Annotated in this window: 127 protein-coding genes, 2 other RNA genes, 3 pseudogenes and 1 riboswitch (2 of these 133 only partly in view); of the genes and pseudogenes, 37 read left to right on the forward strand and 95 right to left on the reverse strand. The window is 40.7% G+C overall.

Annotated features, from left to right (window positions below):
* The 4 genes in view from CKW02_RS09520 to CKW02_RS09535 are tightly spaced (at most 54 nt apart) and all read right to left on the reverse strand, a layout consistent with a single transcriptional unit that may run on beyond the window.
* Positions 1-531, reverse strand: the 5' portion of a protein-coding gene (locus tag CKW02_RS09520; protein WP_003216130.1) for a TetR/AcrR family transcriptional regulator. It extends 42 nt beyond the left edge of the window; 531 of the gene's 573 nt are visible here — the first part of the coding sequence; it begins with the start codon at positions 529-531; its stop codon lies off the left edge, out of view.
* Between the two features lie 3 nt (positions 532-534).
* Positions 535-1,254: an MBL fold metallo-hydrolase gene (locus CKW02_RS09525; RefSeq protein ID WP_034620476.1), complete on the reverse strand. Its 720-nt coding sequence runs from the start codon at positions 1,252-1,254 to the stop codon at positions 535-537.
* A 37-nt stretch (positions 1,255-1,291) separates the two neighbouring features.
* Entirely contained in the window at positions 1,292-1,765 is a 474-nt protein-coding gene (locus tag CKW02_RS09530) for a GyrI-like domain-containing protein (protein WP_003215889.1), read from the reverse strand.
* 54 nt (positions 1,766-1,819) lie between these two features.
* Positions 1,820-2,752 (reverse strand): helix-turn-helix transcriptional regulator, encoded by a 933-nt coding sequence (locus CKW02_RS09535; protein WP_003216089.1) that lies wholly within the window; start codon positions 2,750-2,752, stop codon positions 1,820-1,822.
* Between the two features lie 118 nt (positions 2,753-2,870).
* Here CKW02_RS09535 and CKW02_RS09540 point away from each other — a divergent pair, with 118 nt between their 5' ends.
* Positions 2,871-3,395, forward strand: a complete 525-nt coding sequence (locus CKW02_RS09540) for a CcdC protein domain-containing protein (protein WP_003215574.1) — start codon at positions 2,871-2,873, stop codon at positions 3,393-3,395.
* Positions 3,396-3,429: 34 nt separating this feature from the next.
* Here CKW02_RS09540 and czrA read toward each other — a convergent pair whose 3' ends face one another.
* On the reverse strand, positions 3,430-3,759 hold the full coding sequence (czrA, locus tag CKW02_RS09545; protein ID WP_003215575.1) for a Zn(II)-responsive metalloregulatory transcriptional repressor CzrA: 330 nt from the start codon (positions 3,757-3,759) through the stop codon (positions 3,430-3,432).
* 186 nt (positions 3,760-3,945) lie between these two features.
* Between czrA and CKW02_RS09550 the strand changes: the two genes are divergently transcribed.
* On the forward strand, positions 3,946-5,271 hold the full coding sequence (locus CKW02_RS09550) for an APC family permease (protein WP_003215735.1): 1,326 nt from the start codon (positions 3,946-3,948) through the stop codon (positions 5,269-5,271).
* A 97-nt stretch (positions 5,272-5,368) separates the two neighbouring features.
* Positions 5,369-6,031, forward strand: coding sequence for a lysozyme family protein (locus CKW02_RS09555; RefSeq protein WP_003215897.1), 663 nt, complete (start codon positions 5,369-5,371; stop codon positions 6,029-6,031).
* Between the two features lie 114 nt (positions 6,032-6,145).
* On the opposite strand, the gene CKW02_RS09560 is transcribed toward CKW02_RS09555, so the two are convergent.
* The 5 genes from CKW02_RS09560 to CKW02_RS09580 form a co-directional block, all read right to left on the reverse strand.
* Positions 6,146-7,231 (reverse strand): hypothetical protein, encoded by a 1,086-nt coding sequence (locus tag CKW02_RS09560; RefSeq protein WP_003216105.1) that lies wholly within the window; start codon positions 7,229-7,231, stop codon positions 6,146-6,148.
* 239 nt (positions 7,232-7,470) lie between these two features.
* On the reverse strand, positions 7,471-8,388 hold the full coding sequence (prpB, locus tag CKW02_RS09565; RefSeq protein ID WP_003215466.1) for a methylisocitrate lyase: 918 nt from the start codon (positions 8,386-8,388) through the stop codon (positions 7,471-7,473).
* 14 nt (positions 8,389-8,402) lie between these two features.
* Positions 8,403-9,839 carry a bifunctional 2-methylcitrate dehydratase/aconitate hydratase gene (locus CKW02_RS09570; RefSeq protein ID WP_003215638.1) on the reverse strand — a complete coding sequence of 479 codons (1,437 nt, stop codon included), beginning with the start codon at positions 9,837-9,839 and terminating at the stop codon, positions 8,403-8,405.
* Positions 9,840-9,841: 2 nt separating this feature from the next.
* Positions 9,842-10,984: a citrate synthase gene (mmgD, locus tag CKW02_RS09575; protein ID WP_034620474.1), complete on the reverse strand. Its 1,143-nt coding sequence runs from the start codon at positions 10,982-10,984 to the stop codon at positions 9,842-9,844.
* Positions 10,985-11,152: 168 nt separating this feature from the next.
* Positions 11,153-11,692 (reverse strand): DUF420 domain-containing protein, encoded by a 540-nt coding sequence (locus CKW02_RS09580; RefSeq protein WP_003215636.1) that lies wholly within the window; start codon positions 11,690-11,692, stop codon positions 11,153-11,155.
* A 198-nt stretch (positions 11,693-11,890) separates the two neighbouring features.
* Between CKW02_RS09580 and CKW02_RS09585 the strand changes: the two genes are divergently transcribed.
* Positions 11,891-12,403 carry a hypothetical protein gene (locus CKW02_RS09585; RefSeq protein WP_050782689.1) on the forward strand — a complete coding sequence of 171 codons (513 nt, stop codon included), beginning with the start codon at positions 11,891-11,893 and terminating at the stop codon, positions 12,401-12,403.
* Positions 12,404-12,555: 152 nt separating this feature from the next.
* Here the strand turns inward: CKW02_RS09585 and CKW02_RS09590 are convergent, their stop codons facing one another.
* From CKW02_RS09590 to CKW02_RS09625, 8 genes are all read right to left on the reverse strand, one after another.
* The gene (locus tag CKW02_RS09590; protein WP_003216022.1) at positions 12,556-13,347 is read right to left on the reverse strand and encodes a LysM peptidoglycan-binding and 3D domain-containing protein; all 792 of its coding nucleotides are present in this window, start codon (positions 13,345-13,347) and stop codon (positions 12,556-12,558) included.
* Positions 13,348-13,603: 256 nt separating this feature from the next.
* Positions 13,604-15,385 (reverse strand): DNA helicase RecQ, encoded by a 1,782-nt coding sequence (gene recQ, locus CKW02_RS09595; RefSeq protein ID WP_003215683.1) that lies wholly within the window; start codon positions 15,383-15,385, stop codon positions 13,604-13,606.
* Between the two features lie 133 nt (positions 15,386-15,518).
* A non-coding RNA gene (gene ssrS, locus CKW02_RS09600) (6S RNA) lies at positions 15,519-15,704 on the reverse strand.
* A 132-nt stretch (positions 15,705-15,836) separates the two neighbouring features.
* Entirely contained in the window at positions 15,837-16,337 is a 501-nt protein-coding gene (locus tag CKW02_RS09605; RefSeq protein WP_003215876.1) for a TraR/DksA family transcriptional regulator, read from the reverse strand.
* Positions 16,338-16,428: 91 nt separating this feature from the next.
* Positions 16,429-17,076, reverse strand: a complete 648-nt coding sequence (locus tag CKW02_RS09610; protein ID WP_003216148.1) for an SDR family oxidoreductase — start codon at positions 17,074-17,076, stop codon at positions 16,429-16,431.
* A gap of 178 nt (positions 17,077-17,254) precedes the next feature.
* Entirely contained in the window at positions 17,255-17,593 is a 339-nt protein-coding gene (locus CKW02_RS09615; RefSeq protein ID WP_003215537.1) for a PH domain-containing protein, read from the reverse strand.
* Between the two features lie 441 nt (positions 17,594-18,034).
* Positions 18,035-18,172, reverse strand: a complete 138-nt coding sequence (locus tag CKW02_RS09620; protein ID WP_223250615.1) for a DUF4025 domain-containing protein — start codon at positions 18,170-18,172, stop codon at positions 18,035-18,037.
* A 49-nt stretch (positions 18,173-18,221) separates the two neighbouring features.
* Positions 18,222-18,434 carry a DUF6501 family protein gene (locus tag CKW02_RS09625; protein ID WP_003215772.1) on the reverse strand — a complete coding sequence of 71 codons (213 nt, stop codon included), beginning with the start codon at positions 18,432-18,434 and terminating at the stop codon, positions 18,222-18,224.
* 213 nt (positions 18,435-18,647) lie between these two features.
* Here CKW02_RS09625 and CKW02_RS09630 point away from each other — a divergent pair, with 213 nt between their 5' ends.
* The 4 genes from CKW02_RS09630 (at position 18,648) to CKW02_RS09645 (ending at position 24,020) form a co-directional block, all read left to right on the forward strand.
* Positions 18,648-20,132 (forward strand): aldehyde dehydrogenase family protein, encoded by a 1,485-nt coding sequence (locus tag CKW02_RS09630; RefSeq protein WP_003215950.1) that lies wholly within the window; start codon positions 18,648-18,650, stop codon positions 20,130-20,132.
* 102 nt (positions 20,133-20,234) lie between these two features.
* A complete protein-coding gene (locus CKW02_RS09635) occupies positions 20,235-22,109 on the forward strand; it encodes a terpene cyclase/mutase family protein (RefSeq protein WP_095117811.1) in 1,875 nt (624 codons plus the stop codon).
* Positions 22,102-22,923 (forward strand): superoxide dismutase, encoded by an 822-nt coding sequence (locus CKW02_RS09640; RefSeq protein WP_034620470.1) that lies wholly within the window; start codon positions 22,102-22,104, stop codon positions 22,921-22,923. The genes CKW02_RS09635 and CKW02_RS09640 overlap by 8 nt, the downstream gene beginning before the upstream one ends.
* A gap of 146 nt (positions 22,924-23,069) precedes the next feature.
* Positions 23,070-24,020: a bile acid:sodium symporter family protein gene (locus CKW02_RS09645; RefSeq protein WP_003215499.1), complete on the forward strand. Its 951-nt coding sequence runs from the start codon at positions 23,070-23,072 to the stop codon at positions 24,018-24,020.
* 35 nt (positions 24,021-24,055) lie between these two features.
* Here CKW02_RS09645 and odhB read toward each other — a convergent pair whose 3' ends face one another.
* The 7 genes from odhB to cdaS all read right to left on the reverse strand — a co-directional run bounded on the left by odhB (position 24,056) and on the right by cdaS (position 34,262).
* Positions 24,056-25,312, reverse strand: coding sequence for a 2-oxoglutarate dehydrogenase complex dihydrolipoyllysine-residue succinyltransferase (odhB, locus tag CKW02_RS09650; RefSeq protein WP_003215695.1), 1,257 nt, complete (start codon positions 25,310-25,312; stop codon positions 24,056-24,058).
* 14 nt (positions 25,313-25,326) lie between these two features.
* Complete coding sequence (sucA, locus tag CKW02_RS09655; protein ID WP_003215743.1) at positions 25,327-28,161, reverse strand: 2-oxoglutarate dehydrogenase E1 component; 2,835 nt, start codon at positions 28,159-28,161, stop codon at positions 25,327-25,329.
* Positions 28,162-28,385: 224 nt separating this feature from the next.
* Positions 28,386-30,302: a vWA domain-containing protein gene (locus CKW02_RS09660; RefSeq protein ID WP_003215544.1), complete on the reverse strand. Its 1,917-nt coding sequence runs from the start codon at positions 30,300-30,302 to the stop codon at positions 28,386-28,388.
* Between the two features lie 11 nt (positions 30,303-30,313).
* Positions 30,314-31,192, reverse strand: coding sequence for an ATP-binding protein (locus CKW02_RS09665; protein WP_003215912.1), 879 nt, complete (start codon positions 31,190-31,192; stop codon positions 30,314-30,316).
* A gap of 89 nt (positions 31,193-31,281) precedes the next feature.
* Positions 31,282-31,860, reverse strand: coding sequence for a superoxide dismutase family protein (locus CKW02_RS09670; protein WP_003215748.1), 579 nt, complete (start codon positions 31,858-31,860; stop codon positions 31,282-31,284).
* Between the two features lie 75 nt (positions 31,861-31,935).
* Positions 31,936-33,252 (reverse strand): C40 family peptidase, encoded by a 1,317-nt coding sequence (locus tag CKW02_RS09675; protein ID WP_157733346.1) that lies wholly within the window; start codon positions 33,250-33,252, stop codon positions 31,936-31,938.
* Positions 33,253-33,635: 383 nt separating this feature from the next.
* Positions 33,636-34,262 (reverse strand): sporulation-specific diadenylate cyclase CdaS, encoded by a 627-nt coding sequence (cdaS, locus tag CKW02_RS09680; protein WP_034620466.1) that lies wholly within the window; start codon positions 34,260-34,262, stop codon positions 33,636-33,638.
* 78 nt (positions 34,263-34,340) lie between these two features.
* Here cdaS and CKW02_RS20595 point away from each other — a divergent pair, with 78 nt between their 5' ends.
* Together CKW02_RS20595 and CKW02_RS09685 are read left to right on the forward strand one after the other, a co-directional pair.
* Positions 34,341-34,466 (forward strand): hypothetical protein, encoded by a 126-nt coding sequence (locus tag CKW02_RS20595; RefSeq protein WP_003215647.1) that lies wholly within the window; start codon positions 34,341-34,343, stop codon positions 34,464-34,466.
* Positions 34,467-34,524: 58 nt separating this feature from the next.
* Positions 34,525-35,886 carry an MATE family efflux transporter gene (locus tag CKW02_RS09685; RefSeq protein WP_034620465.1) on the forward strand — a complete coding sequence of 454 codons (1,362 nt, stop codon included), beginning with the start codon at positions 34,525-34,527 and terminating at the stop codon, positions 35,884-35,886.
* 245 nt (positions 35,887-36,131) lie between these two features.
* Here the strand turns inward: CKW02_RS09685 and bshB2 are convergent, their stop codons facing one another.
* From bshB2 to rarD, 4 genes and pseudogenes are all read right to left on the reverse strand, one after another.
* Positions 36,132-36,797: a bacillithiol biosynthesis deacetylase BshB2 gene (gene bshB2, locus CKW02_RS09695; RefSeq protein WP_003215901.1), complete on the reverse strand. Its 666-nt coding sequence runs from the start codon at positions 36,795-36,797 to the stop codon at positions 36,132-36,134.
* 18 nt (positions 36,798-36,815) lie between these two features.
* On the reverse strand, positions 36,816-37,166 hold the full coding sequence (locus CKW02_RS09700) for a YojF family protein (protein ID WP_003215737.1): 351 nt from the start codon (positions 37,164-37,166) through the stop codon (positions 36,816-36,818).
* On the reverse strand, positions 37,163-37,444 hold the full coding sequence (locus CKW02_RS09705; protein ID WP_003215525.1) for a hypothetical protein: 282 nt from the start codon (positions 37,442-37,444) through the stop codon (positions 37,163-37,165). Before CKW02_RS09705 ends, CKW02_RS09700 begins: the two co-directional genes overlap by 4 nt.
* A gap of 78 nt (positions 37,445-37,522) precedes the next feature.
* A pseudogene (gene rarD / locus CKW02_RS09710) lies at positions 37,523-38,427 on the reverse strand (EamA family transporter RarD).
* A 95-nt stretch (positions 38,428-38,522) separates the two neighbouring features.
* On the opposite strand from rarD, the gene CKW02_RS09715 reads away from it, so the two are divergent.
* Entirely contained in the window at positions 38,523-38,996 is a 474-nt protein-coding gene (locus tag CKW02_RS09715; protein ID WP_003216069.1) for an Hsp20/alpha crystallin family protein, read from the forward strand.
* Between the two features lie 40 nt (positions 38,997-39,036).
* On the opposite strand, the gene CKW02_RS09720 is transcribed toward CKW02_RS09715, so the two are convergent.
* Together CKW02_RS09720 and CKW02_RS09725 are read right to left on the reverse strand one after the other, a co-directional pair.
* Complete coding sequence (locus CKW02_RS09720; protein WP_003215921.1) at positions 39,037-39,255, reverse strand: hypothetical protein; 219 nt, start codon at positions 39,253-39,255, stop codon at positions 39,037-39,039.
* Positions 39,256-39,330: 75 nt separating this feature from the next.
* Positions 39,331-39,663 (reverse strand): winged helix-turn-helix transcriptional regulator, encoded by a 333-nt coding sequence (locus CKW02_RS09725; RefSeq protein WP_003215692.1) that lies wholly within the window; start codon positions 39,661-39,663, stop codon positions 39,331-39,333.
* A gap of 140 nt (positions 39,664-39,803) precedes the next feature.
* Here CKW02_RS09725 and CKW02_RS09730 point away from each other — a divergent pair, with 140 nt between their 5' ends.
* The 3 genes from CKW02_RS09730 (at position 39,804) to CKW02_RS09740 (ending at position 42,354) form a co-directional block, all read left to right on the forward strand.
* On the forward strand, positions 39,804-40,421 hold the full coding sequence (locus tag CKW02_RS09730) for a nitroreductase family protein (protein ID WP_003215532.1): 618 nt from the start codon (positions 39,804-39,806) through the stop codon (positions 40,419-40,421).
* 236 nt (positions 40,422-40,657) lie between these two features.
* Entirely contained in the window at positions 40,658-40,861 is a 204-nt protein-coding gene (locus tag CKW02_RS09735) for a DUF3311 domain-containing protein (RefSeq protein ID WP_003215965.1), read from the forward strand.
* A complete protein-coding gene (locus CKW02_RS09740; protein ID WP_003215570.1) occupies positions 40,861-42,354 on the forward strand; it encodes a sodium:solute symporter family protein in 1,494 nt (497 codons plus the stop codon). The genes CKW02_RS09735 and CKW02_RS09740 overlap by 1 nt, the downstream gene beginning before the upstream one ends.
* 41 nt (positions 42,355-42,395) lie before the next feature.
* Here CKW02_RS09740 and CKW02_RS09745 read toward each other — a convergent pair whose 3' ends face one another.
* Positions 42,396-43,781 (reverse strand): S41 family peptidase, encoded by a 1,386-nt coding sequence (locus CKW02_RS09745; RefSeq protein WP_034620462.1) that lies wholly within the window; start codon positions 43,779-43,781, stop codon positions 42,396-42,398.
* 151 nt (positions 43,782-43,932) lie between these two features.
* Between CKW02_RS09745 and CKW02_RS09750 the strand changes: the two genes are divergently transcribed.
* Both CKW02_RS09750 and CKW02_RS09755 read left to right on the forward strand, forming a co-directional pair.
* A complete protein-coding gene (locus CKW02_RS09750) occupies positions 43,933-44,631 on the forward strand; it encodes a class I SAM-dependent methyltransferase (RefSeq protein ID WP_003215914.1) in 699 nt (232 codons plus the stop codon).
* A gap of 92 nt (positions 44,632-44,723) precedes the next feature.
* Positions 44,724-44,975, forward strand: a complete 252-nt coding sequence (locus tag CKW02_RS09755) for a hypothetical protein (protein WP_003216113.1) — start codon at positions 44,724-44,726, stop codon at positions 44,973-44,975.
* 50 nt (positions 44,976-45,025) lie between these two features.
* On the opposite strand, the gene CKW02_RS09760 is transcribed toward CKW02_RS09755, so the two are convergent.
* The 12 genes from CKW02_RS09760 to cgeC form a co-directional block, all read right to left on the reverse strand.
* A complete protein-coding gene (locus CKW02_RS09760; RefSeq protein ID WP_003216072.1) occupies positions 45,026-45,856 on the reverse strand; it encodes a M15 family metallopeptidase in 831 nt (276 codons plus the stop codon).
* Positions 45,857-45,924: 68 nt separating this feature from the next.
* Positions 45,925-46,620: a purine-nucleoside phosphorylase gene (gene deoD / locus CKW02_RS09765; RefSeq protein WP_003215664.1), complete on the reverse strand. Its 696-nt coding sequence runs from the start codon at positions 46,618-46,620 to the stop codon at positions 45,925-45,927.
* Positions 46,621-46,732: 112 nt separating this feature from the next.
* Positions 46,733-47,050, reverse strand: coding sequence for a YodL domain-containing protein (locus tag CKW02_RS09770; protein ID WP_003215750.1), 318 nt, complete (start codon positions 47,048-47,050; stop codon positions 46,733-46,735).
* A 54-nt stretch (positions 47,051-47,104) separates the two neighbouring features.
* Positions 47,105-47,713 carry a phosphatase PAP2 family protein gene (locus CKW02_RS09775; RefSeq protein ID WP_003216036.1) on the reverse strand — a complete coding sequence of 203 codons (609 nt, stop codon included), beginning with the start codon at positions 47,711-47,713 and terminating at the stop codon, positions 47,105-47,107.
* 48 nt (positions 47,714-47,761) lie between these two features.
* Positions 47,762-47,932 (reverse strand): YozD family protein, encoded by a 171-nt coding sequence (locus CKW02_RS09780; protein ID WP_003216084.1) that lies wholly within the window; start codon positions 47,930-47,932, stop codon positions 47,762-47,764.
* Positions 47,933-48,182: 250 nt separating this feature from the next.
* Positions 48,183-48,863, reverse strand: coding sequence for a hypothetical protein (locus CKW02_RS09785; RefSeq protein WP_012010279.1), 681 nt, complete (start codon positions 48,861-48,863; stop codon positions 48,183-48,185).
* Positions 48,864-49,007: 144 nt separating this feature from the next.
* Positions 49,008-49,232, reverse strand: coding sequence for a YozE family protein (locus tag CKW02_RS09790; protein WP_003215834.1), 225 nt, complete (start codon positions 49,230-49,232; stop codon positions 49,008-49,010).
* A gap of 79 nt (positions 49,233-49,311) precedes the next feature.
* Positions 49,312-49,593 (reverse strand): YokU family protein, encoded by a 282-nt coding sequence (locus tag CKW02_RS09795; protein ID WP_003215937.1) that lies wholly within the window; start codon positions 49,591-49,593, stop codon positions 49,312-49,314.
* A 2-nt stretch (positions 49,594-49,595) separates the two neighbouring features.
* On the reverse strand, positions 49,596-50,996 hold the full coding sequence (kamA, locus tag CKW02_RS09800; protein WP_003215473.1) for a lysine 2,3-aminomutase: 1,401 nt from the start codon (positions 50,994-50,996) through the stop codon (positions 49,596-49,598).
* Positions 50,997-51,113: 117 nt separating this feature from the next.
* A complete protein-coding gene (locus CKW02_RS09805; protein WP_003216007.1) occupies positions 51,114-52,490 on the reverse strand; it encodes a sigma-54 interaction domain-containing protein in 1,377 nt (458 codons plus the stop codon).
* 148 nt (positions 52,491-52,638) lie between these two features.
* Entirely contained in the window at positions 52,639-53,934 is a 1,296-nt protein-coding gene (locus CKW02_RS09810; RefSeq protein ID WP_034620455.1) for a glycosyltransferase family A protein, read from the reverse strand.
* Positions 53,935-53,951: 17 nt separating this feature from the next.
* The gene (gene cgeC, locus CKW02_RS09815; RefSeq protein WP_095117815.1) at positions 53,952-54,272 is read right to left on the reverse strand and encodes a spore maturation protein CgeC; all 321 of its coding nucleotides are present in this window, start codon (positions 54,270-54,272) and stop codon (positions 53,952-53,954) included.
* 206 nt (positions 54,273-54,478) lie between these two features.
* Between cgeC and CKW02_RS09820 the strand changes: the two genes are divergently transcribed.
* Entirely contained in the window at positions 54,479-54,853 is a 375-nt protein-coding gene (locus CKW02_RS09820) for a hypothetical protein (RefSeq protein ID WP_095117816.1), read from the forward strand.
* 15 nt (positions 54,854-54,868) lie between these two features.
* Positions 54,869-55,831, forward strand: a complete 963-nt coding sequence (locus tag CKW02_RS09825; protein WP_095117818.1) for a CgeB family protein — start codon at positions 54,869-54,871, stop codon at positions 55,829-55,831.
* 34 nt (positions 55,832-55,865) lie between these two features.
* On the opposite strand, the gene CKW02_RS09830 is transcribed toward CKW02_RS09825, so the two are convergent.
* On the reverse strand, positions 55,866-56,582 hold the full coding sequence (locus tag CKW02_RS09830) for an acylneuraminate cytidylyltransferase family protein (RefSeq protein ID WP_095117820.1): 717 nt from the start codon (positions 56,580-56,582) through the stop codon (positions 55,866-55,868).
* A gap of 243 nt (positions 56,583-56,825) precedes the next feature.
* Here CKW02_RS09830 and CKW02_RS09835 point away from each other — a divergent pair, with 243 nt between their 5' ends.
* Positions 56,826-57,854 carry an SDR family NAD(P)-dependent oxidoreductase gene (locus tag CKW02_RS09835; protein WP_095117821.1) on the forward strand — a complete coding sequence of 343 codons (1,029 nt, stop codon included), beginning with the start codon at positions 56,826-56,828 and terminating at the stop codon, positions 57,852-57,854.
* 51 nt (positions 57,855-57,905) lie between these two features.
* On the opposite strand, the gene msrB is transcribed toward CKW02_RS09835, so the two are convergent.
* A complete protein-coding gene (msrB, locus tag CKW02_RS09840; protein ID WP_095117823.1) occupies positions 57,906-58,337 on the reverse strand; it encodes a peptide-methionine (R)-S-oxide reductase MsrB in 432 nt (143 codons plus the stop codon).
* Entirely contained in the window at positions 58,334-58,870 is a 537-nt protein-coding gene (msrA, locus tag CKW02_RS09845) for a peptide-methionine (S)-S-oxide reductase MsrA (protein ID WP_050943900.1), read from the reverse strand. Before msrA ends, msrB begins: the two co-directional genes overlap by 4 nt.
* 155 nt (positions 58,871-59,025) lie before the next feature.
* On the opposite strand from msrA, the gene CKW02_RS09850 reads away from it, so the two are divergent.
* From CKW02_RS09850 to CKW02_RS09860, 3 genes are all read left to right on the forward strand, one after another.
* Positions 59,026-59,445, forward strand: coding sequence for a MarR family transcriptional regulator (locus CKW02_RS09850; RefSeq protein ID WP_372706111.1), 420 nt, complete (start codon positions 59,026-59,028; stop codon positions 59,443-59,445).
* 48 nt (positions 59,446-59,493) lie between these two features.
* Complete coding sequence (locus CKW02_RS09855) at positions 59,494-59,754, forward strand: DNA alkylation repair protein (RefSeq protein WP_095117826.1); 261 nt, start codon at positions 59,494-59,496, stop codon at positions 59,752-59,754.
* Between the two features lie 69 nt (positions 59,755-59,823).
* Positions 59,824-60,540 (forward strand): DUF4397 domain-containing protein, encoded by a 717-nt coding sequence (locus CKW02_RS09860; protein WP_231953198.1) that lies wholly within the window; start codon positions 59,824-59,826, stop codon positions 60,538-60,540.
* A 31-nt stretch (positions 60,541-60,571) separates the two neighbouring features.
* Here CKW02_RS09860 and ypmT read toward each other — a convergent pair whose 3' ends face one another.
* The 7 genes from ypmT to ilvA all read right to left on the reverse strand — a co-directional run bounded on the left by ypmT (position 60,572) and on the right by ilvA (position 65,400).
* Positions 60,572-60,769 carry a protein YpmT gene (gene ypmT / locus CKW02_RS09865; RefSeq protein ID WP_012010295.1) on the reverse strand — a complete coding sequence of 66 codons (198 nt, stop codon included), beginning with the start codon at positions 60,767-60,769 and terminating at the stop codon, positions 60,572-60,574.
* Between the two features lie 22 nt (positions 60,770-60,791).
* On the reverse strand, positions 60,792-61,358 hold the full coding sequence (locus CKW02_RS09870; RefSeq protein ID WP_050943897.1) for a YpmS family protein: 567 nt from the start codon (positions 61,356-61,358) through the stop codon (positions 60,792-60,794).
* 9 nt (positions 61,359-61,367) lie between these two features.
* On the reverse strand, positions 61,368-62,129 hold the full coding sequence (locus CKW02_RS09875; protein ID WP_034620452.1) for an SGNH/GDSL hydrolase family protein: 762 nt from the start codon (positions 62,127-62,129) through the stop codon (positions 61,368-61,370).
* Positions 62,130-62,198: 69 nt separating this feature from the next.
* Entirely contained in the window at positions 62,199-62,789 is a 591-nt protein-coding gene (locus CKW02_RS09880) for an SCO family protein (protein ID WP_003216134.1), read from the reverse strand.
* 24 nt (positions 62,790-62,813) lie between these two features.
* Positions 62,814-63,656, reverse strand: coding sequence for a DegV family protein (locus CKW02_RS09885; RefSeq protein WP_003215944.1), 843 nt, complete (start codon positions 63,654-63,656; stop codon positions 62,814-62,816).
* Between the two features lie 187 nt (positions 63,657-63,843).
* Positions 63,844-64,095: a YpmP family protein gene (locus CKW02_RS09890; RefSeq protein ID WP_003215729.1), complete on the reverse strand. Its 252-nt coding sequence runs from the start codon at positions 64,093-64,095 to the stop codon at positions 63,844-63,846.
* Positions 64,096-64,131: 36 nt separating this feature from the next.
* Positions 64,132-65,400, reverse strand: a complete 1,269-nt coding sequence (gene ilvA, locus CKW02_RS09895; protein WP_003215464.1) for a threonine ammonia-lyase IlvA — start codon at positions 65,398-65,400, stop codon at positions 64,132-64,134.
* 181 nt (positions 65,401-65,581) lie between these two features.
* Here ilvA and CKW02_RS09900 point away from each other — a divergent pair, with 181 nt between their 5' ends.
* Together CKW02_RS09900 and trhA are read left to right on the forward strand one after the other, a co-directional pair.
* Positions 65,582-66,550 carry a sigma 54-interacting transcriptional regulator gene (locus tag CKW02_RS09900; RefSeq protein ID WP_003215618.1) on the forward strand — a complete coding sequence of 323 codons (969 nt, stop codon included), beginning with the start codon at positions 65,582-65,584 and terminating at the stop codon, positions 66,548-66,550.
* A gap of 14 nt (positions 66,551-66,564) precedes the next feature.
* Positions 66,565-67,203: a PAQR family membrane homeostasis protein TrhA gene (gene trhA / locus CKW02_RS09905; RefSeq protein WP_003215766.1), complete on the forward strand. Its 639-nt coding sequence runs from the start codon at positions 66,565-66,567 to the stop codon at positions 67,201-67,203.
* Positions 67,204-67,238: 35 nt separating this feature from the next.
* Here the strand turns inward: trhA and CKW02_RS09910 are convergent, their stop codons facing one another.
* From CKW02_RS09910 to CKW02_RS09930, 5 genes are all read right to left on the reverse strand, one after another.
* Complete coding sequence (locus tag CKW02_RS09910; RefSeq protein WP_003216123.1) at positions 67,239-67,862, reverse strand: lysophospholipid acyltransferase family protein; 624 nt, start codon at positions 67,860-67,862, stop codon at positions 67,239-67,241.
* A gap of 19 nt (positions 67,863-67,881) precedes the next feature.
* Complete coding sequence (locus tag CKW02_RS09915) at positions 67,882-68,367, reverse strand: dihydrofolate reductase (RefSeq protein ID WP_003215564.1); 486 nt, start codon at positions 68,365-68,367, stop codon at positions 67,882-67,884.
* On the reverse strand, positions 68,364-69,158 hold the full coding sequence (locus CKW02_RS09920) for a thymidylate synthase (RefSeq protein ID WP_003216056.1): 795 nt from the start codon (positions 69,156-69,158) through the stop codon (positions 68,364-68,366). The genes CKW02_RS09915 and CKW02_RS09920 overlap by 4 nt, the downstream gene beginning before the upstream one ends.
* A gap of 107 nt (positions 69,159-69,265) precedes the next feature.
* Positions 69,266-69,793: a phosphatidylglycerophosphatase A family protein gene (locus CKW02_RS09925; protein WP_003215861.1), complete on the reverse strand. Its 528-nt coding sequence runs from the start codon at positions 69,791-69,793 to the stop codon at positions 69,266-69,268.
* A gap of 18 nt (positions 69,794-69,811) precedes the next feature.
* Positions 69,812-70,417 carry a YpjP family protein gene (locus CKW02_RS09930; protein ID WP_003215665.1) on the reverse strand — a complete coding sequence of 202 codons (606 nt, stop codon included), beginning with the start codon at positions 70,415-70,417 and terminating at the stop codon, positions 69,812-69,814.
* 547 nt (positions 70,418-70,964) lie between these two features.
* Here CKW02_RS09930 and CKW02_RS09940 point away from each other — a divergent pair.
* Positions 70,965-72,317 carry an IS1182 family transposase gene (locus CKW02_RS09940; protein WP_003215639.1) on the forward strand — a complete coding sequence of 451 codons (1,353 nt, stop codon included), beginning with the start codon at positions 70,965-70,967 and terminating at the stop codon, positions 72,315-72,317.
* A 100-nt stretch (positions 72,318-72,417) separates the two neighbouring features.
* Here CKW02_RS09940 and CKW02_RS09945 read toward each other — a convergent pair whose 3' ends face one another.
* The 7 genes from CKW02_RS09945 to CKW02_RS09975 form a co-directional block, all read right to left on the reverse strand.
* On the reverse strand, positions 72,418-73,206 hold the full coding sequence (locus tag CKW02_RS09945) for a class I SAM-dependent methyltransferase (protein WP_003215799.1): 789 nt from the start codon (positions 73,204-73,206) through the stop codon (positions 72,418-72,420).
* 66 nt (positions 73,207-73,272) lie between these two features.
* Positions 73,273-73,707: a BrxA/BrxB family bacilliredoxin gene (locus CKW02_RS09950; RefSeq protein WP_003215999.1), complete on the reverse strand. Its 435-nt coding sequence runs from the start codon at positions 73,705-73,707 to the stop codon at positions 73,273-73,275.
* Positions 73,708-73,788: 81 nt separating this feature from the next.
* The gene (gene ilvD, locus CKW02_RS09955) at positions 73,789-75,465 is read right to left on the reverse strand and encodes a dihydroxy-acid dehydratase (protein ID WP_050943890.1); all 1,677 of its coding nucleotides are present in this window, start codon (positions 75,463-75,465) and stop codon (positions 73,789-73,791) included.
* 306 nt (positions 75,466-75,771) lie between these two features.
* Complete coding sequence (locus CKW02_RS09960) at positions 75,772-76,908, reverse strand: conserved virulence factor C family protein (RefSeq protein WP_003215956.1); 1,137 nt, start codon at positions 76,906-76,908, stop codon at positions 75,772-75,774.
* A 30-nt stretch (positions 76,909-76,938) separates the two neighbouring features.
* Complete coding sequence (locus CKW02_RS09965; protein WP_003215594.1) at positions 76,939-77,550, reverse strand: HD domain-containing protein; 612 nt, start codon at positions 77,548-77,550, stop codon at positions 76,939-76,941.
* A gap of 13 nt (positions 77,551-77,563) precedes the next feature.
* Positions 77,564-78,046 (reverse strand): glutathione peroxidase, encoded by a 483-nt coding sequence (locus CKW02_RS09970; protein ID WP_003216059.1) that lies wholly within the window; start codon positions 78,044-78,046, stop codon positions 77,564-77,566.
* A gap of 74 nt (positions 78,047-78,120) precedes the next feature.
* Positions 78,121-79,803 (reverse strand): formate--tetrahydrofolate ligase, encoded by a 1,683-nt coding sequence (locus tag CKW02_RS09975; protein WP_003215909.1) that lies wholly within the window; start codon positions 79,801-79,803, stop codon positions 78,121-78,123.
* Positions 79,804-79,941: 138 nt separating this feature from the next.
* Between CKW02_RS09975 and metA the strand changes: the two genes are divergently transcribed.
* On the forward strand, positions 79,942-80,850 hold the full coding sequence (gene metA / locus CKW02_RS09980) for a homoserine O-acetyltransferase MetA (RefSeq protein WP_003215782.1): 909 nt from the start codon (positions 79,942-79,944) through the stop codon (positions 80,848-80,850).
* Between the two features lie 228 nt (positions 80,851-81,078).
* Positions 81,079-82,230, forward strand: coding sequence for a diglucosyl diacylglycerol synthase (locus CKW02_RS09985; protein WP_003215454.1), 1,152 nt, complete (start codon positions 81,079-81,081; stop codon positions 82,228-82,230).
* 33 nt (positions 82,231-82,263) lie between these two features.
* On the opposite strand, the gene CKW02_RS09990 is transcribed toward CKW02_RS09985, so the two are convergent.
* Positions 82,264-82,965, reverse strand: a complete 702-nt coding sequence (locus tag CKW02_RS09990; protein WP_003216095.1) for an AIM24 family protein — start codon at positions 82,963-82,965, stop codon at positions 82,264-82,266.
* Between the two features lie 259 nt (positions 82,966-83,224).
* Between CKW02_RS09990 and cspD the strand changes: the two genes are divergently transcribed.
* The gene (gene cspD, locus CKW02_RS09995; RefSeq protein WP_003215784.1) at positions 83,225-83,425 is read left to right on the forward strand and encodes a cold-shock protein CspD; all 201 of its coding nucleotides are present in this window, start codon (positions 83,225-83,227) and stop codon (positions 83,423-83,425) included.
* A gap of 45 nt (positions 83,426-83,470) precedes the next feature.
* Here cspD and CKW02_RS10000 read toward each other — a convergent pair whose 3' ends face one another.
* The 3 genes from CKW02_RS10000 to CKW02_RS10010 all read right to left on the reverse strand — a co-directional run bounded on the left by CKW02_RS10000 (position 83,471) and on the right by CKW02_RS10010 (position 84,678).
* Complete coding sequence (locus tag CKW02_RS10000) at positions 83,471-83,653, reverse strand: hypothetical protein (protein ID WP_003215507.1); 183 nt, start codon at positions 83,651-83,653, stop codon at positions 83,471-83,473.
* 169 nt (positions 83,654-83,822) lie between these two features.
* A complete protein-coding gene (locus CKW02_RS10005) occupies positions 83,823-84,005 on the reverse strand; it encodes a zinc-finger domain-containing protein (RefSeq protein ID WP_003215998.1) in 183 nt (60 codons plus the stop codon).
* 1 nt (position 84,006) lies between these two features.
* The gene (locus CKW02_RS10010) at positions 84,007-84,678 is read right to left on the reverse strand and encodes a ribonuclease H family protein (protein WP_003215694.1); all 672 of its coding nucleotides are present in this window, start codon (positions 84,676-84,678) and stop codon (positions 84,007-84,009) included.
* Between the two features lie 93 nt (positions 84,679-84,771).
* On the opposite strand from CKW02_RS10010, the gene CKW02_RS10015 reads away from it, so the two are divergent.
* Genes CKW02_RS10015 through CKW02_RS10025 form a run of 3 tightly spaced genes read left to right on the forward strand, consistent with a single transcriptional unit; the run spans position 84,772 to position 86,028 of the window.
* Positions 84,772-85,461, forward strand: a complete 690-nt coding sequence (locus tag CKW02_RS10015; protein WP_003215661.1) for a queuosine precursor transporter — start codon at positions 84,772-84,774, stop codon at positions 85,459-85,461.
* A gap of 1 nt (position 85,462) precedes the next feature.
* The gene (locus CKW02_RS10020) at positions 85,463-85,858 is read left to right on the forward strand and encodes a reverse transcriptase-like protein (protein WP_003215503.1); all 396 of its coding nucleotides are present in this window, start codon (positions 85,463-85,465) and stop codon (positions 85,856-85,858) included.
* 44 nt (positions 85,859-85,902) lie between these two features.
* Positions 85,903-86,028, forward strand: coding sequence for a hypothetical protein (locus tag CKW02_RS10025; protein WP_003215584.1), 126 nt, complete (start codon positions 85,903-85,905; stop codon positions 86,026-86,028).
* A 16-nt stretch (positions 86,029-86,044) separates the two neighbouring features.
* Here the strand turns inward: CKW02_RS10025 and CKW02_RS10030 are convergent, their stop codons facing one another.
* The 8 genes and pseudogenes from CKW02_RS10030 to CKW02_RS10060 form a co-directional block, all read right to left on the reverse strand.
* A complete protein-coding gene (locus CKW02_RS10030; protein WP_003216107.1) occupies positions 86,045-86,932 on the reverse strand; it encodes a 5'-3' exonuclease in 888 nt (295 codons plus the stop codon).
* Between the two features lie 274 nt (positions 86,933-87,206).
* On the reverse strand, positions 87,207-87,470 hold the full coding sequence (locus CKW02_RS10035; RefSeq protein WP_003215634.1) for a YpbS family protein: 264 nt from the start codon (positions 87,468-87,470) through the stop codon (positions 87,207-87,209).
* A 41-nt stretch (positions 87,471-87,511) separates the two neighbouring features.
* Positions 87,512-91,111, reverse strand: coding sequence for a dynamin GTPase (gene dynA / locus CKW02_RS10040; protein ID WP_003215576.1), 3,600 nt, complete (start codon positions 91,109-91,111; stop codon positions 87,512-87,514).
* 133 nt (positions 91,112-91,244) lie between these two features.
* The gene (gene fbpC / locus CKW02_RS20600) at positions 91,245-91,352 is read right to left on the reverse strand and encodes a Fur-regulated basic protein FbpC (RefSeq protein ID WP_306172627.1); all 108 of its coding nucleotides are present in this window, start codon (positions 91,350-91,352) and stop codon (positions 91,245-91,247) included.
* A gap of 64 nt (positions 91,353-91,416) precedes the next feature.
* Positions 91,417-91,926 carry an isoprenylcysteine carboxyl methyltransferase family protein gene (locus tag CKW02_RS10045; protein WP_003216065.1) on the reverse strand — a complete coding sequence of 170 codons (510 nt, stop codon included), beginning with the start codon at positions 91,924-91,926 and terminating at the stop codon, positions 91,417-91,419.
* Positions 91,923-93,023, reverse strand: a complete 1,101-nt coding sequence (locus CKW02_RS10050) for a type III polyketide synthase (protein ID WP_003216103.1) — start codon at positions 93,021-93,023, stop codon at positions 91,923-91,925. The genes CKW02_RS10045 and CKW02_RS10050 overlap by 4 nt, the downstream gene beginning before the upstream one ends.
* A 302-nt stretch (positions 93,024-93,325) precedes the next feature.
* Positions 93,326-93,832: a GrpB family protein gene (locus CKW02_RS10055; protein ID WP_003215882.1), complete on the reverse strand. Its 507-nt coding sequence runs from the start codon at positions 93,830-93,832 to the stop codon at positions 93,326-93,328.
* A 325-nt stretch (positions 93,833-94,157) separates the two neighbouring features.
* Positions 94,158-94,505, reverse strand: a pseudogene (locus tag CKW02_RS10060) (IS5/IS1182 family transposase); the annotation flags it as partial.
* Positions 94,506-94,891: 386 nt separating this feature from the next.
* Between CKW02_RS10060 and CKW02_RS10065 the strand changes: the two are divergent.
* Positions 94,892-95,746: a polysaccharide deacetylase family protein gene (locus CKW02_RS10065; RefSeq protein WP_003216144.1), complete on the forward strand. Its 855-nt coding sequence runs from the start codon at positions 94,892-94,894 to the stop codon at positions 95,744-95,746.
* 50 nt (positions 95,747-95,796) lie between these two features.
* On the opposite strand, the gene pbuX is transcribed toward CKW02_RS10065, so the two are convergent.
* From pbuX to CKW02_RS10125, 12 genes are all read right to left on the reverse strand, one after another.
* Complete coding sequence (pbuX, locus tag CKW02_RS10070; protein WP_003215893.1) at positions 95,797-97,116, reverse strand: xanthine permease PbuX; 1,320 nt, start codon at positions 97,114-97,116, stop codon at positions 95,797-95,799.
* Positions 97,113-97,697 carry a xanthine phosphoribosyltransferase gene (gene xpt / locus CKW02_RS10075; protein ID WP_003215672.1) on the reverse strand — a complete coding sequence of 195 codons (585 nt, stop codon included), beginning with the start codon at positions 97,695-97,697 and terminating at the stop codon, positions 97,113-97,115. Before xpt ends, pbuX begins: the two co-directional genes overlap by 4 nt.
* 118 nt (positions 97,698-97,815) lie before the next feature.
* A riboswitch (purine riboswitch) is annotated at positions 97,816-97,915 on the reverse strand.
* Positions 97,916-98,051: 136 nt separating this feature from the next.
* On the reverse strand, positions 98,052-99,557 hold the full coding sequence (locus tag CKW02_RS10080; RefSeq protein ID WP_003216050.1) for a carboxypeptidase M32: 1,506 nt from the start codon (positions 99,555-99,557) through the stop codon (positions 98,052-98,054).
* A 128-nt stretch (positions 99,558-99,685) separates the two neighbouring features.
* Positions 99,686-101,623: an ATP-dependent DNA helicase gene (locus tag CKW02_RS10085; RefSeq protein ID WP_003215827.1), complete on the reverse strand. Its 1,938-nt coding sequence runs from the start codon at positions 101,621-101,623 to the stop codon at positions 99,686-99,688.
* Positions 101,624-101,697: 74 nt separating this feature from the next.
* Complete coding sequence (locus CKW02_RS10090) at positions 101,698-101,895, reverse strand: hypothetical protein (RefSeq protein WP_003215966.1); 198 nt, start codon at positions 101,893-101,895, stop codon at positions 101,698-101,700.
* Positions 101,896-102,000: 105 nt separating this feature from the next.
* On the reverse strand, positions 102,001-103,155 hold the full coding sequence (locus CKW02_RS10095; RefSeq protein WP_095117830.1) for a THUMP domain-containing class I SAM-dependent RNA methyltransferase: 1,155 nt from the start codon (positions 103,153-103,155) through the stop codon (positions 102,001-102,003).
* A gap of 110 nt (positions 103,156-103,265) precedes the next feature.
* Positions 103,266-103,649: RNase P RNA component class B (gene rnpB, locus CKW02_RS10100), an RNA gene on the reverse strand.
* 61 nt (positions 103,650-103,710) lie between these two features.
* A complete protein-coding gene (gpsB, locus tag CKW02_RS10105; protein ID WP_003215578.1) occupies positions 103,711-104,016 on the reverse strand; it encodes a cell division regulator GpsB in 306 nt (101 codons plus the stop codon).
* Positions 104,017-104,091: 75 nt separating this feature from the next.
* On the reverse strand, positions 104,092-104,634 hold the full coding sequence (locus CKW02_RS10110; RefSeq protein ID WP_308218259.1) for an SLOG family protein: 543 nt from the start codon (positions 104,632-104,634) through the stop codon (positions 104,092-104,094).
* Between the two features lie 49 nt (positions 104,635-104,683).
* A complete protein-coding gene (cotD, locus tag CKW02_RS10115; protein WP_034661015.1) occupies positions 104,684-104,923 on the reverse strand; it encodes a spore coat protein CotD in 240 nt (79 codons plus the stop codon).
* A 314-nt stretch (positions 104,924-105,237) separates the two neighbouring features.
* Entirely contained in the window at positions 105,238-106,485 is a 1,248-nt protein-coding gene (locus CKW02_RS10120) for a ribonuclease H-like domain-containing protein (protein WP_003215873.1), read from the reverse strand.
* 22 nt (positions 106,486-106,507) lie between these two features.
* The gene (locus CKW02_RS10125; protein ID WP_003215710.1) at positions 106,508-108,754 is read right to left on the reverse strand and encodes a DEAD/DEAH box helicase; all 2,247 of its coding nucleotides are present in this window, start codon (positions 108,752-108,754) and stop codon (positions 106,508-106,510) included.
* A gap of 160 nt (positions 108,755-108,914) precedes the next feature.
* Here CKW02_RS10125 and CKW02_RS10130 point away from each other — a divergent pair, with 160 nt between their 5' ends.
* Positions 108,915-110,033: an NADH-dependent flavin oxidoreductase gene (locus CKW02_RS10130; protein WP_223251172.1), complete on the forward strand. Its 1,119-nt coding sequence runs from the start codon at positions 108,915-108,917 to the stop codon at positions 110,031-110,033.
* Between the two features lie 52 nt (positions 110,034-110,085).
* Here the strand turns inward: CKW02_RS10130 and CKW02_RS10135 are convergent, their stop codons facing one another.
* A complete protein-coding gene (locus CKW02_RS10135) occupies positions 110,086-110,592 on the reverse strand; it encodes a PTS sugar transporter subunit IIA (protein ID WP_003216086.1) in 507 nt (168 codons plus the stop codon).
* Positions 110,593-110,759: 167 nt separating this feature from the next.
* Here CKW02_RS10135 and CKW02_RS10140 point away from each other — a divergent pair, with 167 nt between their 5' ends.
* Positions 110,760-111,179 (forward strand): Hsp20/alpha crystallin family protein, encoded by a 420-nt coding sequence (locus CKW02_RS10140; protein WP_003215994.1) that lies wholly within the window; start codon positions 110,760-110,762, stop codon positions 111,177-111,179.
* Positions 111,180-111,199: 20 nt separating this feature from the next.
* On the opposite strand, the gene CKW02_RS10145 is transcribed toward CKW02_RS10140, so the two are convergent.
* The 3 genes from CKW02_RS10145 to CKW02_RS10155 form a co-directional block, all read right to left on the reverse strand.
* The gene (locus CKW02_RS10145) at positions 111,200-111,652 is read right to left on the reverse strand and encodes a YppG family protein (protein WP_003215482.1); all 453 of its coding nucleotides are present in this window, start codon (positions 111,650-111,652) and stop codon (positions 111,200-111,202) included.
* Between the two features lie 106 nt (positions 111,653-111,758).
* Positions 111,759-112,139, reverse strand: coding sequence for a YppE family protein (locus tag CKW02_RS10150; protein WP_223251160.1), 381 nt, complete (start codon positions 112,137-112,139; stop codon positions 111,759-111,761).
* 48 nt (positions 112,140-112,187) lie between these two features.
* Positions 112,188-112,421: a DUF5446 family protein gene (locus tag CKW02_RS10155; protein WP_231953199.1), complete on the reverse strand. Its 234-nt coding sequence runs from the start codon at positions 112,419-112,421 to the stop codon at positions 112,188-112,190.
* 196 nt (positions 112,422-112,617) lie between these two features.
* Here CKW02_RS10155 and sspM point away from each other — a divergent pair, with 196 nt between their 5' ends.
* Entirely contained in the window at positions 112,618-112,722 is a 105-nt protein-coding gene (sspM, locus tag CKW02_RS10160) for an acid-soluble spore protein SspM (RefSeq protein ID WP_012010346.1), read from the forward strand.
* Between the two features lie 23 nt (positions 112,723-112,745).
* On the opposite strand, the pseudogene CKW02_RS10165 reads toward sspM, so the two are convergent.
* Positions 112,746-113,701 (reverse strand): annotated as a pseudogene (locus CKW02_RS10165) (DUF2515 domain-containing protein).
* Between the two features lie 46 nt (positions 113,702-113,747).
* Between CKW02_RS10165 and recU the strand changes: the two are divergent.
* Positions 113,748-114,359, forward strand: coding sequence for a Holliday junction resolvase RecU (recU, locus tag CKW02_RS10170; RefSeq protein ID WP_003215988.1), 612 nt, complete (start codon positions 113,748-113,750; stop codon positions 114,357-114,359).
* Positions 114,360-114,402: 43 nt separating this feature from the next.
* A protein-coding gene (locus tag CKW02_RS10175) for a PBP1A family penicillin-binding protein (protein ID WP_003216026.1) crosses the window boundary here: on the forward strand, positions 114,403-114,781 show its beginning. 2,336 nt of this gene lie beyond the right edge of the window; the window shows 379 of its 2,715 coding nt (coding positions 1-379); its start codon is at positions 114,403-114,405; its stop codon lies beyond the right edge, outside the window.

Genomic DNA, 114,781 nt, shown 5'->3' on the forward strand with positions numbered 1-114,781 from the left:
AAGCTTGACCGCATAGCTCACACTGTCTTCAAGCTGTTCTTTTCGTTGAAATCCATTTTTATTTGAAATATCACCGAAGCCGTGCAATAAGCTTCTTAGTCCTCTGACCACATGTGTCATCTCTTCTTCTTTGACACCAAAACGGGCCATGATGGATTGGACAAATTCAACAAGGCGCTCTGCCTCACTTCTTACTTTTTTCTCCTCCATATGTGAAAAGGCCGCTTCATAAAGGCCTGGATGTTCGCGGACAAATTGAACATACTGTTTGGCAAAGGCTAACACAGCTTCTTCTTTATCCAATCCCTCTGTTACGTGTATACCTTCTTCACGTAGCATGGACAGCCCTTTTTCTGCGAGTGCCGCCTGAATTTCAAGAAGACCAGATACATGATTATAAAGAGAAGGTGGTCTGATGTTCAGCTTTTTAGACAATGTAGCAATGGTCAATGCAGAAAAGCCCTCTTCATCAACAAATGCGGCTGCTGTATCGATGATTTTTTCTTGCGTGATACCCATTCTTGGAGACACGGTTTACTGCTCCCCTTTCTTTAACTGATGCTGCCTTTTTGTTATGGCAGCTTGAAGCTTGGCATGAGGTTCCATGATAAGATCACCATGTCCTACTGCAAGACAAGATAAGGGAAGTGCCAGCAATTTTTCGGCACTTTTGAGTGCTGTTTTTGCATCCCAAGTGGCAAAAGCCGGGAACGGGAAGGACAAGCGAAACTCACCCGTTACGAATAAACCGCCTTTTGTCACAAGTGCATCTCCTGCAATGACAATCCCTGACCTTTCATCGTATAAAGAAATGCTTCCAGGTGTATGTCCTGGTGTTGAGATGACTTTAAGTGACCCAATCTCGTCCCCTTCTTCGACAAGCACATCTGGTTTTGTGTGAATGTCTTTTGAAAAACTGCCTTTAATTTTTTGCTGAGGTTCACCAGGAAGCAAGGAAAAATCACCTTCAAAAAGGAGGGCATCGCGTTTTGATAAATAAACGACTGCCTCTGGAAAAGCCTTTTTCACTTCATCTAGTGCACCGATATGATCCATATGACTATGAGTGAGAATAATCTTGTCGATTGGCTTGTCTTTTTTGTGCGCAAATTCAATGATCGAGCTTGCTGCCATTTTTAAAGCAGCATCAATTAATATCAGTCCATTTTCTTCCTCAAATACATAGCAATTTACCGGAAATAGACGCGGCATCAATGTGAGCTGGTGCAGGCGATCAAAAGTTGTCAATCTCATCATATGTCCTCCTAAAACTAATGTCGTTAGTTTTATATTAACTAATGATATTAGTTTTAGCAAGCATTTCTTCATCAACCGCAATATAAATATCAATTTGCGCTTCTTTTGGATCTATAGATCTTTCATCATACCATTCAAAGTCGCCTGTATATGTGCGGTAATGGTGCTCATCCCACGCCCAAATCTGCTGCCATGTCTCCAACACAACCTCTTCAATAGGTCCCTTTCTCGTTCGGAATTTTGCGTAGGTCGATGCAGGAATCTCTATGACATGTTCTACCTGCTGATCCACGAATTGCCCAGCAGTAAATAAATAAGAGCCATGCTCATCTTTTTCATAATCTGAATATAATCCTATGACGGGCGCTTGCCCTCCGTAAAGCTGCTGCGCAAAAAATTGTTGCCAGAGTGGAGCAATCTTCCGCTCTTTTGTTTGCTCCATTTCGTTTGTTGTTCGAACAGACAACCCTTTCATCCATTGTTTCTCTAATGTCACGATATCGTACATATATTCTCATCTCCTTTTTTTCTATCATATAAAAAGAAACCTGACAACATTGTGTCAAGTTTCTATTCGTTTGAGAAATTGTTTCAACTGAATGTCAAACGCTTCTTTGACATGCTTCGGGGAAAGAATGTCAACATCTGGACCTAAATGGAATAGGAAACTATTTAACCAATCATCAAGAGGTACGGTAATGGTGGCAAGGTAAGTGCCGTCTGAACAAACATTCAATTCGTTCTCATCTACCCATTCCTTCACTTTCCCCACTGATGCTTCCGTTAACCTGAGCGTGACAGAGCTGACCGACGGTTGTTCTTGCCAAGAATCATTCCAAGGCTTTTCTTCGTTTTTGATTCTTTTCGGTTGAAAATAACCTGAAATGGTGACAAGACCCGTCATTCTAGTTAGCTTGAACAGACGAAAAGCTTTTTTTACACAACAGAACGCATACAAATACCAATGCCTCCCTTTTAAAACGAGCGTATAAGGCTCCACTTTGCGTGGAAGTGTTTCACCTTTCGCATTGCGGTAAGTAAACTGAATGTATTGGTGCGCTGACGCAGCTGTATGAATGAGCTGGAGCTTCTTTTCTGCCTGGCTGTCTTTTCCCCAGGAGCTTAAATCAATGAAGACATGATGCTGCTTTTCGTTTTCACACGTATGCGTGGGAATAAGCGATTTGATTTTTTTCAGTACATGTTCGCTTTCTTTAAAGGAATAGGCACTCGTCATGCTTTCGAGGGCTGTTAAAATGACCTCGATGTCATCATCGGTAAATAATTTTTTCTCTAAACGATAATCCTCAACAAGTGAAATGCCTCCACCTGCTCCTTGGGTTGTGACAACAGGGATTCCCGCTTGATTGATGGTATCAATGTCACGATAAATGGTCCTCGTGCTCACTTCGTGAAGTTCAGCAAGACCTTTCGCCTGTACTTGCTTCTTGCTAATGAGCAGCATCACAGTAGATAAAATGCGGTCGATTTTCATGACTTTTCCTCTTTTTCATAAATGTAGGTTTTGTTTTGATAAAAAAAGAAAGAATGGTAAAGATAAGTAACAGCCAGCATTCGTTTACATCCCTGCACGTGCAGGAGGAGGTTGCATCATGACACATAACGTGTGGCAATTGTTCATGATTGGGAGCATTATGTTGATCTGCATCATGATTCGAATGAATCGAATGAGACGCTATCAGCTTGTACGCCCCATCAGGCTTTTGATGAGAATGTATATCTTTGGTCTTTCAGCCCTTATTCTCCTATCAGAAGGATGGCAAAATCATAATATCCTCATCTATGCCGCTATTGGTATGCTTTTTGGAAGCAGCCTAGCTGTTCATGCCTATCAGACGATTCGTATGAAAGAAGAAAATGGCCGGCTGTATATGAAAACGAGTAAATGGATTGAAAGCTTCATTTTGTGTTTGTTTTTATCCAGGCTTAGTTTTAAGCTGGTTGAGCTCACAAACCATTCGATGACCAAAATCAGTGTCGTTGAACTGTATCAGCACATCGTGAGCGATGATGCGATGACCATGCTCAGCTTTTTTCTTTTAGCTGCTTACTATGTTGTTTTTTCTTTTCACATGATGAAAGCAAATAAACGATCGACACATGTGCATCATGCATAAAAACCTTCCTATATGAAAGTAGGAAGGTTTTTTATCAATCGTGCTGTGCATGGTAAATCATCTGTTCAAGCACTTCCATCACATGCTGATCTTCAGGGCTGTAAAAAATCGAGGTCCCTGCTCGTCTAGATTTCACGAGACGAAGGTTTTTTAAAAAGCGCAGCTGATGAGAAACGGTTGATTGCATGAGATTCAGTGTTTCTGCTATATCATTTACCGAGTGTTCACCTTGAGACAGCAGGTGCAGAATTCGAATACGTGTCGGATCAGATAAAGCTTTAAAGGTTTGGGAGACAAGAAATAGACTTTCTTCATCCAGCTCCATCCGTTCCTGTTCTTGATTTGTATTCAGTTCTTCCTTCATTTTGCTTCACCTTTCTTGTCCGTCAAATCACGACTTATTCTATGTATCATCATATACCAAAACGTCCGGCATGCAAAGAGAGCACACTTTAGAAAAAAGATTTACTCAAATAGCATTGACACTTGGTAGCATTCTTTTTAAAATGAGCATTATTTATTCATTTTTTTAGAGGAGCTGATAGGCAAATTGACTGAAGAGCCAAGACTAAAACGCAGCCTGACTGTCTTCCCACTTGTTGTGATCGGGCTTGCTTATATGGATCCACTTGTCGTATTTGATTCATACGGCATTGTGGCTCAGCTGACGAAAGGACACGTCGCTACAGCTTATATATTTACGTTACTTGCATTACTATTGACAGCGCTTAGCTATGGGAATATGGTGAAGGCTTTTCCAAAAGCAGGATCTGCTTATACATACGCGCAAAAAAGTATTCATCCTCATGTTGGCTTTCTTGTAGGCTGGACACTTTTACTGGATTATTTATTTTTGCCTATGGTGAATTTTGCGATTGGAAGTGCTTATTTAACCGCAGCCTTTCCTGATGTACCTCATTACATTTGGATCACCATACTTGCTATCGCCATAACGACTGTCAATGTAATCGGTATCCGGCTTACAGCCAACATCACGGCACTATTTGTGACCTTTCAGGTCATTGTCGCCGTCACTTTTGTTGGGTTTATTATGTATGGGCTCACGCAAAACGCAGGCAGCGGGGAATTATTGTCCGCCCGGCCTTTTTATTCGGCGAGCTTAGATCCAGCGCTTATTTTTTCAGGAGCAACCATTTTATGTTTTTCGTTTCTAGGATTTGATGCGATTTCGACCCTGTCTGAGGAAACCATTAAGCCAAAAAAGACGATCCCACTTGCCATCTTCTTAACCGTCGCCATTGGAGGCGTACTGTTTACCTTGACGTCTTATTTTTTGCAGCAAGTATTTCCAAATTTTCAGCAGTTCAAGCATCCCGATGCGGCCTCACTTGAAATTGCGGATTTTGTGGGCGGCGCCTTTCTCCACTCGTTCTTTTTAGCTGGCACAATGGTCGCTGTTATCTCTTCTTCCTTATCGTCACATGCAAGTGCAGCAAGGCTATTATATGCAATGGGTAGAGATGAGTCGTTACCGAAGCGTTTCTTCGGATATATACATCCGAGATTAAAAACGCCTGTTTTTAATATTTTATTAATTGGTGCTTTCTCCTTAACCGCAGTCGTTGGCGAACTTGAAGTCATTTATTCCTTTATCAGCTTCGGCGCGTTGATTGGATTCACATTAGTGAACTTATCTGTTTTTGCGTACTATTTCATTAGACAAAAACAAAGAGGTGTACTCAATACATTGAGATACGCAGTGATTCCTCTGTGCGGGACGGCCTTTTGTATATGGCTGTTAACGAACATCAGTACAAATGCATTAATCATTGGTTTGCTTTGGCTAATTATCGGTTTTGTTTATTTCTGCTACAGACTGAAAACAAGACCCGAATTTACATTTGGGTACGATTGATTATAAGGTTTTCACTTGGTATCTTGTGCAGGATATGGCATAATAAAAAGGCTGTACTTCCCTTTTAAAAGCGGGGCAAAACAGGGGTGAACTGACCTTGAAAAAGAAAAAAACAGGATGTTTTGCCATTTCAGGCTGCTTCACGATTTTTCTGTTTGTTTTCGTATTAGCAGCCATTGTCATGTCCTTTAATCAAAAGGAGTTAAAAAAGCTGCCGATTGATACGGAATCAATTGTTTTGTCGAGATTGGATGATTTCAAACCGCTTGTAGAAACAGAGTTAAGAGATCAAGATTTAGATCAATATACCGCGTTAATCCTCGGTATGATGTATCAAGAATCAAAAGGCAGAGGCGGAGATCCAATGCAGTCCTCTGAATCTCTTGGTTTGAAACGAAATGAAATCAATGACCCTCAGAAAAGCATTAGACAAGGAGTCCATCATTTTTCTACTATGTACAAGCATGGGAAGAAAAAAGGCGTTGATTTGGAAACCATTATCCAAAGCTATAATATGGGAATTGGCTATATTGATTTTGTTGCAAAAAACGGGGGAAAACATTCCGAGAAATTGGCAAAACAATACTCTAAAAAGCAAGTGAAACGAAACCCAGAAGTCTATACGTGCGGAGGCAACAAAGATAACTTCCGCTACCCATATTGCTTCGGTGACTTCACTTATGCTGAAAAAGTAAAAGAAAAAACGAAAACAGTTGAAGAAAAGATGAAATTGGCTTCGTCATCCTCACCATCATCGTAAAAAACATTTCTCATTGGTATAATCAGTACTAACATAGTTTGATTATATCAATGAGAAAAATGCTACACACAAATCTTTAGTGATAAAATTTTCACAAAGTGGGCTTAATACAGTTCATTCTAATGTAAAATCCCTATTTTTTCTTCCAAATAGTGGGAGCCTCGAAAAACTGATTAATTTATTTCTTAAATTATCCCAGTTAGTTTCCAAATCTGATACTGTATTTACATACTTTTCATTCTTCATAGTTTCAGTCATAGCATATTCTGTATGGAATTTTGAATTATAATATTCTTCAGCATACATTGCCCCATCTAGGAGCTTTTTTACTAGTTTCTCTTCACTATCCCCACTGCGATAATTTATTTTGTAAATACCATTATCTATACTCTCTACAATTGAAGTTAGTATTAGGACAAATCGCGCTACACTTGGTAAGTGTGTCCTATCAGTCGAATACTCTTCATCATTCAATATATGTTGTGAAATTAAAAAATTACTTCTAATTGCAAAAGACCACCAAAAAAACAAATCAATTGGCTTTATCAATAAAGCGGGATCAACTCTTTTTTCAAAATGATTATATAATATTAATAAATATCTAAAACTATCTGTACCTGCAAAAAAATCAGCATCCATTTCCATAGTTTTAATATCTAATGGAAATATATTATTAGTTCTTCTATTAATGTAATACATAGGGATATAACTTAAATCGTTATTATTCAAATATTGACAATGACCGTTGAGTAAATGCCCTAATTCATGAGTTAAAATGAATCTGGATACAAAAACAGTAAGCAAACTTGCTAAATTATAATCTATTGTTTTATTATTTAATATTATCCCCTCCTTATTTTCATCTTGTAAAAGAAGCAAGAATGATACATCATCCCCTTGTTTTTTGCTTATTTTAAAATGTAAATCATTTATAAACTTGTGGTTTAATTCTTCTGCAAAACCAATAAAATAATCAAAAAAATTGCTAATTACTCCTGTATTTATTTCTATATGGTCAATATTATTTTTACACCAAGCTTTTCCGCCTAAACGTCCATCATTTTTTATAAAGAATTTTAATTGAGTTTCTGAAAGAGACATATCTTTTCTTGAAGTATTTTTCATTATATCTTGATAGCCTTCATAAATAGATTGTGCTCTTTTTTGAATATCACTATAAAAAACTTCTTTGTTCCTCATTAAAACACCTACTTATACTAATTTTGAATATATTAATCTTTTGTATTCAAGATTATTGAAATATTTTTTAATTCATAATTATAACTTATAAGGTATTTATTTACAACATAAGACCTTAAACTTTATTTGTAGCAAAAAAATGTTTAAAAGAATAATTAACATTTCAAAATCTCATTATCTAACTCATTCTTAATTATCATAAAATGAAAAGCACTTCCTAAATGGAAGTGCTTTTCATTTTATCGATGTTCTTTCCCGATTTCCGGCAGGATCGTTTTCGCTAAATGCTGATCCATTTCCTCATATTCATCATAATGAATCGTTTCATACAGCTCTTGTCTCGTTTGCATGTCCTTTAGCATTCCTTGCTGCGTCCCCTTCTCCATGATTTCTGTAAATAAACGCTCATACGCTTTTGCAGCGACTCTGAGTGATGACACAGGGTAAATGACCATTTGAAAGCCAAATACAGAAAATTCGTCTGCATGATAATAAGGCGTCTTGCCAAACTCCGTCATATTTGCAAGGAGCGGTCCTTTAATATTGTTTGACGCATGCGTGAAGTCCTCTGCTGTGATGAGTGCCTCAGGAAAAATAGCGTCAGCTCCTGCTTCTACGTAAAGATTGGCCCTGCGGATGACATCCTCCATCCCATTTACGGACCTTGCATCGGTTCTCGCAATCACCAAAAGCGTTGGTGCCGCTTGTTTGATGGCTTTGATTTTTGCGATCATCTCTTCTACTGGAACGAGCGATTTTCCGTTTAAATGTCCGCATTTTTTTGGCATTTGCTGATCTTCAATTTGAACAGCTGCCACCTTACTTTCTATCATTTCCTTTGCCGCCCTTGCAGCATTCAATACACCGCCATAGCCAGTATCCATATCGACCAAAAGCGGCAGCTGAGAAGCTCGAATAATTTCCTTCGCTTTTTCAGCCATTTCCGTTGAATGGATCATGCCGAGATCAGGCAATCCTTTGCTGGCACAAAAGGCGGCTCCGGATAAATAGAGCCCTTGGAAGCCCATTTTTTTTGCATAGAGCGCAGACATTCCATCGTGAACGCCTGGAATTTGAAATAAAGCTGATTTGTGCATTTGTTCTTGAAAGGCTGCGGCTAAATCTACTTGACTTGATTCATCATTCACGATCCACACACTAATTCCCTCCCTTATATGACGAATAAGTCCATAAATGCTGGTACGGTTGTTGTTTTTAATTGATTTGGATTTTGACAGAGTGACACAATTTGATCCACTTGTTTTTGTGGAAATCTCGTCTTCAAATGATAGAGCCATTTCTTTTCAAGCAGAGGAATGCCTTCCTGCCTTCTTCTGCGATGACCAAGTGGATATTCAATTTCGATTCGGTCTGTCATCGTCCCGTCTTTAAAGAAGATCTGCACACTGTTTGCAATGGATCTCTTTTTCGGATCTAAATAATCCGCTGTATATTGTTTATCTTCTTTGACGACCATTTGATCCCGGAGACGATCAATGACCGGATTTTGCGCCGTTTCTTCTTCATAATGGTCAGCTGTGAGCTCACCATAGATCAATCCAATCGCAGTAATATATTGCAAGCAATGATCGCGGTCTGCTGGATTATACAGCGGTCCCTTCTTATCGATAATCCGAATCGCTGATTCATGTGTTGTAATCTCTACCCGGTCAATGTCATCTAATCGACCTTTTACAGCGTCATGCAGGATCATAGCAGCCTCTGCAGCCGTTTGGGCGTGAAACTCAGCAGGATAAGCAATTTTGAAAAGCACATTTTCGATGACGTACGATCCTAGCGGCTGAGCGAGTGTGAGAGATTTCCCTTTCATCAGAACATCTTCAAAGCCCCACTTCTCTGCACTAAGCGGCGTTTGATAGCCCATTTCCCCTTTGAGTGTCATCATTGCGAGTCTCACCCCGCGGCTTGTTGCATCACCCGCTGCCCATGATTTCCTTGATCCTGTGTTTGGGGCATGACGGTATGTTCTAAGCGGTGAATTATCAACAAACGCTTGTGATAAAACATGCTGCACGTCTTCCTTTGTTCCGCCAAGCAATGCACATACAACAGCACTTGTTGCTACTTTGACAAATAGCACATGATCCAAGCCATTGCGATTCAGACAATTTTCTAAAGCCAGCACGCCTTGAATTTCATGTGCTTTGACGATCGCATGTAGTACGTCATTCATCGAAAGCGGCTCTTCCCCGTTTGCAAGCTGTGTTCTGCTGATGTAATCACTCACAGCTAATATCCCGCCTAAGTTATCTGACGGATGTCCCCACTCCTCTGCAAGCCACGTGTCATTATAATCTAACCAGCGAATCATACAGCCTATATCAAAAGCCGCTTGAACAGGATCTAGCACAAAGGAAGTACCTGGAACTCTTGCTCCATTAGGTACAACGGTTCCAGGGACGATCGGTCCAAGATGCTTCGTACATTCAGGAAAATTGAGCGCCAGCATTCCGCAGCCAAGTGTGTCTATAAGCACATAGCGTGCCGTTTCAATGGCTTCTTTACTCGTAATTTCCCCGTCTACTGCATAGGCTGCGATTTCTTCTAATAGCTGATCCGTTTGATTGGCGACTGCTGTTTTATTCATGTTCATTCCCCCATTTTTCCATCATCATCTGAAACTTTTAATCCTCTTGGCCCTAAATAACGGACTCTCGGTCTGAAAATGCGATTATGCAAATGCTGTTCAATGACATGAGCAGCTAATCCACTTGCCCTTGCAGCAAAGAAAATCGGTGTATAAAGTGAAATTGGAATCCCGAGCACGTAATAAATAGGTGCGGCGTAATAATCAAGGTTCGGATAGAGGTTTTTCTTCTCTTTCATGTATGCCTCTCCTGCTACACACATGTCATAAAGCGTTGTATCTCCCTTTGATTCCGTAAGCGTTTTCAATGATCGTTTTAAAAGAGCGGCTCTTGGGTCCATTTTTCTCATGTATACCCTATGGCCAAAGCCCATCATTTTTTCCTTTGCTGCTAATTTTCGCTCAATCAGCGCAAGGAAGCCTTCCGTTGTTTTCCCTTCGAGAAGCATATGCATGACAGCTTCATTCGCTCCTCCGTGCAAGTCACCTTTTAATGAAGAAATTGCTCCAGTAAGAGCACCATACATATCAGAATGTGTGGATGCGATAACTCTAGCCGCAAACGTTGAATTAGGCAGCTCATGTTCACTATATAATGTGAGTGTTTGGTCAAAAGCGGTGATTTCGTCTTGGGTTGGCGTGCGTCTGGTTAGCATGGTTAAAAAGGTTTCAGTGTAGGATTTGGTCTGATCTGGAGAAATAGCGGCGTCTTTTGTGAGAATATGATAGCTTCCAGCGACAATGGCCGGCAGCTGGCCGAGTAATCGAACAGCACGCTTTTGCTGGCATGCTTCTGATCGATCTTGTAACGCATCATCGTACCCACTAAGAGCAGATATGCACGTTCTCATGGCATCCATCGGATGTGTGGTTTTTGGCAGTTTTGTTAAAATGGTTTGAATGGTTGGATGTAAGTTGGTTTGTGAGGAAATGTCTTGCTGAAACTGGTGATGTTCCATCGCATCAGGTAATCTTCCATAAATAAGCAGATAGGCTGTTTCTAAATAGGTCTTTTTTTGTGCCAACTCGATGAGGTCATACCCGCGAATTACAATCTCTTCTTGCTGCACATCTAAGTATGAGATAGACGTTTCGCTTGCCACAATGTCTTCAAGCCCCGGTTTATACTGCAGTTGTTCAGTCATCATATAACCCCCGTTTCGTTCAATTGTTGTTCTCCAAACGAGCAAACGGCCAGAAATGATGTGAGTCTATAGATGGGAAGATACCGTGCAAGTCGGATACCCAACTCCCATTTTATCCAAAGCACTGCATCTTGTAAATAAAAGAACGTATGTCCAGTTGGACATACGTTAGCTGTAGTATGGAGAAATCATCATATACACAATGACGCCAGTGAGACTGACATAAAGCCACAGCGGCATGGTCCAGCGAGCAATTTTACGGTGACGCTCGACTTGCATCTGTGCGCCTCTAAACAGCGTAATCAGGGCAAGCGGTACAATGACTGCTGATAAGACGATATGTGTGATTAAAATAAAGAAATAAATTGGACGGATAATCCCTTCTCCTCCGAAATGGGTATCAGCTGCCATTGAGTGATAGGTCACATACGAAATTAAAAAGACAAGTGTCGTTGAAAATGCAGCAAAGATAAATCGTCTGTGCGCTTTAATGTTCTTTTGTTTAATCATGATGAGTGCTGAAAGTAAAAAGATAAACGTAAAGCTGTTCATCACGGCATTAAGTAACGGCAAAAATGTAATATCCAGATGGCTAAATTTATCTGATTTTGGCATTAAAAATAATAAAGCGATTAATCCGTTGATGGCAATTGTTAAAATGATCACAATACCAGTAAAATTTTTCGGTTTTTGATTCTGTTCGTTCATGTTTGAAAACCTCTCTTTATTAGTTCCGACTAAGAGTATGTTATTTAAATTTCTCTATAAAGTCAATGAATTCGCTGTCTTCGTCGAATTTTAGACAAACTTGCAGGTTGCAGGCGTTCTAACGGCTTGAAAGATCCATCCACTTCCTTTAAAATTGGAATTTATGTGATTTTGATCATTTCTGATAGGAAAGGAGTAATGGACTTGTCAATCTTACAGGAAACAGCCAACGATGTGAAGACGTTAGAGCAAGAATTACAGCAATTGCAGTTCCAAATGTATCGAATGCAAGAAAATATGAAAGATATTTCGAAAAAAGCAAAAATCATTGGCATCGATCAAGCGAAAGAAGATGAGTGGCTGATCGTCTCTGCCATTGAAAGTGCAGATACATGTAAAATTATGCTCAGCGATTGTGAAAAAGCTTTTCGCGGACAATCTGATTTTTCCTTAATTGCGGAATATCCTGAAGAAGGAAAGATTCATATTGCCGATATTAAAGGCCCACCAGATAATGGATACGGCTCCATCTGCATGAAGCATTTAAAAGAAATCGCAAGAGAGCAGAACATACCCGTGATTACTGGCGACCTCGTCAAAAGAGACTGGGATCACGTAGATCGCTTAATTCATTTTTATGAAAAGCATCAATTTGATGTCCAGATCAATTGGAAAGAACAAAGCGGAGAAATTTATTGGGTGGACAGCTAACGACAAAAACCAGCGTGTATCATAAGATATGCGCTACTTTTTGTCGAAAATGCAAATTTTTCTGAAAAATATGTGTATTTTTGACCAAAAAAAGGGTACAATAAAAGCATCAGGCCGCCACCTGATGCTTTCTTCCAAAAAACAATTATTTACTAGTTAAGTACTTTTACTTTGACTGATTTTACGCCCCAATTTTTCGCTTGGGATTTGCTTGGTACATGTACATCAATTTTGTTACCTTTAATTGCGCCGCCAGTATCTGCTGCGATGGCTTCACCGTAGCCTTCAACATAAACCTTACTTCCTAATGGAATGACATTAGGATCTACTGCAATGACTTTTGCATTTGGGTTTTTGTTTAAGTTTACCCCTGTTGCAGTAATACCTGAGATGCCACCATCATTTGCTGTATAAGCCGTAGCTGTAACAGTCATTTCTTTTTGTACACTCTGACTAGCAGAAGATGATTCTGCTTTAGCTGTTTCCTTTTTAGGAGCAGCTTTTTTCGTTGTTTGCTCTTTTTGGACAGGTTCCTGTTTTTGAACAGGTTCTGAGCTTACCGGAGCCGAGCTTTGGCCAGCAACACTTAGTGTTGAACCAACCATAATTATATCTGAGTTTAAGTTATTCCAAGACTTAATATCGCTAATTGACACATTGAATTTTTGAGCGATTTTCCAGAGGCTGTCCCCCTTCTGGACTTTATACTGCTCCTGAGTTTTCTCTTTTGAAGAGATTGTCAATTTATCACCTACATAGATCATATCAGTAGATAAATTGTTCCAACCCTTTAGGTCCTTTAGAGACACATCATTTTTTTGTGAGATTCCCCAAAGTGTATCACCTTTCTGTACAGTGATTTCCTTTGCAGAAGCTTGCTGCGCTCCAAATGCTGTTGTTGAGATTGCTGCAACAGCAACCAAGGACATAATAGTCTTCTTCATAAAGTAAATCCTCCCTTGTTAGCTTTTTATGGCGGCTAACGAGTGCTATCGTAACATATGTAAATGTCAATTCAATAACAAAACGATATGTTTTAGATTACAGTTCCTTTACATGAAACATCTCTCTCCATTGGTAAATCAGACCACAAAACGGCTTGATTCCCCGCCATATCAAGGTTTTACAAGGATCGAAAATGACCTGATGAAAACGCGTCCAAGTGCAGCGAAAAAAATTTATTTTTCTTCTTCAAACTCTTTATTTTTTCTCTTTTTCTATAAATAAACGAATTTCTTCTAAAAAAACATCTCCGTATTTCTCTCTTTTTTGAGCGCCAATCCCCTTAATTTGGAGTAATTCATCATCTGTTTGAGGCTCTACCGCTGACATTTCCTTCAATGTTTGATCAGAAAAGACAACAAACGGCGGAACACCTTGCTCTCTAGCTAGCTTCATTCTTAGCGATCTCAATCGCTCAAATAATACATCGTTTTCTTGAATGGCTTCTGCTTTGATCGCCTGCTTTTTATACACAGCCTCTTGTCCAACTAACACTTTCTTCCCTTTATGGGTCACCTTCAGTGTTGGGTAAGCTCCTTCAGACATGTGCAAATACTCTTCTGTAATTAAAAATTCAATGAAGTCACTGATTTGCTGAGCCGAATGTTGTTTCATTAAAGCATATGTAGGGAGACGATCGAAACCTAGCTCTAGCACTTTTTTGTTTCTAGAGCCTGCCAATACTTGGGCGATCATCATTTTACCGAAGCGCTCATTCATTCTCACTGTACAAGATAACACCATCTGTGCTTCTCTTGTGACCTCTTCACGCTCTCTTTCATCAAGGCAGTTGCTGCATTTACCACAAGGCGAACTAGCTGTTTGATCAAAATAATCCATCACAAATTGCTGCAGACATTGCTCAGTATGACAGTAATCCACCATTTGCCTTAATTTAAGCAGCTCATGCTGGTAGCGCGTCTCATCTTCTATTGACTGCTCAATGAGAAAGCGCTGCACTCTTACACCTTGAGGTGAAAACAGTAAGATGCATTCACTTTCAAGCCCATCTCTGCCGGCACGCCCAGCTTCTTGATAGTAGCTTTCAATATCCCTTGGAATTTGATGATGGATCACAAAACGGACATTCGACTTATTGATTCCCATGCCAAATGCTGATGTGGCGACCATCACCTGGATATCATCATTTAAAAAGAGGTTTTGCTGCTCTTCTCTCGTATGATCATCCAATCCACCATGATAAACGCCAGCTTTGATCTTTTGTTTTTTTAGTCGATGATAAATGTTATCCGCTTCTTTACGAGTGGCTGTATAAATAATGCCAGACTCAAGACTGTTTTTCTTCATATATTGTGTGATAAAACGTTCACTGTTTTCTCCTTTGATCACTTGAAAGGACAAATTTTCTCTAGCAAACCCAGTAAAGACGGTTTCTTCTCCGTTTATGCCAAGCTGTTCACATATATCTTGGTGTACCTTTTTCGTCGCTGTAGCTGTTAATGCGACAATCACCGGTCTTTTTGACAGCTTGTTCAAGCATTCTTGAATGAAGCGATAACTTGGCCTAAAATCATGTCCCCACTCGGATATACAGTGCGCTTCATCAATCGCGATTAAAGGAATCGTTAACCGATCTAACAGCTGAAAAAAACGTTCATTTTGTAAGCGTTCAGGTGTGATATAAAGCAGTTCATATTCCCCATTTTCGCATTTTTTCAGCCTTTCATTCATTTCAGCTGCGGACAGAGTGCTGTTTAAAAAGGAAGAACGTATGCCCATCTCATTTAACGCATCAACCTGATCCTTCATTAAAGAAATAAGCGGAGATACTACGATCGTTGTACCTTCCATCATTAGCGCAGGGATCTGATAGCAAACTGACTTCCCTCCGCCTGTCGGCATAATGCAGACGGTATCCTTTTGTTTATTTACAATCGCTTCAATGGCTTGTTTCTGTCCTTTTCTAAAGGCATCAAAGCCATAATATTGTTTCAGGAGTGCTTCTGCTTGTTCTAACATTCAATTCCCTCTCCGTCATTTGTTTTGTCCATTTTAACATAGATTCTTGCCTCTACAGGCGATCAGTCGAATTTCGTCTTTTTACAAAATAAAAAGCCATTTTCCGAAATGGAAAATGGCTTGAATCATCCTAGGAAAAGCTGCGGATGCCGTAATCTAAGTAAGAAAGTTTTAAACCACCACTCCTCAAAGTGGGTGTTTGCAGAAACGTTCCTGTCTTCCTCTCTAAGGAGGCATGACATTCCGGCTTCAATATAAAACTCCCTATTACAGCTTAAAGGTTAAAACTTAATTAACATTACGCGCATCGCAGCCTTTAAACTATATTACACGAAAGTTTATTAAATTTCAAGAGATCTTTTTTCTATGAAATACTCATGTATACAAGATATTTGTCATTGCATACATAAGAAAAAATTATTCTGAAAAAATGTAACTTCGATTTATTATCCTATTTTTCTTCGTCTATGTCAACATCCTGCTCTTCCTCTAATCGTTCATACGTATCTGAATGCATCTGATCCATTGTTTGTCTATTTGTTAAATCACGCATTTGATCTGAGAAATTACGGTCAAACTCGTTTGGGTCTTGAGTGGTTTCTTCATTTTTCTTCGCATCGATTGAATAACGTGTATAGGGAACTGCTTTTAAACGTTCATATGGAATGTCTTTCCCTGTTTTCTCACAGACCCCATATGTTCCGTCTTCCATTCGTTTCAGGGCTGCATCAATTTCAGCTTCAAGCTGGCCATCAACTTGGTCCAGCGTTTGTTCGGTCATGCGGTCTAAATAGATGCTCCCATGATCAGCGATATGGTTCCCAACACCATTTGAAATCTCGCTCGATTCACTTAGCATAGATTCTTCTTTCTTTTTTGACCCTTTTACATCTTCCTTTAATTGATTCAATCTTTCGTATAAATCAGCTTTTTGTTCTTTCGTTAAGCCCACGGTCAATCACTCCTTTCTTATTACCTTCCCGCTGCAAGGGAATTGAAAACATCAAAAAAGCCGCCGCCTTATTGGCAGCAGCTTGCTTCTCTTACAGGGTGCGAAGTGCTTCTTCTACTGGTTTATCCCCTTTAATTAAGTCAAAGGATTTATTTTTCACATTGGATTCTGTTAAGCTTTCCACTAGTACAGTGGCTACGTCCTCTCTTGAAATCTCAATGTTTTGATTATCTGAAATATGCTCCGCAGCTTCAATCTTTCCTGTCTTTTCCTCATGCAGCAAGGCACCTGGACGGACAATGGTATAGGAAAGTCCAGACTGTTTTAGATGTTCATCTGCTTTTCTTTTCGCCTCATAATAAATTTCCATACTTCCTTGCCCTTTTCCCTGGTTTGGATCATCGGCATTAAAGGAACTCAGCATCACAAAATGCTGAATGTTTTCTTTTTTCGCTGTGTCGACAAGACGTTTTGCACCTTCTTGATCCACTGCAATGGTCTTATCTGCACCTGTTTTCGAGCCTGAACCAGCTGCAAAGATGACAGCATCTGCTTGTTTCACAGCATCTGTCACATCCTTTTCAAGATCACCGATGACAGGCGCTGCACCAAGTTCTTTTAGCGCATCCGCTTGTTTTTCATCTCGAATAAGAGCAAGCGGCTCATGTCCTTTTTCTTTTAAATAACGAATGACGAGTCTACCTGTATGTCCATTTGCTCCTGCAACTAATACTTTCATTGTTCATTCTCCTTTCTGTATCTGTTTCATCTTTATCCTTTTTTGCTATCATTCAAACACCTAAACAAAAAAAGCCCCTCCCAGAAAATATGGGCAAGGGCTCAGGCAATGTGCGATCTATTAAAATAAGTACGAAGAATGAGAAAAGTGCATGTGATCTATGTAATCGCAAGGTTGATCAGCAAATATGTTTTGTCAAAATGGCTTGCACATCACTCAAATCCGTCTCTTTTGAAAAATCGAGTTCAAATACTTTTGAGCTTGTGACAAGCAGCATACCTGTGTCCTGATCAAACACGCCAGCTTCTTGAATGGCAAAACTTTCAATTGATCGATATGGCAAGGAGACCCTAACTTTCTTCTTAGAAAATACGCGGTTATCGCCAAAGATCAGTCGTTTATTGGTGAAACAAATTTGGTCGTGACGCAGTCTGTAAACAGCTTCAATTCTTTCCCCTTCAATTAGTAAGGATTCGAATTTCTTATCATTTTGTTTACTGACAGAAAAAATACCCACGTAAACCCCCTCTTCCTCCATCAAATTCCTTTATGAAAAAACGGCCACACGCTCTGTGGGTACGTTTTGTTCTCACTTATAGAATACGCTATAAATGATCGTTATTCCATTACGAATAGATTAAATTTCATTTAACTTTTTCTTTTTGATTCGATGCTCTTTCCTCTACTTATTTAGACAGTTAAAGCAGGAAAAAAGTTTCAGTTCTTTTTGAGAAAAATGGTTGAATTGTGACCAATAAAAAAACAGTGATTTTTTCAAATCACTGTCAGCGTGTAGACAAACCCTCGCATTCTTTGTCAGTCCGGTGCTCACGAATGTCAAATTCGCTCCGCGCCGGTACTCGTCCTTCCTAGGGCTGCAAAGGTTTTCATGTCACACTGAAAAAGAAGACAAAGTGCTAAAATAAAGATCATTTTAGCACTTTGTCAACAATTTGGACTATTCGTCTTTTGGTGTTTCAATGGTTCCCTCGGCATATACATCGGAAATCTGCTCAAGCGTAATTGCCATATCAGCATCTTCGTTATCATGCCAAGCATTTTGTTGATTCTGCTCATCTGTTTGCTTCTTTTTCATCATCATCACCCTTTACTGTTTTTCTTAGTATGAGTGATGATGATCAAAATCATTCAGCAGAAAAGTCTTCGAAATACTCTTTATAATACCCGCCTACTTTACCTGTATTATCAACGACAAACAGGAATTCTTCTGTTTCATTTTTCACTTCATATGTGCTTCCAACCGTTAGTGCACGGTCGACCATATATTTTTTCGCATTCGTATGTATACATTTTACTTGTTTTAACGTTTGAGCCGTTTGCCAGTTTTGATGGATCATGATTTAAAAACTCCTTTTTTCATCTATACATTTATTTTAGCCAATTTTTCATGAAATGCAATGAGTGTTATGGATTGCTTTCAAACATGTGGTGTAATATGATGAATGTATACGTTTACATCCATGTGCGTATACTAGATCATTTGCTTCAAATCCGCTTTTTCACCTAGAACTCGCAGAACAACCCATATCTTTAAGGAGGTTTGTTTATTTATGAGCTCTACAACACTTCAAATTAGTTCAAAACTCGAATCTTTTCTCCAAGGGACGAAAAAACTCTACATTAATGGTCAGTTTGTCACAAGTCACGATAACAAAACCTTTTCAACTCCTAACCCAGCCACAGGTGAAACCCTTATTGATGTATATGAAGCAGGTGCAAAAGACATTGATGAGGCAGTAAAAGCAGCCAAAAAAGCCTTTCATGGTCCTTGGCGCTCCATGTCTGCCGCAGAACGCGCCCGGCTCATGTTCAAGCTTGCCGATTTAATGGAAGAAAACCAAGAAGAGCTCGCTCAGCTCGAAACTTTAGATAACGGAAAGCCAATTAATGAAACAACCAATGCAGATATCCCTCTCGCAATCGAGCATATGCGCTATTATGCGGGCTGGACAACCAAAATAAGCGGACAAACCATTCCTGTCAGCCAAGGATATTTTAATTATACCCGTCATGAGCCTGTTGGCGTTGTAGGACAAATCATTCCTTGGAATTTCCCGCTGCTTATGGCCATGTGGAAAATGGGTGCTGCACTTGCGACTGGCTGCACCATCGTGTTAAAACCAGCAGAACAAACACCACTCTCTGCTCTTTATTTAGCTGAATTAGTGGATAAAGCCGGCTTCCCAGAAGGTGTGATTAACATCGTTCCTGGATTCGGTGAAACAGCCGGGAATGCGTTAACCGATCACCCTGATGTGAATAAGCTTGCCTTCACGGGGTCAACAAGTGTTGGGAAACTCATCATGGAGAAAGCAGCCAAATCCATTAAGAGGGTCACATTAGAACTTGGCGGAAAATCACCAAATATTATTTTGCCAGATGCCGATTTAAAGAAAGCCATTCCAGGTGCTTTAAATGGGGTCATGTTTAACCAAGGTCAGGTATGCTGTGCAGGTTCTAGGGTCTTTGTTCACCGGAGCCAATATGATGAGGTTGTCGATCAAATGGCTGAATATGCGACATCCCTCAAACAAGGAGCCGGTCTTCATCAAGATACGCAAATCGGACCTCTCGTAAGTAAAGAACAGCACGAGCGCGTGTTAGGCTATATTGAAAAAGGTAAATCAGAAGGTGCAACAGCCGTTGTCGGTGGCGATTGCCCTTATGAGGCTGGTTATTTTGTCTCCCCTACTGTTTTTAAAGATGTAGAAGATGACATGACCATCGCAAAAGAAGAAATCTTTGGACCTGTCCTATCTGCGATTCCTTACGATTCCATTGATGAAGTGGTCGAAAGAGCCAACCAGTCTGACTATGGTTTAGCCGCAGGACTTTGGACAGAAAACTTAAAGCATGCCCATGACATTGCTGCACGTCTTGAAGCAGGCACGATTTGGGTCAACTGCTATAACGTCTTTGATGCTGCCTCCCCGTTTGGAGGATACAAGCAATCAGGTCTTGGCAGAGAAATGGGATCATACGCTCTTAACAACTATACAGAAGTCAAAAGTGTGTGGATTAATCTCCAAGACTAATGACGCCTATAAAGCCGGTGACCATGTCATCGGCTTTTTTGTGATTGCATGTGACAGGCAGGCTCCTGAATATAGTAATAAAGGAAAGGAGCATGGCCGAATATGCAAGATTTTAAAACAAAAGTAAACGAATATATTGATGAATTGCACATGCAACTGCAGCGCAGACAACGAGAAGATGGCGCTTTTGTCTTCTGCTTTGAAGGGCCAATGATGACAAATGCTTTTTTGATTATGCTGTTAAAGGCGGTCGGTGATTCGGATCAGGCACTCGTTCATCAATTGGCAGAAGCTATACGTGAAAAGCAAAATGAGGATGGTTCTTTTTCTTTGTATCATGATCAGGCGGGACATGTAACCGCGACTGTGCAAGGCTACTGCGGGATGCTCGTGTCAGGCAGGTATCAACAAGATGAGCCGCATATGGAAAAAGCAGCACATTTTATTCGATCAAATGGCGGTTTGAAGGACGTTCATTTTATGACAAAGTGGATGCTTGCCGTCAATGGCATGCACCCTTGGCCATACTTCTATGCACCACTTTCATTTTTACTCATCCCTACATATTTCCCGCTTCACTTCTATCATCTTAGTGCATATGCAAGAATTCATTTTGTCCCAATGATGATTGCACTCAACAAACGATATACCTCTCATGAACAGTTTCCAAGCTTAGCACATCTTGATGCAAACATGTCTAAAAATCCTTTTGACTGGTTTATGGCAAGAGAAGAACGTTCCACTCACCACTTTCTAGCGTACATGCGGTCGTATACAGCACTCGACAGCCGGCTCGACTTTTTCGGGTATGAGGCAGCGAAGCGCTATATGTTTGACCGCCTTGAAAAAGATGGCACGCTGTACAGCTATTTAAGTGCCAGTATTTTTATGGTCTATGCACTCATGAGTCTTGGATACTCTCCGGGACATCATCTCATTTTAAAAGCAGTTAAAGGGATGAAACAGCTAGTCACTGACTGTGGGGGCAGGAAATATGCTGAAAATTCTACATCCAATGTTTGGGATACAGCGCTTGTCAGTTATGCTTCTCAGCAGGCAGGCAGAACACAAGATGATCCAGTGATCAAAAAGTCTTTTACGTACTTACTGAACCGGCAGCAAATGAAGAAAGCAGATTGGGCGATCCATAACCGGCATGCGGCTCCGGGAGGCTTTGGTTTTTCAGATTTAAACACAAATAACCCAGATTGCGATGATACGCAAATTGTGTTAAAAGCCGTTCCTCAAACATACGCTCCCGTTCAGTGGAAACGAGGATTTGATTGGCTTCTTTCCATGCAAAACCGGGATGGCGGCTTTTCAGCTTTTGAAAAAAATCAAAATCACTTCTTGCTTCGTCATCTCCCGCTCGAATCTGCTGAGGATGCGGCCATTGATCCTTCTACGCCTGATATTGCAGGTCGTGTGCTCCATCTTATTGCTCTTGAAGAGAATAGCATGTCACCACTCATGCAAAGGCAAAAAGATCATTGTGTGAAATGGCTGCTTGATCATCAAGAGAAAAACGGATCATGGTTCGGAAGATGGGGCGTTTGCTATATTTATGGTACTTGGGCTGCGTTAACAGGACTAAAGACTGCTGGCATCTCCTCATCGCATTCTGCTGTTCAAAAAGCATGTCGATTTTTAAAAACAATTCAATTAGAAGATGGCAGCTTCGGAGAATCGTGTAAAAGTGCAGAGGTTAAAAGGTACGTCCCGCTTCCATTTGGGACAGTGGTTCAAACGGCTTGGGCTGCTGAGGCACTTTTACAATATGTGCAGCCAGATGACAAAGTGATTTTAAAAGCCATCTCATTTTTGATTCAACATCAGCACTCGAGTGAAGCCTTGCACTATCCAGTAGGTATTGGTCTTCCAAAGCAATTTTACATCACCTATCATAGCTATCCATTTGTCTTTCCAATGATGGCTTGTTCCACATTTTTAGAAGAAATGAGGCGTAAAAATGAATAAGGAAGAATATCGCATGCAGCTTAAAGATTGGCTTAGCTCCATTCAAGGTGCAGTTCAAGATGACAACACCCGTCAGAAAGCAGAACATTTATCGTTCATCATGAATGATGAACATTCCAGTGAAGAAGAGTGGTACGAATTGGCTGAAAGTATTGCAGAGGATATAATTCCACAAGATGCAATCCGAGATGTGGCAGTTGGCGGCCATCAATTACCCCCTCTCCCTTACCGGTATGATGCACTAGAACCGTTTATTTCAAAAGAGGTGATGTATTTGCATCACCAGAAGCATCATCAATCATATGTTGATGGTCTGAACCAAGCTGAGCTTGCCTTAAAAAGAGCAAGAAGAACCAATGATTTTAAAATGATCAAGCATTGGGAACGGGAGCTAGCCTTCAATGGTGCGGGACACTATTTACATTGCATTTTTTGGTTTTCTATGAGTCCTTCAGGGAAACAAAAGCCCACTGGGCAAATGCTTCGTCTTATTGAACAATCATTTGAAAGCTATGATGCATTCAAATCCCATTTTTCAGCTGCAGCCAAACAAGTTGAAGGTGTTGGGTGGGCCATTCTCGTATGGGCACCAAGATCTCAGCGATTAGAGATTTTACAAGCAGAACGCCATCAATTTTTATCACAATGGGATGTGATCCCTCTTCTAGCTCTTGACGTATGGGAGCACGCCTACTATCTGCAATATCTGAATGAAAAAGCGACATATGTAGATCGCTGGTGGAATATCGTTGACTGGCGTGAGCCAGAAGCACGCCTTAAGCAAGCTCAGCAAGTGAAATGGACCCCTTTTTAAAAACGCTACTCCATGTAGGCATTTGCTTATATGGAGTATTTATAGTTTACATAATATTATTATCAGCACTAAAAGAATGGGTTGTTTTTTCAGAAAATTCATTTAAAATAGAAAAGATATGTATAGAAAGAGAGTTGAAGCAATGAATGAAGATTTTATTAACCATTAGTCACTTTGCAGGAAGAACCTTTGCAATTTGGGTCATTTTATTTGCGTGTCTTGGATTTGCCTTTCCTGCCGAATTTTCTAAGATTGGACCTTATATTCCTTTTTTACTCGGTATTATTATGTTTGGGATGGGGCTTACCCTGTCTGCTGAAGATTTTAAAGAGCTGTTTCGAAAACCTCTCTATGTGCTGATTGGGGTTCTGGCGCAGTACACACTCATGCCGCTTATCGCCTTTCTATTAGCTTACGGATTACAGCTTCCTTCTGAAATTGCAGTAGGCGTTATTCTTGTGGGCTGCTGCCCAGGCGGTACAGCATCCAATGTGATGACCTTTTTGGCGAAAGGAAATACGGCATTATCTGTAGCCGTCACCACCATATCGACCCTTCTTGCTCCATTTTTAACACCTGTCTTTATTTTACTCTTTGCAAGATCATGGCTACCTGTATCGCCAGAAGCGCTATTTTTGTCAATTGTACAAGTTGTGTTGATCCCAATTATCTTAGGTGTCATCGTTAAATTGTTTTTCAAAAAACAAGTGACCTATGCGGTTCAAGCATTGCCGCTTGTATCTGTCGCCGGAATTGTAGTGATCATTGCAGCGGTTGTCAGTGCAAATAAAGAGCAGATTCTTCAATCTGGGCTGCTAATATTGGCCGTTGTGATCTTACATAATGGACTTGGTCTTTTATTTGGTTACCTTATCGCAAAGTGGTGCAAAATGGATATCCCTTCTCGAAGAGCCATCTCGATTGAAGTAGGCATGCAAAACTCTGGACTTGGTGCAGCTCTAGCGACAGCACACTTCTCGCCACTTGCAGCCGTACCAAGTGCCATTTTTAGTGTGTGGCATAATTTATCTGGTTCCTGGCTTGCGACGTATTGGTCAAAGAAAGGAAATACTGAAAATGAAAAGAAAAAAAGCTAGCACCTTTAATGGGTGCTAGCTTTTCAAATTGAAGATTATCCTTCAAGCAATAGCTGCTCTGGATCTTCAAGTAAGTTTTTAATCGTGACAAGGAATCCAACTGCTTCTTTACCATCGACAATCCGGTGGTCGTAAGAAAGAGCTAAATACATCATCGGACGATTCTCAAAACGTTCTTCATCAATTGCCACAGGTCGAAGCTGAATTTTGTGCATCCCTAAAATTCCAACTTGAGGGCTGTTTAAAATTGGTGTTGAAAGCAGTGAACCGAATGTTCCGCCGTTTGTGATCGTGAATGATCCACCTTGCAGCTCATTTAGAGACAATTTGTTATCTCGTGCTTTTTTCGCAAGATGACCAATTTCCTTTTCAATCCCTGCAAACGACAATCTGTCTGCATCACGGACAACCGGTACGACAAGTCCTTCGTTAGCAGCAACAGCGATGCCGATGTCATAGAATTTCTTCAAGACGAGCTCATCACCTTGAATTTCTGCGTTAAGCAGCGGATATTTCTTCAGTGCTGCTACAACTGCTTTTGTGAAGAAAGACATGAAGCCAAGCTTTACATCATTTTGTTCAAGGAAGGCATCTTTACGGCGTTTTCTTAAGTCCATCACAGCCGTCATATCTACTTCATTAAATGTCGTCAGCATTGCAGCCGTTTGCTGAACCTCAACTAAACGTTTTGCAATCGTTTGTCTGCGGCGCGACATTCTCTCACGTTCAATTGGCTTTCCTGGTTGTTCATTTTGCACCGCAGCATTTGCTTTTGGCGCGGCTTTTGGTGCACTTGCAGGTGCTTCATTCTTTTGATAAGAAGCGACATCCTGCTTTCGTACCCTGCCCAGCGGATCTACGGTTGGAATTTCAGATAAGTCTAGTCCCTTCTCTCTCGCTAGTTTTCTAGCTGCTGGAGAAGCGATGGTTCTGCCATTACCAGATTTCGGCTCTTCTTTCACTGCTTCTTCTTTTTGAGCAGCTGCCGGTTCTTCTTTCGAAGCTGGTGCAGACTCTTGCTCTGGTGCTGGAGCTGCGGACTCGCTTCCGCCAGCTTCACCCGCTGCAATTGTTCCGATGACTTCTCCAACTTGTACAGTGTCACCAGAATCCTTCAGCACTTCTTTCAGTACACCAGATTCTTCTGCTGTCAGTTCGACATTGACTTTATCTGTTTCAAGTTCTAACAGGTATTCTCCCTGCTCCACATAATCGCCCGGCTGCTTTAGCCATTGAGCTATCGTTCCTTCCGAGATCGATTCCGCTAATTCAGGTACTTTAATTTCCGCCATTTTTCATTTCCCCCTTAGTTTTTGCGAGTCAAGCTATCAGATACAATTCGTTCTTGTTCTTTTTTATGCACAGTTGGATCACCCTCAGCCGTACTTGAACGTCTTCTTCGACCGATGTAACGTACTTTTACTTTTTCAGACGCAATTTCACGTAAATATGGCTCAATGTATCCCCAAGCCCCCATATTTTGTGGCTCTTCTTGCGCCCATACGATTTCTTCTAAGTTTGTTAGTTTTGATAAAATCGCTTTAATATCTTTGGCTGGGAATGGATATAGTTGTTCGACTCTCGCAATGTGAAGCCAATCTTTCGGCTCTTCCATTTGAGTAAAACGATCACTAATATCGATTGATACCTTCCCGCTAGATAGCACGAGTCGCGATACTTTTTCGTGATCATGCACAAGGCCTGGTTGTTCAAGAACTGGTTGGAACTGTCCATCCGTTAATTCCTGGACTTCAGACAATGTGTTCGGGTTACGAAGCAGACTCTTCGGTGTCATGATGACAAGCGGACGAATCTCTTCACGAAGCAGCATTTTCGCCTGTCTTCTAAGAATGTGGAAGTATTGCGCTGCACTTGTGAGGTTCGCCACTGTCCAGTTATTCTCAGCAGCTGATTGCAGGAATCGCTCTGTTCTTCCACTTGAATGCTCAGGACCTTGTCCTTCATATCCATGAGGCAAGAGCATCACTAGACCTGATTTTTGTCCCCATTTTGCGCGTCCAGCTGAAATAAATTGATCGAAATACACTTGAGCCGCATTTGCGAAGTCTCCAAATTGAGCCTCCCAAATGACTAACGTTTCAGGAGAATAGACATTATAACCATATTCAAACCCGATGACTGAGCCCTCTGACAGTGGACTATTATGAACAGTAAATGATGCGTTTGCATCACTCAGCTCATGAAGAGCAATAAATTCATCTCCAGTTTGACTGTCGTGAAGAACAAGGTTTCTTTGAGCAAAAGTACCTCGCTCTGAATCCTGTCCGGTCATTCGAATTGGCGTACCGTCTTTTAATATAGATGCAAATGCAAGTGCTTCCCCAAGTGACCATTCTACTTTACGGTCATCTGTAAACACTTTTGCACGTTTTTCAAGGATCCGTTTAAGCTTACCAAATACTTGGAAATCGTCCGGCCAGCTGATCAATTCTTCATTCAGCTTTCGTAATACATCAAACTCTACGGATGTATCCACTGCTGGGAAGCCATTTGATACTGGTTCTGGCAGTTCAATTTCTTGAATCGTATGCTCTTTCTTTGAAGGCACCTTTTGATAGGCCTCTTCTATTCTCGTCGCTACAGCCTGCTCGATTTCTTCACGCTGCTCTTTCGTTAGAAGACCTTCTGTGACAAGTTTATCTGCAAAGATATTCTTGACCGTTTTGTGCTTTCTGACTGCATCGTACAGCATCGGCTGAGTCGTAGAAGGCTCATCCATTTCGTTATGACCGTATCTGCGGTAACCGATCAAGTCAATTAAGAAATCCTTCTTAAAGCGTTTGCGGTATTCTACAGCTAATTGAACAGCCGCTAAACATGCTTCTGGATCATCTGCATTGACGTGAACAATTGGAATCTCAAACCCTTTTGCAAGGTCACTTGCATATTTCGTTGAACGAGATTCATTGCTTTCCGTCGTAAATCCGATCATATTGTTTGCAATGATATGGATTGTTCCGCCCACTTGATAGCCTACAAGTTGACTTAAATTTAATGTTTCTGCCACAATTCCTTCCCCAGGAAATGCCGCATCACCATGAATTAAGATGGCTAATGCCTTTTCAACGTCTTGTACTGGATAGCCCTTTTGAGTACGTAATTCCTGAGCAGCACGTGTGCTTCCTTCAATGATTGGATCAATGAATTCCAAGTGACTTGGGTTATTAGCAAGCGTGACTCTCGCACTCTTTGTATCTTCGTCTTTAATTTGACGATCTGCTCCAAGATGGTACTTTACATCACCTGTCCACCCGTAGCTGATGCCAATAGAGCCTTCTGATGGAACAAGCTCTTTATTTGGCGCATGCTGGAATTCTGAGAAAATAATCTCATATGGTTTTCCTAACACATGTGCTAATACATTTAAACGGCCTCTGTGTGCCATTCCAATGTTAATATTTGAAGTCCCTTGTGTAACAGACTCTGAAATAATTTCATCAAGTACTGGGACAAGTGCGTCTAATCCTTCTATTGAGAAGCGCTTTTGCCCAACAAATGTTTTATGAAGAAACTGTTCGAACTGCTCAACTTCTGTTAATCTCTTGAATACAGAAACTAGTTTATCGGCTGGTTTTTTCTTAAATAGTTCACCAGACTCGATTGATTTTGAGAGCCAGTTCCGTTCTTCGAAATCATGTACGTGATCAAACTCAAATGAAATGGTACGCTTATACGTATTTCTCAAATGGTTAATGGCTTCTATGCCGTTTGAAATGTGTTTTGGTGCGTCAGGACTAATAATAGATATTGGAATATTCTTGACGTCTTCTTCTGTTAAACCGTATTCCTTTAAAGGAAACAGCTCTTGTAATTCCTTTTCTTTGCGAAGAGGATTGACGGAAGCATTTAAATGGCCATACGTTCTGATGTCTTCTGCCAGTTTAACGACTGATGCTATCTTTTGGATTTGTTCAGAAGTAACTACGCTATTTTCTTTTTTCCCAATTTCCTCCTTCATTTCACTCGGTGGTGCACCAAGTTCATCAAATATGCCTCTTAGATCTTCATCAACACTAGTAGGATCCTGGACATACTGATCGTAGAGCTCGAGCACATAGCCGAGGTTCGGACCATGAAATTCTTCCCAACTCAACGGTTGTTTCACATCATTTTGAAACATTTTGAACACTACCCCCAACTTTGATCATCAAGTGATTGAACACTATCTCGATATAACTTCCAGAACACAATGACCAAATTTATGTAATAAAACGCTTCCAATAATATTCTACCACTGTTTCGGATTACTTTCTACATTCTTTGTTCAATTAAAGATAAAAAATTCACAGAAAAACAAAAAATTTAAATCATTCCGAAAAATATTTTGAAGAAAGGGGCAAAACCTTATGCCCCAATGCTTTTATGCAGTAATTTCTTCAGTAACGGATATAAAACATCTGGCAATGTATCGACATCTGGTACAAAAATGCTGAACTTGCCATACATATCTTGAATGGTTTTCATCTGTGCTTCTTCGATCGGTGAATTGGATAAAAACACATTGATTACTTCAATGCCTTTTTTCCTCGCCTCAAGAACTGCTTCATGTGTATCGACAATCCCATTTTGTTCGTAGCTGAATGCAGCTGGCTCTCCGTCGGAAAAAACAATGAGAAACTTTTGCTCTTCTCTTCGTTTTAATATCATTTTTGTCATTTGACGAATTGCATAGCCATCCCGGTTATCCTCTTCTGGTTCAAGAGACATAATGGAAGGACCTGCATCAAATAAAGAATCTTTGAACGACACGACTGTGTTGAAATAGTTCGGCTGACTTGTTTCTGATGCGTCGTTTGTATCTTCCCAAAACCCCACAATTTGATGTGGGACTTGAACGGACTTTAAGGCTTCATGGAATAGAACAATGCCTTTTTTCGTCTCGTCCATCTTGTCAAACATGCTAGCAGAACAATCCACTAATAAAGTGAAAACAGCATCAATTTCCGAAGAAGGTGCCTGTTTTTTATAGAAAAGACGCGGATTCGACTCTGTAAAATAACGAATGAGCTTTTTACTCAGACGTCCTGCATGAAGATCCGTTTTTGGCCATGTTTTTTTATGTTCGAGCGTTTTTTGAATCATCTGTTTTAACCGTTTCTGATACGGCTCAATCTCCTTGGCGTGCTGCTTGTATACATCGATTTGTTCTGGCGCGGGAGGATCTGGTGAAATCATGACTGGAAACGCATATTTGTTCTCTTTTCCATTCTCATGAGCATCCGCTCCGCTTTCCTCGCCTTCAGCCTCTTCCAGCGCCTCAAGCTTTGAATAATCTTTTCGGTGAGTCTGCTTGGCAGAGCCTTGGACAGTGCCAAGTGCTTGATCTCCGTCATCGCCTTCTCTTGCTGCATCCTTCCCGAGATCACTTTTCCCGCCGTGCTCTAAATCAAATTGAAGGAAGCTTTTTGACGGCGCTTCTGTTTCTCGATGCCACACTTCCATATACTCTTGGTGGATGTCTTCATCGCCCTCTTTTTCCCGGTCGACTTTGATGTCCTCGCTTAATTTAGGTTTTCTTTTTAAGTCATGAAACAGCGGTTCTTTTGCCGCTTTTTCATAGTCCAATTCCGGGAAGAAAAAGTACGTATTCAGCATATCTTTATCAAGAAGCTCATCAAAGCCTTCCATTAATTCTTTGACGATGACTGCGATATCTCCGGTTGAACGCGCTTCATATACACGCTCAAGACTTGATTCAATAAATGGAATCATTGGGTTGATCCGCTCGTGAAGAGGCGGAATTTCTTCTAGCGGTGAATCCGCTGTCAGCTTCACATACATTGCACAATAGAGTGCATCCGTTAAAATGCTCCGCTCTTGGTTAATCGTTAATTGCGTCTTAAAATGACGCCGGTATAGCTCTCTTCTTCGTTTAAATACCTTTTTTGTTCCTGGGCGGTCACGTTTAATCCGCTCTTCAATCCGGATATCTTCAAAGAGCATAAACAATTGTTTACACAGGTCAGGAATGGACATTGTATGAGCATAGCGAATGATTTCCTGAAAGACAGTCAGATCACTATAAACGGTTCCTACTGCACGGAGGAATACATCACTTTTCAGTCCGGCTGTCATGTCTTCCTGTTTACGGTCATCCCAAAAATGGCTGATGAAAATTTTCTTTTCAAAAGGATCATAGTAGGACTGCACTCCGTATTCAAGCTCGACATCATCACTTTTTGCTAACGTTTTGGCTAAATCCGTTAATTCCATAAATAAAAATGAATCGATTCTGCTGTCATTAAATTTGATGAATTTCAAAACTCAGAACCTCACTCGAATAATGTTTGGGCAATATTTCTTACCGCTGCTTTTTCCCGGTCATCTTCTAGCTTTTCAACAATCCCTCGTTCAACTGCACGAAGCGGCGGGATGTATTGCGCAAGATCACATGTGTCTAGAAGGGCGCGAATGGATGCTGCTTCTTCACTCACCTGCCCGTTGTGTGCCTGTGTAATGAGGTCTGATGAGAGCTGCACGAATTGATCGATTAAACGTTCATCCTTTAATACAGATTGAGATTGCAGTACATCCTTTAAGATGCCGCCGCCGATATATGGAACGTCAATGACAACAAAACGGTTTTTTAACGCTTCATTTAAAGGCACTGTGCCGACATAACCTTCGTTGATTGCCGCTATCACGCCAAAGCCTTCATCTGCTCGAACGACCTCTCCTGTAAATGGATTTGTCATCATTTTTCTGTAGTCGAGTACACCGTTTAAAATAGGCAGGGTTTCTGGCTTTGCCATGTTGATTTCATCAATATATAAAAGATGGCCTTTTTTCATTGCTTTCGTTACAGGTCCTTCAATAAATTCAATAGAAGCAACTTGACCATCATTGTGAATGGTTTTATAGCCAATCAAGCTTTCTGCATCAAGATCAACCGAGCAGTTCACACTGTGCATCGGCTGCTGAAAGAAAGCAGATAAAGTTTCTGCTAATTTTGTTTTACCTGAACCAGTCGGCCCTTTTAAAAGAACGTTTTTGCCGAGTGCTAGTGCAATCATCGCATCTTGTATGATAGACGTGTCCTGTGATTCATAGCCGCCTGTTCCAATAAGCGGACGGAATTCTTCTTCTAGTCCTTTTGCTTTTGCTTCAATCATTGCTTGAATTTCTTCTGGGAGTGATTGTTCGTTAAACATGTATGATTAATTCCTCTCTTCGATCATTTTCCTCACCAAGTATACTAAAAAAACCTTTATGCACTCAATACATAAAGGCTAGACATCTGTTATTTTACCATTTCTTTTGTGATCGCTCCGCATGCGATGCGTTTCCCTGAGTTTCCAGAAGGGTTGCTTAAGTAATCATCTGCTTCTGCATGAATGATAAAGCTACGCCCATTTTGATCGATTAATTGGTTCGATCCTCCCTTTAACGTCACATCTGGTACATTCACGACAACATCAATTTGTCCATCTGCCCCAACTTCTAAATTAGGCATATCTCCAGCATGATGACCCTTTGGGTTATCAAAGCCATGCTCCCGGTGTGTTGGATTAAAGTGAGCCCCTGCCGTTTCAAAATCTGGCGCTTCACATCTTCCTGTTTCGTGAATATGGAAGCCATGAGGACCTGGCGGCAGATTTTTCGCTTTCACATGTAAATCCAGCCCGTTTTCTGAGGAGTCTCTTACTTCGATGCTCCCTATTTTTTGCCCGTTTTCATTGATGAGTGACGTGGTAACTGGTGCTTGCTTAGATGCTGCAACTTCAATGGTTTCTTCTGTCGTTTCTTTTTTCGGCGGTGCATGACAAGCTGTTGCAACAAAGACCAGACACATCATGATCAACCACACTGACTTTTTCATATGATTGCCCCCTTTAGATATCAGTATGGACAACCTGATCAATAGGCAAACAAAAAAAGCCGAAAATCGGCTTTTTTAGAAGAAACGTTTTGCACCTAAATAGGCTTTTTTCCAATATGGATTGCTTAAGTTTGAGATCCCCACTCCGTTGTCACTTGCGTGAAGGAAATCTCCTCCGCCAAGGTATAGTCCCATATGAGATGGACCCGCTTTGTACGTTGTGAAATAAACAAAATCGCCAACTTGAGGTGTGCTCACAGGTGTCATCATACTCCAGTAGCCTGCAGTGCTTAATCTGGATACAGACGAAACCTTGTTAATGAGGTAATAAACAAAGCCGCTGCAGTCAAATCCAGATGGTGTATTGCCGCCCCATCTGTAAGGAATGCCTGTCAGCTTTTTACCTTCTTGAATCATCGTCGTGATTTTTGCATTCATTGGCACATCGGGTTTGTTATTGTTGACCGGCTTTGTCGAGCCGTTAGACGTAGAACCATTCGACCCAGTTGAGCCTGAAGCTGCACCATTAATTTTGAGAACTTGTCCAATTCTAAGCACATCGCTTTTTAAGCTGTTGGCTGTACGGATGGACTGGACTTGCACTTTAAATTGATTCGCAATTTTCCATAAAGAATCGCCTGATTTTACAGTATAAGATGTTGCTTTCCCGCTTGAAGACTGGTTACTGTTTGAATTGTTTGGTTTAGTAGGTTTCGGCTGACTTGGTTTTGATGCAGCCGTCCCTTTTACTTTCAATACTTGATTTGGATAAATCATATCAGATTTGATCCCATTCAATGTTTTGATTTCACCAATCGACATATTGAGTGAATTCGCAATTTTCCAGAGAGAATCCCCTAATTTGACCTTGTATGTACTTGATGAAGATGAACTATTTGAGTTCGTTGTCTTATTGTTTGAGCTGGAATTTGAAGAGGAGTTTGATGACTGGCTCCCGCTTGTCTTCGTGCTTCCAGATACCTTTAGCTTTTGTCCAGGACGAATTAAGTCACTGTTTAAGCTGTTTAGACTTTTCAAACTTGCGACTGACATTTTATGATTTTTTGCAATGAGCCATAAAGAATCTCCAAGCTTTACAGTGTAGCTTGATGTCGTTGAAGCATTTGATTTCGTTGCTTTTGAACCAGTTGACGAACTGGATTTTTTGCTTTTTGCGCCAGGAATTTTCAAGCTTTGTCCTGCAAAAATCATTGTCGTTTTTAGTTGATTAAGAGATTGAAGCTCCGAAATACTTGTATTGTACTGTTCGGCAATCTTCCAAAGTGAGTCACCGCTTTTCACTTTGATCGTCTGTGCTTCTGCCGGTGCAGCAAACACAGCTGAGCCAGCGATCGCTGAAACTGTGAGGCCGGTTACTACTTTTTTCTTCATAGATGAATCTCCGCCTTTCATGATTTCATTCAACAAGACTTATGTACTAGTTTTAAGTTTAGCATTTAACGACTCTGCTTCTCTTGCACTATTTTATCTTTATTTCTATTATATTACTCGACATGTAGACGTTGGGCAATAACAAATAGGCTAAAGCAGTCAACTCAAAATGCTAAAACAAAGCCATATCGTTTGTATCGGCCGTTTGCTGTATTTATAAACATTTTTTAAGGAATTTGTCGAAACAAGCACGCTGCTAGTTTCATAGTTCTATTCTACATGACAAATTTTTCTGTATCAAATGACTTTTTACTTAATTGCCTGTTTTTTCTCCTCAAATGAAAAAAGCATCCTTCCGAATGAAGAATGCAGCGATTGGTTTTTTATTTTCTGATTTCAGGTTCTTTTACAGTGAGCGGATAAAGGACTCCTTCTTTCGCAAATGACATTTTACCCGTTTCCTCTGAAACGACGAGAACAAGTGCATCGGTCATACCAGAGAGTCCGATCGCAGCCCTGTGTCTTGTCCCGAGAGAAGGACTGACTTTTTTTGAAGTAAGCGGGAGCACATTTGCCGCAGATACGAGCGTATTTTCTTTGACTAAAAGCGCACCATCATGAAGTGGATTTCCTGGGTAGAAAATGCTTTCAATTAATGAAGCACTAATTTTCGCATGAAGATTTGTCCCTCTTTGAATAAAATCCTCGACCTCATCCCGCCTTTGTATCACAATCAGTGCCCCGTGCTTTTGTTTTGATAAGCTCTCAATGGCTAACGAAAATTGAGCAAATCCAGGTGTGAATTCTTCCATATACGATTGTAAATAAAACGAGGAAGCCTCTGCATGCATTTCATTAAACTCATCATGTAATGACTCGAGATCACAAAGTAGACATTGCTCAATCTCATCAAGGGAATCGATAATGTCACTTGCATCCTTCATAATTTTCATCAAGTGTGTTCTCATGCCCACTTTAAATTGCACTTCTTCATTCGTACGATTGATCATTTGACCTTTTCCCTCCTCCTTTTCGTTGTCATAAAATAACAAATTATGCGCATTCTATTGTTATGGAGGTGACTTAATATGACCATTCAGAAAGTGATTCAATATGCTTGCAGCATTTTAGGTGTTGTCAGTCTTTCCTTTATTTATGCCCAAATGTTTAAAAAAACGAAGCCATCTAAGAAAAATAATCCGACAGAGAATTGATTTTTTTACATAGCATGATATAATCCTCTCGTTATTTCTGTTCAGAGAGGAACTTATGATGAGAGAAACAAATAGCATTCGAGCTAAGGTGACACTATTTTTAACCATTTTGATTCCGATTTTAATCACTCAAGCGGGTCTTTCGCTTATTACGTTTTTAGACACCGTGATGTCTGGAAAAGTGAGTGCAGAAGACCTTGCGGGTGTTGCGATCGGTTCTAGTATTTGGACACCCGTTTATACAGGACTTGCTGGTATATTAATGGCCGTTACGCCAATTGTCGCTCAGCTGATGGGCGCAGGGCATAAAAAGGATGTTCCCAAGGCTGTCTTTCAGGCGATTTATTTATCCTTTCTTTTAAGTATCTGTGTGATTGCAATTGGAACAATTATCATCCCTTACGTATTAGGGGGACTTGGACTTGAGCAATCCGTAGAGGATATTGCGCGGCATTTCTTAAGTTTTCTTGCTTTTGGTATCATCCCGCTGTTTGGTTATTCTGTGCTTAGGTCATTTATTGATGCATTAGGGAAAACACGTGTAACGATGTTCATCACGTTAACAGCACTTCCTATTAATTTTGCTTTAAACTATGTATTTATTTTTGGGAATTTCGGCTTTCCAAAGCTTGGCGGCGCGGGAGCTGGTCTTGCTTCTGCGATGACGTATTGGGCAATTTTCATCATGAGTATTTGTCTTGTCATGAAAGCAGAACCATTTGCCTCATTTCGTTTGTTTCAAAAACTGCCTCGAATCAACATTTCCCGTATGGGGCAAATACTGAAAATCGGTCTTCCTATCGGGTTTGCGATCTTTTTTGAAACGAGTATCTTTGCAGCAGTTACGTTATTAATGGGTCACTTTGATACTGTGACGATTGCAAGTCACCAGGCTGCGATGAACTTTGCTTCCATCTTATATATTTTACCGCTCAGTATCTCGATGGCTTTAACGATTGTCGTTGGGTTTGAAGCTGGTGCCAAGCGTTATAAAGACGCGCAAAGCTATAGCTATATCGGAATTGGAACGGCGGTATTATTCTCCTTGTGTACGGCAGCACTCATTTTATTATTTAGACCAGAGATTGCTGGTTTATACACAGCTGAATCGGCTGTTTTACAGTTGACACAGCAATTTTTGATTTATGCGATCTTTTTCCAGCTGTCAGATGCCATTGCTGCACCCATTCAAGGGGCGCTGCGCGGCTATAAAGATGTCAACTATACGCTCATTGCCGCATTTGTTTCATACTGGGTGATCGGCCTTCCTTCCGGTTATCTGATTGGCACCTATACCTCGTATGGGGCATTTGGGTATTGGATTGGTCTCATTGCCGGACTTGCCGCTGGTGCCATTGTCCTCTTTATCCGTCTCAGATTGATTGAAAAACGATTGCTTCAACAAGCGCCCAATCACTAAATACGACACTAAAAAACAGCTGATCGATGTCAGCTGCCCAGCGTGTAGACAAACCTTCGCATTCGTTGTCAGCTCTGCGCGCCGGTACTCACGAATGTCAAATTCGCTCCGTTCCGGTGCTCGCCCTTCTTAGACTTCAAAGGTTTTCTATCAAGCTGAAAAGAAGACAAAGGGCTAAAATCAAGATCATTTTAGCCCTTTGTAAACAATTTAAGCAGCTGATCAATGTCAGCTGCTTTTTTTATTTAGTCTTTCCATTGGTACGTCCAGAAAATTTCTTCATCGAACCATTTTTGGACGACAGGTTCTTTGTTTTTCAGCTTCTGTTCAAGCTCTCTCAGCATGCCTTCTGTTTGCGTTCTATGCGCTCTCAGTGCATTTAATTTGATATCTGCTACATCTGTAATGTCGATCGTAATATCTGCATTTCCCAGCACTTCTTCTCTATTTTTCGTAATGGCCATGCAGTATGTGACAGGACGATCTTCTTTTTTCTTACGGTAAAGAGCGCGAATCACCGCTTCCCCTGTCGCATCATGATCAGGATGTACACCGTGTCCAGGATAAAACGTCACAATCAGTGTAGGTTTGACTTCATCAATGATGGTTTCCATCACATCAGCTAAATACTCGTCATCCTCAAATTCCAATGTTTTATCACGAAGTCCAAGCATACGTAAGTCTGTGATATCCATTTCTTTGCAGGCGCTGATTAATTCCTGTTTTCTTAATTCAGGAAGTGTTTCACGGTTAGCATATGTTGGACTGCCCATATTTCTGCCCATTTCCCCAAGTGTCCCGCATGCATACGTGACTGGGATGCCGCGTTTTCTACTTTGTGCAATGAGACCTGCAACCCCAAACGATTCATCATCTGGGTGAGGCAGCATCACTAGTACATGTTCATTCATGACTCGTCACCCTTTCTTCTACACCTGAAATGGTGTTTCACTAATTTGTAATGAGATCGCTAGTTTCCCGTCTGGCAAGTGCCCAGCTAACAGCAGGCGGCCATGGTCATCAAACACATAATCCGTTAATCCTTCTGCGTAAATCCAGCCATCTTCTGTTTTCATTCCAACACGGTACGGACCTTGTCCTTTTATTTTCGCCTGTGAATAGACGACTTTCGCATTGCGGATATAGGCAACGACCGTCATATTTTGTTCATTTACATGAGCTGAATAAGAACCAGTGGTCGTTTCAAGATGAACGAAGACTGGACGATGTAAAAACGATTCAAGATGTGCTGTGACATCTTCCGTTTGAATTGGTTTCATGAGTGGTTCCTTCCTTCATTTTGAATTAATTCGCGCAGCTTTTTTGTATGTAAGCTGATCAGCTGCAGCTGATGATCATGCCGAAGCCCACTTTCTAATATTCTCTCTACAGCGAGTACATATTTTTGATGAAATGATTTTCTCGCCCTCGGATGAGTGCGCGCATCGCTTAAATCATCACATATTGCCTCGTGTAAAGAAGACATATCATCGACATCAAGCTGACGATTTTTCCATAAAGATTGATAAGCGGCTGTAAGCTCATTGGCTGATGACATGTAATCACCTCTACAGTTTTGGTAACAACTTATTATGACATGATCCGCCTTCAAAAAAAAGCAAACTGCTCGTAGGACTTAATGAGAATTCGCAGTTTTTTTCATGCGTAATTGAGAGGTAGTAAACAATAAAATCGCCACCCAGATACAAAGAAACGTCACAATTTTAGCTGAAGATAAGTGCTCGTGATACACAAATAACCCTAAAAACAGTGTAATCGTTGGTGCAATGTACTGTAAAATACCCACTTGATAAAGAGGAATTTTTTTTGCCCCTTCAGAGAATAAAAGAAGCGGCACCGCAGTAAAGACCCCTGCAAAGAATAAGAGACCAAGCGATCCGAAGCTGTTAGGATTCATTGTCACCACAGGTTCTTTTAAGAAGAACAATAAGTACACAAGAGCTGCCGGGGCTAGAAGCAGCGTTTCAATTGTCAAACCAATGGCACTCGTGAAGCTCATTCTTTTTTAATCAATCCATAAAAACCGAAGCTAAAGGCAAGTAATATTGCCACGACAGGAAATGAACCGTACTGAATCGTAGAAAGAATCACCCCAGCTGCGGCAATTAAAATCGCAATGGTTTGTAATTTATTGAGCCGCTCTTTCAAGAAAATGATGCCTAGTAAAACAGAGACAAGCGGATTAATATAATACCCTAAACTAGCTTCTAGCATAAGATGATGGTTGACTGCCCAAATGTACACATACCAGTTAACCGATATTAAAATAGCAGATAATAGTAATGAAAAAAGTGCCTTGCCATCGAGCATGAGACCCTTCACTGTCTGCATCGCCGGCCGGACTTGTTTTAAATACAGAAGAATACCGCACATAAAAACAAATGACCATAAAATTCTGTGCGCTAAAATTTCGCCTGACGAAATATGTTCCATCAGTTTCCAATATAACGGGAATAATCCCCATAATGTAAAAGATGCTGCCGTATAGAGAACACCTTTTGATTGCTGTTGTTCGTTCAATCTAACCATTCCTTTCTAAACCTATCGTATATTATAGCACGCACTCAAGTGAATGGGCATATACTAATTCAGGGCATTTAGAAAGGATGATTTGCATGTTTGACTGGAACCGATTATTCCCTTTTCAAAAGCAATTTTCAAAAGAAGCCTTAAAGAATTCAGACCCTAAAGACGTCGAGCAGTACGTCAATCAAGTGATGGAAAGTGTATTCGGCTCCAATTATCCTGCTCAGTTCCCTTTTCAGGACCCACTCTCTCAACATCAAAAAACGAGAGAAACAGACGTCAAAAAAGAAAAAGAACCCGAAGTGGAAGTGTTCGAAACCACTGATCACGTGTTCGTTAAGATTGAGCTTGCTCGGCCGAGCACAGAAAAAGTAAAAATTAAACATACAGCCAACCTGCTGTTTATTGATCATTTTCCTGAGGAAGGCACGCAGAAGAAAGTCGTCCTCCCTGCTGCTGTCAAAAGAAAAGGAACGAAGGCTTCGTATCAGGACGGTATTTTGGAGATTATGTTTTTAAAGCATGATGATCCGGGGATTTCTGAAATCGATATTCCATTATAAAAAGCCTGCTTTGATATAGAAGCAGGCTTACTCTTTTTTCTTAATAGTATGGTGGATATCCTCCGCCATAAGGTGGTGGAACAGGCGGTGGTGGTGGCGGGTAATATGGACGGGGATAATTAAAAATCGCACTTCCTAAAAACCCGCCAAGCAGTCCGCCGACTAAAGGAGCGCCAAAACCAAAAAACAAAGGGACTCTGGATTCATATGGCGGAATGCCAGGGGCGCCGCCTCGGAAATACGGAGTATGAGGGTACATGCATTTCTCCTCCTTTGTCATGTGCCTAAGATCAGCATATTCATCAGGAGTCAAAACGTTTGGGCAAACCTGAAACTAGGCTTGTTCCTTTTTTTCATGAGATTCTGTATATTCCCCTGCCCACCTAGATACCTCATGAAACACATCATTTAGCGCATTTCCTTTTTCAGTTAAACAGTAAATGACTTTCACAGGCGTCTCAGGCAATACAGTTCGCTCTATAATCCCTTCTTGCTCAAGTTCCTTTAAACGCTCTGCGAGCATTTTTTGACTGATGGATGGGATAATGTCCGTCATGTCTTTAAAACGCTTTGGACCATCAAGCAATACATGAATAATGAGACCATTCCACCTTTTGCCTAGCAGTAAAAAAGCTTGCTGAATGTGTGGACATAATTGAAATTCCATAAATTTCAGCCTTTCTTTTCATGATTGTTTGACAAACTAACGGTATACAATTTAAAATATATCTCTAGTTACAATAAGTAAGTTTCTCACTTTTTAGTTATTGTACCATATTATTTGCAAAAACGGGAGGAAATATCCATATGGCGACTGATCAAAAAACGATTGACATTTTAAAACAAAGAGCTTCAGTAAAAGAGTACGATACAACTCATGAAATGACAAAAGAAGAGTTAACAGAGCTTCTTGATATCACAACAAAAGCACCATCCGCGTGGAACCTTCAGCATTGGCATTTCACTGTCTTCCACAGTGCTGAATCTAAAGCGAAGTTACTTCCAATCGCTTACAACCAAAAGCAAATCTCACAAGCATCAGCTGTTATTGCTGTACTAGGTGATCTTGAAGCCAATCAAAATGGTGAAAAAATCTACAGTGAGCTGGCAGAACAAGGATTCATTACTGAAGACATCAAAGAAACATTGATGACTCAAATCAATGGCGCATACCAAAGCGAGCAGTATGCACGTGAAGCTGCGTATTCAAATGCTTCATTAGCTGCTATGCAATTAATGATTGCTGCAAAAGCAATGGGCTATGATACATGCGCAATGGGTGGTTTCAGTAAAGACGCCTACATCAAAGAATTCAATGTAAGCGGCCGATATGAGCCAGTCATGCTGATTTCAGTTGGTAAAGCAGCGAAAGAAGCTCATAAAAGCAATCGTTTCGACATCGAAGAAGTATCTGATTTCCTTTAAAATTGGCAAGACCTCAGCTTTCATGCTGAGGCTTTTTTTATTTGGTTTAAATATTATTGCTGCATATTTTCTTTTCATTTACCCCCTTTTCATCTACACTTTTTCTTTTTCTCAAGAATGAAAGCGTTATATTAGTATGATATTCAGCGAAATGATTGTTTTTTCTGAAAATGGTCTTGTGATCTAATCTGACAACTGCTATTATTATGAAATTACAAAAAATTCAGGAGGAAATCATGAATAAAAAATTGATACTGGCACTACTTATAGCGATTCCATTCATCGGACAGCTCGCACTGCTGCCCTTTGCGAATCGTATCCATCCATTTGTGATAGGCCTGCCTTTTTTCCACTTCTGGCTCTTACTATGGATTGTTCTCACACCAGTCTGTACATTCATCATTTACCGCATGCAACATTCAAATGGAGGAACTGACTAATGCAAGGAAATTTAACAGCTTTATTGATTACAGCAAGTATCATTTTCATCGTCGTGGTCATTGGATTTGCCGCTGGCCGTGATAAATCATCCAGACAGTCAGTAGAGGAATGGTCTGTCGGCGGGAGAAAATTTGGCGGGCTGCTCGTCTGGTTCCTCGTTGGCGCAGATTTATACACAGCTTATACCTTTTTAGGACTCACTAGTACAGCCTATACAGCTGGAAGTGTCGCTTTTTTCGCTATTCCCTATTCAGTTCTAGCGTATTTTATTGCTTATTTCTTCTTACCAAAGCTATGGACGGTTGCGAAGAATCACAACCTCACAACGCTCGCTGATTATGCACGTGAGCGCTTTGACAGCAAGCTGTTATCCAGTCTAATTGCAATTATTGGAGTGCTTATGCTCATTCCTTATATTTGTCTTCAACTGAGCGGGATTCAAGATACGTTAACTGTCGCTGGAACTAGTTATATTAATGTGAATGCAGTTGTTATTATTTCATTTATTTTAGTCGCACTTTATACATTTTTCAGCGGGATTAAAGGTCCTACATATACAGCCATTATTAAGGATATTCTCGTTTGGGTCATCATGCTGTTTATGGTGGTTTCACTGCCAATCATTCATTTTAACGGCTGGACTCCGATGATGAATACGTTAGCTAAGGAAGCGCCACAGCTTCTGACAATTCCTGACGGCGGTCCTAAAGGCATTTTATGGTTCATTACCGCTTCAGGTGTTTCTGCCCTTGCTTTGTTTATGTGGGCACATGCGGCAACAGGGGTATTTACAGCAAAAAGTGCAGATGCTATCCGTAAAAACAGCATGTTTTTGCCTCTTTATAACATCGTATTGATTTTGGTCATCTTCCTTGGATTTATTGCCTTTTTGGTCTTACCAGAAGATACGAATCCAAGATTTGCACTTCTTCATTTAATTCAAACGTCATATGGCGGCGTGATGCAGGGTCTTGCTTATTCAACGATTGCACTGGCTTCCCTCATTCCATGCTCGATCATGGCCATTGGTGCATCGAATTTATTTGCCAATAATTTATATCGTGACTTAATTCATCCGAATGTATTACCTAAAAGGTTGACCATCATCACTCGTTCAATGGTGTTTATCGTGATCGGACTGGCTCTATTATTCGGAATGCTCTTCCCAACAGCACTTGTGACACTTCAGCTCATTGGTGTTTCAGGAATGGTTCAAATTTTCCCTGCCATTGCGATCAGCTTGTTCTGGAAAAAACAATCGAGAGAAGCAACGATTGCGGGGTTAGTTGTTGGCATCATCGTCACCTTTACAGCCAATATCTCACAAGTCACGTTCGGTCTTTATGAAGGGTTTCTTGGTTTACTAGCAAACGTTGTGGTCATCCTGATTTTGAATCCATTCTTCCAAAAGAAGGTCACATCCAATTCTGTCATGGATGATCTATTTGAAAAAGATCAAGACAAAACAGAAGCGATTGGAAACAACGCGTAAACATAGAAAGAGCAGTCCCCCCTAAGAGGACTGCTCTTTCTTTATTTCATTTCTTTTTTCAAGACTTCAATGGCTTTTTTCATTTGAGTATCATTGTTCTTTAGCTTATTTTGGATCTTTGTCATCAGTACTGTCGTTGTATCTCCCGTCAGAATTCCGTCTGCTTTCAGATCGTTGTCTGTTTGGAAGCTTTTGACGATCGTCTGGAAGGCTTGATCGTACTCACCATTTGCTTTTGCTTTGTAGTCAAGCGCTTGGAACATTTTTTGAGCCGCTTTGACTTCATCTCCATTGTCATTCAGCTGATACGTTTTTTTCGGGCTTAAGTATGGCAACTTTGCATAACTTGGGAGCGATGCTTTGACCTGTGGTTCAATTCCTTTTTTATGAATCCACGAACCATCCGGCGTTAGCCACTTGGCAATGGTTAACTTGACACTAGAACCATCATTATAGCTTTGCGCATTTTGAACAGTTCCTTTACCAAATGTCTTTTCACCAATAATTTTGATACCTGAAGATTGGTGCAGAGCCGCCGCCATGATTTCTGCAGCGCTGGCTGAGCCGCCATTTACAAGGACAACTGCCGGCTGATGAACTTTGCGTTCTTTTTCAGCCTTGTACTCTTCTTTCTTCCCTTTTTCTTCAACTTGCATGATGACTTTCCCTTTATCGATAAAGTCATTACTCATTTCAATCGCTTCTGTCATAATGCCGCCTGGATTATCTCTCAGGTCAATGACAAACCCTTTTGCCCCTTTTTTCTCGAGGTCATCAATGGCTTTATCTAACTCTTTTGACGTTGTTTCAGCAAAGGACGTAATTTGGATTTCTCCTATTTTGTCTTTTGTGAGTTTTGCATACACTGTTTCAACTGGAATGGTGTCTCTTGTGATGGTCACATCAACATTTCCCACTCCTTGGCGGTTAAGGTGAAGCTTGACATCCGTTCCTTTTTCCCCTCTGATTAGAGAGACTGCTTGATTGACCGACATGCCTTTTGTGCTTTTTCCATCCACCTTTAAAATACGATCATGAGGTTTCAACCCGGCTTTTTCAGCAGGAGAGCCTTTAATCGGTGCGACAATTAAAATTTGTCCATCCTTCTCTTCTACTTGTGCACCAATTCCTTCAAATGATGAAGAAATGGTGTTGTTAAATCCTTCGGCTTCCTCCTGATCCATATATGTAGAGTATGGATCATCAAGTGATGCGATCATTCCTTGAATCGCACCATCTACTAGTTTTTGATCATCCGTTTTTTCGTAATACTCATCTTTTACTTTCGTATACGCAGCCATGAGTTTACTAAACTTCTCATCTCCTGAGACATTGACAGTCCCTTGTTTTGTGATCACAAATGTAATCGCTGAGGACAGTGCCGCTGTCACCAAAATAGCGATGACGATCTTAAATTGTTTTTTCAAAAAAACACCACCTTTATCTCCTTTCATTATTATCAAGGACGATGCTTCATCCGTCAACCAAAGGATCGAAGTTCTCTTTGAAAAGATAAGCCATTTGACCTTGCATTGCATAATCTTTAAAGAGGAACTTGATAAGGAAAGAAGGGATTTTATGAGTGATTATGTAGAAATGCTTGCCTATTTTGGCGTATCTAGTGCCCATCCTGGCGGAATTGAGTTAACAAAAACGATGCTTGAGCATATAAAATTGATGCCTGATGCGCGCATACTGGATGCGGGATGCGGGACTGGACAAACGGCGGCATATTTAGGCAATATCGGTTATCAGGTGGAGGCGATTGATACACACCCTTTGATGATTGAAAAGGCTAATCTGCGATTTGAGCGAGAAGAACTGCCGATCCGCGCACTGCAAGCATCGATCGAACAGCTGCCATTTCCAGATGAAGCGTTCACTCTTCTGATCAGTGAATCTGTTTTGAGCTTTACCAACTTTCCAGCGGCACTTGCTGAGATTAAACGCGTGCTTGCCCCTGGAAGTCAACTTGTTGCGAATGAAGCAGTATTAAAAGCACCCCTTACACCGAAGGAGCTTGCCGCCGTTCGAGATTTTTACGGGTTTCACGCACTCTTTTCACTTGAAGAATGGAAGGAGCAGCTAAAAGCAGCAGGATTTCATGACGTTCGAATTCTCTCATTTGATGATCACATGGTACAAGAGGAGCCGACAGAAATGGAATTATCTGAATATATCCCGTCTTCTCTTTACGAAACGATGCAAACACACTACGATCTGATTCAAGCGCACCGAAAGCAGCTAAGCCACATTCTATTTGAATGTACCGTATAAAATGAGCGAATCTCCTATATGTTTTGTCCAAACTCTATGAGGTCTCTCGCATAGGATAAGAGGGAAAAGAGTTTGTCATAAGGAGGAAAAATATGGAGCGCTATCAAAAGCTTTGTCAGCAGCATATGGGGAAAGTCGCTAGAATCACAGATCGTAATGGCAGAGTACATGTCGGACGCATTGAGCGGGTGACAAACCGCAAAGTGTATATTCGTCCAGTCGGCGGTTCTCGCGGCGGCTTTGGCTTTGGTTATTACGGAGGGTATTACGGCTGGGGTGCCGCTTATGGCATCGGGCTTGGTTTCATTACAGGTTTCGCATTAGCAGGATTGTTCTTTTTTTAAAAGAAGAATAAAGAAGGCCCCCCGAATAGCTGGGAGGCCTTTTTATTTGATTAAATTTTCTTCACTTTATTCATGTACTCTTCAAATGTTAAATCGTGATCATGCATCGCTTTTGCTGCTTCTTTTCCAACATAGCGCAGATGCCACGGCTCATATTCATATTTTGTCATGTCTTCTTTTCCTTTTGGATAACGAATGATAAAACCATATTTATAGGCGTTTTTAGCCACCCATTTGCCATCAGGTGTTTCACCAAACTTTTCAGAGATGTCAAAGCCGGCACTTTTTGAGGAAATGTCCATTGCAAGGCCTGTTTGGTGTTCACTTTCGCCTGGTAAAGCTACTGCTTCTTGCGCTTTTTCTTTGCCTTTTAACTTGACTTCACTATCAAAAATGACCTTTTGACGGTCATAGGAGCGATAGCCAGATACGGCAGCCAGCTCGAAGTTTTTCTTTTTCGCATCTTTGAATAATGTCTCAAGTGCTTCTGCTGCTTCTTTACGAATATATCGTTTTTCAATATCCTCTGAAAAAGAGAATTCTACTTTTGGAACAACGAGATCAGAAGGTTTATAGGTTCCTGGTAATGCGTATTCTTTGTTGACAAGTGCTAGCACGTTTGCAGGATTTTGAATGGTTTTCAGCCCGCTTACCACTTTGATGTCATTGAAATATTCACTCTTTAACGTCAGCTCTTGATCCGATGAATCTGCTGTATTGTTTGAGTTTTGCTGGGTAGATGAATTTTCTGCGCTTTTTTGTTCGTTTGTTTTGTTCGATTCAGATGTACCGCTTTTTTGATCCAGCAACTGGCAGCCCGATAATGCGGCTGTCAAACCAAGAATCGATGCGATTGAGAGTATTTTATAGCTTTTCTTCATGACATACCTTCCTTTTGCTCTTCTAAAAAAATAAAGATGCGCTACATCGTAGCACACCCTTTATACTATTATAAAACGGAGTCTAGCGCAATTAAGATCATTTCGTCAAATGTCGTTTGACGCTCTTCAGCCGTTGTTTCTTCTCCTGTGAGAATATGATCACTCACTGTCAGAATGGATAACGCTTTACGATCAAATTTTGCTGCAAGCGAATATAGAGCGGTTGTCTCCATTTCAATTGCTAGAATTCCGTATTGAGCCATGAGCTCAAGTGGTTTTTCATTGTAAAATTGGTCTGCTGTAAATACATTACCGACACGTACAGCGACATTTTTTGCTTCTGCTGTGTCGTATGCTTTCTTAAGCAGTCCAAAATCAGCGCAAGGTGCGTAATCAATCGGTCCAAATGTCACACGATTCATTTGTGAATCTGTTGAAGATGTCTGAGCTAAAATGACATCACGTACGTTGACATCCCTTTTGATAGCCCCGCAAGATCCGACGCGGATTAAGTTTTGAACATCATAGCTTTGAATGAGTTCATTCACATAAATCGAAATAGAAGGTACGCCCATTCCGGTCCCTTGTACAGAAACGCGCTTTCCTTTGTAGGTCCCAGTATAACCATACATTCCGCGCACTTCGTTATAGCATTCGACATCTTCTAAATATGTATCTGCAATATATTTCGCACGAAGCGGATCGCCTGGCAGCAATACCGTTTCTGCAATTTGTCCTTTTTCTGCTCCAATATGTACACTCATTTTTTTAGCCTCCACTTACGTTTACTATGTGTTTTGTCCTATTTAGTATAAACGATTGAGCCCAAAAAAGAAAATACCAGCTAAAGCTCGAGCTGGCATCGAAAATCTCTATTTAACTCATCGTCAACAGTCGCTCACTGCGTTTCCATCCTGCCGGAAAAAGCTGATAATAGCACTTTCCTTTTTTCTTATCATCAATCACAACAATATCACCTGTTGTGATAAACCGTGCATTGTAATCACTAGGGACTGTATCATGTACATTAAATGTCGAGAATGCTTTTTCCAGAACATCCAGGTGTGTTCTGCCGCCAATCTTTGTCCGGTACACAGGCTGATGCCCACTTGCAGCGCCATATTCAGGTGTCTGATAAATGGTTAAGTGAAATGCTGAAGGTTTCTTTTGAAAAAATCTCAACGTCAATTGCATTCAAATCCCTCCCCTTTTATATAAAATTGGCTGGGGTCTGTCAATTTCCTTCTTCTATTTTTGTCGAATGGCAGACAATTTTCCGTCAATCTTTTTACAAATGAGAAATAAAGCAAGTCCTATCGCAAAACCGCCTGCGACATCTGTCAAAAAATGAACGCCGATATACATTCGGCTGATCCCAATCAAAACAACACAGACCCCTGTGATCAAGTAGACGATTTTTTGCCTTTCTTTCAGCCATGGAATCATTTCAACTAATAGATAAGCTATAAAAGGATAGATTGTGGCTGCATTCATCGAATGTCCGCTCGGAAAGCTGTAATACGTTTCATTGACAAGATGATCAAAGGCTGGGCGCTCTCTAGCAAACAGCCCCTTTAGTTCATGATTGATGGTCTTTTCTGTGAGATATAATAGAAAAAGCATCATGATAGAGTAATAGCGCTTATACATGAATAAAGCGACACTAAAAATGAGCATGATGGGCACGAGCAGCGCACTAATGCCAAAGTCCGTCAAAGTCAGCATGACATCATTTAAAAAAGGGAGTCTGATGCTCTCAAACCATAAGATGATCTGGTTGTCCAATGCTTGACCCGCTCCAGATACCATGAGCGCAGCAATGGCACCAAATAAAATTAAAAGAAATAGGATATACACGCGAAAGATTCTCCTCCCTCTCTTCAGAATCACTTCAAAGTATAGTGCCTACCACGCCTCTTCTTCAACTATCATTGTTTTTTTCAGCATATATTCAAACGTAATGTCAGCCAGCTCAAACGTTTCCAGCTCCGCAGGTATGTACCCTCTTTTGACCAGCTCCATGTAGAAGAATTCCGCAATTTCCTCTGTATCGATCACCAAATCTGCTTCTTTCATGACATTCCGCCTCCTTTTTTATGATGTATGAACGACGCCTGTTTTTTATTACAGTTTGTCATAATGGCTCATTCCATACATATAAATGCAGTAAACAAAAAGAAAAGGGGTGTGAGGCAATGAAATGGTTCAGCATATTAGATGGAGAAATGTTTGATCAGGTGATAGGCCGTATCTTGAGGGGATGGTTTTATGTGATTGTTTTTTTCTGTGTGCCTTATTTTTTATTCGTGTTAGGACAAGTCTTTCTTTAACCAAAATGCTCGTGTAAACTTTCCAATATAAAATCCATCATATCTTTGTATTCTGGATCTTCGAAAAATTCGTAGAGAATTTTATAGTCATTATAAATATCAAGAAGCTCATCCACTATAGATACAGCGAGAAATTCTAGTGATGCTTCGCTTTCTTGTTTCTCTTCTAATTGTAATAGAGCTGTTTGCACCATATCTTCTTCCATTTCTTTTGAGGTTTCACCGACGTAATGCACAAAAAGAAGCTGATGAACGAACTGGTCCATCTCATATTTCCTCAGGACAAGCGTTAAGTCTTCCTCTTCTGTTTCCAGCCACTCTCCGTCCTTTAGCCTTGTGAGTTCGTAAATGACATCTTCCCAGCCATCATCAAGGTATCGCCATATTTCAGTTCGATGGCCAATAATTTTAAATAGCTCTTTTCCGTAATCTTTTACATATACAACATCGCCAATGAGGAACTCATATTCAATGTCCAGCTTTTCTGTATCCACAATCACCCCGTCGTACTCATCGTAAAGCTGAAGTGATGTTTCAAAATAAAGCACCTCATTATGATTGACCTCATACAAATAGTGCTGGTCAATTTGATGGACTTTTGTAATCGTTCCAACTGTGCCGTACATGACAACGACGACAATATCCCCTACTTGATATTTTGGTGCTTTCGCCTTCATTCTGTCTCCCCCTTGCCCGACTTTTGGTCTTAACGTATCGTATGCCGGCGCAAGGAATTCTGCATGGGCAACCACACCATGCAAAACGCCATTTTATTTCTCATCAAAAAACCGCTTCTCCCATCTGGAAAAAGCGGTTGTGTGTTATTTTTTTTTGACTTCTACTTCATATTGCTCAAACGCTTCGTCAAATGTTGTCATTGAGCTTAAATAATCGCCATTTAATTCTAAATAGGCACAAAGCTCATGATAATCAGTGGACGCTTTCGGGAAGCTGTGATCCTCATAAGCAGCATTTGCAAAATGGCTGATTTCATCTTTCGGTTTTGGATGTCTGTACTTCATTAAATAATGGTAAAACGACTTCACCTGTTTTTCCCTCCGCGACACTCTATTTTGTTGTTATATTATACAGCAATTTGATGACTTGTATAGGCGGAGGTACAACTTATGATGAAAAGTCAAAGTAATTTCGCTTTAATAACCGCTCCATGCTCATTAATTCTTCGTATGAAATTTTTTCTGGAAGTTTTGTCTGATCCACTAAAATTAATTGATCTTCTATCCCTTTAACCGTCTCATCCTTTTGATATGTCATACCGCAGTGTGTGCAGGAAATGGACGGTGTTTCGATGATTTCAATGGATTGTGTGCCAGTGATCAGTTCCCAATAGACTGTTGTCTGCTCTCTGTTTGCTTTGTTTTCCTCACACCAATCACATGTCAGCAAGGTTATTTCTCCTCCTTTACAGTTTGATCTTTTTTGAGCTGCGCTTGATATTTTTTCTCTTTTAATTCATCTCGTTTTTCACGTTTGTTTTTGAGTGTGTCATGCTCAGGATTTGTCTCATATGCTTCTCTTCGTTTCATCCGGCTTAAATTCTCTGGCGTAAACGATTTCGCCTCATCCTCAAATAGTGCGGTAATACCAATTGCCGGGTCTTGTTTCTCTTCATAAATTTCATTAAAATACGCATCTGCCTGGCCTGCGACGTAATGCTCTGGTTCAGGGTAAGAGGTGATGACACCTTCAAAGTTACGAAGGACGACTTTGTCAGGGCTTTGCGATAATAAATAATTTGGCTGCAAGGCGATCTTTCCTCCGCCTCCTGGTGCATCCACAACAAAGCTTGGCACGGCATAGCCGCTCGTATGCCCTCTTAAGCCTTCTATGATTTCAAGACCTTTTGATACTGGTGTTCTAAAGTGGCCAATGCCCTCAGATAAATCACACTGATAAATATAATAAGGTCTGACCCGTATCATCACGAGATCGTGCATCAGCTTCTTCATAATCGGCACACTGTCGTTAATTCCTGCAAGGATGACGGCCTGATTACCTACAGGCACGCCGGCATTTACAAGACGTTCGCACGCTTCTTTTGCTTCTTTCGTAATTTCAATGCTTGTATTGAAATGGGTATTCAGCCAAACTGGATGATATTTTTTCAAAATCTCGCACAGCTCATCTGTAATGCGCTGCGGAAAGACGACCGGTGCGCGGGTTCCTATGCGAATGATTTCAACATGCGGAATGTCTCGTAAGTTTTTCAAAATGTATTCAAGCACTTGATCATTGATTAAGAGCCCATCTCCGCCGGAAATTAACACATCCCGCACCTCAGGTGTTTCTCTAATATATCCAATGGCAGCATCTAACTGCTTTTTTGGCACGCCCATACCGATCTGACCGGAAAAACGTCTTCTCGTACAATAGCGGCAATACATGGAGCACTGATTTGTTACAAGAAAGAGCACACGATCTGGGTACCGATGTGTTAACCCCGGGACAGGTGAGTCTTCATCTTCATGCAGCGGGTCTTCCAGGTCATATTTTGTTTTATGAAGCTCCTCAGCAATTGGCACAGATTGCATACGTACTGGACATCTTGGATCGTCTGGATTCATCAATGAGGCATAGTAGGGTGTAATGTTAAGTGGAATGGTTTTGGTGGAAATCTTCACCCCTTCTCTTTCCTCTTCTGTTAAGTTTACGACTTTCTCTAAATCTTCAAGCGTTTTCACGGTATGCGTCAGCTGCCAAATCCAGTCGTTCCACTTTTCCTCAGGTACATCTTTCCAAAGTTCAATGTCCTTCCAATGACGCGCCGGTTCATATAGTTTTTGATTCATATCCATTCCCCCTATCAGCATTCACCTTATACTATGCAAGTTATGTGCCAACATGGGAAAATGCCCCTATTCTTTATAGAAGGAGCTTTGCCCGTGATATTCACTGGATGGTGATGCCTATATTTCGGCATCTGCATATTTCTTCAGTTTATATTGCAGTGTTTGTCGAGGGATTTTTAAAGCAGCAGCGGTTTTTTTAATATTGCCATGATGCTTGTTTAAAGCTTCTTGAATGAGTGTTTGTTCAAATGAAGAAACCTGACTTTTTAAGGAGGCATTAAGTGTTCCTTCCTCAAGCTTCTGCGTACGTAAATGAGCAGGAAGGTATGAAGGTGTGATGTCTTCCGCTTCCTTTGGCATCATCAATACGGCATGCTCAATGGTATGTTTTAATTCTCGAACGTTCCCCGGCCAGTGGTGAGCCATAAACAATTGCTTTGTTTCTTCAGAAAGGCGTTTGACGTTTTTTGAAAACTGCTGATGATAGGTTTGAATGAAATGGCGGGAAAGCAGCGGGATGTCTTGCTTTCTCTCACGAAGCGGTGGGATATGAAAAGATGACACATGCAGTCTATAAAATAAGTCTTCTCTTAAAATTTGCTTTTTCACCGCTTCAAATGGGTCCATATTGAGTGCAGTAATGAGTCTTACATCTACTTGAATCGCTTTTGCATCTCCAATGCGGCGCACCACGCCATCCTCTAACACACGTAATAATTTCGTCTGCAGCGTGAGCGGCATCGCTTGCAGTTCATCAAGAAAAAGCGTGCCTCCATCAGCTAATTCAAAGAGCCCCTTGCGATCAATTGCGCCTGTATAGCTCCCTTTGACAGATCCGAACAATAGGCTTTCAAGTAGCGATTCTGGGAGTGCCGCACAGTTTTGCGGAATGAACACTTGGTTTTTCCGATCAGATTCATGAACGATGGCTTGAACGAGCACTTCTTTCCCTGTCCCTGTTTCCCCGTAGACAACAACTGATGACGGATAAGCAGCAGCTTTTTTTGCCTTTTCAAGCATTTCATTTAAGAGCGGATCATTTGTTAAAAATGAAGAAAAATCATGCATTTGTTCTGCCCCAGCCGCATCGTGTATTCGTTTTTTTTGATCTAAACGATTCGAAAGGGCTGACAGCTTCGATACATCTTTTGCGACTTCGACCGCACCTATTAACTGGCTGTCTTCAATAATAGGCAATGTCGTGTTGACGGTTTCAATTCTTTCTCCGTTTTTATTCAAATAGGTTTGCAGCGAATGATAAATGGGCTTCCCTGTTCTCAAAACATGCATGAGCGTACTTGTTTTTTCTGTTAAAGAGGGATACACATCAAGAATGTACTTGCCAATCACCTCTTCTTTTTGCAAACAGTCAAACTTGGCGGCATTATGATTGTAAAAAATCGTCATTCCTTGATCATCTACAACATGGATGGCTTCATCAATGGCTTCTAAAATTAATTCAAACCAATCCGCTCTTTCGACAACCTTCCCCATTCTTTTCCCCTCACTTCCAGTGCCGAAAAACCGGCATCTATTGCCGGATTTTCAGCGGCTTGATCATCTCCAAAAGGTTCCCTGTCCTTTTCATGTTTCGCTTTTTCCTTTCTACTTCCTGCTTTCATTGCTAAAAAAAGCACCCCTCTTATGAGGAGTGCTTTCGCCCGGATGTTTGATAAAGAGACATATCGAATTCCTGCAGCGATTCCCTATACAGCGGCACGATCGGCTTTCCTTCTTGAAATAAAGTAAATTGAGAAGGATATAATTTGATGGGCTGATGATAAAACGCAAATAACTTAACCACCTCAGGGGCAATAAGGCAGAAGGTATCATGCACAAGTAAATAGACATCTCGTTGCCATTTAAAAAGCCGGCGATTTGGCGGGCTGAATTCAGGGGATACTTGAATGATTTTGCCATCGTCAAACGTCTGTAACAGTTCGTTTGAAACGGCGCACATTTCCTTTGGATGAAACTGAAAATATTGCATATCGCGCTTTGAAGCAAATCGTCTTTTTTTCTGATCTTCAATATAATAAAACGTTCTTCCGTTATCTGCGGTGACGACTGTATAGTTCGGCACAACCAGCGTATCTTTTACCTCATATTTCATTGCACATAACAAAGGAACACGAATTGCACGCCTCTTTTTTTCATTCACCCATCGCTTATCAATTTGGTTAAGATCCCCATGAACAAGTTGGAAATATCTTCCTTCTCTTTCGATCACCGTCCCATCAATTACATCATATGGCATACTTGAAAACATGTGATGAAAGGATTGGGGTGTTTTAAAGGTGATATCAAGTACTTCTTTTAATGGATGAAACGCAGCAAAATGATTCAACCGCATCCAAAAAACAGAATCTGCATGATGCCAATGCTTCGGCTCATCATCCCAATATTGCCCAAATTTCTTATAAATCAATGGAAGCAAGCGGCTTCTGTGCATGACCGAACAGTGATCTACTTGAAAGGACGCATGGTCTAACACGTGTTCCGCCTCACGTACAAAGGTCATTGTTTCTACCAGATGCTTATCAACATGGATCACACGCTGCGAGGAATAAACGATATCTACCTCTGGCTTTGATTGAAAAACCTCCACCATCTTCTGCAAACGATCATTACAATACATTGTATCATCCGTTAAATAACAAATAAGCTCCCCTGATATACGTGTTAATGCCTCATTAATAAGCGTCGCATAACGTACAGTCTCAAGCCTTTTTGCAGGATGAACAGTGTGCGGATACAACTGAATACGGTCATCGTTTAAAAAGGAATGAATCTTTTTCATTGTTTCTGGCTCTGAGCCATCATCCATAATCAAAAGCTCCCAGTTTTGATACGTTTGTTCCACCATACTCTTTAGCACACGATCAATATAATCAGGTTTATTGTAACTTGTTAAAATCACCGATACTTTCATAGGCATTATCCTTTTTAATGAGATTAAAAAGCTCCCCAACTAACAATGTTTGCGTAAGGAACGCTCACTCTTAACTGATTTGTTGCATTTTTAAAAACCGCCACTGTATGAAACAATTGAACGACAATCACGTTTTGGAGCACCTCACCATTGACTAAATGAACACGCGGCAATGGAATACCAAGTTCCAACCAAGAACGCAGCAACTCTTTGATTTCTGACGAACCTTCTTCTTGTTTTTCCTCTAAAAGACGAAGAAGAAGTAAAATGAAGATAACTTCAAGTACACCTTCAACTTCTAGTAATTCTTCGTTCCAATCATTTAATAATTGTTCAAATTCCATTCATAATCCCTCTCTCTTCACATTTAATCTTTACTAGAGTATGAGAACCACTTCATTTAGCCTCAGCATTTGAACACATTTTAAAAAATGTGTGAAGTGATTAAATGAAAAAAGAACAAGGAATCAGCGTTCTGCTTATACCAAAAAAAGTGAGCGGCATATACATAGTGGTGTGTTTCAATTGTTGAAGAAAGGATGGGGATAAAATGAGCGACAATCGTACCGAGTTAAAAAAAGAACTATTGAAACTATTCTTCAAGCCGCTTAGTCAAGCGTTAACAGTCAATCTCGAAGAGGGAGGTACAGAAGTGGAAGATAAATTAAACGATTTTTTAAGCGGAGCTGCTACATCCCTTAAATCATCTAAAGGAGCAAGATGGATTTTCGCAAGACTTGCACCAGGAACGGTCATTAGTATTGTGATGGATTCTGGAGATTTAATTGGCCCAGTTCAGTTTGTAGCATTCAATGCTTCAACTGGTATCGTTTTTGTCACACAGGAAAGTTCTGTTACACCTACTGGCTCTGCAACAACTCTTTTAGATGTAGATAAAGTTGAAAGTGTTACATTTACAACTTAAAGTGAGAAATCTATCATGAAGCTACTTTATATCAGCTCTGGCTACGGCGGGATCTATCAAATGTTTGATCACTGGGTAGAAGAAAGCTTCATTGATTCACCCTTTTCATGTTTCAAGATAGAAAGAGAATCTATACAGTCACACATGCACAAAATCCGGACATTTTCTCCGGATTTTGTTTTGATGATGATTGGTGATCATGTTCCGAGCGAAGTGCTTCATCAATTCAAACAAGAAAAGATCCCGATCGTTTTGTGGATGACAGAAGATCCCTTTTATACAGATGTGTCAGCTGCTTGCACGCGTGATGCGCGCCTCATATTAACAATTGATGAAGGAGCTTTGCCTTTTTACAAGCAATTGGGCATAGTTGACGCCTACTACTTTCCCATTCCGGCAAATACACGTATTTTTCAAAAAAACGAATCGCCTGAAAAGATGTGCATCTACGACATTGCACTCATTGGCTACCCTTATCCCAACCACATGAAAGCCATTGATACACTCTTACAACAGAAAAAATGGCGAATTCTCGTTGCAGGTAAGGAATGGCATCGTCATTTAAATAAGTCACGAAGACATGATCGCGATCTCACATTAGTGACCAATTGGCTGAGCCCTCAGCAATTGGCGGACATCTATCAGCAATCAGCGATTGTTCTTAACCCGCACAGACCGGCTCAATTTGCTTATAACAAAAACAAAGCCATGGTTCAAAATGTAAGCCTGAACAACAGAGCGTTTGATATCGCTGCAGCTGGAAGCTTTCAATTGACGGATCTACAACCGCCTCAAGCTTTTTCAAGCTTCGCTTTTTATAAAGATGAGGACGATTTGCTGGAACAGGTTGAATATTATGGATCAAATGCCGAGAAAAGAAAAGCAATCGCACGAAACAATTACGAACAAGTCGTTTCATGGAATACATTTGAGTCATTTCCACACAGACTTTATGAGATCGTAAAAAGCGCCCTATGACCGGGCGCTTTTCTCGTTGAAATTCTTCTTATACCTAACCCTCCGCATCTCTGCGAGCCAATAAGACTTTCTCCGCTTTCTCAAGATCTTCTTCTTGTTTGACCACAAGTGATTTTTGGGAATCCATGATATACGCTCCAACAGATCCTTCTAAAAAGGAATGAATGCATTCTTTTGCATATGGAACATGAAAAGCATACACTGCTCCATTTAAACGGCCATACGTATATGGCTGCTCATGCTTTGGCATGAAAAAGTAATGATTGTCCTTATATAAAGTGGCTTCATTATTCTCATGCAGTGTCCATGTCTCATTTGGGTTTTCTAGCGCCTCTGTAAAAGATGCCACGCAGTCATAGCTCCCTTCTACTAGAAGCTGCAAGCACTTCTCAATATCTTCCGGCTGTCTTAAAGGAGACGATGGATGCAAATATAGAACAATATCAAAGGTTTTCCCCTCACGCTCTAAGTAAGCAAGCGCATGCTTCACCGCTATGAGTGACGGTGTTTGTTCTGTTACATGACTGTCTGGAAGTTCTATCACACGGGCTCCGTAGTGAGAAGAAATGATTTGTGTATTGACATCCTCTGTAGAGACGATGATTTCGTCTAACTCAATCATTTGCAGTAACGGCTGAATGGTCCAATAGATGAGCGGCCGCTCCGCCAATACGCGAATGTGTTCATCATGCTGATCGCGCCTGCTTCTAAAAGCTGGTATCAAGGCTAAAATACGATTTCCCCTATACATGTATTCCCTTCTCCCCTCGCGCAAAGCTCTCTACATATTCTTCCGAGCTGATCGCAGTACTGAAGTGTTCAGGTCTCTCATTTTTCTACTTATTCTCTTATCTCTCCATATTCTATTAAAACGTCATGCAGATGGTTATAATGTGTTCACCTAATTTATATAGAAAGTGGTTCTTTTCCTCAAACGGATACCACTCTTTCACATATGATGCAAAGTAGAGAAATGAGAGTTGGGGGATTAGATATGTCCAAAAAGATAGAAACGAGTTTGAAGGCTTTTTTTCGTGACAAAACGATATTAGTTACAGGCGGTACAGGTTCAATCGGACGTCAAATTGTGAAAAAATTAACATCATGCTCTCCAAAAAAGATTATCGTCTTCAGCAAAGATGACAGCAAACAATACATGATGAAAAATGAGTATGCGGATCACCCAGAAGTCGCCTTCGCTTTAGGCGATGTACGAGATGCAAGCCGCGTGAGACAGCTCGTCAAAGGCGTTGATATCATCTTTCATGCAGCCGCCTTAAAACAAGTACCTACTTGTGAAGACAATCCGTTTGAAGCCGTGCAAACAAATATTATCGGCGGGCAGCACATCATTGAGGCTGCAATCGAACATGAAGTCAGTCATGTTGTCAACATCTCCACAGACAAAGCAGTTTCTCCGACAAATGCCATGGGTGCAACAAAATTAATTTCAGAAAAACTATTTTTCCAAGCAAACGAAAGTATTCTGAACCAAAAAACATTGTTTTGCTCTGTGCGTTTTGGCAATGTGCTTGGATCAAGAGGTTCCGTCATTCCCATCATGCTCCAGCAGCTGTTAAATGAAAAACCTTTGACCGTAACTGATCCTCATATGACACGTTTTTTTATGTCCATCGAAGAGGCTGTCTCCCTCACACTTCAAGCAGCCATCATGATGAAAGGAGGCGAAACGTTCATTCTCAAGATGGAGTCATTACAGCTTGCTGATCTCTTAAAAGCGTTTCATGAATATGCTGCTCAAATCAATGTCTCATCTCCGGAAATTCACGTTGTCGGGAAAAGACCTGGAGAAAAGCTTCACGAAGAGCTTACATTTCCGCACGAAGCAGATGCACTATTTGAGCATGAACAATTTTATGCCATTTTACCAAGACCAAAACTGCATGCTTCCTTTCAAAAAGTCGACTTAACCAATTACACATCCAATGAAGCGCCTCTCATTACAAAAGAAAAGCTATTCCGCATCATTGAACAATTACATCACACGCATCATAAAAAATAAAAAATCGTCACACGGAAGCAGATGCCTTCCATGTGACGATTTTTCAATAGATCAATCAAATAGATGTTTCAAATCCCCATAGCCTTCTTTTTCAAGATCATCTTTTGGGATAAACTTCAAAGCGGCTGAATTAATACAATACCGAAGACCATTTGGTCCTGGTCCATCAGGAAAGACATGACCTAGATGAGAATCAGCTGTCTTGCTGCGCACCTCTGTCCGCAACATCCCATGGCTCTTATCCACCTTCTCGGCTACTTCCTCATCTTCAAGCGGCTTTGTGAAACTCGGCCAGCCGCAATGGGCATCAAACTTATCTAAAGAAGAAAAAAGCGGCTTGCCTGAAATGATATCTACATAAATGCCTTCTTCTTTATGATCCCAGAATTCATTTTGAAATGGCGGCTCAGTGCCATTATTTTGTGTGACTTCATACTGCATTCGGTTTAATTCTTTTAGTCGTTTTTCTTTATCGTTTGTCATGATTTATCACTCCAATGGGACTCAATAAAACCCGCTCTGCCAGAACCGACATGATATCGTTCGTAGTGCATTTTGTTCTTTTTATAATAGTGCTGATGATACTCCTCTGCGGGATAAAAAGGAGCAGCATCTAAAATTTCTGTCACAATTGGCTTTTGAAAGATGCCGCTTTCGTTCAGCTTCTCTTTCGATGCCTCTGCAAGCTTTCTCTGCTCGTCATGATGAACATAAATACCTGTGCGGTAGGACTCTCCTCTATCACCAAATTGCCCGCCATCATCTGTTGGGTCTATTTGCTGCCAATACAGTTCTAATAGCTTTTCATACGGGAATACGTCTGGATCAAACGTGATTTGAACCGCTTCTCTATGCCCCGTTGTATTTGTACATACTTCTTCATAGGTCGGATTCACTGTATGTCCGCCAGTATACCCTGATTCAACTTTGATAATGCCCGGCTGTTCATCAAAAGGTTTAACCATACACCAGAAGCAGCCGCCTGCAAATGTGGCTAATTCTTGTTTTTCAGACATATTAGTGCCCCCTTCATTTAAAAAATGGTATCATCATATTATAACATGATGAAAAATAATGAAAATGATACGACTTGTATACCTAAAATATAAAAAAGCATTTTGTCGTATTTTACAATATAATGGGGGTTTAATGATTGGAACAAAGAAAAAAAATGATGTATGAAATGGATACTTTACTGAGAACCGTATTTAAGCAGATCCGTTATGAGATTAACAGCCTGCTCGAAAACGAATTATCTCGGAATGAATTTCTCATTTTAAATCTGCTTCGTGAGCAAGGTGCAAAAAAAGTAACGGAATTTGCTTCCATTCTAGGGGTATCAGCAAGCCATATCACTGCTGTGACCGACACACTCGTAGAAAAGGGCTGGATCACCCGTATCCGTTCTAAAGAGGATCGCCGCATCATCAAAATCCACTTAACCGATAAGGGTAAGGAAATTACTGAGCATTTTGAGAAAAAGAAAACAGAATACTTTATGGAGCGATTTGAGTCATTCGACGACGAGGAACTAAAAACAATGATCAGATTATTTAAAAAGCTGGATAAAAGTCAAAAGGATGAAGCATAGAATTTAGCGCTCTGGACATGCTACGGATAAAAAGAGGTGGAATGAATCATGACAAGCCCTTATCTTTGTCCAAACTGTAAAACAAACAGAACGCGCTTTAATCTGATTGAGCAGCTTTCAGAACCTGTGAAGCTTGACCCTGCGACCGGAGCAGTTGTCGAAAGATACGAAGGAGATCAGCTTTCCCCTTTTCACATGAGCTATCAAGGTCCTCAAATAAAGGTCCAGTGCGGTGTTTGTGGTCTCATTGAGGATGAAAAAACGTTCATTAAACTAGCTGAATATCATCAATATTCTTCTCCTTCTTAACATGCGGGCCTGACGGAAAACGTCAGGCTTTTTTCTATGCTTCTTTTGCCTATACAGATCGCCTTTTTCATGCATACGCTACAAAAAACACCATCGCATAAGAAAGTAGGGATTGATGACATGCAGCAGCTCTTATATCATGACTATCCATACCGTCCACTCGCTGCGGGCTTCGAGCACCCTCAAAGCAGCCCTTCACCCAAAGCCTTTATTCGGCTCTTTCACGCTGCCCCAGATCTTAGTGAGCTCGCTGTATATGTGAACCGGAATGAGATCTTGAAAAAAATGCCTTACAGCCATTTAACAGCTTATATGGAGTGGGATGAGGGAATGTATGAGATAGAAGTGTTCAAGCTAGCAACAAAAGAAAGAGTCCTTCATTCTCGTATGATGATTAAACGTGACGAGATTTACACCCTATGTATCACAGGTGCGCATGCAGGTTTTGCGCTGCTGACAGAACGGCAAGACCCTGTGATTCAACATGAGGACCTGTCAGCTCTTACCTTTGTCCATCTGTCTCCAGACCTTCCTTCTATTGATATATATGAACGTGATCAAGGGATGTTAGCAAAGGAGCTTCACTATGTAAACAGCACTCACATTCATCATTTCTCCCCGAATAAATATCATTTTGAATTGAAAGCCGCCGGCACTCAAAGTATACTGCTTGATATCCCAAAAGTTCATCTGCAAGCAAATCGTGCATACCTCATTCTGCTTCATGGATTTGCTAATGGAGAGCCAGAACTTATGGCGAAGGTGGTCTTGTCTCAGCAAAGATAAAAAAGAGCCTTTTCCATAGAGGAAAGGCTCTTTACGAGACATCTTCAGCTTTTTCTTGCTTTTGAAAATCAAAAGCAAGAATCATGATACCTAGAAATAATGCACAATAGGCAATATTTAAGTAAAACTGATCGATATTTTCTGCTCTTAAATCAGTGGCAGCTGTGATGCCAAAATACGCAGCAAATAAAAACGACAGTAAACTAAAATATTGATAGACTCGCTTCATGATTTCACTCCTGACTCACTTTCTATTGCTTTGGATGATAATATGAGAACTCAATTTCATCGTTCTCTAGATCAATTTTGTTTGCTTTCACATACATATCATTCGTCAACGGCATTTCTGAAAGGCGCACTTCAACCGTTTTTTGATCCGGTTTCACATGAACGAATTCTGGCAGTTCATAGAACTGGCCCATGTAGCTTAGAACAAAACTAATCGGAATGCTCAATTGTCCAATTGAAAGGCCATCCACTTTCAAAAGCACATCACCATTATCTTCGACAGTTGGCGTAAATGAGACGTTTGCATCAATCGTCGAAGAGAAAGCTTTAATGGCGCCTGTTACTTTTACATCTTGATCGATCGCCACATGAAAGTCTGGCATATCGCTTGACCCTTGATTTTTCAAGTAATCATTGATAAAGCTGGTGAGTGATTCCTTTGAGCTAGATATATTAAAAGAATACTCGCTTTTCAATTCTTTAGTTGAAGCGGATTGACCGCCTGGCATTAACATCAAAATACCGCAGGCAAGTACAATCAATAGATTGATTGCAAGTAAAATAAAAAATAAGCTTTTCCACTTTTTCATACGTTCACCCTATTCCTTCGGCAGTCCTTCTTTTTTCACTTTGGAGAATAAACGATTTGCCATAAGAGAGTACCCCTTTTGGTTTGGGTGGAAATCATCATCTGCCAGTAATTTTTCATCAGAATCTTCCTCAAATAAATCTGCTACATTGATCATATCAGCGTTGCCATCTTTTTTTAGTTCTTTTTTGGCGACGGCATTCCAGTCTTTGACGACTTCATCAATGTCTTTCAGCTCAGTGAGACTAAATTTAAAGGGATTATACATGCTTACATACATGATCTTCGCATGGTCATTATGTTCTCTCAGTTGAGCAAGAATGGTTTTAAAGCGCTCCTCAAAAGGCCCCTGCTCTTTTTGAAAAGGAGCAAACGTCAAATTGAGTACATTTTGACGAACGACATGCATTAAGTCATTGCCGCCGATCGTAAAGAAAATATAGTCAGCATCTTTCAGACCGTCTTGCACCTTTTTTTCTTTTAATCTTTTTAATAAATCTACCGTTCTACTGCCTTTAATGGCATAGTTTTTTAATGTGACAGATTGCACGCCGTCCACTGCTTCTAACTTGTCACGGGTCATGCCTGCATATCCTTTTTTTTGTTGATCTCCGATTCCTTCTGTTAAGGAATCTCCAACCGCTGCGATGGTAATATGTTCTTTTACGTCTTGTGTGTCTTCTAGTTTATCCTTTATGCCAGCCTCTTGCGCGGAACATGCAGAAAGAACAAAAGCTAGAGACATCACAATCAAAATCAAACGAGCCTTCAAACGATGATGTCCCTCCTTTTTCTGATTAAAAAAGTGTATCATGTTTTTGCTCATTTGAACATCTTTATGCTAGCTACGGATCAGCGTTTTGATGTCCTTGATGATGTCATCATATGGCGTGTTTTGTACGCCATCATAATTTTTCATCACTTTTCCTTCTTGATCAACTAGGAAAAACAATGACTGATGGATCACTTGGTCTTCATCTTCAGGTTTCTTCACAATGGTTTTAAAGCTTTTCATTGCGAATTTTTCAATTGCTGACTGCGAGTAACCAGTGAGGAAATCCCAATTTTTAAAGGATAAAGGATATGCTTTTGCAAATTCTTTTAGCTTTTTCGGTGAATCTACCTCCGGGTCCACGCTAAAGGAAATGATATGCGCATCCAATTTTTCTTCTTTTAACCGTTTTTGCAGCTCTGTCATATGTGCAGTCATCGGCGGACAGATCGTTTCACAGCTTGTGAAAATAAAATCTGCCACCCATACTTTCCCCTTCAAATCATCCAATGACACCTTTTGTCCATCCTGATTTTCATATTCAAACGGCTGTATTTGATAATTTAACGCATCTTTGATTTGTCCATTTGAACATGAGACTAAAAGAAGCACGCTTATGATCATAAGCGCACCAAGTGAGGCTCCCCTTTTTTTAAGCATGGTACGTCCATCCCCTTTTCGAAGTCAATCGGTATAAAAAGTAAAGCCTATTGCACCTTTTCCAGTGTGACACGAAATAATCGGTGTTGTGTAGGCGATGTCAACAGGTGCTTCAGGTGTATGGTCAAGCAGCGCTGATTTGAGCTTTTCAGCGAGTTCTAATGCATCTGCATGCGCTATCCCAATGGCTTGAACTGTTTTTCCTTTCACCGCCTGTACATACTGTTTGGTTAAATAGCGGACAAGAGCAGAATAGCTTCTCACATTCGCTTCTGGCGTGTATACCCCGTCTGTTAAGCTGGCAATTGGTTTGATGTGAAGAAGTGAGCCGATCAGCGCCTTCCCTCTTCCAATTCTTCCACCTTTCACGAGATTTTCTAATGTATCGATTGTGACAAATAGCTTTGTTCCAAGACGGATTTTATCCATTTCTTTGATGATGTCTTCACGGCTTGCACCATTTTGTGCAAGTTCGGCTGCTTTGGTGACTTGAAACCCTAGTCCATATGAAATAAAGTTTGAATCAATCACCGTGATGTTTCCGTCTACCATTTTCGAAGCGCTTTCAGCAGTTTGAACCGTACCACTCATCCCACCCGTTAAATGGATACTAATGACTTCGCTTCCATCTGCCGTCAGCCTTTCATATAATTCGACGAATTGACCGATCGCAGGTTGAGACGTTTTCGGCAATTCCTCAGCGGCCTCCATTTTTTCAATAAATTCATCTGGCTGTATATTCACTCGGTCAATATAATCAACCCCAGAAATGGAGATATTGAGCGGAATCACGTGAATGGAAAGATCATTGATTTTTTCTTGCGGAAGGTCCACTGTTGAATCTGTTACAATTTTAATTTGTTTCACTATCGTCTCATCCTTGCTGTCTTAGTCTTTACTTATGATATTACCTTATTTCGTGCAAACTTGAAAACAACTGTCATGACGTTTTTGAAATTGTCACATTTTCTTCTTTTCATGAAAAAAATCCTTGCCAAGCTGAGCAGCAGCCATTTTAAAACAGCCGCTCACTCCCTTTGACAAAGATTCCTTTTTACGCATTGTGTTTCAGTGTAGGCTCCTGATAGATCTGCTCATATGTGCTCCACTTGACGTTACGTTTCACATCCTCTCTGAAAGAGTACACAGCTCTCTTTCCTTTAGATACATAGACTTTTTTCAAGAAAGCTTCAAGTCTAAAGGTGAGCATGAAACGATACGGCTCATCTCCCTTTAGTACAGGAACTTCTGTTACCTTGATCTGAGCTCCATCCATCCGTCTAAAACATATTGTTTTGAGCAGCACAAACGATCAATCCTCTTTTCCAATGTTCTGTTACGCCTAAATAAATAGGTGGAATAAATCTTGATCTTTATTCACTTCAACATAATGGAATCCTTTTTTATTCATCCGTTCAATGAGCGCCGCATAGTCATCTCTTTCTTTCAATTCGATGCCAACAAGCGCGGGTCCTTTGCTTCGGTTATTCTTTTTCGTATATTCAAAGCGGGAGATATCATCATTTGGCCCTAATACTTCATCTAAAAATTCCCGAAGCGCACCTGCTCTTTGCGGAAAATTGACAATGAAATAATGTTGAAGCCCTTCATAGATCATCGACCGTTCTTTGATTTCCTGCATTCTGCCAATATCATTATTTCCTCCACTGACAATACAGACAACATTTTTCCCTTTAATCTCCTCGCGATGGGCATCCAGCGCTGCGATCGGAAGTGCGCCTGCCGGCTCTGCAACAATCGCACATTGATTATAAAGCTCTAAAATGGTTGTACATACTTTTCCTTCAGGTACAAGACTAATTTTATCGACAACAGACTGTAACGATGTAAACGTCTTTTCGCCAATCCGCTGAACCGCTGCTCCGTCTACAAACTTATCAATGGAATCAAGTGTCACAACCTTGCCCTTTTCATGAGAGGCATGGAGTGAAGCTGCGCCAAGTGGTTCGACGGCAATGATTTCGGTTTCTGGGGCGATATTTTTGATATATGTACCAACTCCAGATAACAGACCTCCACCTCCAACACTTGCAAATAAAAAGTGAGGCTCCACTTCGATATCATTTAATATTTCTACAGCAGTCGTTCCTTGTCCTGCCATCACATCTAGATCATCAAACGGATGGATAAACTCACGCTTTTCTTCATCTCCGCATTTAACTGCTTCATGATATGAATCATCAAACGTATCTCCGGTTAAGATAATTTCAACATATTCTTTTCCGAAAAGCTCTACTTGAGATACTTTTTGCCTTGGTGTCGTAGCAGGCATAAAGATTTTCCCGTGGATACCTAGATATTTACAAGAATAGGCAACACCTTGTGCGTGATTTCCTGCACTTGCGCAGACAATGCCGTTTTTTAGTTTATCTTTTGGAAGCTGGCTCATTTTATTAAAAGCGCCTCTTAATTTAAAGGAACGAACTACTTGCAGATCCTCTCTTTTTAAGTAGACATTACATTCATATCGTTCAGAAAGTCGCTCATTTTTTTGAAGAGGTGTATGAATGACTACATCCTTCAAATTTTGATGGGCCTTTAAAATGTCTTTCACTTGAATTAGCGTGTTTTCTTTGAGCAACGGTTTCATGTACAAGATCCTTTCTCTTTAACCTTATTTAATTTGTCATTATAACATGAATATTCAAAAAATAAACCAATAGATCATAGATCAAGCATAAATTTCATAAACTTTTTCGTTTCTCTGTACATTTGGTTTTATTGGGTGTTACAATTGAACCAATTAGAACCATAAAGAAAGGAATCACCCGATGACCACACATTCGTTTACGTCTATATATGGAGAGCATCAAGAAATGAAGCGTGCCATTCACCTGGCAAAGCAATTCACAAAGCACGAGCAGCCTGTCTTGATCACAGGAGACATTGGCACAGGCAAAACACGATTTGCCCATGAAATTGCTCATGCATCGGCTCCAAACGCTTCACTGACACATGTATATTGCCCCATGTTAGATGAAGATACCTTGCAGAAAGCCTTCACGGAAAAGACCCGTCAAATCCTTTATTTAGACGAAATCGCCGCATTAAGTATTCCTATGCAGCATCAGGTTGTTCGTTTTCTAGAAATCTCTCCTGCAACAAAAATCATTGCCACTTCGTCTTTATCAATAGAGGCATTGAGGGTTTCATCTACCTTTTTACCTGAGCTGTTTTATCGCTTAAATGTTTTCCATTTGCCCTTGCCGTCATTAGCAGATCGAAAAACTGACATTCCTGTGTTAACAACTGCTTTCTTTCAGGAGCTGAGCATGGCGCCTGATATTGATCCAAGTGTTTGGGAAACCTTGCAGGAGTATCCGTTTGAAGGAAACGTACAGGAACTCAAAAATATCGTTCATTATGCTGCAGTCATTCTCGAGGGGCAAACGGTATTTTTACACCACCTGCCGCCTTTTGTGTTAACCCCTCTTTCGCCGGAGGTAAAAGGAAAAAAGGAAGATCATCAGCTCACACTAATGGAAAAACAAGAGTTTGTTTTCCTGCTAGAAGCCATTAAATCTCTCAATGAGAAAGGTGAAGCAGCTAGCAGACGCATCTTGTCTGAATTAAGCAAGCAAGGCGACATCCCGCTGACCCCTCAGCAGGTGAGGAGCCGATTAGATGACCTTGAGAAAAAAGCATACGTGACGAAAGGAAAAGGCAGGGCCGGCACAAAGATTACACTTGAAGGTCTTTCATTCCTGAAGTCACTTGATGGTTATATACCGGTTCAATAAAAGGAGGACATCCATTGTTTACTGTAAAAGAAGAAATTGCAAACGCCATTACACATGGCATTGGCGTTATTTTATCCATACCAGCCATTGTTTTTCTCGTGTTATTCGCTGTTCAATACGGCACTATCACAGAGATCGTGAGCTTTTCAATATTTGGGGCATCCATGCTGCTGCTCTATTTAAGCTCGACCTTGCTTCATAGCATTCGGCACAAAAAAACAAAAGATGTATTTGAAATCCTCGACCACTCGGCTATTTATGTATTGATTGCTGGTACCTATACGCCCTTTTTACTCGGACCATTAAAAGGCGCACTCGGCTATACGCTTCTTGCGATTGTATGGGCTCTTGCTGCTGGCGGAATTGTCTTTAAAATCTTTTTCGTCAAACGTTTTATCATTGTGTCCACCCTCGTTTATTTATTAATGGGCTGGATGATTATCATTGCCATCAAACCACTTTACATTGGATTAACGGGCGCAGGATTTGGCCTCTTGCTGTTAGGCGGTCTATTGTATTCAGTCGGAACCATCTTTTATATTTGGCGGAAAATCCCCTATCATCATGCCATTTGGCACAGCTTTGTTCTCGGCGGCAGTGCATCAATGTTCTTCTGCATTCTCTTCTACTGTGTGAACATTCCTGCTGCATGAAAAAAACCAGCATCCGAAAGTGGATGCTGGTTTTTCTATGCGCGCTTTTGGGCGTAATCGCTCATCATGACAGGTGCTTTAATATGAATATCAACATTAACAGGGCGCAGCCTTTTCACGACTTTCCCAGTTAATAGACGCTCCGTTCCACTTGTTTCAACCGGTACAAGCGGACAATCACAATCTTCAGCAAGTGCCTCTGCCATGTGACGATATGATTCCGAAAGCAATACACTCTGCCCCGATAAGATTCTTTCCTTTGCTTCTTCTAATAAGGCATCATCAGATTGATTCTGATGAATAACCGCCATCTTCTTCAGCCATTGTTTTAAAATGGGATATCGAAAAAGATTCGGCTTTGCCATGAAAGCAAATGGTTTTTCAAGGTGACCAATCAATAATGTCGTTGTGACTGGATTCAGTGCCTGTGTGATATAAATAACGGGTCCATCTGGCAGCTTCTTTTGCTGGTGAATGGTCATAACTGATCCTGACTGGTCAATACATCCTCGGGCAAACCTTTTTGCATGCTCATGAATGAGATGCATTCGTTTCGTATAGGAAATGCGTGGATCAGTTAATTCATGGGCATGCAAATGCCTCATACTTTTAAAAAAGGATACAACAACATAAAGCGTTAAAAACCAATAACGAAACAACCGTACTCCTCCTACTCATTTATCCTTTTTTGTCATATACGACAAATTCATAATTGTAGGGGTTCTTTTCGTCACGATGGCCTTTTTTGCGTGATACAACCGTCCATTCGTTTTCATTGTAATCAGGAAAGTAGCGGTCTCCTTCAAACGCATGGTGAATATGCGTGATATATAGACGATCCGCATATGGCATCATTTCTTCATACAGCTTAGACCCGCCGATGATAAATAACTCGGTCTCGCTTTCCCCAATTGCCAAAATATCGGCAATGGAATGGACAACCTCGCATCCTTCTGCTTCAAAAGAAGAACTTGTTGTGAGCACGATATTTCGGCGGTTAGGCAGCGCTCGTCCAATGGATTCAAACGTTTTTCTGCCCATGACAATCGTATGGCCGCCTGTGACCTTCTTAAAATACGCTAAATCAGCTGGTAAATGCCAAGGCATTTGATTATCTTGACCAATGACTCTGTCTTTTCCTGTCGCCACAATCATCGAAATCATACACTGACTTCTCCTTTAATATGCGGATGCGGATCATAGTTCTCAAGTACAAAATCATCGAACGTGAAATCGAAAATGCTCTTCACATCTCTTGTGATGCGAAGCTGCGGAAGCGTGCGTTCCTCGCGCTCTAGCTGCATTTTCACCTGCGGAAGATGATTCTGATAAATATGTGCATCTCCTAACGTATGAACAAACTCTCCTGGCTCAAGATTTGTGACTTTGGCAATCATCATCGTGAGAAGAGCATATGAAGCAATATTAAATGGCACGCCTAAAAAGATATCTGCCGATCTTTGATAAAGCTGGCAAGAAAGCTTCCCGTGTGATACGTAAAATTGAAACAGACAATGACATGGTGGCAGTGCCATTTGATCAATTTCAGCCGGGTTCCAAGCGCTGACGATCAGTCTTCTTGAATTCGGATTATGCTCGATATCGTGGATCAGCTTTGTGATCTGATCCACTGTCTCACCGTCCCCACTAGCCCAAGATCGCCACTGCGCTCCGTATACACGGCCCAGTTCGCCATTTTCATCTGCCCATTCGTTCCAAATACGGACACCATTTTCCTGAAGATATTTGACATTTGTATCACCTTTTAAAAACCACAGTAACTCATGAATAATTGATTTCAGGTGCAATTTCTTTGTTGTTAACAGCGGAAATCCTTCCTGCAAATCAAATCTCATCTGGTAACCGAACGTGCTGATTGTACCTGTTCCCGTTCTGTCACCTTTTTCATCCCCGTGCTGTAATACATGACGGCATAACTCTTTGTATTGTTTCATTTTTTTCATCCTTTATTTATGTTCTTGTTGTAGTTTACCTTATTTCCGCTTTTGTTTAAACACCAAAAAAACATGCCTGCATAATCATGAGCAGACATGTTTTTCTTTTATACTTGATTCACTCGATCCTGCTCTTCGTCCTTAATATCTTGGTGTGAGTGAGCAATACGGCTAGCTGCTGCTGCGGCAAGCGCGGCGACAAGATCATCAAGGAAGGTATGCACTTCACCTGGACGACCTTCATCTAATTCCTTGATAATACCAAATTTCTCTTTATCTAAATAACCGAAGTTGGTCAAGCCGATTGATCCATATACATTGACAATGGAAAGCGGAATAATCTCATCAATTCCATATAGCGGCTCATCTGTTTCAACTAAGTGCTGTAAAGGTTCTGGCAACAGCTTTTTTTCTGCCAGCTGATCAAGGGCAAGTCCTGTTAAAACCGCATGGACAATTTCCCTTTTATTCAACACTTTTTCAACATTTTCAATACAGACACTAAGTGGAAGGTTTGGATGATATTTTTCTTGAAGCTTTAGCACAATGTGTGCAATATCTTCAATTTTCACTCCGCGTTCGTTTAACATTCGTTTTGTAATCTGCACCATTTCGTTCATTGTATACTTTTTCAATTGGCATGACATCTCCTTCTAGTGGCTCATCCAGCTCGGCGGGGTGTTTTTGTCCCAGTAAATATTACCGAGTTCATGATGCGTCTGGAATCCATCTTCTGCTGTATGGTAGTGAAAGTTAAACCAATATCCGCTGTGTGGCGGCTGATCTCTTCTCACATGAAAACGGAGCAAATCTTCTCCAGTCTTCCGGTTGTAGATGTGAAAGATTTTTTCGCCATTTCCGCTTGAAGGCTGATCAGTTAACACAACATCTTGAAATTTTTCGTCATCTTTAAAATTTGTTAAAACATCGGTTAACACTTGTTCAATTTTCGGTTGAATCTCTTCTCTGTACTCGTCTTCAATGACAGGTGTGATTTTACGGCCGAATTTGAGAAATGACTGATTTTCTGCACTTGATAGAACCTCTTCCTTATATTGCTCAAAGGGGTCTACCTGCTCTTTGCTTGCCTCTTGCGATCGTTCCCAGCCTGATGTATCATAAACCGCTGTATAAGGCGTTTTATCAGGTGAAGAAAGTTCAGATGGCTTGTCTGTCATCAAAGCCGACGGAGGAGAAACCAAACCAAAAGTTGCAATGGTAAAGAGCGCAACAAGCGTTTTTCTCATCCACATCTTCATGATATCTAATTCCTTCCATAAGTTATCATACTGCTATTCTAGCATATAATGAATTTTCAGTCATTCAATTTGGTCACTGATTTGAGACTTTCTTTTTCATAATAAAACGTTTACAATGACAGTAATGGCAACTAAAATTTGGGAGGAATAGGTATGCTTGAAGGCTTTTTCGTCACAGCTTCCTTGCTGACACTGTTTTATTTTGTCTATATGGAGATTACGGATTAAAAGCCCTTAGAGAGGGCTTTTCAGATTGTTGACAAAGGGCTAAAATGATCTTGATTTTAGCCCTTTGTCTTCTTTTCAGCGTGATAGAAAACCTTTGAAGTCTAGGAAGGACGAGTACTGGCGCGGAGCGAATTTGACATTCGTGAGCACCAGCACGCAGGACTGACACCGAATGCGAGGGTTTGTCTACACGCTGAAAAGCCCTTAGAGAGGGCTTCAGGCTGTCGAGAAAATCTCGACAGCTTTATTTTTTCCCTTAAAGTTTCCATTCCCCCGTTTTATAATAGAGAAAAGCATACTAAAGGAAGGTGTTTTTCTCATGTTCCACACTAGAAATTCTTCTCAGCACGAAGCCGAATTTGTATTGCTAGATCAACTGGTCGAAGAGGATCACCTGCTTCGTAAAATTGATCAGTACATTGACTTTTCATTTATCGTAGATAAAGTAAAACCGTATTATAGCGAGAATAAAGGTCGTCCTTCTCTTGATCCACTTATTTTATTCAAAATGATGTTTATCGGATACCTGTACGGTATCCGTTCTGAAAGACAACTTGAAAAAGAAATTTACTATAACATGGCGTATAGATGGTTTTTAGGTTTGAACATCAATGACCCCGTTCCCCACCACTCGACCATTAGCTGGAATCGTCGTACTCGATTCAAAGATACAACGATTTTTCAAGACATTTTCGACGAGATTGTGCTTCAAGCCATCAATCACGATATGGTTGGAGGGCGCGTCCTTTTTACTGATTCAACCCATCTTAAAGCGAATGCCAATAAACATAAATATACAAGAAAAACGATCGAACAAGATACTCAGAACTATATGAAAGAATTAGATGTAGCCGTCCAAGAAGATCGAGAGGTACACGGAAAAAAGCCCTTAAAGAAAAAAGAGGAGGTGAAAACAGAAAAAGACATTCGTCAAAGTAAAACTGATCCTGAAAGTGGCTATCTTTATCGCGAAAACAAGCCAGAAGGCTTTTTCTACCTAGACCACCGTACAACGGATATGAAGCACAACATCATCACAGATGCCCATGTCACACCCGGCAATGTCCATGATTCCGTTCCATATCTTGATCGATTGGATCACCAAATCGCCCGATTTGGTTTTCAAGTAGAAGCTGTTGCCCTTGATTCTGGTTATTTGACAACCCCAATCTGTAAAGGTTTATCCGATCGCCGTATTTTTGGTGTCATCGCACATAGACGCTTTCATCCAACAAGAGGATTATTTGAGAAGTGGAAATTTCAGTATGACTCTGAACATGATCACTACATATGCCCAAATGGTGAGAAGCTATTATATACAACAACTGATCGAAAAGGTTATCGGTTCTACAAATCAGACCCTAAAAAATGCGTATCGTGTCCTTTCCTAGAGAGCTGTACAAGGTCGAAAAATCATCAAAAAGTGATCTCAAGACATGTATGGGAAGAACATAAAGAAAAGATCAGACAAAATCGTCTGTCTGCTTCTGGAAAAGAGCTATATAAAAAAAGAAAAGAAAAAATAGAGCGAAGCTTTGCAGATTCAAAACAACTGCATGGGCTTCGCTACTGCCGGTTGAGGGGAAAACAAAATGTGAGTGAGCAAGTGCTTCTCACAGCTGCCTGTCAGAACATGAAGAAGATTGCCACACACCTAGCGAAGCTAGGCTAGGTGTGTGGGAGGCCTTTTTCTTTAAATCTCATCCATCATCATTACGATGAAAATAAAAAAGATTGTAGAAAAACATGAGTTTCTCTACAATCTGAAGCCCTTAGAGAGGGCTTTTTTCTTTCTCGATATACCCATAATGAAATTGGGCTGTTTTTCGTTTGATGACGTGAAATTGGTAAGAGTCCGCTTTAAATCGTGTGCTTTTCCAATGATCTTTTAACACCACTCTTTTTCTTGCCACCCTTAATGCTTCTTGCACGGCTGCTTCGTGATCAAAGTCGTGCTCTGCCGCATGACGTAGCGGCGCTATACTTGTAGATTCTTGGATCGTTTCCTCAAACATCGGATCAAAATAGACGATATCAAATGAACAGTCAGGATACTTCTTTAGCTGCTCGATACTGTCTCCACTGATAACAGAAATCCGTTTCATCGCTTCATCAGCTTCCTCTATCCCCGTCTCCCATGTATTCAGTCCTTCTTTCACTAGTAACGCCGTAATGGGATTCTTTTCAATACCGACGACCCTTCCATTCCTGCCTGTCGCACAGCTTGCAGTAATCGCATCAGACCCTAAGCCAAGTGTGCAATCTAAAAAGGAATCTCCCGGCTTTAGCTGTGCTGCTTCAATTAAAGGATCCTTTTCTTCGCGCAAGAGCCGCTTCACCCTGAACATCGCTGAGCTTGGATGAAAGAAGAACTTTTCACCATTTGGCTGATACCATTCAAATCTTTCTTTTCCGACAACAAGGACATCTCCTCGTTTCATCGCAAGCTGCTTGACAGATTGTTTGCGTCTTTCTACATACTCACCATGTAAATCCTCTGCAAGAGCCTTCGCTGTTTCAATCGTTTGTTCATTTGCTCTAAAGCTTGTTGTAATGAGCATATCGTTCCTCCATCATGATCAAGAAAAAATGCCCTGATCTAGTTACAGGGCATTTCAACACGTGTATTAGCAATGTTTTTCAAATGCAGTTAAGACATTTTTCATGATATCTTCCATTTCATGACCTTCAATTTCGTCACGCGGGATAAAATGAACGAGTTCATTTCCTTTTAAAAGGGCCATAGAAGGAGATGATGGCTCTTCACCAGTGAAGTATTCTCTCATTTTTGCCGTTGCTTCCCGGTCCTGCCCAGCAAATACTGTGACGATTTTGTCTGGCGCTTTTTCTGCCTTCATCACAGCTTGAGTCGCTGCTGGGCGTGCTAAGCCGGCAGCACAGCCGCATACAGAATTAACAACAACAAATGTTGTTCCTTCAGCCTCTTGCATCGTTTGTTCTACTTCTTCTTCCGTCGTCAGTTCTTGGAATCCTGCACTTGTCAGCTCTTGGCGCATTGGCACAACGAGCTGGCGCATATATTCTTCATATGCCATTGACATAAAAAAGCCCCCTCTAAAATCCTTATGTTGTGAATAAAGGATACTATAGAGAGAGCCAATTTTCAAATGTTCTATTTCAGATTAAATTTTCATGATTCCGCCTGTGTTGGCTGATGTCACAAGTTTTGAATATCTGGCAAGATAGCCCGTTTTCACTTTTGGCTCAAAGCCTTTCCAGTTCGCTTTTCGTTTTTCCCATTCTTCCTCTGGAACCTCTACGCTTAAAATGCGCTGCTCAATATCAACCACGACATGGTCACCATTTTCAACAAAGGCAAGCGGGCCGCCTTCAGCTGCTTCAGGAGAGACGTGTCCGATAGACAAACCGCGAGAAGCGCCGGAAAAACGTCCGTCCGTAATTAAAGCAACCTTTGGTCCAAGACCCATCCCGACAATTTGTGAAGTAGGAGCAAGCATTTCTGGCATACCAGGTCCGCCTTTAGGTCCTTCATAGCGAATGATGACAACATGTCCTGCTTCTACTTTTCTATTAATGATGCCTTCAAGAGCTTCTTCTTGGGATTCAAATACGATCGCAGGTCCTTCGTGACGTGTGATCCCATCTTGTACTCCGCCCGTTTTAATGATGGCTCCATCTGGCGCAAGGTTTCCAAATAAAACCGCTAAGCCGCCCTTTTCAGTAAATGGCTTGTCGATTGGATAAATGACGTTATAGTCTTTAACCTCGTGACCTGCAATGTTCTCACCCATCGTTTTCGCTGTGACGGTCATTGTATCTAAATGAAGGGCGCCTTCTTTTTTGGACAATTCATTTAGCGCAGCTGTGACACCGCCTGCTTCATGTAAATCCTCAATATAAACATCCGAAGCTGGAGCAAGTTTTGATAAATGAGGCACACGCTCTGCTACTTCATTGATGCGTTCAAGTGAATATTCAACACCTGCTTCATTTGCGATCGCCAGTGTGTGAAGAACTGTATTCGTTGAACCACCAAGTGCCATATCTAATGCAAATGCGTTATCAATTGCTTTCTCAGTCACAATATCACGTGGTTTAATATCCTTTTTAATGAGCTCCATTAGTTGTTTTGCTGACTTTTTCGCAAATTCTCTTCGCTCTGGTGATGTCGCCAAAATCGTTCCATTTCCAGGAAGAGCAATTCCAAGTGCCTCTGCTAAACAGTTCATTGAGTTTGCTGTAAACATACCTGAACAAGATCCGCAGGTCGGACAGCCAAACTGTTCTAATTCATTTAATTCCTCTTCGTTAATTTTACCTGACTGGTAAGCACCGACGCCTTCAAATACAGAAGAAAGGGAAATCTTTCTGCCATCACTTGTTCTACCCGCTTCCATCGGTCCACCGCTGACAAAGACCGTCGGAATATTGACACGCATTGCTGCCATCATCATCCCCGGTGTAATTTTATCGCAGTTAGGAATACAAACCATTCCATCAAACCAGTGAGCAGATACAACGGTTTCGACAGAGTCAGCAATGATTTCACGGCTTGGTAGTGAATATCTCATCCCGATATGGCCCATCGCAATTCCATCATCGACCCCAATCGTATTAAATTCAAATGGGACGCCGCCAGCTTCACGAATGGCTTCTTTCACAATCTTTCCGAATTCCTGAAGATGGACATGTCCTGGGACAATATCAATATAGGAATTACAAACAGCAATAAATGGCTTGCCGAAGTCCTCATCCTTTACTCCCGCTGCTCTTAGTAAGCTTCGGTGAGGTGCTCTGTCAATTCCTTGTTTAATCATATTACTACGAAGTTCTGCCATCTGTTTAAAAAGCCTCCTATACTACAAGTCTTGTTGACTGTATGATTTTGAGTTGATTTTATTTTACAAATTTTCTGTTTATTTAGCCACCGATGAATGACCGATGACCAGCATGGCTGCTGAAGCTAGTGTTCAGCATGGTTCGTGTCATAAAATCTGACCTCCAATATTCTATATTGGTACTACTATATAGAGTTTTTTCGTATATTTCAACAATATTCAAAATAATTTTTCTAAAAAAATTTTTCTGTCTATGATTTTAGAAAAATAAGCTACCTATCATTGGCAGCTTGCTCATAAGTCTCATCATTCTGATGCATTTTTTCTACTTTCTGTCATTTGCTTCCATACTGAGCCTTTCGCTTCTTCTCCGTGCTCAATGCGCTCAATCGCCATTTTCACTTGAAGGCTGACTTCAAATTCAGGGTCTTGCTCAGCTTCTTTTAATGCGTCAAGTGCTGTTTCGTCACCTTCTTCATAAAGAAACATCGCTGCACGCCAGCGAACAAGTTTACTTGGATCCTTTAATGATTCGATCATTGCTTCTATAGCGCTCGGGTCACCAAGGTCTGAAATGCAGTCTCCAGCGGTTCTGCGGACCGTCACTGTTTTATCTTTAAGCCCTTTATATAAAATAGGCAGAATAGCAGGATCTTCAATCATTCCAGCATTCACAACGGCTTGTCTGCGAATCGATGTTTTAGGGTCCTCCATTGCTTTCATTAAAACAGGTATATCCTTTTGCTCTGGCTGCATTTGCTCTAAATGGGCAAAACGCTTTTTCCAATCTTCCTCGCGCAGCATTTCTTCTGTCACATCATATGCCTTTCGGTTCACCTGTCGATCTACAGCTTCTTGTCCTTCTTTGACTGCCTCTGTTAAGCGGGCTAAACGTTCGTCATCATAGGCTGCTTGGAGCTCTTCTGTCACTTCCTGGCCAATATCTGCAAAGTCACCAAAACGAACGCCATGTTCTTTCCACACACGTTCAAATACGACATTGTCTGAACTGCTTCTGAGCTTTAAAATGGCTGCTTGGAAGCGTTCAGGCATGCCAAACCGCTCTTCTCTTTCACCGTCCGTTAATTTGACTTGCATCGGAATCCCATTAAACATTTGGATGAACACTTTGACTTCGCCAAATGTGTCACCGCCAGACTGCGACCCTTCCTGAAGGCCTTCTGTTTCTTGACCAAAGGCTTCTCTGACCTGCTGCAAAATGCCCTGCCAGTCAAACTTTGCATTACGCTCAACCGCTAAGAAATCTGCGACATGATAAACACCTTTTACACCTTCAATGTTCAAAATACGCTTAATCATCTCTGGCGCTTCGTCTTTTTGATCCTTTTTGTAGTTGTTGCTTTTCCCGCCGGCAAGTGCTTCTGTCAAAATGACCTTCATCGTATTTGGACTTGGCGTCGGTTCTATCGCTGTTATTTTCATCTATACATCCTCCTTACACACATAAAGACCCTACTCATCTGTAAGGCCGCATTCTTCTTTCCATGTCTTGATAAATAGGCTCATCAAATCATGCCGCTCCTCAGCAAGCTGCTTTCCAGAACGAGTGTTCATTAAGTCTTTTAATTTGAGCAGTTTTTCTTCCATATGTTTTAGCACGGAGCCCTGCTGCGTGTCCTTTGTATAGTGGGGTTCCCCTTTTGCGCCTGCATAAGTAAACACCCTCGCAATACCGGTTGCTCCTATCGCATCGAGCCGATCTGCGTCTTGAACAATGGCCCCTTCTAACGTTATTGGTCTATTCTGCTTATGTCGATGACGAAAAGACATCGTTGTAATGATGTCCATGATATAATGAATATCTCGCGTATTAACTTCCCAAGAAAGGAGCTGAAGCTCAAGCTGCTTTGGTGAAAGCTTCCATTCACTCGACAGCTTTTCATCTATGACATCATGAACAATCGCTGCCATTTCGATCACAAACAGAGAGCCGCCTTCCTGATTAGCAATCTGGCAGGCAAGCTGCCGCACACGATCAATATGAGCCGCATCGTGTCCAGTCGGTTCATATTTCAGCCGATCTGAAACAAAGGAGGCAGCTGCCTCCAATTGTTTTTTCTGCATGACGGTGAGCACCTTATTTGTCCAAAAGAGCGATGATGGAGCTTTCTAATTCTTTTGGTGATGTTTTCGGAGAGAACCGCTCAGTGACTTCTCCGTTTTGATCCACGATAAATTTTGTGAAATTCCATTTCACTGTTTTCGTGCCAAGTACACCTTTTGCATGACTTGTTAAATGTTTGAAGAGCGGGTGCGCGTTGTCACCATTGACATCTACTTTCGCAAACATAGGGAAGGTCACCCCATAATTCAAAGAACAGAATTCTTGAATGGCTTCTTCTCCTTCTGGTTCTTGGTTCATAAATTGGTTACATGGAAATCCTAAAATTTCAAGGCCCTTTTCATGATATTGATCATATAGCTCCTGCAGTTGTTTAAATTGAGGAGTCAGTCCACATTTGCTTGCTGTGTTGACAATAATGAGTACTTTTCCTTTGTAATCTGCCATTGATTTTTCTTGACCGTTAATGGTCTTGACCTGAATATCATAAATTGACATCTCATAGCCTCCTAGGATTCACTTTTTCCTATCGTAACATGCTTCTTTTATAAAATCGCTTTTTATGCTTCCGGTTAAAAGAGTCCTGTCACACTGCCGTCTTCTAATAAATCCATCTCGAGCGCCGCTGGTTTTTTAGGTAATCCAGGCATTGTCAAAATGCTTCCAGTTAAAGCAACAATAAATCCTGCTCCTACAGATGGTTTTAACTCACGAATCGTAATGGTAAAGCCCTTAGGCCTCCCAATTAAAGCTGGATCATCTGAAAGTGAATATTGCGTTTTTGCCATACAAACCGGTAAATGCCCCCAGCCGTTTTCCTCGATGGCTGCCAGCTGTTTTCTTGCTTTTGAAGTGAGTGTGACCCCGTCTGCTCCGTAAACCACTTTGGCAACTTTAGATAATTTTTCTTCGATGGAATCATGCTCTTCATACAAATAGGAAAAGCTGTTCTTCTTCTTTTCAATAAGTGTTGCGAGTTCTTCGGCAAGTGCTGTCCCGCCTTCTCCTCCTTCTTCCCATACATTCACAGCTTGGACTGGGTGGCCATGTGCGTGGCACCAATCTTCTATCGCTTGAATCTCTTCTTTTGTATCAGTGATAAATCTGTTAACTGCGACAATGTACGGAAGACCGAAGGCTTGGACGGTTTCAATATGCTTTTCTAAATTATGTATACCTTTTAATACAGCTTGTGCATTCTCTTCTTTGAGTTCTGTTTTCTTCATTCCGCCATGCATCTTTAATGCTCTGACAGTCGCCACAATGACAACTGCACCAGGCTTGAAATCACCAGCTCTTGTTTTAATGTGCAGGAACTTTTCTGCTCCAAGATCTGCTCCAAATCCAGCTTCTGTTACGACATAATCGGCTAATTTCGCCGCCATTTTAGTTGCAATTAAACTATTACATCCATGCGCAATATTGGCAAAAGGACCGCCATGAACGAGGGCCGGAGTTCCTTCAATCGTTTGTACAAGATTCGGTTTGAGTGCGTCTTTTAAAAGTAACGTCAGAACACCTTCATATCCAAGTGCACCAACAGTGACTGGCTCCCCGTCTTGATTATAGGCAACAACAATAGAAGAAAGACGTTTTTTCAAGTCGGTTAAGTCATCTGCTAAACAAAGGATGGCCATCATTTCGGAGGCAACCGTGATGTCAAACCCGTCTTCTCTAGGATACCCATTTACCTGTCCACCAAGTCCGACAACGACCTGTCTTAAAGCACGATCGTTTAAATCAAGCACTCGCTTCCATACAATGCGGCGCGCATCGATGCCGAGTTCATTTCCGTGATGGATATGGTTATCAATGAACGCAGATAAGGCATTATGTGCAGAAGTAATGGCATGAAAATCTCCTGTAAAATGAAGATTGATTTCTTCCATTGGTAGCACCTGTGAATATCCTCCACCTGCTGCACCGCCTTTTATACCCATTGTAGGACCTAATGAAGGCTCTCGCATTGCTATGATTGCTTTTTTCCCTATTTTTTCGAAGGCTTGACCGAGCCCGACTGTGACGGTGGACTTCCCTTCACCTGCTGGCGTTGGATTGATCGATGTGACAAGGATCACATGTCCTTCTTTTTGTTCTTTTAAACGGTCAAAAATAGTCAAAGATATTTTCGCTTTTGTGAAACCATAGCATTCTAATTCTTCGTCATGTATTTGCAGCTTTGCTGCGATGTCTTGAATAGGTCTCAGCTTTGCCTTTTGGGCGATGTCAATATCTGATAAATGCTTTGTGATCATAAATAAACGGCCTCCTTTTTTTCGAGAAACAGCTTTGTTTTTGCTCTGTTTTTCATTGTAACATAATTGAAACATTGAAATATCGCCAGAAAGTTCCTATAATGAAATGAAATTAGCTTTGGTTCAGGGGGTGGCGAGTTGCCTATTAACATACCAGTTCATCTGCCGGCAAAACAAATACTAGAGAGCGAAAACATTTTCGTCATGGATGAGACAAGGGCATTCAAGCAAGATATCCGTCCTTTGAATATCGTGATCTTAAATTTAATGCCAAAAAAAATACAAACTGAAACGCAGCTGCTAAGAATGCTCGGAAATTCTCCTTTGCAAGTGTACTTTACGTTTTTGATTCCAAGTACGCATACACCGAAGAATACGTCGAGAGAGCATCTAGATGAATTTTATACGACCTTTGAATCGATTCGCCATAAGAAATTTGATGGAATGATCATCACCGGCGCACCAATTGAGCATTTAGCTTTTGAAGAAGTATCCTATTGGAAAGAGCTGCAGGACATTTTGGACTGGAGTAAAACGAATGTGACGTCTACTCTTCACATTTGCTGGGGTGCACAGGCAGGCCTATATCACCATTATGGTATTGAGAAAATCAAGCTTGCAGAGAAAAAATTTGGTGTATTTGAGCATCTTGTGAAAGAGAAAAAAGAAAGATTAGTCAGAGGTTTCGATGAAGTATACTATGTCCCACATTCGAGGCATACAGATATTAATACAGAACAATTAAAAAACACGCCGAATTTGAAAGTATTGAGTGTCTCTGAAGAAGCGGGTGTTTGTTTAATTGTTTCAGATGATGATAAACAAGTATTTTTAACTGGACATCCTGAATATGATACGGACACATTGAAGCAGGAATATGAAAGAGATTTGTTGAAGGATGATACAGTCCAAAAACCTGTCCACTATTTTATAGAAGATGGTGACACATTAGTCCCAGTGAATCGATGGAAAGCCCATGCCACTTTACTGTTTATGAACTGGCTCAATTATTATGTTTATCAAGAAACACCATACGTTTGGGAATAAAATAGACTGTAGTCTGATGATAAATGGCCAAAATGTGTTAAAATACAAATGGCTCTGTCTTCCATTATCAATTTAGTCTTGTTGTTTTTTAAAATTAGTTTAATTCTTTCGTAACGAATGATATGCTCTGACTGTTTATATGTTATCTTTATGTATATGTAGACCTATGAGATTAATAGTTTTCGTACGAAGTTTTGTTGTTGTTGATTACATTTGAGGTGAATATTCTTGAATACCAATAAAAAAATATTAATCTTGACCGCAAATTATGGAAATGGACATATGCAGGTGGCTAAAACACTGTATGATGAGTGCAAATCTCAAGGCTTTGAGCATGTTGTAGTTTCTAATTTGTATCAAGAATCAAACCCCATTGTGTCGGAAGTGACTCAATATTTATACTTGAAGAGCTTTTCCATTGGGAAACAATTTTATCGCTTGTTTTATTACGGTGTAGATAAAATTTACAATAAACGCAAATTTAACATTTATTTAAAAATGGGAAATAAGCGTCTTGATGAACTTATCCAATTACACAATCCGGATATGATTATTATTACATTCCCGATGATTGTTGTTCCTGAATACCGGAACAAAACAGGAAAAGTCATCCCGACATTTAATGTCATGACAGATTTCTGTCTTCATAAGATTTGGGTACATGAAAACATCGACCGGTACTATGTTGCAACCGATTATGTGAAACAAAAATTAGTGGAAATCGGCACACATCCAAGCGATGTCAAAGTGACAGGCATTCCTATTAGACCACAATTTGAAGCAGACGTGCCAAAATCGAAGATTTATAAAAAATATGGATTATCATCAAACAAAAAAGTTCTTCTGATTATGGCCGGTGCTCATGGTGTACTGAAAAATGTCAAGGAATTATGTGAAGCATTGCTTCTAGACAGTGAAGTACAAATTGTTGTTGTATGCGGAAAGAACGCAGCGCTGAAACAATCACTAAGCGATCTTGAACAAGCACATCCAGATCAATTGAAGGCGCTTGGATATGTGGAACAAATTGATGAATTGTTCAGAGTAACAGATTGTATGATCACAAAACCAGGTGGCATTACTTTAACAGAAGCAACTGCAATCGGCGTCCCAGTCATTCTTTACAAGCCTGTCCCTGGACAAGAAAAGGAAAATGCTCATTTCTTTGAAGATTATGGGGCAGCCATCGTCATCAACAGACATGAAGACATTTTAGAATCTGTGACCAACTTGCTTCAAGATGAAGAAAAGTTAGAAACCATGAAACAAAACATGAAAAATCTTCACTTAAAGCATTCTTCTCAAACCATTTTGGAAGATATCGTTGAGCAATCAGATATCATCACGAATAACAAAACGTATGCTCGCGCATTATCATAAAAAGGTGTCCGTCATTGACGGACACCTTTTTCTTTATCCTTGATTTCCATTTGTTGTGTACACTTCTTCAAACGGCTGCACGACAACAAAGCCGCTTCCGCTAAATTTCATTTGAATAGACTCTCCGCTTCCTCTGCCAATAAAGGTTTTGAATGAAACATCTGTCACAAATTCAGTTTTTAAATCCCCTGACCATGCAACTGTCGCATTTGGATCTGTATAGACAGAGTCACCCGGCTGAACAATCAATGTGAGCGGCTCATAATGACTCGTAATCGCAGCAAGGCCTGGTCCTTCTAATTTGACATTAAATAATCCGCCTGCAAGCATCCCCGACACTTTTTTCATCAATTTGATATCCCAGCGGACTGAAGGTTCAAATGCGAGCAAATCATTCCCATTCACAAAAATGGATTCCCCTTGAGTTAAACGAAGAATTGAGATTTTTTTGCCTTGATCTGCTACATATAATTTCCCATCACCTGTTGCCTTCATGAGTGAAGTGCCTTCTCCTGACAGCATTTTTTTAAACATCTTTGAGACGCCATGTTCAAACACGCCCTCACGTTCAAACTTGATTTTGCCTCGGTACGAAACCATGGAACCTGTTTTTGCCCAAATGGTATCAGTCAAATTAATTTCTAAAAGTCTTGATGTTTCAAGTTCGAAGACCCCTTCTCCCTTATCTTCCTGCTGCGTATTCTGAACAAATTCTTCGAGTGTATAACGATTCATGATAGCACCTCTTTCTGTATTTTTTTTATATACGGACAAACTGTGCATAAAGTTTCAGAAAATGGGGACGGTTTAGCTATTATTGTTATTTGTCAAAAAAAATCAAACATTCTGCTCAAAATTTGGCTCTCCCGCTTGACGCTTTACTTTTGATGGTGTATAGTGGAACCATCATTTAACAACTGCAAAGTCGTTAGGTGATGAAAATTTTTTTTAGTATGCCAAAAGGTATGCTACAGTACTAGGAGGAAAAAGCAATATGCAAAACGGTAAAGTAAAATGGTTCAATAATGAAAAAGGTTTCGGCTTCATTGAAGTTGAAGGCGGAGACGATGTATTCGTTCACTTCACAGCTATCGAAGGTGACGGTTACAAGTCTTTAGAAGAAGGACAAGAAGTTTCTTTTGAAATCGTTGAAGGTAATCGTGGACCTCAAGCTGCAAACGTAACAAAAATCTAATCAACTAAATCAATGATGCAAAATAAAGAGAGGCTTATGCCTCTCTTATTTGATTTTCAGCTGAATTTCAATTGCTAAAATATTTTGCTTCAGTCGTTGTTCAATTTCAGAGATATCTTTTTCGAGAAAAGGTCTTCCCTTCTTTGCTACATCTACAAGTTGCTCTAGATCGCTGTACACCTCTTGAAATGTTCGATGTAATACCGTTTCGAACTCCTTATTATTCATACCGGCCTTCCCCTTTTCCTCTAATATCCGTCACTTAGTCAAAAAGTAACTCAACCAAAACTTTCTATAGTTATATCGGCTCATTTTTCGGAATATGTTCTTTTTTTACACATTCTATCCGTTTTTTTTCAAGAGCGAATGTTTGAGCAGGGAAAACCGGTCCGTTCGTTTATTTTTTGAGCAGCGTTTGGCCATATTCTTTTATTTTCTCTCCAACAGTGCATTGCTGTATGCAAAAGGAATGGGCATATTTTTTGCCAAATTCTTTTCGAAAATGCTTCTTAATCAAACAATCTGAACAATACGTGTCTTGAAGATCGGTCAATTCTTGTACTGCTGTTTTTTTATCCACATTATTCAGCTCCGTCTGCTTCTAATTTCAATGTACTTTCGATTGGGACGTCTGCAAGAATCTGTCTTGCAAGCTGATCCGCTTCTGCATTTTGTTTCCGGTCGATGGCTTCATAGGTTGGCGTCAGCTTCAGCTCTTTTAAAGCCGCTTCAATTCGGTCAAGCCATTTGTTATGTACATCATCATAACAAGGCCATTCTCCTTTTAACTGATTCATGACAACAAGTGAATCTCCTCTAATCGTGACAGAATTTCTGCTTGCCCCCAGGTCTTTTAAAGCTTTTACTGCCTCAAATAAAGCCGCATACTCTGCTTCATTATTGGTACTCCCTTGGAAAGGCTGATTTTTTCTCAATCGATAAGCGTCTTTTCCTAGCTTATAGTAGACGACAACACCAAGACCAGAGTCACCGGTTTCTTTGTGAAAACTTGCATCAAAATAGACTTGAAGCTGATCAGGTTCAAGCTTTAATTCTTCATTTAGCTTTTCAAGCTCTTTTATAGACCACATAGCCCCTTTTTCATCTTCAAATGACAGAAGTGACTGTGGTTCTTTTTTGTCAATATGTTTTGCTAACCTCAAGGCCTCTTTTAGCTCCAACCAATCTTCTTGGTAAAAAGCAATGGACCCAATTGATTTCACTTTCATTGTGTAGTGTGCTCTTAGTTTCATTGATCACATCGCCTTCCCGTGCTTTTAAGGTAAACATACGTTATGCTATAATCAAAAAGTTACATTTACAATGAGAAAGGAAGTTCATGTCACTTGTTTAATGAAGGTATTTGGATCTTATTTGCGATCATTAATTTTATCATTGTTCTTCTATTTTATAAAGGATTTGGCAAGATGGGCCTTTTTGTCTGGATTGGCTTTGCGACGGTTGCCGCAAATTTACAAGTTGTCAAAACCGTTGAATTATTCGGCCTAACGGCAACACTTGGAAATATTTTATATGGCAGTGTGTTCTTTGCAACGGACGTATTGAATGAAAAATATGGACAAAATGAAGCGAGAAAAGCTGTCTGGATTGGTTTTGCTACCCTTTTAACACTAACTGTTGTCATGCAGGAAGCTTTGCTTTTCCATCCCGCTCCATCTGATATCTCACAATCATCGCTGGAAACCATATTTGGCTTTATGCCAAGGGTTGCACTTGGCAGTCTCGCTGCTTATATCATCAGTCAAATGCTAGATGTTTATGTATATTCGTTTATTCGCCGCATATTTCCTTCCGATGGCGCGCTCTGGGTGCGCAATGCCGGAAGTACGATGATTAGCCAGCTTCTTGATACATTGATTTTCACGACCATTGCCTTTCTTGGCACGTATCCATTTCATGTATGGATAGAAATCTTCATCACGACATATGTCATTAAATTTATCGTCGCTGCGATTGCAACACCTTACGCGTATGCAGCGAAAAAAATGGTTCCGCTTGATGAAAGGGTGAAATGATGTGCCAGCAGAAATATACATTGACGGTGCGAGTGCAGGGAATCCAGGTCCCTCTGGCATCGGCATTTTCATCAAATATAATGGAAAGGCTGAGTCCTTCTCCATTCCTCTTGAACCCATGAGCAATCACGAAGCAGAATTTTCTGCTCTGATCGAGGGGATGAAAATATGCGCAGAAAAAGGATTGCGTACCGTTTCATTTCGAACAGATTCACAAGTAGTTGACCGCGCAGCCAATGCAGGATTTGCTAAAAATCCAGCCTTTCAGCACTTTATCAAAGAGATGATCGAGCTTCAAAGCCAGTTTGATTTATTTTTTATTAAATGGATTCCGAGTAAGGAAAACCAAATAGCAGATCAGCTCGCCAGAAAAGCGATTCACCTATCTAAAGGATGAATCGCTTTTTTTCGGTTATGCTAATGTGTGTGAGGTGATACTGATTGGATAAAGAAAATAAAGGTCGTGTCACAAATGGGACAACCCCACAAGGTGATGCGCAAACAAAAGATAAACAGCCACTATCTCAGCTGGAAAATAGAGCAAAGAAAAGCAATACAAAAAGATGAACCTTAGAGATCGGCTTTAGCTGATCTCTATTGTACTTAATCGATTCATCATCGGTTCGATTCCTTTGATTTGATGGTGCCTCAGCATAGCAGCAGCACGTTCTTGATTGATGTTCATTTTCGTCTCATCCATTGGACAGCTGAGCGGGACATCACATTTAATCTCTGCCAATAGACGAGAAAGCTTCAAATCTTCTAATCCTGCTTGCATTTTCTTTTGCTGCGTAGCCGTTAGTTCATGGACATTTTCTAACAAACCGTCAATCGTTTCATATGTTTGAATAAATTTTAAAGCAGTTTTTTCTCCGATTCCTTTGACACCTGGATAATTATCACTTGCATCACCCATGAGTGCTTTCATATCAATGAGTGCCTTTGGCGAGATTCCCATTTCCTCTTCAAATAAGGCTTTTGTATAAAGCTTATAATTGCCAATTCCTTTTTGCATCAGGGCAACAGTCACTTGTTCATTCAAAATTTGCAGCAAATCTTTGTCACCAGTTAGGACAGTCACGCGTGCTTCTTTTTGGTAAAGCGTAGCAAGTGTACCAATACAATCGTCTGCTTCAAAGCCCTTTAAACCAATGTTCACAATTCCTAGTTCTTCTGTAGCTTCTTTTGCTAAATCGAATTGCGGAATGAGCTCGACAGGCGCCTCTCCTCGATTTGCTTTATAATCTTGAAATAATTCGTTTCGATAGGTTTGGCTTCCCATATCCCAGCAGCACACAATATGAGTTGGCTCAAATGTCTGTACAGCTGTTAATAAGTGCTTCAAATAGCCATTCACTCCATTTGTTGGTACACCGTGGTCATTTATCATAAAATTGCGATGGACAGCCGTCGCATAAAACGATCTGAACAAAAGCGCCATTCCATCTACAAGCAGTACGTGTTTATTCATTCTCTTAAACTCCCTTTTCAAAACAATACTCCCATTCTATCACAGAACACAAAACTAGACATGAAAAAGGCGCCTTCTTCTTTTACAAAAGAAGAGGCAGCCCGTTTACTTTTGACCGTATTGCATTTTTTTCGTTTCTGCTTCTGCATAGGACGGCATGTCTTTTTGTTTAGGGTCACGCTCATCCTGCTGCTTTGTCTGTTGCTTTTTTTTCATGATCATTCCCCTTTCTCGGTACATTCATTAAGATGACCAAAAAAGAGAAAGTTACTCTTTACTTCTGTTTCTGCTCGACATACTCTCTGACCATATCATTCGTCACGTGCTTACGCAGCGGAACTATACCGCCTCGTGCAAGCTCATTCATCTTCGACGTAATGGCGTTGATCTCGTCTGTTGTAAATGGCTCGTTTTGCTCACATTTGACAACAGCCATCTCTATTGCTTGTTCTCTTTTCTGTTCAAGCTCAAGAAAGGACTGAATATGAGCATGCTGCTTTTGTGAGTGTGCTGAAATCTCTTCGTGTACGCTCGTCATTTTGTATCAACTGCTTTCTTTTTTATTTAGTCTACCATGAATCAAATGGTTTTCAACTCGTTCTTCCATTCGGTTGTTTGTTCATAAACTTGTTCAATGACGGCCTGCTCTTTGGCATCTGTCGTTAGGCTCGTGATAAATGTTTGTTTTTGTTCACTTAGCTGCTCGAGCGCTTCTGTTTCATATCTTTCCGTAAACGTCTTCACCATCATGTCGTACCTGCTCAGTAATTCTTCTTTTTCTTTATCAGCCCATTTCGTGGTTAACTGATGAAGAATGTCTCGAATCGCTTCAATAAACGCAGCCTTTCCATTCTGTTCAAAGAAAACTTTCGGTGATTTTTGTTTCTTTAAGAGCGGTTCGAATGGCGTTAGTTCAGCTTCGATTTCAATTTGTTTCAGCTCAGCATTTTTCTCTTCAGGCGGCGACAGTGAGAGAGAAAAGTAAGGGTCTTTTGCACATGCCGCCTGCAATCCTTTCTCCCACTCCTCTTGGAAGTATTGATGAATAAACGATTCCATTCGGATATCAAGCGCCTTTAATTCCTGTACAAATTCAAATTCATAATCCTTTAGTGCCTTCTCAAGTGCTTTTTTCAATTGCTGTCCGAAATTCCCTTGAGATATTCCAGGATAAAAGGCTGTCTTAAAGAGATCATTCGCAAATAATGAGAGGCGCTGCACAATATGATAGAGCTGTTCATGTAAGTCCTTTTTCACGCTTTCTGTCACTAGCTTAGATTGTTTTATCTGACTCATTTGATCAAGAATCGCTTCATAGGATGCGTCTATCTTTTTCTTTTCCACTTGCTTCTCATCTTCTGACTGATGCAGCGTCGCATGCAGTTTGTCGACCGTTCTACATAACGTACGTGCTTCAAAATATAACAGCTCGATCGCATCTTTCGTTAATTCTTCCTCTATAAAATAGTCGAGCTGCTTTCTAAGCTTTGCGTATTGATTATAAGCTGTCTCTCCATTTCCTTCGATCTCTTCCTTACTGGATACATGATGAAGGTTTGGGTTTCTTATGCCTTCTTTTGTGAGCTCATTTTTTACATAGTCAAAGACGGTGTCAAGCTCTGCTTGATCCTTTGCGAGATCAGCTGCATTGATAATAAAGAACATTTTATCCATGCTAAATGAATCTTTTACAAGCCCAAGCTTACGTAAAAATGACCGATCTGCCTTCGAAAAAGAGTGCTGGTAGTAAGTTAAATAAAGAAGCGCATCTGCGTCCTTCATATATTGAAAGGCGATCTCTGTATGACGCTTATTCATACTGCTAGCGCCTGGCGTATCAACAATAGTCAGCCCTTTATCTGTTAGAGGTGTACTCAAATAAACCGTCACTTCCTTCACCACACAAGAAACAGCTTCTTCCGCCACATATGGCCTCAGTTCTTGAAGAGTGACATGAAGCGGCGTTTGCTTAGTAATGTGATCAAGGAAACGGATATGTGCTTGTAAAAAATGTTCAACAATGACGCGGTGATCTTGTTCAAGCTGTCTTTTTTTAAGCGTTCGTTTGAGCTTGGATGTAAACGCCTCCCCTTTTTCTTCTGAGATCGGAAATCCTAGGATCTGATTGAGCTCCTCTAATATATCCTGTTCTGTTTTGAATACCACTTTGACACTTTCGTGAGGGTGATGTTCCGTCGGCCGCGTCAGCTTGTTAATGGTTGCCGTTGTTGGTGTGGGAGAGGATGGCAGCACCTTTCTCCCGACGAGAGCATTTGCAAAGGAAGATTTCCCCGAACTAAAAGCCCCAAATAAAGCGAGTGTGAATTCTTTCGCTTGCAGCCGTTTTGTTCGTTTTTCAAAGGACTTTCTTTGAGATTGGAGCGCATCTAATGGCAATAAAATCTGAGAAAGCTGCTCAAACTGGGCAATCGACTGTGCCGTCGTGACATGCTGTGACTGACGCATTTGAGGTTGATCAATCTGCTTGTTCGGTTTTTCTTGGTCGCTCTCTTCAGGATGAATGGTCGCTTGCTCCTGCTTTAGCAGATCATGTTGCATTTGTCTCTTTTTCGCATAAAACCAATCTTCTTCGATCTGTTCATCCGTTCCATTTTGCCATATATCCCATACATGCTGAACATCTCGCTTCATTTGTTCATTTTTTTCGATGCATTGCTCGAGTGTTTGGAGCTTTTTTGCAGACTGAGCCCATTTTTCTTGCTGCTCTGCTTGATCTTCCATAAGCTTGGCTTTCAGCGACTCCACCATTTGTTCAATCAGTGGCATCGCTTGCTGCTTAGCCTGTCTTCTCAAGGCTTCGCCAGCATCTTTTGCATATTGCAGTACGTATTCATTGGAGAACGTTGCTCCATGATGAATCACACTTTCAAGAAGTGATTCTTGTACAGGTGTTTCAAACGCCATCACTTGATTTAATAACTCTTCACCAAGCTGATGCTTCTTAACTTCTTTTTTTAGTAGCTCAGCAATATGCCAGTCCACTTCTGCCTTCATTCTCGCTTTGACATCTGTTAAGAAGTCAGTTGCCCGTTTTTCTTTTTCCTGCTCAGTTTTATTTTTAGCAAAAAGCAGTCCCACTTTAAAGCCAGGTGCTTTTGATTCAATATAGTCGCTTGCGAGTTCTCTCATTTTAAATGGAGTTAGGTTGGCATTTTTCAAAATGCTCTCGACTTCAGTAGATACTTCTTCTTCTAACTGTTTGGCTCCATTTTCAATGAAGTGATTTTTCGCTTCCAAATCCTTTACTTCTTTTCTTTTTTCTTGGAGCTGTGACTCAAGCTCTTCACCTTGCAGCTCTTCTTTTAACGAGTCAATGTGTTCTTTTAAGACATGCTCAATTTTCTGCTCCGTATAAGCCCGAAGTGAGGCTTTCGGCAACGTCTGTAATTCTTGCAGTTTTTTGATTAAACGAATCATTTCATTTCTTGGATGCGTCTCATCGGTTACAGATGTAAAGTATAGATGATCTTCTTCAATGCCTTCTTTAAGGAGCATGTCAACCACTTGATTTTTGTAGTCTTCAAATGCTGTCTCATGCTCATCATGCCGGTCCACTTGATTCACGATGAAATAGAGATTTGGCACTTTTTCTTTGATGGAGCGAATGAAACGAATGTTTTCTTCAGAATGAACATGGTTGTAGTGAACGACATAAAAAAGAGCATCTGCTTGATGAAGAATAGACGCAGCAGATAAAAAGTGGGCATGATCCGTGGAATCAATTCCTGGCGTATCAATCAGTGCCACTTTTTCTTCAAGGCCTATATAGTCACCGCTAATTTCCACCATCTCAATCTGTTCTCCATCCTTACAGAAACGCTGTACTGCTTCTTTATCATAGGAGCCGCTCATTTTTGCAAAACGGCCATCAGAGGTGTGAAGCTGCACTTCACTTTCCCCTTTCCTCACGACGACCAAGTTTGCACTTGTTGGGATTGGACTCGTTGGCAAAATGTGATCATGAAGCAGATGATTCACAAGTGATGACTTTCCAGCAGAATAGTGGCCGGTAAATGCGATATATACTTCTTCTTCTGCTTCCTTTTTGATAATCGATGCAAGTTTGGCAGCGCGCTCATGATCATCCCTTTTGAGAAAGCTTTGATATAAAGCTCCTGTAGTTTGAACGAGCGAATCTCGAATAGACAAGTCTTTCATGACGATAAACCCCTTTGTTTTTAGAAAAGTCAGTTATGTATGTGATACCATTTTACACAAAATAAAGAGATTTTTCTTCTGATCTGAGGAAATAAAAAAAATCTGCTGCCCGATCAGTCGCAGTTGACTGGAATCAGGAAGCAGATTTTTTGGAGACACCTTTTAATACGAAGCCAATTAATAGGCTGTACACACACACCGTACCGAGTAAGAAAATCATTGTCATGTGATCACCGTCCATCCTTCATGATTGAGAATGCTTATCATTAATGAAAGTGTAGCACAATTGATAATGATTTTCAATATTAATTTAGCAAATACTGATTTAATGCTTTCTCCTCTGTTTGAATTCGTACAGCCATCATCCATGCATTTAAACATGTAAACAAAATGGCAGTGACATACGCATCAAACAATAGCGGGATCAGTAAAAGCTCAATCGCCACGACTACATAGTTAGGATGTTTCAACCAGCGATACGGTCCTTTTTTTACAATCATCGCGTTTGGTACGACTAAAATTTTCGTATTCCAGTACGTCCCAAGGGAGCATAATGCCCAGTATCGAATGACCTGTGTAGCCATGAGAAAAAGGAGCAGCACAAGAAAATAACGGGACGGCCCCTTATGTAAAAGCCCTATCTCAACTATAAGTGAGAGAAAAAAAGCCGTATGCATAGCGACCATATAGGGATAATGACTAGCACCAAATTCAATGGCACCTAGTGCTTTTACTTTCTTTTCATTTCTTTTGGCCACAAGCATTTCAATGAGCCGTTGACAAACGAAGAAACCGATGACAAGCCAAATGATCATGACAAGACCTCCTCCCACTTCATAAGAAGCAGCTCTGAGGAAAAGCCCGGACCAAGCGCCCCGCAAAGTCCCATCTCCCCCTCTTCAGCTGATTGATGTTCCAGGAAATGCTTGATGACATACAAAACTGTGGCAGAGGACATATTTCCGTGTTGTTTGAGTACTTCTTTTGAAGAAAACAGCTGATCCTCTCGTAAAGATAGACTTTCAACATAGGCATCAATCACTTTTTTTCCTCCAGGATGGGCTAGAAATACGGATAAGTCATTAGTTGAATATCCTTGCTCCTCTAAAAATTGATCCACCTGCTCTTTTAACCAGCCGGAAATCAAACTCGGAATGTCACGGGAGAAAATAACCCGAAAGCCGTCACTTGTAAATTCCCAGCCCATCACATCCTCAGAATCTTTCATTGTGACAGATTGCGTGCTTAGTACTTTAGGGACCGTTTTTAAATGGGCATATTCAAGCGCAGCTTTTTCCCCAGCTAAAAGAACCGCTGCCGTCCCGTCTCCAAACAAGGAGGTGCCGATTAAATTGCTTTTTGATTGATCTTGCGGCTGAAAGGTTAAACTGCACAGCTCACAGGCAACGACAAGTACCTTTGCTTCTGGAAATGCCCTTATGTATTCATAAGCTCGCGACAGCCCTGCCGCACCGCCCCCACACCCTAGGCCCCAGATCGGTACTCGTTTCGTATAAGGAGAAAAAGGAAGGACGTTCATGAGCTTTGCGTCAAGACTTGGGGTCGATAAGCCGGTACTTGAAATAAAAAACAATGCATCGATCTCTTCAACCGGGACTGGTTTTTTTAGAAACTCCTTCTCTTGAAGACAATGTATGATCGCTTCCTTTGCATGAGCCAGTGCCTTTTCCAAATAGATATTGTTTTTCTCTTCAAAAGAGTGGTGCGTCTGATACCATTCAATGGGCTGCACAAACTGCCTGCTCTGAATTTCTCCATTTTGAAAAGCTCTCAGCAGCCGGTCAATATCTTTAAACGATCGTTTAAATTGAGACCTAGCAAAATCAGCAGCTGTTTTCTGATCCACGTGATGCTTCGGGTGACTCGTTCCAACTGAAAGAATGTACGCCATCGGCTTCACCTCTTTTTTCGGTTAATATCCCCTATCGAAAAAAGGATATACATGCCGAACCGTCACAATTCAGTCAAAACATTTTCCTCCGTCTAACTTTTTGTCTTGACGACAATTGATAAATATTGGATAATATAGGTGAAAACATGATGTAGTTTTCCTCCTTCACAGGTTCGTTCCAAGCCAAGCGAACCTGCTTTTTTTATGTAAGCTATGTTCAAGAATAATATTGATTCAGTAAAAAATAAAAGGACTCTCTTTGAATTTCCTCTCTTATCAACACCTAAAACGCAAAACTTCACCTAAATCATTTCAAGGATTGACTTAATAAAATCAGTTTTTTCATCTGCGTATTTGTGTTTGTCATTTTCATGTAAACTTGATAATTTAAGTTTAAGCTGTTGGTATTCACTTCTAGCTTGCTCGTTATTGCTCAAGTAATCTCTGAAATTTAACTGTTCAAGTAAATACTTATTGTCTCTTTGGTACATATGGATTTGATGTGTTCTTGGTTCTCCTTTATTAAAGTAGTGTCTTTCAGGTAATACATTTGTTCCTTTATATGAGTAACCGAGTCCTTCCAAAGCTACTACACATTTTTCTCCATCAAAAAAATGATCTATTTCAATTGCAATATCAATAATTGGCTTAGCGCTTAAACCTTTTACTGCTGTACTTCCAATATGGTGTACATTGACTGTGTATTGACCAATATCACCTATTATCTTTCGCTTTTCTCTTTCAAATTCTTTTGTCCACTCAATAGACCAAGGGACTAAAAAGACTTCCCCTCTTGGTAATCCCAGTATTTGCTTATCCCACCTTTTTAATTTTAACGTCCATTTGGAAAATTTTAATAAACCAAGTTTATCATAGGTCTCATATGTAGAGAGCAGACAGATTTCAATAATCATCCTATTCGTTTAGATCTATTTCTTGGTTGATGTCATTCAATACGATTCTTAACAATTCACTCTCATCTTATTTTATATCTAAAGAACAAAAATTCCCTTCAACCGATTATTAATAGAGTTATTTAACATAGCTTTATGCAAAAAAACACCTCTCAAATGAGAGGTGTTAGACCGTAGACAAACCCCACCTTTACTTCAAGTAAAAGTGGGGTTTTCACTTACCAGCTTCTGTTCTCGGACGAGTGTAAGGCTTGACAGGTCTTATCTCTTGATCCATTAAAAACATAGCGATATATGGTGTTTTATATACAGCATCTACCGTGTCTACATTTCGTTTTCCGATTTTCTCTGTCACCTGTTATACGAGTGAATTTAACATACGAGTATCATGAACATTGCCACCTGTGACCAGTGATCCAAAAATAAATCCTGTTGAATCACAAGCTGTATGAAAGGAATAAGCAAATGACTTTTCACGTTCACCTTTTACATAGTAGCCAATCTCTGATTCAGTTGTACTGACTTTGATTTCTTTTGTTTCTTCTTTATTTTGTAGGGGTAAGAGCTTACTCTATGTATTTCGCGATTGATCGCCTCTATCTCCAATATCCACATGAGCATCCTTTTTTCAATGAAATCGTCATTATACAACACTTTCATACGGAATCTCCCTTTCGCTTCGCATTAATGGTTAAATCTGATGCTATCTTAGCGTATAAATATCAACGTTTCGATCATTATTCAGAATGATTTCATTTAAACATGAATGGATCACCTTTTTTTCTGATCAATACAAAGCAATAACCATGAAATGCTAATTTATTTGATTATTATATATAAAAAGGTGTTTTTTTCCTGTATACTTAATCAATATGAACACCATGAAAAACAGTGAAAAAAGATAGAATCTACTACATGATTCGGCACAAAATTTAATTGACTGGAGTGATTGTAATGAAAAAGGTGTCCAAAAAACAGACACCCTACAACACGATACTTCTCTCGAAGATAATTGGTTTAGTGCTTCTTACACTGTTTCTCTTTTTTATCTGGGATATGTCTAAACCCCATTTGCAGGCGACAAATGGGCAAGCAAAAATTGTTGCCAGCAGTGACTTCCGAGACACAAGCATCAGTCTGAAAGCAAAAGATCATTCTACAAGAACATTGGATACACATGTTAAGACCAATCCAAACCAACAGACAACGAATAAAACGGTCTTTTTAACATTTGATGATGGTCCTACTGCTACATCAAATCAGCTGTTAAATGTATTAAAAGCACATCACGTGAAGGCGACATTTTTCATGCTTGGACCGCAAATCCAAGCACACCAAGCAGCTGTGAAAAGACTTTATCAAGAAGGACATCAATTAGGGCTTCATGGCATGACGCATGATATAAACCGCTTTTATCAGAACAGTGAGTCTCCCGCAAATGAAATGAGAGAAGCTCAGCGCATTCTTGCTTCTGTTACAGGCGTTTACACCCGTCTTGTGAGAACACCCTATGGCAGTGTTCCAAATTTAACATATCATCAAAAAGTACGTTTAAACCAAAATGGCTTTATTTACTGGGATTGGACGATTGATAGCCTTGACTGGAGATATAAAAACTCACAATATGTTCCAGAGGTATTGAATCAACTGCAAATGTTTGAGAAAAATAACCCATGGGAACCAAAAGTTATTTTAATGCATGATCAACCCTCTACCACAAACTATTTAGATAGCCTGATTACACAGCTAAAAGCAAGGGGCTATACATTTGCAGTCATTAACGAAACAATGCAGCCGGTACAACATTAATAGTGCTAATCACAACAAGCCCGTATCCAAAAGATTCGGGCTTTCAGTGTTTACACAACAGATTTCTTAGGCTCTTCCATCAGGTCCTGCCCGGTTTCTTTTTTAAAAGGAATCATGTGATAAATAATATGAAGCAAAATAGCGGTAAAGCTACCGGCCACGATGCCATTACTTGTTAATAATTTGATTGATTCTGGCAGATGCTCAAACATTTGCGGCACGACGGTGACACCTAAGCCAATCCCCACTGAGCAAGCAACAATCAGTAGGTTTTCCTGTTTGGCAAAATCCACACGCGAGAGCATTTTAATACCGTAGGCAATGACCATCCCAAACATGGCAACCATTGCGCCGCCAAGAACTGACTTTGGAATAATCGTCGTAAATGCAGCAATTTTAGGAAAAAGTCCAAATAACATGAGCAATGCGCCTGTCACAACGATGACTTGATTTTTCTTGACCCCTGTCAACTGGATCAACCCAACGTTTTGCGAGTAGGCTGTGTAAGGAAAAGCATTAAAGATACCACCTAATAACACAGCAATCCCTTCTGCGCGATAGCCTTTCGCTAAGTCCTTCTCTTTTAATGAGCGGTTTGTTAGATCACCTAATGCGAAATAAACACCTGTTGATTCGACTAGTGACACAATGGCAACTAACGTCATCGTCATAATGGGTGCAAATTCAAAGGTAGGCATGCCAAAATAAAATGGTTCAATCATGCGGAAAACTTGAGCGTTCGCCACCTCAGCTGTTTCCACTTTCCCCATAAATGCAGCAACGGCTGTCCCAAGGAGAATACCGATTAAAATGGCGATCGCCTTCATAAAGCCTTTTGTGAATCGATAGAGAAGCACAATGATAAACAGCACAAGGAAAGCGAGGCCTAGATTTTCAAAAGAACCATAATCAGCACTTCCTTCTCCCCCTGCCATATTGTTCATCGCTACTGGAATAAGGGTAATGCCAATAATGGTGACGACAGACCCTGTCACGACAGGCGGGAAAAATTTCACAAGCTTCCCAAAGAAAAAGGAAAGCAGAATGATGATACACCCCGAAGCGATAATACTTCCATAGATAGACGAAATCCCGTATTTAGAGCCAATCGCAATCATAGGAGAAACCGCAGTAAATGTACAGCCTAATACAACAGGCAAACCGATACCAAAGAAACGGTTTTTCCAAACTTGAAGGAGCGTGGCAGCCCCGCACATGAAAATATCTGCTGAGATTAAGTAAGTCAGCTGTGCAGGTGTGAGGCCGAGTGCATCTCCCACAATGAGCGGCACAAGAACGGCCCCTGCATACATCGCCAGCACATGCTGAATCCCTAGCGAGAGCGTTTTGGCTTTTTTAGCTGCACTCATGATTGTACCTCTCGTACAAACGTGACTTTCCCTTCCTCAAGTGATTCAATCCGTGCAAGGGATTCGACGCGGTAGCCCATTTGAACAAGTGCATCTCTTCCCGGCTGGAATGACTTTTCAATGACAATGCCAAATCCGGCTACTTTTGCCTTCGCCTGCTTTGCGATTGCGGCAAGTCCTTTAGCGGCTTCACCGTTCGCCAAAAAGTCATCAATGATTAATACACAATCCTTTTCACCGAGATGCGTATTTGAGACAGCGATCGTGCTTTCTACTTTTTTTGTAAAAGAGTACACACTCGCTGTTAATAGGTTTTCTGTTAGTGTTAGTGATTGACGTTTTCGAGCAAAAACAACGGGTACTTGAAGAGCTAGTCCAGCCATCACAGCAGGTGCAATGCCCGAAGATTCGATTGTGATAATTTTTGTAATGCCATCATGCTTGAATAATCTAGCAAACTCTTGCCCGATCTCATGCATTAACACAGGATCAATTTGATGATTTAAAAAAGCATCTACCTTTAACACTTGATTTGACAGAACGATTCCTTCGTTCTCAATTTTTTGACGTAACAATTCCATCATTCTTCCTCCCAGCATATTGGCAAACATTTTCATTTTTTTGCATAAAAAAAGCATTGCTGTCCATGAGGAGCAAGCAATGCGAAAACGATCCACGGATCTTCAGCTCAAACAAGAGCTGTTTCATTTGCTCACTCATAGTCGGACGGTATCGGTGTCCGGTAGAAACTTGCGTGCCATCATCACGCGATTATATGAGTGTTATAGTGTTCAAATTATAACAAGATTTCAGACGCTTGGAAAGCACTTTTCTAGAAAAATACCGAACTTAAATAATAGATCAGATCAAAACGTTCGTTTTTAGAATATTCAAGCATCAAAAAAGCACCCTTCTAAGCAAAGGGTGCCTTTTATTTAAGATAAATACAGTTTCGTATATTTATCCGTTAAATAATCGATTAAATATTGTACATTTAATTCCTCACCAGTCGCATCTTGAATGATTTCAGAAGGCTTTTTGCGTTTTCCATGCTGGTGAACATGTGTTGTGAGCCATTCTTTTATCGGTGCAAAAGACCCATTTTGAATCAGCTCATCAAAATTCGGTAAATCTTTGATCATTTGGTGCTTTAGTTGCGCCGCATACATATAACCAAGGGCATATGAAGGGAAATATCCAAAGCTTCCATCAGACCAGTGAACATCCTGCAAGATGCCGAGTGCATCATTAGGAGGCGTAATGCCAAGATATGCTTTATATTTTTCATTCCACAGTGCAGGCAGGTCTTCGACTGCCACTTCTTCATTAAATATCGCTTTTTCAATTTCATAGCGGATGATAATGTGAAGCGGATATGTAAGCTCATCTGCTTCAATTCGAATATAAGTTGGCTTCGATTCATTCACTGCATGCACAAAGTCTTCTAAAGAGACATCTTTAAACTGCTCAGGAGACGCTTCTTGAAGCTTTTGATAATACGTTTTCCAGAAGTCTTCATGTCTGCCAATAAAGTTCTCAAAGAAAAGAGACTGTGATTCATGGATCCCCATTGATGTGCCATCACATAATAACGTTCCGCTCAGCGCCTCATCAATGTTTTGTTCATAGATGGCATGACCACACTCATGAATCGTGCCAAAGATCGCCATCCGAAAATCATGCTCATCATAACGGGTCGTCACACGAACGTCCCCTCTGCTCAATGTCACAGCAAACGGATGAACTGTTGTATCCAGACGTCCTGCGTCAAAGTCATATCCTAATTCTTTTAAGAAGAAAAGACTCAGTTCCTTTTGTTTGTCGATCGGAAAGCTTTTCGATAAAAATGAAGTATCCGGTTTATGAGGAGAGGCTTCGATTTTTTTCACGAGAGGAACAATGGCATCACGAAGTGCACCAAACTTTTGATCTAGCTGTTCAACCGTCATATCTGGTTCATAATTATTGAGCAGCACATCATATGGCGTTTGTTTCACGCCCCAATATTGAATAAAACGCTTGTTAAAATCAATGAGCTGTTTTAAGTATGGTGCAAAGAGTGAAAAGTCTGATTTCTCCCTTGCTTCTACCCAAACATGCTCTGCTTTTGATTGTAAAATCGAGTATTCTTTAAATTCTTCTTTCGGAATTTTGCTGTTTTCATCATACTCTTTTTGTGATAATTCGAGCGCCTTTTGTGTATCTTTTGACAGCTCATCTCGGTGTTTATTTAATGCGTGGAGAAGATCTCTCATTTCATCAGAAGTCTTCATATTAAAAATATCACTTGATAATTGACCGATCGTTTCAGCTCTGAAATCGGCGCTTTTTTTAGGCGCCTGTGTTCTAGAGTCCCAATAAAGTAAATGGAGCGCCTCCGTATAGTGGGCGATTTTTCCTAGTAATTGATAAAACGCTTTCTCTTTTGCTTCAAGACTCATACGTTTGTTCCCCCAATCGATAAAATATGTATGTACGTTTCAAGGCTACTTCAAGGAATGTTCTTTTGTCAATCAAAAAGGAGGATACGCAGATGGTATCCTCCTCTCTTTTCTCGTTCATATGTTATTTAAGATGTGATGATTGGCTTTACAGGCAGAACGGATTCAATTTTACTTTGAAGCTCTGTATCTTCCTTACGGTCAAAGTAAATATGAATGGTTCCTGCATCTTGGCTTGTCCGAATCAGTCTCCCAATTCCTTGTCGTAAGCGCAGCAGCATATACGGAAGATCGACTTCAGCACGAGCGTCCTTTGCTTCATTCCGTTTCGCCTCAAATACCGGATCACGAGGCGGGTAAGGAAGTCCCCAGATGATCACATTTGTTAATGATTGACCTGGAATATCTAATCCTTCCCAAAGGTGAACAGAGCATAACACAGACGTCTCATCTGCTTGGAACTTTTGAACAATTGTACTGATTTCCTCGTCTCCCTCAAAGTACACGTCGAAAGGCAGTGATTCATTCGATGCCTCAAGCTGCTTTCTAAAGAAATGAAGTTCATCAAATGAAGGGAACAAAATGAGAGACCGTCCTCCATTATCTTTCAGCTGAGTGATCACTTGCTGTCCTTTTACTTCTTGCTCTTGAAGCTGCTGAATCCCGTGGAAATAAATCTTCATTTGTTCATCGTAATCATACGGCGAAGCGACACTCATTGATAAGTAATCTTTAATCCCAAGACTTTCAGCTAAATAATCAAAGGATTGATTTTCAGACAATGTAGCAGAAGAGAAAATGTATGGTCTTTTTTGCGAGAATACCTTTTCACCAAGCACCTCTGCGACAGTCTTTGGCATCACAACAAATGTCGTATCTAATTCCTGCTTTTCAAGCCAGCTAATCGCATTTTTTTGATAAAGCGACAGAGAATACGCCATTTGTTCAATGTACTCTTCCACAACAGACAATTCGTATTGATCGATTGTATACATCTCTGATTCAAATACGAGTGCTTCTCCGATTTTTTCAAGTAAATCACACAATTCACTTGCTGAACGCTTCACCTCATCCACACGTCCAATTTCAAGTCGATGCGAGCCCTTGATTTCTTTGGCATGTGTTTTTAAGAGATAAAAGAACTCATCGTTTGTGGCAAGTGCATCTTCAACGAGCTCGGCAAACTCTTCGCGTATATCGTTTTGAAGCAGGCGCTCTAAAAAGGTTTCGAGCATTGATTGCTTCACTCGGTATGTCAGTGCTTTTTGTGCGGCAAATTCAAGAAGGTGGCCTTCATCAAATACAACGGAGCTATGTTCTGGAAGCAGCGGAAGCTGACCCTCGCGTTTGCGGGATTCCTTCGTCCACACATGCTCCATATAAAAATCATGAGAACAGATGATAAGGTCTGCTGCTTTCCGGTAATGATCTCTTGATAAATTCAGACCACAGCGATGACGCATATCGCACGTCAAGCAGTCCTGAAACGAGTCATAGCCAATGCGTGACCATTCATCATTGGATAGCTCTGGGTACTCTTTTCGATCACCGTACGGATAAAAGTTCTGCATCCCATGTGATTCATGAACAAACGAAGGAAGCGATTCATAAATATCGAGCCACTTCTCATCATCTTCACGCTGCATGGTTTTCTCTAATTTCTTTAAGCATAAATATTGATCATGCGATTTACTTAATCTCGCATCTATTTGAATATCAAGGTGATTGGCAATTTTATAGATATCACCCTCTTGTTTCACTAGCTGTTCAATTAACGTTTCGTCTGCACATGCAATAATCGCAGGTTTCCCTGTATACCTTGCATATGTGACCGCAAATAATAGGTAAACGATGGTTTTGCCTGTGCCTACCCCAGCTTCGGCAAACATCACACTTTTTTCTTTAAAGGCTCTTTCTAGTTGAAAAGCCATGAATATTTGTTCATCTCGAAGATCAAAGCCCTTTTCTGGCAAAATGTCATAGAACACATCACCAATCCAGTTGCCCAGTTCTTCGTAAAAATTATGTTCTTTTGATAATGAAAAAGGCAAACGAGATGCTGTCACCTGCTTCAACCCCCAACTTTTGAATCATTCAGACATTCTATAGTAACATTTATGCTGGGGAATGACAATCTTTTTTACGATCGCAAACGATGTTGATAGGTTTCTTTCATTAAAAATGCATGCTCAGAACGCTCTATGTAAGCCTGAGCAAGCGCTAAATCTTCGATGGCTGCTGTCAGCTGAGCAGATTGTCCACCTTCTTGCCCTTCAATTTCTTGAGCAGTCGAAGCGAGTGCTTTTTGGATTAACTGAAATTGATCATATTGTATCATGGAGACACCTCTTTTTTTAAAATCAAGTTCAGTTTATTCCGTCCCGTGAAGGTTTATACCTTTCTGGGATAAAAAAAGCCACACCTTCTGTAGGTGTGACATTTTTTATAATTCAGTTGTCTGTTTTCTAGGCGGGCGTTTTCCCCAATATTGGTAATAGTCTGTTTTAATAAAACCATTAAACAGTTTTCTCTTTTTCGTTGCTTTTCTACCAAAGCACTCTTCGAACTTTTCATGTGACGTTAAGATGTAAATGGACCATGTGTCTAGGCTTTTAAATGCTTCGCCCATTCCTTGATACATTTTTTCAACAGCTGGTTTATCACTGAGTCGTTCTCCATAAGGCGGATTTCCGACAATCACACCGTAATCTTCTTTTGTTTGAAAGTCTTTCACTTGCATTTGTTTAAACTCAATCAATTCACTTAGTCCCGCTTCTTCTGCATTCATTTTTGCAATGTCTATCATCCGGTGGTCGATATCACTTGCAATAATGTGGAGCGGCTGATCATAGTTTGCTTTTTCTTCCACTTCGTGACGCGCTTTGTTCCATACATCTTCACCAATCCATTCCCATGACTCGGACGCAAATTCCCGGTTAAATCCTGGGGCAATGTTTTGTCCAATCATGGCCGCTTCAATAGCGATTGTTCCTGATCCGCAGAAAGGATCAACAAACGGACGGTCAGGTGTCCAGTTCGTTAATAGCACGAGTGCAGCCGCAAGGGTTTCTTTAATAGGTGCTCCGCCTTGATCCATGCGGTACCCCCGTTTATGAAGACCTACACCAGATGTATCAAGCGTGAGCACAGCTTTATCTTTTAAAAGGGCAACCTCAATTTTATACTCAGGCCCTGTTTCTTCAAGCCATTCAGACTGTATGTTGTAAGAGGATATGAGCTTTTGCGCAATTGCCTTTTTGACGATACGCTGGCAATCCGGCACACTGGCAAGCTGTGATTTCACAGATTTACCGATGACTGGGAACGTGCTGTTTTTCGGTAAAAAAGAGGCCCAGTCAATCGCCTTTGTGCGTTCAAACAGCTCATCGAAGGTTTTTGCCGAAAATTCAGCAACTTGTACCTTTATGCGGTCTGCTGTACGCAGCCAAAGGTTCGCACGGCAAATCGCAAGAGCGTCTCCTTCGAAAATCACTTTTCCGTTGTCTACTGTGCAGTCATAGCCAAGGTCTCTTACTTCTTTTGCAACAATCGCTTCAATTCCCATTGGAGCCGTTGCGATAAGTGTATAGGTTTTCATTGATTTATCACCTGTTTTCTCGTCCTTTTATGTATTCCAAGATAAAAGCTCTCCATATGTTGAAATAGGAGAGCTTTGTTTTCATCATGTTTATCATAACGGATATAACGTTCTGTAAGCCATGTTTTGTTCCATTGTACTGCAAACGGCAAATGCCTCGTACTCAGGTGGTAATCATCTATCTACAGAATTCTCTGTCCTTCTCTCCGTTTGGTTCCTTTGAGAAAGTTCCCCTACCAAGTTTGGGTTTCTCGCTCGAGGGGTTTACCGCGTTCCACTCTCACCATTTCTAGTGAGACTTCGTCACTGTGGCACTTTCAAGGATACTTTGCCATATCCTAAAAGGACGTAGGCATTTTTCCTGCCGTCAGCCTTTCCCAGGCTGCCCTGGCTTATTTTTTCGCCAGGCACGAACACTACGGGCATCTCAGCACCGTGCGAGCATGGACTTTCCTCTGCAATGTCTAAAAGCATTGCAGCGATTACCCGAACGTTAATCAACAAGCGTTATTATAAACGACAATGACATCAGGCACAAGCTTTTTTCAGTAAGGCTCAATCATAAAGTTTGCTGCCGAAAACGTGTTTCTCAAGGTTAGATAGTCTTTTTAAAATATCAGAGTTTGTTGTATTAGACTGTGCAGGCTGTCTTTTCCCTTGCTCAACGGCTTCCTCAAGCTGTTTAGACAAATGGAGGTTTTCTTGTTGAAGCTTTTCGATTTCTTGGTTGAAGGACTCATAGTCTTTAATGACCATATCTAAAAATTTATCGACTTCTTCTTGTTTGTATCCTCTGACACCTGTTTTAAATTCTTTTTCTAAAATTTCTTTTGCAGAAAGCTTTACTTTATCAGCAAGCATCTTTTTCACCTCATATCGTGAATTCATAGTATATTTTTTCAGAAATACGTGACGTTGTCAAATTTTCTCTTGCTTTTAGTCAAAAAACGGATCTTCCGCCTCAACTTGCGCTCTCAAATCATCCATTGTGATGTACATAATGTGGTAATCGGTATAGTTTTCCGCTTCTTTGATCATGTACTTTGGCGAGCCATCATGCTCCGGATCATAAAGGGCGAGGAGTCCATCTGTTTTTTCAATAAAAAAACGGTTCTTTTGTTTAAATTGTGCCGGACTTTCATACGGTCTATGCGTGACACTTTCTACAAAATCAGCCTGTGCAAGAATTCCTTCATACAACTCTTTGTTTTGTTCATTCCAGCGCTCTTCCTGTTCATAAAATGGCGTAATGACGGCAAGTTTTAACGCTGGATACTCCTCTTGAAGCTCAAATACCACTTCAGCTGTCCAGATTTCTGCCCCAAGCTGGCCTGATATGAGAACCCATTCCAGGCCTTCTTCAATCAGGGCTGTCAGCCTTTTTTGAAGCTCCGCTTTTATGTATTGAAGTGCAGGCTCGTCTTGTTTGAATATCCCAAGTTCAAATGGCTTGTACCCTGTGACAGCAATAATTTTCATTTTTTCACCTGCTTTTAAAAAAAGGGACTTATAAAAGTCCCAGTTCACTTTATCTGTTACAGCAAGGTCCACCGCAGTTAAAGTGTTGATGTGTTGCTGGGTCCACCTGAGAAAACGTATGCGGGAAGTAGTGAACATGTTTGAAATTTTGATGGTGTACATTTGTCACATGTTGCGGATGGATATGCGGCACAATTGTTGTTGAATCACTGTGTGTACAGCAATGATTCGTCGGATGAACAATTGGCTGTGTAACATTCGGTTGGCAATGATGATGATGATGGTACATGTAGCATTCCCCTCTCCTTAATTTCTTACATTAACAATGTATGAATTAAGAGGTGTACATGTACTAATGCATTAACCTATTTTAAAAGTTTGCAAGGAAAACATCCTTATAGTTTGAAAACACAAATGCGACCAAAATGACAACAAGAAAAAACAAGTAGAAAAGACCTTTATACATGCTCTACGCTCCTCATTCAATATCTAACGTTATTTTACAGGATTCATGACTTTTCTACAATAAAAGTGCTAAACAATTTTTATTTTCGGCCGAGAGCCGAACGTTGTCATGTTTTGCGCTTTCCCGGGCAATAATGTTTATTGCCCAGCTTTTCTCAAAAGTCGTTTTTTTCGCTTTTCAAGTTCTTCTATGTCTCGCTGACTTAACGATGAGAATGATAATAAAGATTCAGTGATGGATAGAGCAGAGCTTGCATCTTTTTCTCGATGTTCTTTATACTTCGCAAGCTCTATACCCGCTTTTAATGCTAAATGGAGATCGCTTGATTCAAATAATACCCCCCATATTTGAACCGCTTCATCCCACACGTTTTGTCGTTTATATTGCAAGGAAAGATCATAAGACGCCTGATTCGCATGCTCAAAATCAGCATCCGTTAATTCTTGCAAATGCTTCGTTGCTTCCTGTACATCACGATGAGCAAGATGCCACCTAGCGAGCGCATACTTCTCATTGTATTCCTTTACCGCATCCTCAGATAGTATTTTTTTGGATAGATGGATGTAGAGGCTGATTAACGATAAGACATCTAGTTCATTATGAGTCAAGATTCCTTCAATCAGCTTTGGGTTTTGTTCCTTTAAAAAAAGAAAATAAATCATCGGTGCCAAAAACCCCGGTGTGTCGTTTTCACGCTGCACGTGCAGCTCTTCTTTTTCCACAACGGATAGCGCCATTCGTTCATATTTATGCTTCCACAATCGTCTTGATCCGTGCAATAGATCAAAATGGCCGAATTCAGGAAGTGCAGGGATTTGATCTCGTAAAAGTGTATGTCTCGTTTTCACTTGCGGCCAATCGAACGATTTACCATTATATGTAACTAACGATTCTACATTTACTTCATCCAGAAAGCTTTTGTAAAGAGCCACTTCATTTCCTGGATTGGTGAGCAGGTGTTGTTTCACCACCACTTTGCCTGAAAAGACACGTGCGTGTCCAAGCAAGAAAATCATATTTCCTGTACCGCCAGATAATCCTGTTGTTTCAGTATCAAAGAAAAACAGCTCGTGCGGCTCGTACCCTTTAGCCGATAGCGAATGCTGGATGCCGCTTTCGTTCCATTCCTCGATGATCTTCGGCAGTTCCGCAAACGAATAGCGTCCATGCTGATCATCTAATGAATAGGTGACTTCCCGAATCAGACAAAAGGAATCCTCAAAATGATAAGGAGACACACCTAATGCTTCCCATTCTTTTAAAAATGGGATATTTTCTGAAGTTACAGGCTGAGGTTGTCCTTCCGATGTTTTCTGCCGGTTTTCATGTGTCTGATTGTGTGATAAATGCTTTTTCATTCTGTTTAATTTCCCTTTTAAAGACATGAGCAGGTGTCCCCTCCTTTCCTTAAAATACGGACAGCAATTCAACGATGCTGCTTTTTCCGTTGACCTCTTTCATTTCCATGCCAATGCAGGATGGACAGCCATTTTCACAGCGGCACCGCTCAATGAGCTGTATGGCTGCGCCTGCTATTTCATCGAAGCGAGCTTGTACTTCCTTACTTAAGCCAATGCCGCCAGGATAATGGTCATATAAGAAGACCGTCGGTTTTCCGGTATGTGCCGCTTTAATTTGTGAAACCACATGAATATCAGAACGGTCGCACATCACAAAAGCAGGTACAATGTGCTGAAGAACATTTGCGATGCCTAGCAGCAGCTGTTCAAGTGTTTTCTCTTCAAATCTCCGCTCTGCCTCGCGTAATTCAAACCAAGCAGCACTCGTATGAATTTCTTCTTCCGGTAAGTGAATCGGTCCAGACCCGATATTTTCACCGGTACTTAGTCGGATTTTTTTAAAAATCGTCGGCATTGCGTTGACGGTCACATCACCATAGTGAACAGATACAGCTTCCTTCTCTGTCGTCTGATCGATTTCAAGCACCTTCAGTTGGACGGCTAAATTCGCATCTGTATAGTATTCTACATCTACTTGTTTCACATAAGCCTTCAGATGCTCGTAATCTAGCTTTTCCACTTGATACTGAACCCCTTCGTGTAAATAAATGGCTTCATCATGAAGCAGCGTCATCGCACTGAAACGGTCCATCTCTCCAATAATCCGAACATTTGCCACATCTGATTGATCCACAATCACGACATTTTCCTGGCTTGCAGATCGAAGGCTGATGCCATGCGCCGGGAACGATTGATCTGACCAATAATACCGATTCCCGCTAAAATGGAGAACGCCTTCCTCATGTAAGTATTGCAAAATCTCTTCTACGTCCATACCGCCAAACTGTTCATCCTCCCGAAACGGAAGCTCGTAGGATGCACATTTTAAATGATCCACTAAGATAATGAGGTTTTCAGGGTTAATTCTGGCAGCTTCAGGTGGTCTATTAAAGAAATATTCAGGGTGTCTGACAATATATTGATCAAGAGGTGCGGAGCTTGCCACCATAATAATAAGTGCTTCCTCATGACGCCTTCCAGCACGGCCAGCCTGCTGCCATGTACTCGCTACACTGCCAGGATACCCGGTCATGATACAGACCTTTAGCTGACCTATATCCACACCTAATTCTAGTGCGTTCGTACTGACGACACCTAGAATGTCTCCTTCTCTCAATCCTTTTTCAATCACACGCCGCTCTTTTGGTAAATAGCCTCCGCGATATCCACGAATTGATTTTGGGCCGATCTCTTTTTTCACTAGCTCTTGAATATGACTTAAAATCACTTCAACTCTTACTCTGCTTCTAGCAAAAACAATCGTTTGGATTTTTTCCTTTAAAAAAGTTTTAGCCAGTTGATTAACGACAGTGGCGGCACTTTGTCTAATATTTAGTGGTTTATTCACAACTGGCGGATTGTAAAACACAAAATTCTTTTTACCGCTAGGTGCCCCGTTTCGCTCAATCAAATGCATCTTACTTCCCGTTAGCTGCTGCGCAAGCTCTTTTGGATTCGCAATCGTTGCGGACGTACAAATGAAAATCGGATCACTTCCATAAAATGCACAAATTCGTTTTAACCTGCGAATGACATTGGCCACATGACTGCCAAATACGCCACGATATGTATGAAGCTCATCAATGACAATATACTTCAAATTCTCAAACAAGCTGACCCATTTCGTATGATGAGGCAAAATGGCTGAATGCAGCATATCCGGGTTTGTGATGACAATATGTCCTGCTTGTCTGACTCGCTGCCGAATGGCGGGTGAGGTATCCCCGTCATATGTTTCACTATGAATCGGAACATCCATCTCGTGGATGATCTCGTTAAGTTCACTCTTTTGATCTTGTGCGAGCGCTTTTGTTGGGAATAAATAAAGGGAGCGGCTTGTCTGATCTTCTACGATCGACTGAAGGACAGGCAGATTGTAGCAAAGTGTTTTACCTGAAGCTGTTGGTGTGACAGTTACCACATGCTCCGCGTCCATCACACGTTCAAAGGCTTCCTTTTGATGAATGTAGAGTTCGCTCACGCCTCGTTTCTCAAGCGCCTTTTTCAGCTTTTCGTGCACTCTTTCAGGTACCGGAGAGGTCTGTGCAGGCTTCGCTTCGATTTCATGCCAATGTTCTACCTGTTTGTCTTTTTTTAATTCTTTTATGAGTTCGTTCATTGTTTTCTTTTTCATATCGCATCACCTCTCTTACATAGTGTACCGAATATTTGTTTGCATGACTAGGCGGCAATTTTTTGATGCGCAGCTTATGAGCAAATACTTTGAAGTGTTGTAACAGTATCTATTACACTTCTATAGTGAAATGATTTTATCAAGGAAGAAGATGATGAGAGTGAAAAATGAATTTAAGCCTTTATTTGAACCATTTACGTTTCCAGGAGGTGCGTCTATTAATGGCCGGTTAGTCGTTGCGCCAATGACACACTTCGGTTCTCACGAGGATGGCACTATTTCTAAAGAGGAAATTGATTTCATTACAGCTAGATCTAGTGATATGGGCATGGTGATCACAGCATGTGCGAACGTGACTCCAGATGGTAAGGCATTTGAAGGACAGCCTTCTATCGCAAGAGATGAAGATATACCCGGCCTGAAAAAACTAGCTTCTGCGATTCAGGCAAAGGGAACAAAAGCCATCATTCAAATTCATCACGGTGGCTCTCAGGCTCTCCCTCACTTAGTTCCAAATGGTGATGTGGTTGCGCCAAGTGATGTGTTTAAAGATGGAAAGCAGATTGCACGCGCTTTAAAAGAAGAGGAAATTGTTCATATCATTGACTCTTTTAAAGAAGCGGCAAGACGAGCGGTCGAAGCAGGATTTGACGGCGTGGAAATCCACGGTGCAAACGGTTATCTATTACAGCAATTTTACTCTCCGCATAGCAACCAGCGGACAGATCAGTGGGGAGGAAATGAAGAAAAGCGTCTAGCTTTCCCTATCGCTGTTGTGGATGCAGTGAAAGAAGCAATTGAAAAGCATGCGAAAAAACCGTTTATCTTTGGATATCGATTATCCCCTGAAGAACCAGAAACGCCTGGTTTAACGATGACAGAGACGTTTACCTTAGTCGATGTTCTTAAAACTAAAAACCTTGATTATTTGCATATCTCTTTAATGGAGATTGACTCTAAAGCAAGACGCGGTGCAGATACGGATAAGACGCGTATGGAGCTGCTAAAAGATCGCTGCGGCGATAACCTTCCGCTCATCGGTGTAGGCAGCGTCATTACAGCCGAAGATGCACTAAGTGCCTATAACCAAGGAATTCCGCTTATCGCTGTCGCACGTGAGCTAATCGTCGACCCAGATTGGGCAAAGAAGATTAAAGAAGGCAGAGAAAGCGAGATTGAAACTGTTATTAAACGCAGCCAAAAAGATCAATATTTGATTCCAGAAGGATTGTGGTCTGTTATGGAAGCAAGTCAAGGCTGGGTTCCGATGGAAGATTAATGTCATCAAAAAAACTACCCTCATGCGATTGGGTAGTTTTTTTGTGTCCTGATTATTTCAATTTAACGGTAAAAAGCTTAGATGTCTGTTTTTCAACAGACCCCTTTGGTTCTTTATCGAGATGCTCGATCAAGTCACCATTCATAATGACAATCGGTGTCACTGTACTTGCCGCTTTCTCTTCAATCAGTTCTAAATCACACGTAATGAGAGGGTCACCGATCTTCACTTTATCTCCCTCTTTGATGTGCGCTTCAAATCCTTCGCCATTTAATCCCACTGTTTCAAGTCCGATATGAATCAGAAGCTCAAGCCCTGAGAGTGTTCGAATGCCAATTGCATGTTTTGTATGGAAGAGCTGAATGATTTCACCCTCTACTGGTGACACAATCGTGCCACTATTTGGTTTGACTGCTACGCCGTCTCCCATCATCTTTTGAGAGAAAACAGGGTCTGGTACATCCGTCATATCCATTAACTCTCCATCAGCTGGAGAATAAATGATTTCTTCCTTTACATCATCTTGGTTTTTCCCGAAACCGAATAATTTTTTCAGCAATGTCAATTGCTCCCTTCAAGCTTTGCTTCTAGATCTATTCCGTGTATGAAACGCTACACTCATACACCTTGCTTTATTCAACACTATTTAATCATAATTTTTTCCTCTCATCAATTGATAACCGCCTGAGTCCTTTCTGCATAGGCTGTAGATGAGAGGTGATTCAAATGGAACATGAAGGCGAAAAGAAACATGAATTGCTGGCAAATGAAGATATTCTCTATGAAGCGATTGAACAATTTTTCGCATCCTCCCCGTTTCATGAGATATTAAATAGTGCGGAGGCGCTCATGACCACATCGCATTCACTTGCATCGATTACGACCGATGTGACAGAGGATGAGCAGTTTGTGTATATCGCAATCCAATTTCCAGACCATTTTGTCGAAGGCGATATCGCGCTAGAAGTAAAAGCCCAATATTTACACTTATCCGTACAGGAAACAATTAAAACGGATACAACTTCCTCGTATTCGAGCTTTACAAAAACCATTTTAATGCCGGCAAAAATAGATGAAACGAACATGAAAAGCGTGTGGAAAGATCAAACGCTTCGTGTGACGGCACCAAAGCAAAGAGCCCAATAGATCCTTCTATTGGGTTTTAACTATGCTTTAAAAATGCTCGTAAATCCTTTCGCTAATGAGCCTACTTGATTCATCGTACTCATCATTTGCCCAGCTGTATCAAACATTTTGTTAAAGTCGAATTGTCCATTCGTTTTTTTGAATTGCGATAGCACACTTTTAAATTGAGATGATTGCTGTTTTTGCGGTCTTGGCAAAGGATAAGGGTTCATAGGCTGCTGCATGGGCATCATGCCTGGTGACTGCATCTGGGGTTGATTGATCGCTTCGGGCGGCTGAAAAGGCGGCACATTTTCTTGATATCCATAAGGCGGCTGATAGACAGCAGGTGATGCCTGGCTCATTCCACCTTGATGTGGCGGCATGAAATATTCTGGAGGCTGCGGAGGCTGCTGCTGCATTTCTGGATACGGAAATGGCCCTTGATTGAATGGATTGAATTCATACGGCTGCTGGTTTGAATAAGGGATCATATATCTCGCTCCTCTCGCTCTCAGCGCATAGTCTTGTCACTCATATATTATGACGAAAAGCAGAAGATGTGCCTAAAGCAGCCATAAGAAAAACGCAGCGATGTCTTCAGCTGCGCTTGTTGATTTCTTCTATTAAAAGGTTCAGTGTGTAAATCACTGACTCAACTAAATTTTTCACACGGGGTGCATGCTGTTTGCCAAAATAAGATTGCAGGACAACCTCTTTCCCATTTTCTTTGACGGCTTCAAGCTGTTCTTCGTGTAAATATCTAGGCTTCGCCAGATGAATAAACGAGATCGCAGCAGTGAGCCACTCTTCCATTCTCTGATCAAATGACTCAACGGCCGGCTGAATTTCTGTGTGAAAATCATATACGGGGTATCCCTCTTCAGCCTTTCCCTTTTGGTACTGCTCATACGCCTCTTCGATCCATATTCTCAGCTCTTGTGTATGTTCAAGTAATGTTTGATTATCCAAAGTGTTCACCTCTATGAACCATCCTATCAAACGTTTACTTATTGCTCAAATAGAAAGCTACCCTGCGTGGTATGCCGGTCTTGCCGCCAGTTGATACTCAGCTGCGTGAATCTGCACTTCACAGTCCTTTACTTCTGATTCAAGCCGGTCTATCATTTGTTCTTGCTCCTCTATGGCTGCACGTGTTGTTTCGTTCACAGCAAGAGACAGCTCTTCTTCCACCGCATCAATTTTTCGCTCGATTTCCTCTAATAACTGCAAAATGGATTCTTTTGATACAAATTCGCTCATCATCAGATTCCTCCTTTATCGTCTCTCGTTACATTCTCTTTTCTTTCACACCCTCCTTCACACATGACAAAACTAGAAGCAAATCGCCAATCTAAGTGTAGATGAGCGCTATTTCTTCCTTTTCGACATATGCTTGTCCTTCTTTGTATGATTGCGTCCGATTGTGTAAATTCTAAGGACAAAGGAGGTAGATTTCATGAAAAAGCAGCCAGCACCAAAAGAGCAAAAGCCAAAAGGGAAAGAAAACAGTACAGACCAGCTTGATAAAAAGCTCGGCGGTCCTAATCGACCATCCACGTAAAAAAAGCAGGTACCCCCTGCTTTTTATTTATGCAAAAAATAGTGCTCTAATGAGAAAAGAAAACGAAGCTGTCTTTTTTATGAAAATACCAGTCGGTCAGCTCAATTTGTTTTGGCAACGTCTCTGCATCAAACAAAGATGAGCTCAATTTCTTTTGAAACCAATCTTCTCTTTGATCGTCTAATGAATGTGTCATCACTGGATAAACAGTTCGAAGAAAAGGTGTTGACCTTCTAGCGATCCCTAAAAACGGCTCAAAATCAAACCGTGATCCGGTATGCGGAACAGTATGCAAAAAATGATAAAAACCCGAAAATAAATCGGCCCGAAATAATAGTTTCGCTAGTTTTTTCCCTAATGAAATACGCTCCTTTACGTGGGGAAACTTCCGTATGGTTAACCCGTACAAATGCCCGTCCACCGTTGGAAAAACAACGGTTTGAAAATGTCCCCACTCGCTAAACAGATATTGAATCGAGTGAAAAACATTCTTTTTCAGTAGAGGATTTTGTATAATAGGAGATTGTATAGTATATTGTTCATTTATGATGAGTGCATAAAGCAGGCGCTCTGTGTCACGCTTTAGCCAAAAACGTTCCCACTCAGTGCTCATAAAACGAGATACAGAAAAATACGGAAGCAGATGGAACAAGGGTTTGCCGCACCGCTTAGACCATTCATACAAAAGAAGCTGAGGGTAAGCATCCGAAAAGATCAGCCAATTCGCTCTTTCATATGCTGTGAAAAAAAGGTGCCCCTCTTGATCTGTTAAACCTGGATGGAAGAGCTCGCCCTTTAGATCCGTCATAGACCATCCAGCATTTCTCGAGACAAAGGAAGCAAGCAGCGACCATTTCATCTCTGGATGACGATCATAAAAGCGCTTGTAAGCATTTGTCCTCGTCAGGTTGTCTTTATTTTTCACTTTCGTTTCACGCAATATATGCTGAGTGATGATGTACTCTTCTTGTGACAACATAGGTATCTCTCCAATACAAAATGCATTAAAAGGAGGCTGAAACTTGATGATTCGGTATCCAAACGGAAAATCGTATCAGCCCATTCAACCAATTGGGACAAAAAAAAGAATCAGCGGCGAATCCTCTTATAGTAACCGCGGGATGACGCTTGAGGCTGACTTAAATGAAACCAACCAGTACTATTTGGTCAATGGGATCGCAGTCATTCATAAAAAGCCTACCCCCGTTCAGATTGTGAATGTGGATTATCCAAAAAGAAGCGCTGCTGTGATCAAAGAAGCCTATTTTAAGCAATCATCCACAACAGACTATAATGGAGTGTACAAAGGGCGCTATATCGATTTTGAAGCAAAGGAGACCAAAAGCACCACCTCGTTTCCGCTCAAAAATTTCCACGACCATCAAATTGAGCATATGAAACAGGTTGAAAAGCTAGGCGGCATTTGTTTCGTTATTATATCCGCATTTGGCTCCGTTTATTATTTGCCCGCTCCAGATCTCTTTTTCTTCTGGGAGCGGCAGAAGCTAAACGGCCGGAAATCCATTAGTAAAGATGAATTAATGGAAGCCGGCCACTTAATGACACTTGGATATTCGCCAAGAATTGATTATATTAAAGTAGTGGAGACACTTCATTTTTCGGATGAAAGTAAGTAGCAATGACGTTCGAAAAAGGTTTAACACGAAAGGTTGAGATGTGATGTCTGATCAATTTACAAGTCGTGAACAGCGACGTAAAGCAAGTCAAGAAAACAATAAGAAGCAAAAGAACAAAAAAGGCAAAAAGAAAGCAGGTCTATTTAAAAAAATATTTTTATCTTTACTCGTGATCGGTCTTCTTTGTGTAGTGGCCGGAATCACAACTTTTGCCGTTTTTGCATCGAGCGCTCCTTCAATTGATGATAGTAAGCTCAAAACACCATATTCTTCAAAGCTTTATGACATAGACAAGAAAGTGTTTGCAGAAGTCGGTGCGGAAAAAAGAACGTATGTCTCGATTAAAGATATACCCGATGTGGTAAAAGAAGCATTTATCGCAACGGAAGATGCACGTTTTTATAAACACCACGGGATTGACC

It is taken from the genome of Bacillus pumilus (assembly GCF_900186955.1).
In the GTDB taxonomy this organism is placed as follows: domain Bacteria; phylum Bacillota; class Bacilli; order Bacillales; family Bacillaceae; genus Bacillus; species Bacillus pumilus.

Bases quoted from the DNA above. Each gene is read 5' to 3' on its own strand.
- CKW02_RS09645 (WP_003215499.1), top strand. From the start codon at position 23,070: ATGAAGATTTTATTAACCATTAGTCACTTTGCAGGAAGAACCTTTGCA.
- CKW02_RS09750 (WP_003215914.1), top strand. From the start codon at position 43,933: ATGAGTGATTATGTAGAAATGCTTGCCTATTTTGGCGTATCTAGTGCC.
- odhB (WP_003215695.1), bottom strand. From the start codon at position 25,312: ATGGCGGAAATTAAAGTACCTGAATTAGCGGAATCGATCTCGGAAGGA.
- CKW02_RS09665 (WP_003215912.1), bottom strand. From the start codon at position 31,192: ATGTTTAACGAACAATCACTCCCAGAAGAAATTCAAGCAATGATTGAA.
- CKW02_RS09880 (WP_003216134.1), bottom strand. From the start codon at position 62,789: ATGCTTAAAAAAAGGGGAGCCTCACTTGGTGCGCTTATGATCATAAGC.
- CKW02_RS10155 (WP_231953199.1), bottom strand. From the start codon at position 112,421: ATGAGCGAATTTGTATCAAAAGAATCCATTTTGCAGTTATTAGAGGAA.
- fbpC (WP_306172627.1), bottom strand. From the start codon at position 91,352: ATGGACGGTGATCACATGACAATGATTTTCTTACTCGGTACGGTGTGT.
- CKW02_RS09850 (WP_372706111.1), top strand. From the start codon at position 59,026: ATGATGTATGAAATGGATACTTTACTGAGAACCGTATTTAAGCAGATC.
- CKW02_RS10030 (WP_003216107.1), bottom strand. From the start codon at position 86,932: ATGAATAAACACGTACTGCTTGTAGATGGAATGGCGCTTTTGTTCAGA.
- CKW02_RS09930 (WP_003215665.1), bottom strand. From the start codon at position 70,417: ATGAAGATGTGGATGAGAAAAACGCTTGTTGCGCTCTTTACCATTGCA.
- CKW02_RS09805 (WP_003216007.1), bottom strand. From the start codon at position 52,490: ATGGGGAAGGTTGTCGAAAGAGCGGATTGGTTTGAATTAATTTTAGAA.
- cdaS (WP_034620466.1), bottom strand. From the start codon at position 34,262: ATGATCAATCGTACGAATGAAGAAGTGCAATTTAAAGTGGGCATGAGA.
- CKW02_RS10050 (WP_003216103.1), bottom strand. From the start codon at position 93,023: ATGGCGTACATTCTTTCAGTTGGAACGAGTCACCCGAAGCATCACGTG.
- ilvA (WP_003215464.1), bottom strand. From the start codon at position 65,400: ATGAAACCGTTGCTCAAAGAAAACACGCTAATTCAAGTGAAAGACATT.
- CKW02_RS09760 (WP_003216072.1), bottom strand. From the start codon at position 45,856: ATGAAGAAAAGCTATAAAATACTCTCAATCGCATCGATTCTTGGTTTG.
- cotD (WP_034661015.1), bottom strand. From the start codon at position 104,923: ATGTACCATCATCATCATCATTGCCAACCGAATGTTACACAGCCAATT.
- CKW02_RS09580 (WP_003215636.1), bottom strand. From the start codon at position 11,692: ATGAACGAACAGAATCAAAAACCGAAAAATTTTACTGGTATTGTGATC.
- CKW02_RS09860 (WP_231953198.1), top strand. From the start codon at position 59,824: ATGCATACGCTACAAAAAACACCATCGCATAAGAAAGTAGGGATTGAT.
- CKW02_RS09620 (WP_223250615.1), bottom strand. From the start codon at position 18,172: ATGAAAAAGAAGCAAACAGATGAGCAGAATCAACAAAATGCTTGGCAT.
- CKW02_RS10125 (WP_003215710.1), bottom strand. From the start codon at position 108,754: ATGAAAAAGAAAACAATGAACGAACTCATAAAAGAATTAAAAAAAGAC.
- CKW02_RS09900 (WP_003215618.1), top strand. From the start codon at position 65,582: ATGACCACACATTCGTTTACGTCTATATATGGAGAGCATCAAGAAATG.
- CKW02_RS09950 (WP_003215999.1), bottom strand. From the start codon at position 73,707: ATGTCAATGGCATATGAAGAATATATGCGCCAGCTCGTTGTGCCAATG.
- CKW02_RS10045 (WP_003216065.1), bottom strand. From the start codon at position 91,926: ATGATCATTTGGCTTGTCATCGGTTTCTTCGTTTGTCAACGGCTCATT.
- msrA (WP_050943900.1), bottom strand. From the start codon at position 58,870: ATGTCTGAAAAACAAGAATTAGCCACATTTGCAGGCGGCTGCTTCTGG.
- sucA (WP_003215743.1), bottom strand. From the start codon at position 28,161: ATGTTTCAAAATGATGTGAAACAACCGTTGAGTTGGGAAGAATTTCAT.
- CKW02_RS09975 (WP_003215909.1), bottom strand. From the start codon at position 79,803: ATGATCACAAAGCATTTATCAGATATTGACATCGCCCAAAAGGCAAAG.
- CKW02_RS10120 (WP_003215873.1), bottom strand. From the start codon at position 106,485: ATGTCTTTAAAAGGGAAATTAAACAGAATGAAAAAGCATTTATCACAC.
- CKW02_RS09735 (WP_003215965.1), top strand. From the start codon at position 40,658: ATGAATAAAAAATTGATACTGGCACTACTTATAGCGATTCCATTCATC.
- CKW02_RS09540 (WP_003215574.1), top strand. From the start codon at position 2,871: ATGACACATAACGTGTGGCAATTGTTCATGATTGGGAGCATTATGTTG.
- CKW02_RS09640 (WP_034620470.1), top strand. From the start codon at position 22,102: ATGAATAAGGAAGAATATCGCATGCAGCTTAAAGATTGGCTTAGCTCC.
- CKW02_RS09730 (WP_003215532.1), top strand. From the start codon at position 39,804: ATGGCGACTGATCAAAAAACGATTGACATTTTAAAACAAAGAGCTTCA.
- CKW02_RS09590 (WP_003216022.1), bottom strand. From the start codon at position 13,347: ATGAAGAAGACTATTATGTCCTTGGTTGCTGTTGCAGCAATCTCAACA.
- CKW02_RS09670 (WP_003215748.1), bottom strand. From the start codon at position 31,860: ATGAAAAAGTCAGTGTGGTTGATCATGATGTGTCTGGTCTTTGTTGCA.
- CKW02_RS09585 (WP_050782689.1), top strand. From the start codon at position 11,891: ATGGACTTGTCAATCTTACAGGAAACAGCCAACGATGTGAAGACGTTA.
- CKW02_RS09720 (WP_003215921.1), bottom strand. From the start codon at position 39,255: ATGTACCCTCATACTCCGTATTTCCGAGGCGGCGCCCCTGGCATTCCG.
- CKW02_RS09770 (WP_003215750.1), bottom strand. From the start codon at position 47,050: ATGCAATTGACGTTGAGATTTTTTCAAAAGAAACCTTCAGCATTTCAC.
- CKW02_RS09570 (WP_003215638.1), bottom strand. From the start codon at position 9,839: ATGAATAAAACAGCAGTCGCCAATCAAACGGATCAGCTATTAGAAGAA.
- CKW02_RS09740 (WP_003215570.1), top strand. From the start codon at position 40,861: ATGCAAGGAAATTTAACAGCTTTATTGATTACAGCAAGTATCATTTTC.
- cspD (WP_003215784.1), top strand. From the start codon at position 83,225: ATGCAAAACGGTAAAGTAAAATGGTTCAATAATGAAAAAGGTTTCGGC.
- CKW02_RS09725 (WP_003215692.1), bottom strand. From the start codon at position 39,663: ATGGAATTTCAATTATGTCCACACATTCAGCAAGCTTTTTTACTGCTA.
- CKW02_RS09685 (WP_034620465.1), top strand. From the start codon at position 34,525: ATGAGAGAAACAAATAGCATTCGAGCTAAGGTGACACTATTTTTAACC.
- CKW02_RS09870 (WP_050943897.1), bottom strand. From the start codon at position 61,358: ATGAAAAAGTGGAAAAGCTTATTTTTTATTTTACTTGCAATCAATCTA.
- CKW02_RS09820 (WP_095117816.1), top strand. From the start codon at position 54,479: ATGAGCGACAATCGTACCGAGTTAAAAAAAGAACTATTGAAACTATTC.
- CKW02_RS09780 (WP_003216084.1), bottom strand. From the start codon at position 47,932: ATGAAAGAAGCAGATTTGGTGATCGATACAGAGGAAATTGCGGAATTC.
- CKW02_RS10145 (WP_003215482.1), bottom strand. From the start codon at position 111,652: ATGATCCCTTATTCAAACCAGCAGCCGTATGAATTCAATCCATTCAAT.
- mmgD (WP_034620474.1), bottom strand. From the start codon at position 10,984: ATGACTGAACAACTGCAGTATAAACCGGGGCTTGAAGACATTGTGGCA.
- CKW02_RS09530 (WP_003215889.1), bottom strand. From the start codon at position 1,765: ATGTACGATATCGTGACATTAGAGAAACAATGGATGAAAGGGTTGTCT.
- CKW02_RS09915 (WP_003215564.1), bottom strand. From the start codon at position 68,367: ATGATTTCGATGATTGTGGCGACAGGAAAAGACAGAGTCATTGGTCAA.
- ypmT (WP_012010295.1), bottom strand. From the start codon at position 60,769: ATGAAGCGAGTCTATCAATATTTTAGTTTACTGTCGTTTTTATTTGCT.
- CKW02_RS09630 (WP_003215950.1), top strand. From the start codon at position 18,648: ATGAGCTCTACAACACTTCAAATTAGTTCAAAACTCGAATCTTTTCTC.
- CKW02_RS09940 (WP_003215639.1), top strand. From the start codon at position 70,965: ATGTTCCACACTAGAAATTCTTCTCAGCACGAAGCCGAATTTGTATTG.
- CKW02_RS09970 (WP_003216059.1), bottom strand. From the start codon at position 78,046: ATGTCAATTTATGATATTCAGGTCAAGACCATTAACGGTCAAGAAAAA.
- czrA (WP_003215575.1), bottom strand. From the start codon at position 3,759: ATGAAGGAAGAACTGAATACAAATCAAGAACAGGAACGGATGGAGCTG.
- CKW02_RS09945 (WP_003215799.1), bottom strand. From the start codon at position 73,206: ATGCTCATTACAACAAGCTTTAGAGCAAATGAACAAACGATTGAAACA.
- CKW02_RS09965 (WP_003215594.1), bottom strand. From the start codon at position 77,550: ATGCAGAAAAAACAATTGGAGGCAGCTGCCTCCTTTGTTTCAGATCGG.
- CKW02_RS09830 (WP_095117820.1), bottom strand. From the start codon at position 56,582: ATGTATAGGGGAAATCGTATTTTAGCCTTGATACCAGCTTTTAGAAGC.
- recQ (WP_003215683.1), bottom strand. From the start codon at position 15,385: ATGTTAGAACAAGCAGAAGCACTCCTGAAACAATATTATGGCTTTGAT.
- CKW02_RS10110 (WP_308218259.1), bottom strand. From the start codon at position 104,634: ATGAAAATTATTGCTGTCACAGGGTACAAGCCATTTGAACTTGGGATA.
- CKW02_RS10090 (WP_003215966.1), bottom strand. From the start codon at position 101,895: ATGATACAATATGATCAATTTCAGTTAATCCAAAAAGCACTCGCTTCG.
- CKW02_RS10010 (WP_003215694.1), bottom strand. From the start codon at position 84,678: ATGAAACTAAGAGCACACTACACAATGAAAGTGAAATCAATTGGGTCC.
- CKW02_RS20595 (WP_003215647.1), top strand. From the start codon at position 34,341: ATGACCATTCAGAAAGTGATTCAATATGCTTGCAGCATTTTAGGTGTT.
- msrB (WP_095117823.1), bottom strand. From the start codon at position 58,337: ATGACAAACGATAAAGAAAAACGACTAAAAGAATTAAACCGAATGCAG.
- sspM (WP_012010346.1), top strand. From the start codon at position 112,618: ATGAAAAAGCAGCCAGCACCAAAAGAGCAAAAGCCAAAAGGGAAAGAA.
- CKW02_RS10095 (WP_095117830.1), bottom strand. From the start codon at position 103,155: ATGAAAACCTATACACTTATCGCAACGGCTCCAATGGGAATTGAAGCG.
- CKW02_RS10140 (WP_003215994.1), top strand. From the start codon at position 110,760: ATGGAACATGAAGGCGAAAAGAAACATGAATTGCTGGCAAATGAAGAT.
- CKW02_RS09700 (WP_003215737.1), bottom strand. From the start codon at position 37,166: ATGAAACCAATTCAAACGGAAGATGTCACAGCACATCTTGAATCGTTT.
- pbuX (WP_003215893.1), bottom strand. From the start codon at position 97,116: ATGAGTGCAGCTAAAAAAGCCAAAACGCTCTCGCTAGGGATTCAGCAT.
- CKW02_RS09715 (WP_003216069.1), top strand. From the start codon at position 38,523: ATGTTTGACTGGAACCGATTATTCCCTTTTCAAAAGCAATTTTCAAAA.
- cgeC (WP_095117815.1), bottom strand. From the start codon at position 54,272: ATGGAATTTGAACAATTATTAAATGATTGGAACGAAGAATTACTAGAA.
- gpsB (WP_003215578.1), bottom strand. From the start codon at position 104,016: ATGCTTGCTGATAAAGTAAAGCTTTCTGCAAAAGAAATTTTAGAAAAA.
- bshB2 (WP_003215901.1), bottom strand. From the start codon at position 36,797: ATGAATGAACATGTACTAGTGATGCTGCCTCACCCAGATGATGAATCG.
- CKW02_RS09920 (WP_003216056.1), bottom strand. From the start codon at position 69,158: ATGAAACAATACAAAGAGTTATGCCGTCATGTATTACAGCACGGGGAT.
- CKW02_RS09785 (WP_012010279.1), bottom strand. From the start codon at position 48,863: ATGAAGGCGAAAGCACCAAAATATCAAGTAGGGGATATTGTCGTCGTT.
- CKW02_RS10080 (WP_003216050.1), bottom strand. From the start codon at position 99,557: ATGAGTCTTGAAGCAAAAGAGAAAGCGTTTTATCAATTACTAGGAAAA.
- CKW02_RS09535 (WP_003216089.1), bottom strand. From the start codon at position 2,752: ATGAAAATCGACCGCATTTTATCTACTGTGATGCTGCTCATTAGCAAG.
- CKW02_RS10035 (WP_003215634.1), bottom strand. From the start codon at position 87,470: ATGACGAGCGTACACGAAGAGATTTCAGCACACTCACAAAAGCAGCAT.
- CKW02_RS09560 (WP_003216105.1), bottom strand. From the start codon at position 7,231: ATGAGGAACAAAGAAGTTTTTTATAGTGATATTCAAAAAAGAGCACAA.
- CKW02_RS09835 (WP_095117821.1), top strand. From the start codon at position 56,826: ATGTCCAAAAAGATAGAAACGAGTTTGAAGGCTTTTTTTCGTGACAAA.
- CKW02_RS09755 (WP_003216113.1), top strand. From the start codon at position 44,724: ATGGAGCGCTATCAAAAGCTTTGTCAGCAGCATATGGGGAAAGTCGCT.
- CKW02_RS09635 (WP_095117811.1), top strand. From the start codon at position 20,235: ATGCAAGATTTTAAAACAAAAGTAAACGAATATATTGATGAATTGCAC.
- CKW02_RS10065 (WP_003216144.1), top strand. From the start codon at position 94,892: ATGAAAAAGGTGTCCAAAAAACAGACACCCTACAACACGATACTTCTC.
- dynA (WP_003215576.1), bottom strand. From the start codon at position 91,111: ATGAAAGACTTGTCTATTCGAGATTCGCTCGTTCAAACTACAGGAGCT.
- CKW02_RS09675 (WP_157733346.1), bottom strand. From the start codon at position 33,252: ATGAAGAAAAAAGTAGTAACCGGCCTCACAGTTTCAGCGATCGCTGGC.
- CKW02_RS09625 (WP_003215772.1), bottom strand. From the start codon at position 18,434: ATGATCCATCAAAACTGGCAAACGGCTCAAACGTTAAAACAAGTAAAA.
- CKW02_RS09705 (WP_003215525.1), bottom strand. From the start codon at position 37,444: ATGTCATCAGCCAATGAGCTTACAGCCGCTTATCAATCTTTATGGAAA.
- CKW02_RS09960 (WP_003215956.1), bottom strand. From the start codon at position 76,908: ATGAAAATAACAGCGATAGAACCGACGCCAAGTCCAAATACGATGAAG.
- CKW02_RS10000 (WP_003215507.1), bottom strand. From the start codon at position 83,653: ATGAATAATAAGGAGTTCGAAACGGTATTACATCGAACATTTCAAGAG.
- CKW02_RS09825 (WP_095117818.1), top strand. From the start codon at position 54,869: ATGAAGCTACTTTATATCAGCTCTGGCTACGGCGGGATCTATCAAATG.
- CKW02_RS09990 (WP_003216095.1), bottom strand. From the start codon at position 82,965: ATGAATCGTTATACACTCGAAGAATTTGTTCAGAATACGCAGCAGGAA.
- deoD (WP_003215664.1), bottom strand. From the start codon at position 46,620: ATGAGTGTACATATTGGAGCAGAAAAAGGACAAATTGCAGAAACGGTA.
- recU (WP_003215988.1), top strand. From the start codon at position 113,748: ATGATTCGGTATCCAAACGGAAAATCGTATCAGCCCATTCAACCAATT.
- CKW02_RS09525 (WP_034620476.1), bottom strand. From the start codon at position 1,254: ATGAGATTGACAACTTTTGATCGCCTGCACCAGCTCACATTGATGCCG.
- CKW02_RS09855 (WP_095117826.1), top strand. From the start codon at position 59,494: ATGACAAGCCCTTATCTTTGTCCAAACTGTAAAACAAACAGAACGCGC.
- xpt (WP_003215672.1), bottom strand. From the start codon at position 97,697: ATGGAATTGTTACGTCAAAAAATTGAGAACGAAGGAATCGTTCTGTCA.
- CKW02_RS09810 (WP_034620455.1), bottom strand. From the start codon at position 53,934: ATGCCTATGAAAGTATCGGTGATTTTAACAAGTTACAATAAACCTGAT.
- kamA (WP_003215473.1), bottom strand. From the start codon at position 50,996: ATGAATCAAAAACTATATGAACCGGCGCGTCATTGGAAGGACATTGAA.
- ilvD (WP_050943890.1), bottom strand. From the start codon at position 75,465: ATGGCAGAACTTCGTAGTAATATGATTAAACAAGGAATTGACAGAGCA.
- CKW02_RS09610 (WP_003216148.1), bottom strand. From the start codon at position 17,076: ATGAAAGTATTAGTTGCAGGAGCAAATGGACATACAGGTAGACTCGTC.